Below are 99,258 nucleotides of genomic sequence, written 5' to 3'. Positions count from 1 at the left end.
TCCTGTGCGCTGCGCACGAAGGCGAAGCCGGTCGGCCCCCACGATGTCTGGCCGATTCCGGTGCGGTGCTGCGTGGCTGCTGCGGCGGCGTCGAGTGCGGCCGCGACCGAGGGACTCGAGAACACGCCGCCTTGAGCGGGCGCGAAGTATTCGCCGATGGTCTGCTGCAATTCGCCGATGCCTTTAGCGAAGGCATCGAAATCATGTTCCGTGATACCGGGCAGCACGAGCATCAGCACGAGATGGCACAGGTGTGCGGCAAGCGTCTGCGGGAATGGAGCGAGGGTGGCGAGCGCGCGGCGTTCTTCGTCGCCGTGCAGGCCTTCGCGGCGGGTGTCGTCGACCAGCAGGATGCGCCACGCCTCGGGAAACGGCTGGCGTGTCAGGATTGAAGGCATGCGGGGTTGCTTGCCGGCACCATCCGGGCCCGAGCCGCCGCGACCGCTGTCCACGATCAACCCGCCGTGATCGAAACCGAGCAAACCGATGCCCGAGCGCGCGCCGCGTCCCAGCAGTCGCGCGAGATCGGCGGTGGGCGGCGAGCGTCCGAGCAAGCTTACAAACGCCGTGCCGACAGCCAGCGCGAGCTGCGTGCCCGAACCGAGCCCCGCATGCGCGCGGGGCGCCTGCTGGACCTCGATCACAACGGGCGGCCCACCGTAAGCGCCATGCAACAAGCCGAGATACTGGGCGATGCGCGCACGTTGAGCCTCGGTGTGCGCGCCGAGTATTTGCGTTTCATCGGCGCGCTGCGCGGTGATCCGCGTGCCGAATGCGTCTATCGTCAATCCGACGCTGCCGAACGCGCGCCCCAGCGACGCGCTCGGGTCCAGGAAGCCCAGATGCAGACGCGCGGGGGCATCGACTGTCACGGCTGAAAGCGGCGACAGGCTGTCCGGTTGGTTATCCAGGCGAAGCTGCATCGCGAGTGTCCCTGGGTTCGATGTCGTGGTCAAAACCGTGGCGGTGAAGCGGGGCGCGTGGCCTTCGAGGCAAGAGCCGTACCAACGGATGCAACAGTTACAGCGCTGCTACGCTCAAGCCTTCGGCGCGTCGTACTTGATATAGCGGAAACGCTGGTCGTCGCCGGGGGTGCCCTCCAGCGGTCCGCCTTCGAGGCCGGGCTGCCACTGGATCACTTCCTCCATCTTGGTCGCGAGCGCGAAATCCTTGTCGGTGATGCCCTTGGCCGAATGCGTTTTAAGCTTCACGACCACGAACGCATACGACACCGTCAGGTCCGGGTGATGCCACGCCGCTTCCGCAAGGTGCCCGACGGCGTTCACCACCATCAGCGTGCCTTTCCATCCTTCCGTCTTGTACTTGCGGCGCAGCCAGCCGTCCTCAATGTACCAATGCTGGAGCGCGCCTGTGAGGCGCTGCTGGATCTCCTCGTCGGAGTAGACCCTCTCGGGTTGTTTGCTGGTCATGGCGATGCCTCCCTACGCTCGTGCGAGCGAACCTCAACCTATAACGCGTTGCAAACACCGCGCCAGCCAGCGCGCCGGCAAGCCCGGCGGACGAAGAATGCCCGCGAGCCGCATGCATGCTGCAGCGCACCGCCTGCGCGCGATACGCGCTGCGTTTCAGATAAGTGGCTGTATCGCGGATTTGACACAGTATGTGTCGTAATCCGAATGAAGCGTCTCACCCTCGCGCCACCGTGGCGCGCTCGACCCCCCTTCCATTGGCCCCGCATGCCGACCCCGCCGCAATCCGCGCCACGCCCCGCCACGCTGTAAGCCAGCGTCAGGCCTTCCGGCATGGAATATGCAATTCGTCTTCGCAAACAGAAGCCCGGCATCGACCGGGCGGAGCTTAGCTCGCTGCCCGCACCGGTGAAGGCGCGCCCGGGGCATGGGTGGTGGGGTCATCCCTGAGTCGGACGGCAACACATTCTGGAGGAGACATGAAATTACGCACCCTGGTTCTCGGACTGGCGGTGGTTGCGGTAACGGCCCTTAACTCTTTTGTGGCACAGGCCGATTCGCAGCTCGACGCCTTGATCAAGAACTCATCGAACTGGGCCGCTCAAGCTGGTGATTATTCCAATCACCGCTATAGCCCGCTCAAGCAGATCAACGAAAGCAATGTGGCAAAACTGCAGGTAGCCTGGACCATGTCGACCGGCGTGCTGCGCGGTCACGAGGGATCGCCGCTCGTTATCGGCGACACGATGTATATCCATTCGCCATTCCCCAACAAGGTGATTGCGATCAGCCTGAAGGATCAGACGTTCCTCTGGCAATACGAACCGAAGCAGGACTCGCAAGTGGTGTCGGTGATGTGTTGCGACACAGTCAACCGTGGGCTTGCCTACGGTGACGGCAAGATTTTCCTCCAGCAAGCCGACACGAAGCTCGTCGCGCTGGACGCAAAGACTGGCGACGTGAAATGGACCGCTCAAAACGGTAACCCGAAAGCTGGGGAAACCAACACCAACGCGCCGCACGTTTTCGGCGACAAGGTGCTGACGGGCATTTCCGGCGGCGAGTTCGGTGTGCGCGGGCGGCTCATTGCCTACGACATCAAGACCGGCAAGCCGGTCTGGACCGCATACAGCACAGGTCCCGACAACGAGATGCTGCTCGATCCCGACAAGACCATGACCTACGCCGACGGCAAGATGACGCCGGTGGGTGCCGACTCGTCGCTCAAGAGCTGGAAGGGCGACCAGTGGAAGTCCGGGGGCGGTACCACTTGGGGCTGGTATGCATGGGACCCAAAGCTGAACCTGGTCTACTACGGCACCGGCAATCCAGGCACCTGGAACCCGACGCAACGTCCCGGCGACAACAAATGGTCGATGTCCATCTTCGCCCGCGACCTCAACACGGGCGTGGCGAAATGGGTCTACCAGATGACGCCGCACGACGAATGGGACTATGACGGCGTGAACGAAATGATCCTTGCCGACCTGCCGATGAACGGCAAGAAGGTACCGGCTATCGTCCACTTCGACCGTAACGGCTTCAGCTATACGCTCAATCGCGAAACAGGACAGTTGCTGGTTGCCGACAAGTACGACCCGGCGGTGAACTGGGCTGACCATGTGGACCTGAAGAGCGGTTTGCCGGTTCGCAACGTGGCCTATTCGACGCAGGCGGCAGGTCCCGACCATAACGTGAAGGGCATCTGCCCGGCAGCGTTGGGCTCGAAAGACCAGCAACCGGCTGCCTACGATCCGAAGAGCAATCTGTTCCTCGTCCCGACCAACCACGTGTGCATGGACTACGAGCCGTTCGAGGTCGAGTACGTGTCCGGCCAGCCTTACGTGGGCGCAACGCTGTCGATGTACCCGGGCCCGAACGAAAAGGGCGCGATGGGTAACTTCATTGCCTGGGATGCCAGCAAGGGCAAGATCGCCTGGACGAAGCCGGAGAAGTTCTCGGTGTGGTCCGGCGCGCTGGCGACGGCGGGCGGCATCGCTTTCTACGGCACGCTCGAAGGCTACCTCAAGGCCGTGCGTATCTCGGATGGCAAGGAGCTGTGGAAGTTCAAGACGCCGTCCGGAATCATCGGCAATGTGTTCACGTATGAGTATCAAGGCAAGCAATTCGTGGGTGTCTATTCGGGCATCGGCGGATGGGCGGGTATCGGCATGGCGGCAGGCCTCGAAAAGTCCACGGAAGGACTGGGCGCGGTCGGCGGTTATCGCGAACTCGCGAAGTACACGGCTCTTGGCGGTACGCTGTTTGTGTTTGCCATTCCGAGCTGATAGAGGCGGAAGAGGCGGATCTGCCGGCCTCTTCCAGTCATCAGAGGAATCGAAGGCACGCACCGGCCGGCCTTGCCTGACAGACAGAGGCGGCCGGGCGTGTCCCGAGACCATCCACCCACTCGTTCGAACCCTGCACCGGCGCCACGAGACGCAGGGTGCAACACGCTCTAACTGAAGGAGATACGCGCAATGAAAGGCCGAACACTCTTGCCGCTGGCGATAGCCCTGGTCACGTTACCGGTTTCATACGCCCAGACCGATTCGGCGCAGATTAAGCCGGTCTCTTATCAGGTTGTCGACGGCAACAAGGTCGATAACAACACCCTGCAAGGCTGGCGAACCTGGCGTGCGCTGGCTTGTGAGCGCTGCCACGGCGCACAGCAGCAAGGCATGGTGGGCCCGTCGCTGATCGATGCGTTCAAGACCATCGATACCAACGAGTTTCATCGCACCGTGTTCGGCGGACGCATTGACAAGGGTATGCCCGACTTCAGTTCCAGCGCCATGATGCAGAAGAATTGGCAGAACCTGTTTGCGTATCTGAAGGGACGTTCCGACGGCAAGATCAAGCCCGGCGACCTGCAGGCGATCGATGCCAAATAAGACCACGCTGCTGGACCGTTCGCTGACGTTGGCGCCTGAATCACGCTTTACTGGAGGGTCTGATGTCTGAAGCTTATTCAAGGCTCGGCGCGTTTGCACGCAAAGCGGTCGCGGTGGCTTGCATGGCGCTCGGGTTTAATGCCGCCCATGCCGACGGTCCTGCGCTACCGCACAACGACGGAGCCGACGGCGTGCTGCGCGTATGTGCCGACCCTAACAACATGCCGCTTTCCAACGACAGGGGCGAGGGTTTCGAAAACAAGATCGCGGCCCAGATGGCGAGCGATTTCGGCTACAAGGTCGAATACACCTATTTTCCGCAGCGCATGGGTTTCATCCGGCACACGCTGCGCGAGAAGATACCCAACACGGAAGACTACAAGTGCGACCTGGTGATCGGCGTGCCCAAGGGTTACGACATGACGGCGACCACTCGGCCGTGGCTGCACTCCACCTACGCGATGGTGTTTCCCAACCGTCCCGAATTCGCATCGATCAGTACACCGTCCGATCTACTGAAGCTGCCGCCCGATCAGTTGCGCAAACTCCGTCTCGGGATCTTTTCGAATACGCCCGCAGTCGACTGGCTGCTCGGCAACAACCTGATCGAGCAGGCGGTGTCGTATAAGGTGCAAAGCGGAGACCCCGCGGAATTCCCGGGCGAGATGATCCAGCGCGACATGTCGGCGGGCAATGTGGACGTTGTGTTCCTGTGGGGGCCGATAGCAGGTTATTTCGCGAGGCAAGCCGGCGACAAGGTCAAGCTGGTCGCCTTCCCGCCAACGCCGGGGCTGCGCTTCGATTTTGAAATCTCAATGGGCGTGCGTTACGGTGAAGGTCCGTGGAAGACGAAGATCGACCAGTGGATCGGGGCGAACCAGGGCAAGATCGACAAGATACTCACGAGCTATGAGGTCCCGTTGCTCGCGATCAGCGAGACGTCTCCTGCACAGGCCAACGCGAAATGAGCGCGTGGACGACAGGGCTGCGGCGGACGGGCTGGATGGCGGCTGCGGCCGGCATCTTGCTTGCCGGGGGCCACGTGTATGCCGCGGACGCCTCGAGCGCGGCGAGTGCTGCGAGTTCTGAGATCGCGCCGGCGGAGCGGCTCCTTTTCATGTCGACGCATCTGAAGGGCGTCCAGCCGCACACCGAACTGGACTACGCGGTTGACCGGACCAGGCCGGCCGCGAGGGAGAAGGATACCGTCAAGGTGCTTGTGCTTAGCGCGGACAATGCCAACGGCGACGCGCTGGTGAGCGACCACGGCGGCAAGGTCGAGGTGCCCGGCGAAGGCCTCCCCTGCAATCCGGTGATCCTGTATTTCCTCGAGCATGACATCGCGGAGATGGAGCAATTGACAGGCGGACAGCGCCGCTATTTCCAGCGGCGCGTGCGTTTGGCGCTCGCGGCTAGCCCGGCGATCACGCCGGTGATCCGCGACGCGCAGGGTAAGAAGGTCACGGCGAAACAGATTGTGATCCAGCCGTATCTGGATGATCCGAACAGCGCGCGTTTTTCTCAGTACATCGGCAAACGCTATACCTTTGTCATGTCGGAAGCGGTGCCGGGTCAGGTGCTGCTTATCCGCACGGAGGTGCCGGGTGCGAACAACGATTTCGCGCATCCGGTGCAGAGTGAAACGCTGAGTTATCAGGGCGCGTTGCGCAGCCTGTCCCCGTTGCCCGGCAAGAAGGCGCCGGACAAGGACGTGAATGCGCCGCGTGCGAGCCGCTGACGCAGCATGGCGAGCGGGCGGCCGGCCAACCACACTGGAGCTAGTCCATGTTGATCGAGACCCAAAGCTATGCGCCCAGCTCATGGATGCAATAGGCGAACTTGGTGCAAGCGCGCCCGCGACGCTCGCAGGATTCGAAGCGCTCGACGGCGCGGCGGCAAAGGATGGCGTGCTCGATGCCAAGACTCGCGAGCTGATAGCGCTGGCGGTGGCTGTCACTACGCGCTGCGATGGTTGCATCGCGGTGCACAGCGCCGCTGCGGCGAGAGCGGGCGCGAGCAAGGAGGAGGTGGCCGCGGCGCTTTCGGTGGCCATCGCATTGAATGCGGGCGCGGCGATGGTTTATTCGGCGCGTGCCTTTGATGCATTCGGGCAGCAGCCGACAAGTGCCGGGTAGGCCTTGGGCTGCCTCGCTGCTAGGCGGGTTTGCTCGTCGGGTGTTTAAGCAAACTGTTTTGCAGGATGGCCGCTCACTGTGAACTTCATTCGCTCGCTGACCTTGCGACAGTTGCAGATCTTCGTGATTGCCTGCCGGTATCCGAGCTTTGCGCGTGCGGCCGAGGAACTACACCTGACCCAGCCGGCAATCTCCATGCAGATCCGTCAACTGGAGGAAGCCGTCGGCCTTCCCCTGTTTGAGCGCGTGGCGCGCAAACTCACCTTGACCGAGGCCGGCGAGAGACTGTCGCATCATGCGAGCCGGATTCTCGGGGAAATCAAGGACGCCGAGGACGCCATGACATCGCTTTCGCTTGCCGACAGCGGTTCTATCGCGGTGAGTATTGTCAGTTCTGCCACCTATTTTGCTCCAAAGCTGCTTGCCGCTTATTCGCGGCAGTATCCTCGTGTGGATGTACGTTTTTCGGTAGGAAACCGCGAGACCTTGCTACGCCAGCTACAGGACAACGCGACCGACCTTGCCATCATGGGCCGGCCGCCACCCGAGCTGGGGACGACGGCGGAGCCGCTGGCATATCACCCGCATGTGCTGATTGGACCGGTCGATCATCCGCTGCGGGATGCGCGCCGGTTCGACCTTCAGGAGCTGGCCGGCGATACGTTCCTGCTACGCGAACCAGGGTCGGGAACGCGCGCGGTGTCCGAGCAGATGTTCAAGCAACACCTGTTCATGCCGGCGCGCAGCGTGACGCTTGGCAGTAACGAATCGATCAAGCAGGCAGTGATGGCCGGCATGGGCGTGAGCCTGATCTCACTGCATACGCTCGCGCTCGAGTTGCGTTCGCAGGAGCTGGTATTACTCGATGTCAATGGCACCCCGGTCGAGCGTACGTGGCAGATCGTTCACCTGCGCTCGAAGCGATTGTCGCCGACGTGTATCGCGTTCCGGCGCTTCCTGCTCGAACAGGCGGCGCCGTTTCTCGAGCGAGAGTACGCGGGGTTCGCGTTGCAGGCACGTGAGCCGGCGGCAGAGACACGGCTGGCAAAATAATCGTTCGCCGCTGGCTGTCCAGATTTCCTGGCCTCATGAAAAGGACCAGGAAGAAGTCGGCTGCTTTAAAAATTAACGATAGTGCGTAACCCGACCACCGCTTCGTTATGCAACAGCTCAGACGGATTGCTGGGGTTCGGAATACCACCGGCCGGCCGGAAAAAATATTGGAAGTCGGCTTGCAATTGCCACCATGGCGCGACCTGGTACTGGTAGGTCGCTTCAACGACCGTTTCAGCACTGCGCTGTGGAAAACCGGGTGTCGAAAACGATGCAGTATCCTGATCGAGACCCTGCGCACTCGACCCGATCTTGGCGTAGCCCACAGCCACGCCGACAACGTCGTTGTCGCGGCCCTTGAACGGCGCTTTCAAGGTGACACCCGCGTTCACGCCGAGGTTGACCAGGTTGCGGTCACCCGGTGCGCCCATCACTCGCGCGAACACGCCGACCGACTGCGGACTGTCGGCGCTTGGGCGCCAGACCATCTGATCCGCAACGGCGTAAATGCTGTAGTCGCCGCGATGGCTTGCGGGTATTCCGTTGGAAGCGGGATTGGCTAGCGACAAGCCGTTCGTGTCGTGCCGCAGGTCGGCGAAGTTTTGGGTGTTGTACCAGAAGCCGAGTTTATAGGTGCCCGGAAGGCCGCTTGGCTGCGGTGCTTTCGGATCTGCCGACGGCTGATTGATCGCATATTGCACTTCCGCGATGAACAGCGCGCCGTTACGCAAATTGAAGTTCGTGCCGCTGCTGTTCTGCTTTTGCGCGTCGCCGCTATTGCTTCCTGCCGGATTGCCGTCGAACACGCCCGCCAGCACGGTCACCGCGTCCGATGCTTTTGCCCTGAAACGAACGCCAAGCGAGGACAGTGGGTAAGCGGGGCCACCTGAGGGCATGTCGGCGGAAGGCAGGACCGGCCAGCCGAACGTTGCATTCATGAACGGCGTGGCGTACTGGCTGATCATGAATTCCTGATCAAGACTTTGCTGGCCAAGCTTTACATCGAATCGTCCGTCGAGCACCGATTGCTGGTACCAAAGCTCCCACAGGCGAGTGCTTGCTTCCGCCTCGATCCCGCTTGCGGACTGCAGCGTGAGCAGGGAGCGCTGGGTCAGGTTGCTACCATGAATTTGCAAGCCGGAGACGTTGAACGTGCCGCCAGGCAGGCCGAAGGCTTTGGACGTGTCGACTTGAAGGGTGGCTTGGGTAAGGCCGTCGTAGGCGCCTTCACGCGAGACGCCGCCTGACAGGTTGCGCAGATATTCGCTGGTTTCCTGCACGCTCAGCGTCACACCGTAGTTACCCAGCCACGGACGCAGCCCGCCCAACTCCCCGAACAGGGTCGAGCGCTCCCAAAGCCCGGTCGGCGCGGGCGCCGCCTGGGCGTCGGGTTCGCTTGCGGCCGACGCGTCGGTAGTTGTCTGCGCGACGGCAGTGGATAGCGCGCTTAGCGACAGCAACAGCGAAAGCCCGTTGCGAATACCCGATCGAGCTTTGCTTGAGAGACGCTGAGCCTGCGCGGTGCAGGGCGTTGGCGTTCCTTCGAGCAAATCCGAAGGCAAATTGTTGAGATTTTTATTCATGGTCTGTGGAGAGTTGGGTGGTTTTACGACCTACATTTTTCTTCTCGATGAAACGACAAGGGTTGGGTGCATATTCCGGATGCACTTAAACAAACCACCAACTCAAACGCACGGCCCGTCCGAGCTCGTCGCCGACGGTTGAAGCGGACAAAGCCGCGGCGATAACAATGGCTGCAACGGTCATTGCGATGAGCAAGTAGCCCGTCGGTGTAAGAGAGCCGCCGGCGTAAGCGGCCACGCGTGGCACGGCCCGAACGACATTGGCCCAGAAGCGGCGAGACCATGTTTTGGCTGGCGCGGTCCGGCAAAGCGCGGCCCAGACCGACCGTGCATCTTGATTGAACGTGTGGCGCGGCGGCCGCAATACCGGGCCGATGCGCGAGATAAGCGATTCGACAAACATAAGCAGACTCCCGTCGAGCTCGACTAAATCGAGCGACGTGCAAAGACATGACGCGGCTTTGCAAGTGAGCTTGCAAAGAGCTGTCAGACAAAGGGGAGCGTGCTGCAGACAGGCTGGCCTGAAGCCAGTCCGGGATGGAGCGCGCTAACCCGACCAGGCGAGTTAGCGGCTAAGGAGTTTTCCTCTGTCGCTATCTCGCGGATGCTTCGCCGGCGCTGACCGGCATCGAACTTCCACTACTAGGGCATGTGTCCACGAGGGACTCCTTTTGATGAGACGGGCGGATTGTATTCTCGACGCAAACTTGTTTGCAAGTAAAAAGAGCGTAAAAAATAGAGGCGCGTGCTCAATGGAAAACAAGCCCGTTTTACAGTCAATTCTCATTCCTGCCGAACAAGGAATAAGCCAGGAATGCATTTCATTATGCTTACCGGCGCATTGCTATTAATGCAGAAAATGATGCCTTAGGGGCGTGACGGCAATGCGTCAAAACTATTTCTGCTCTGCTTAACAAATAGGGTTGACTTGACATTTAGCGCACGCCTAGAATCCGGGCATCGTAACAAACGGGGCTAATGCCTTGGACAGTTGTAGTAGTCGACCTTCGATGTTTTTCTCTGCCTGACAGGCAGGACGTCCGCGCTTGATTCTCTAGCCGCCGTCTTGCCAGCAGGCAGACGGTGCGCGCCGCAGTAAATACCCTCTGTGCACCTTGAATAGCGTATAGACGCCAGGATGATCTGCGTCTATACGAAAACGCGTCGCGAGCCAACACTCGTGACTGGTTCCGCTCGCGCTTTTCGAATAGGACAGCGCGCCGTGCGGATGATGGCGTACGTACCAACGCGATAAAGGAGCCGCCATGCCGGACAGTGACAGTTATCCCTTACGCCGCAGCACTTTCACTTTTGCGAAGGAAGGCAAGTAGATCCTTTTCGTCACACGCATCGCGTGTCCGAACTCCGTTCTGCTGGCTTTCCATCCACTGAAAAGCCCTATTTTCGGAGAAGCACCATGCACTTCCTTTTGCTCGTCTCGCACCTTCCGCACGTCCAGGAATCACGCCTTCACTACGACACCATGTTGTCGCTGGAATCCACCAGCCAGCATCGCTGCGCTAGCGCTTGGCGCGCATTCCGGAAATTCGTGTTTCAAGCCTGACCAACGCTCCCACCAGGTTCCCGGATACGCCGTCTTGTCACCTTAGTTGCATCAAGGCATGACGTCCGTCGTTCGTATGCGGGATAAGCACGGCACATCCCCTATCAGCCATCCCCCGCTTTCTGGAAAAACAAAAATGTCCATGCCATCCCAAGTCCTACCACCACGCAGTGCTGTGCTTGATGACGCCCATGTCGGCGACATCAAGGGCGCACTCGGCACGATCGCTCAACATGACACGGCAGCACGCACCCATTGGTGGGCCCGCTTTCGAACGCTCCTGGCCATTCTTGGCCCCGGCCTGATCGTGATGGTCGGCGACAACGACGCCGGCGCGTTCGGCACCTATACGCAAGCAGGTCAGAACTACGGAACAACGCTGCTCTGGACGCTTCTGCTGCTGGTCCCGGTTCTGTTCGTCAACCAGGAAATGGTGCTGCGTTTGGGCGCAGTCACCGGAGTCGGTCACGCGCGCCTGATCTTCGAACGGTTTGGAAAGTTCTGGGGTGCCTTTAGCGTTATCGATCTGTTTATTCTCAACGCGCTCACCATCGTGACCGAGTTTATCGGCATCACGTTCGTCCTCGATTTCTTTGGCATCTCCAAGGTTCTGGGCGTGTGCATTGCCGCGGCCCTGACCATGGCGGCGGTTAGTACAGGGAGCTTCAGACGCTTCGAGCGCTTCGCGATTGTCCTGTGTCTTTTGAGTCTGCTGCTCGTTCCCGTACTAGTGTCTATCCACCCGCCCGTGTCGCGGATGGCAAGCAACTTCTTCGTGCCGAGCTGGCCGGCGCATTCGAAACTGAGCGACGTGATGTTGCTCGTGATCGGCATTGTCGGCACCACCGTTGCGCCGTGGCAATTGTTTTTCCAGCAAAGCTATATAGTCGACAAGCGCATTACGCCGCGTTTCATGAAATACGAGAAAGCCGATTTATGGATCGGTATCATCTTCGTGATGATCGGCGGTGTAGCGATGATGTCCTTCTGCGCGGCGCTGTACGCAGGCAAGCCGGAGTTCGGCAACTTCACGGACGCCGGCGGGGTGATTGCAGGCTTGAGCAAATACGCGGGTCGTACGAGCGCCACGCTGTTCGCAGTTGCTTTGCTCGACGCATGCATTATTGGTGCGGCGGCAGTGTCGCTTTCTACGGCTTACGCCATTGGCGACGTATTCAAGATCCACCACTCGCTGCACCGTGGTGTATCGGACGCTAAAGGTTTCTATCTGGTCTATTTCGGCATTGTTGCGGCTGCCGCTGCGCTGGTGCTTATTCCCGGCAGCCCGCTTGGACTCTTGACAGAAGCCGTGCAAACACTCGCAGGCGTTTTGTTGCCGAGCGCAACCGTGTTCCTGCTGCTATTGTGCAACGACAAGGCGGTGCTGGGACCGTGGGCCAACTCGAAAAAGCTCAACGTTTTCACGGGGGCTGTGATCTGGGTCCTGGTGATGTTGTCGATTATCCTGACCGCATCTGTTGTGTACCCGGACATCAGCGGCGAGACCATTCTTGAAGTGTTGGGCGGTGGAACGACGCTGGCCGTAGTGGGCTATCTGGCAATGGTGGTGCTTCGCTCACTTCGCCACGAAGCGGCGGACGGTATGGAACAGCGGACCGGGCAGCGCTACTTGAAACAATCGCGGGACACGTGGCGCATGCCGCCGTTGCACGAGCTGCCGCCGCCGAACCTCACCCTGACAAAGCGGATCTGGATGGGTGTGCTGCGTGGTTACCTGGTCGTAGCGGTCGGGCTGGTTGTAGTGAAGGTCGTGCAGATGATCTGGTTTCACTAGCAGGAAAGTGTGGGGCGGCTTCGCAAGTCAACGCGATGCCGCGCCCGATCCGATGTATTCGGTACTGGCGGGCTTGCGTGTTTCATCGCGAGTCCGGCCAGCCCCTTGAAGCGTGCAATCAGTCGAATGCAATAGCCGACGAAGGATCGTCGATGAACCAAAATCAGCTTCGCCGCATGGTAAGCATGGCGCGCCGCTTGATAGGGCTGGTCGTTCTTCTGCTATTCGCCTTTCTCAATCCAGCTACGCGGCCATTTACTCCAAACCTGATTCACGTGTCGGCTCAGTCAGGCATTACTGTTGAAAAACAGCCTACCGTCCGCGGTCATTGCCGAGTGGTTGGAAGGTATTGCCTCGGCCAGTTCCTGGGTGGTACTTAGCGGGCAACGAAGATCTTCGTTACAACGCCGCATGTTTGTTTCATCGAAATAAATCAGACTGGGAGCGCTCATTCTTCACGCGGGCGCACCACTTATGTCGCGCCGAGCATCCGGTCGTTGATCGCCTGTTGTTCACGGCTGCGTGTGAGCAGCCAGCGATGAAATGCACGGCAGTGTGGCTGGTCAAAGGTGCTCGCTTGCCAAGTCAGGTAATAAGGCGAGGGCAGCGCAACACCGACAGGAAACGGCAGCACGAGGCGCCCTGCGGTCAGGTCGTCGATGATCATCGATGTCTGCGCCAGCACGAACCCATGGCCTTCAATAGCTGCTTGTATCGCAAGCCCCGACAGCGAAAATACAAGACGATTGCCACGTATGTCGTCAGGGCAATCAATGCCGTTGGCCGCGAACCACTCGCGCCAGGACGGCGGCGATGAAAACTTCGGTAACCAGTCTATCGACAGCAGCGGATAAGCAAGAATGTCGTCCAGTCTGACGAGTGGCCGCTGGGCGCTTGGCAAGCGAGGGCTACATACGGGTACGACGCTGTCGCGAAACAGTTCGACTGTGGTGCCGGTATGACTGATGCGCTCGCCGTAGGTAATGCGGAAGTCGATCTGAGGGCCATCGGGCGATGGCTCCGAATGCGTGCCGTCAAGATACACATCCAGTTCCGGATGCGCGATTTGCCACTCGTAGATGCGCGGTGCGAGCCACTTCGCCAGGAGCGACGGCAACGCGCTGATGCTCAGGCTGCGCCTGTTCCTCACCCGTTCGATCTCGGCGCCTGCGACGCGCAGGCTTTCAAAAGCGGCTGCACAGGTCTCGTGATACCGCGCGCCTGCCGCGGTCAGGCGAAGGCGCTTGCCTTCTTTCGCAAGCAGCCGCATGCCCAATGAATCTTCCAGGATCTTGATCTGCTGGCTGACGGCCCCCGGCGAGACACCGAGCCGCCGTGCTGTCTCGACCACGCCCCCGCAACGGCCCAGGGTGTCGAATACCTGTAACGCTCGCAGTGGCGGGAGTGTGTCCATGATTAGCGGTGGGGACCTTGAGTCGTTTTAGAAATTCTAAACGATGCCGAAGATTTAGCCCTCTGTTCTTTTCAATTTTGAGTTCTTAAGCTGGGTTCCAGGGGATTAGACGGATTCAGCAGCCGCAATGGCGGTCAGCTGAATGGAACGGAGAGGTCAATGTTCTTAAGAAACGCATGGTATGTGGCGGCATGGAGCAGCGAGATTGGCGATGGCCTGCATCCGCTGACCCTGCTCGGTGAGCCCGTGGTTTTATATCGCAAGCCGGGAGGCGCGGTGGTCGCGCTGGAGGACGCGTGCCCGCACCGGAAGCTGCCGTTGTCGATGGGACGCTTGCAAGACGGTCAGATCGAATGTGGCTACCACGGCCTGACTTTCGATTGCGCGGGGAGCTGCGTGCGTGCACCGGGCATGACAAAGATCCCGCCGGCTGCGCGTGTTCGCAGCTACCCCGTTGAAGAGCGTTATGGTCTGGTCTGGATCTGGATGGGCTCGCCGCAGCAGGCGAATGCGGACGATATTTTCGTGGTCCAGGAATGGGACGATCCGGCGTGGGGTATCAATCAGGGCGATGCGATGACGGTCGCGTGCAACTATCTGTACGTGACGGACAATCTGCTCGATCCGTCGCATGTTGCATGGGTTCATCCGTCTTCGTTCGGCAACGCGGCATGCGAATCCGAGCCGCTTAAAACGACCATCACCGACGACGGCGTGGTCGTGTCGCGCTGGATGCGTGACGTGGATGTCGCACCCTTCTACGCCCGGTTCGTGAAGTTCTCAGGAAGGTGCGACCGCAAGCAGCATTACGAGGTCCGCTTTCCGTCGCATGCGATCATCAAGGCGGTGTTCACACCGGCGGGTACCGGTACCGACGAAGGCCCGCTGCACGAGCACGCCTTCCTGATGAACTCGTACAACTTCATGACGCCCATCGATGAATCGAACACGCGCTACTTCTGGTTTCAGATGCGCAACTTCGATCAACGCGATGAAAGCGTGTCGCGTCAGTTCAACGAGGACGTTCGCCATGCATTCGAAGAGGACCGCGTGATTCTGACGGCGGTCCACGCGGGAATGGCGAACAGGCGAACGCCCAATCTCGATTTGCCGCTCGATGCGGGACCGTTGCGTTTTCGACGCAGCCTGCAACGGCTGATCGAGGCGGAGACGCCGGTGCCCGAGCTCGCAGCGCCTGCTCACGGCCGTTGATCATGCAAGACGGAACAGAGCCGCGAGCGTTCAAGCGGATGCGCGTCGCAGCGGTCCAGCGCGAAAGCAGCACGATCAAATCTTTCGTGCTTGAAGCGGTGGACGGGGCATTGCTGCCGGCTTTCCTGCCGGGACAGTTCGTTCAGGTGCGTGTCACCGGCGCGGATGGACAGGGCCGGCTGCGGCACTACAGCCTGTCCGGCGATCCTGCCGAGCGCGCACGCTGGCGCATTTCGGTGAAGCATCAACTGGCGCCCCCGGATCGGGGCGAGCTGCCTGACGGATGTGTATCGAGTCATCTGCACGCGGTGACTAACGTGGGCGATACGCTTGATATTGCCGGTCCAGCCGGCGCATTCACACTCGATGAACCTGGCGATCGACCGGTCGTGTTGTTAAGCGGTGGTGTTGGCGTCACGCCGACGCTCAGCATGTTGCATCGTCTTTGCACGACGTCGCAGTGTCGGGTCTATTTCATCCACGCATGCGAAAACGGCGGCGTGCATGCATTTCGGGACGAAGTGACGCGTTTACAGGCGAGTAGGGAGGGTGTGCTGACGCATATCTGCTATCGCACGCCCGAACCAATGGACGTCACCACGCAGTGCTTCGACAGCCGCGGCCTCATTACGCACGAGATAATGCAACGCTTGCTGCCACTCGATGACTACGACGTCTACCTGTGTGGTCCCACGCCCTTCATGCAGGCAAACTGGCGTTTGCTGCGCAGCCTCGGTGTGCGTAAAGACCGTATCCGGCATGAGTTTTTCGGACCTGCTTCGGTGCTTGATTCGGACGATGCCGATGTCGATGCGCTGCCTTTGCCCAAGCCATCGGCGCCGGTGAAAGAGTCCATTCCCACAGTTTGTTTTGCGCCATCAGGCAAAACGCTGGAATGGGACTCGTCATGTCACTCGTTGCTGGAGTTTGCGGAACGCGCCGGCTTCGAGCCTGCCTTCAGTTGCCGCGCGGGCTTGTGCGGATGTTGCGCCAGCCAGTTGATCGATGGCACGGTCGAGTACTTCGAGCCGCCGCTCGATGAACCGCGCGATGGCGAAGTGCTGCTGTGCTGCGCGAGACCTTCGAGTGCGATCACGATACGGATCGGGCCCGCAGCTTGATTGGCAAAGCAGGTTGATACCGTTGGCCGCGCGGCGTGCGGCAAGCGACCTTTATTTTCGGACAAGAGAACATGGAACGGTACTTCACTAAAGCCCCCGGCTTTACCGCTCAGCGCGAGCGTTTTATTGAAGCCGTGCGGGTTGCCGGCGCCGCACTGACGGAGTTCCAGCATCCGATGCGCGGTCCTCGCGGCGAATTACTCGCCACCGATGTGGCCTTGATCGGCGATCCGCTCGCGCCCAAGCGGTTCATTGTCCTGTCCGGCACGCATGGCATTGAAGGGTATTACGGCTCCGAGTCGCAGATCACGTTGCTTCATTCGTTGCAAAAACGCGTGTTGCCAGCCGATGTTTGCGTGGTGATGGTGCACCTGATCAATCCGTGGGGCACCGCCTGGTTGCGTCGTGTGAACGAGGACAACGTCGACCTCAACCGGAACTACCTGGCGTTCGACAAACCGCTGCTGGACAACGCGCATTACGAGGCGTTTCATGAGATCTATCTGTGCCGCGACCTTGACGGCCCTTCACGCCGACGTGCCGATGAACGGCTGGCAACAGAGATCGAGCGATTGGGGCTAGCCACGGTAATGAGCATTGTCGAAGCGGGGCAGTACGCTCATGCCGATGGCATTTTCTTCGGCGGTCAGCACGCCACCTGGAGCAACCGTACCTTGCGTGCTATTGCGAAGCGTTTTATGGAAGGCGCGCATACAGCGATGTGTTTCGACCTGCATACCGGGGCAGGCGCGTTCGGTCATGCCATGTTGATGGCGGTGGCGCAGGAAACCTATCCCGCACTCGGCACGTCACGGTCTATTTTCGGCCCATGGCTCTATACGGTCATGACCGGTCCTGCCGCCACCACCGATTCGGGAATTGCCGCGACCGCAACGGGTTATACGTCGCAGGCGCTGCTGGATTCGCTGCCCGGCGTCGACCTGATGCAACTGGTGATCGAATGCGGAACCTACGACAGCGCACGGGGGCATTCCGCGCTGAGAGACGATCACTGGCTGCATCTGTACGGCGATCCTGAAGATGCAACGGGACGCCGGATCAAAGCGGCGCTGGCGGAACATTTCTACCCCGCGGACCGGGACTGGCGCGAACTCACCCAGTTACGCACGCGGCAGATTTTTGAACGCGGGCTTGCAGCTCTCCAGGCATCTTAAGCAGCCAAGGCAACCCGCCTCAATAGCGGTCTTATTAACCTTAGCCGGCAACGCATTCAACGATGCGGCTATTCCGTCAAACTGGAGCACCCATGAAAAAGGCACTTGCTGGTATGGCGTTGTTACTCGCCGCGTTCTGCGTGCATGCGAAAGACGCGAGCGAGCTTCGCTTTGGCGTCGATCCGACCTATGCGCCATTCGAATCCAAAGCGCCGTCGGGGCAACTCGTGGGCTTCGAGATCGACCTGGGCAATGAAATCTGCAAACGTCTCGACGTCAAATGCGTCTGGGTCGAAACCGGTTTCGACGGCATCATTCCCGCGCTGCAAGGGCGTAAGTTCGACGCCATCTTGTCCGCAATGTCGATCACCCCGAAGCGCGAAGAACAGATCGCGTTTTCCGTGCCGCTGTTCAATACGCCTAGCCGCCTCATCGGCAAGGAGGGGGCGGATATCAAGCCGACGGTGGTGTCGTTGAAGGGCAAGAACGTCGGGGTCGCGCAGGGCTCGACTCAGGAGGCCTACGCGAAAGCGAACTGGGCACCCGCAGGCATCCAGGTGGTGTCGTATGCCAATCAGGAGCAGGTGTACACGGATCTTCGTTCGGGCCGTATCGATGTGACCCTGACCGACATGATCGCGGGCAGCCAGGGGTTTCTGAAGACACCACAAGGCAAGGGGTTTGCGTTCGTCGGCGATCCCGTGAGCGACGCGAAGACCTTGGGCAAGGGTGCGGGTATCGGCGTGCGGAAGGACGATACCCCGTTGCGGACGAAACTCGACCACGCGATCGACGCGATGGTGAAGGACGGAACGTATCAAAGGATCGAGCGTCGTTACTTCGACTTCGATATTTCCGGGAGTTGAAAATGGTTGATGAAGCGATAGACTCGTGGTCTGAACCCTTCGAGTGAAAGCCGCATGAAAATTCTTATTGCACGCATGAATCATGAGACCAACACGTTCTCGCCGGTGGCAACGCCGCTTGCCGCGTTCGGTCGCAACGGTCCCGCGTTCGGCGCGGATGCGTACAACGAGAACAAGGGCATGCAGACTGCGATGTCCGCTTTCATCGACGCAGCGGAACGCACAGGCGCGCAACTTGTCACGCCGGTCTCGGCATCGGCGAATCCGAGTGGTCCGGTCGCGGCTGCGGCGTACGACACAATCTGCAACGCGATCGTCGACGCCGCGCGCGGTTGCGACGCTGTCATGCTCGACCTGCACGGAGCGATGGTCGCCGAGAATTCGAACGACGGCGAAGGCGATCTGCTCGAACGCGTGCGAGCCGCGTTGCCGAATGCACCCATAGCCGTTGCTCTCGATCTGCACGGCAACGTCACGCAGAAGATGATCGACAACGCGGACATCATGGTCAGCTTCAAGACCTATCCGCATGTCGATATGCGCGAATGCGGCGCCCATGCAGCACGGCTTTTGTTCGACCTTATTGATGGCCGCGCGCGACCGGTGATCGCGTGGTCGCAACCGCCGCTGCTTACGCATACGCTGCGCAGCGCGAGCGCCGCCGGGGCGATGAAACGCGCGGTGGAAGCGGCGCAGGCCGCGGAACGCGAGGGTATGCTGGCCGTCTCCATACTGGCCGGATTTTCGCTCGCCGATATCCCGGCGCCACGCATCAGTGTCGTGGTTGTCGGCGATGGTAATCGCGAAGCTGCCGCGCAGGTGGCCGAGCGTATCGCGCGGCAGATCTGGGACGATCGCGAGGGATTTTTCTATCGTAGTCCGTCGCTCGCGGATTCAGTGGCCGAGGGCGCCGTGCTTGCGCGTGGCGCAGATAAACCCGTGCTGTTGCTCGATCATGGCGACAACTGCATGTCGGGCGGCGCGTGTGACACGATGGATGTATATGAGGAAGCAGTCAGGCAAGGGCTGACTGGAATCGTGACCGGGCCGCTATGCGATCCGGAGGCGGTCACTGTTTTGTTGGCAGCGGGCGTGGGCGCGACCGTCACGCTCGAGGTTGGAAACAAGCTCAGCCGGCGGGCCGCGAAACCGCGCCCGCCGGTCAGGCTGACAGGCGTGATACGCGCGTTGACCGATGGCGAATATGTGATCAGCGGGCCGACCTACACGAGACAGCGCGCCTACATGGGTCGCGCTGCGGTGCTCGATGTGGGCGTGGCGAAGATCGTATTGACTGAGCGCACGCACGAGCCCTGGGACCTTGGCGTATTCGAAAGTGTCGGCATCGATCCGCGTCGCGCGACGTTCCTCATCCTCAAGTCTAGGATGTACTGTCGTCCGGTATTCGTGCCGATCGCACACGGCCTCGTCGAATGCGATAGCCGTGGCGTGACCAGTTCCGACTTCGGTTTGTTCGAATTCAGGAACGTCCAGCGGCCGGTTTATCCGCTGGATGCCGACGCGACCTGGTAACACACTCGGTTTCAGAAAGTCCCAGGCAAGAGGATCTGATCGGTCACGCGACGGATATCGGTGTGCCCGCAAAAGGCCATCGTGGTATCGAGTTCCTTGTGGATGATCTGCAGGCACCGCTCGACACCCGCCTCGCCCATCGCTCCTAGCCCGTACAGGAAACTTCGGCCGATCAGCGTCCCCTTTGCACCGAGCGCGACAGCCTTCAGCACGTCCTGTCCGCTGCGGATACCGCCATCCACCCATACTTCGATCCTATCCCCGACCTCGCGTGCAATCTCGGGAAGCGCCGAGATGGACGATGGTGCACCGTCGAGTTGGCGGCCGCCATGGTTGGAGACGATCATCGCGTCGGCGCCGCTGTTGGCAGCAAGGTGCGCGTCTTCCAGATCCATGATTCCCTTCAGGATGAGCTTGCCGCCCCACAGCTTCTTGACCCACTCGACATCCGCCCAGCTTAAGGCCGGATCGAATTGCTCGGCGGTCCACGAGCTCAGGGACGACAGGTCGCCCACGCCCTTTGCATGACCGACGATGTTCCCGAACGTACGCCGCTGCGTGCCGAGCATGCCGCGGCACCAGCGTGGTTTGGTCGCGAGGTTCATGAGGTTCGGGAGCGTCAGTTTCGGCGGCGCCGATAGCCCGTTCTTGATGTCCTTGTGGCGTTGACCGAGGATCTGCAGGTCGAGCGTAAGCATCAGGGCGCTGCACTTCGCTGCCCGGGCACGCTCGATCAGCCGCACGATGAAATCGCGGTCGCGCATCATGTAGAGCTGGAACCAGAACGGTTTGCTGGTGTGCGCGGCCACGTCCTCGATCGAGCAGATGCTCATGGTGGACAAGGTGAACGGGACGCCGAACTTCTCCGCCGCGCGCGCCGCGAGGATCTCGCCGTCGGCATGTTGCATGCCGGTCAATCCCGTGGGTGCAAGCGCTACCGGCATGGCGATGTCATGGCCCACCATCTCCGTGCGCGTGCTGCGGCCAGCCATGTTGACTGCTACGCGCTGGCGCAGCTTGATCCGCTGGAAGTCGCTTTCGTTAGCCCGGTAGGTACTTTCGGTCCACGAGCCACTGTCGGCGTAGTCGTAGAACATGCGCGGCACACGCCGCTGCGCGAGCACGCGCAAATCCTCGATGCAGGTAATGACTGGCACGATCTCTCTCGGTACGGGAACGGGAGGACGAGTATACGTTTTAAAGCGGCCAAACCTAAGCCGAAGTTTCCCCATCCCACCGTGAACCTCGCAGCGCCGACAAGGTATCCAGGATCTCCCCGAACAGGGGCCTGCCGTCGGCCTGTTCGCTCAGGCAGCTATTTTTCAGGCTCACAAGCGTCGCCATGCTGCTTTGCTCGGACACTTGCACATCGCATCGTTCGATTAATTCTTCGAGCAGGCAACCGAAGGCTCTTACTTCCAGGCGCTGGAGTGCGGAGCCGAGTGTTTGGTCATCGGCTGCATAGAACGATGCGGCGCCGAAATCTCCCATCAGCGCCTGACCCTGGCCGCAATGCAGAATGTTGTGCGCGTACAGGTCGCCATGCATGATGCCTTGCTCGTGCAAATGCCGGGCGGCCGATGCGATCCCATGTGCAACGCTCAACGCGGAAGTCAGGTCGAAGCGGGTATCGACGTCATAGATATCACGCGTACAGGACTCCATGCTGGGCGGGCCGGCCAGATTCCTGAGCTGTGAATCGATCAGTTCCATCACAAGACCATTGACGCCGGTTGGATGATCTTTCACCTTGCCGAGCACCGGAATCAGATTCGGATGCTCGCCGGCCGCGATGCAAGCGGCCATCTCGCAGTGCGGCAAACCATCGCTGGTCACCGCGCCCTTGAACAATTTGACCGCGACGGGCCGGGAGTCGTCGCCTGTCGTTCGATGTGTCCGATGTTCTGCACGATGAATCACGCCAGAGGCGCCTTCGCCCAATCGATGCTGCAGATCCAGCGCGTGCCATTGAATTTCGGTGACGCGCGTGTCCGTCAGTGCCCTGGCTTCCAGCCTGTCACTGAACGGATTGCCGGCGTACGCCAGCCACGACAGTCTGGGTAAAGAGGCTAACCAAACCGGTAGTTCGGTAAGCTGATTAGCCGCGAGTCTTATCAATTCGAGGCGGGAGCAGTTCGCTAGTTCTGCCGGCAGTGCGCGTAACTGGTTGCCGGCGAGCATCAGCTTCTGTAGCCGAGTGCAATTGCCGATCTCTGGCGGCAGTGCTTCAACTTGATTGTCGGTCAGGATCAGCCAACGCAACTTGGGCGGCAACGACCTGCCGGATACCTTGCGTATCCGGTTTGCCTTGAAGCCCACCATGCTCAATTGCGGGCACTTTCCAAGGACTTCCGGCAGCTCGGTGAACTGGTTGCCGGAGCAGAAGATAGTGTGCAGCTTGTTGAGCCTCGGCAGATCGTCGGGCAGCGACGAAAGCGCATTGCCGGACAGATCGAGTATTTCCAGTGTGTCGGACAGATCGAAAATCTCGCGTGGAAATTCGGTCAGGCCGCAGGCCAGTTTCAGTCGATGGGTACCGGCTAGCTGTCCGGCACGCAGTTGGTCGAGTGTGGTTGTCACAGTAGCGAGGAGATATCCAGGATGGGCGGCAGGTTGGCTTTGCCCGTGCGGGATCGATTTTACTGAGTATTTTACTGAGTATTGGCGAGGCGCATGTCCCGTCGCTTGCAAATGCCCTGAAGTTTGCTTGCGCGCAACGGGCTGCACTTGGCGCGCAGCGTTGGAGCATATGCCAAGCGCGGTCCACGACTGCCGTAGACTCTTGTTCTTCCACGATCCAATGATGTCCTGCTTTATAAAACTCAACCATGGCAACCGACGTGAAAACCAACCCGACCTTGCCCGATCCAGGTCACGTGCCTCGCAGCCGCCTGAGCGGCGCAGAGCGGCGTGAACGCTTTCTCGACATGGCGGCGGAGATCATCGTCGAGAGCGGCGTGTCGGCGGTGACGATGGAATCCGTCGCGGCTCGCTCCAACGTCGACAAGCGGCTCGGCTATCGATATTTCACGAACCGCGACGATCTCCTGGGCGCGCTCGTCGAACGTGAATTCGCTGTCATGAGGCAACGCGTCCATGGAGAGCTGCCCGTGATCACCAGCTTCGAAGAACGCTTGCGGGTCAATACGCGGTTGTGGCTCGCGACAATCGCCGAGCGGGGGCCGCTGCTGCGCCGCCTGCTTTACGGCGAGGGGCCGCTGGAACACTACGCGATCAAGGTCCTGAACGTCGCGGTCGCCAATTGGTCGGCCATGATCTGCGCGGAGACCGACCTGGACGCCGCGGTCGCCGAGATCGTGACGCGGATGCTGCTCGCTGCCCTGTCCGGCGCGGTCGACGTCATGCAGATGGGCCTCAGACCCCTGGACGAAGTCGCCGAGCTCTATTCCACGATCGCCCTGGCCGGCATGCAAGCGGTCGCTCAACGGGATAGCGAAGCCCGCCGGCGCGGATAGATCATGCGGAAGCCGGTAAGCTGGCGTTATCCCGACACAGGAAACAGACCATGCAGGTGAGCCCGCTTTCTTTCCTGGAACAACGCTTCGAGGCACAACGCCAGGCATTCGCGGCGGAATCGAATCCGCCTGCGCAGGTTCGTATCGACCGGTTGAACCGGCTGCTTGCGTTGACGGAGAATCATGAAAGTGACTTCGTGCGTGCAATCGACACCGACTTCAGCGGTCGAGCCGCTCACGAAACGCGGCTAGCCGAATTGTTTATCGTGCGTGCTGGAATCCGGCACGCACGTGAGCATCTGAAGCACTGGATGAGTCCGCGGCGGATCGCGACCGGCCTGCACTTCCGTCCCGGCTATAACCGTCTGTTGCGGCAGCCGCTTGGCGTGGTCGGCATCGTATCGCCCTGGAACTACGCGATTCAACTATCGATGGGGCCAGCGCTTGCGGCCCTCGCCGCGGGCAACCGGGTTCTTCTCAAACCGTCGGAACTGACTCCCCACTTCTCCGAGCTCCTGGACCGCCTGGTTCGCGCTTCCTTCGCACCGGATGAACTGAGCGTAGTGAACGGTGGCGTGGATGTGGGCCAGGCTTTTGTCCGTCTGCCGTTCGATCACCTGTTTTTCACTGGATCGACCCAGGTCGGTCGACAGGTCGCGCAGGCCGCTGCCGCGAACCTTACGCCGGTGACGCTGGAACTCGGCGGGAAATCGCCGGCGATCCTCGATGCCTCCTGCGACATCCCTGCCGCAGTGGCGAGCGTTGCCTATGGCAAGTTCCTGAACGCCGGACAGACTTGCATTGCTCCGGATTACCTTCTCGTGCCAACGGGTCTGGCGGACATCGTCGCGGACCGACTCAAAGCGGCCGTCACGCGCCTGTATCCCGCGCTGATTTCCAACCCCGACTACACGGCCATCATCAGCACGAGGCATCGGGAGCGGCTGAATGCGATGGTGCAGGAAGCGCGGGACGGCGGTGCGCGCATTATTGAAATCAATCCGGCCGCCGAGCGCTTCGACGAGCGCACGCGCAAGTTTCCGCCTACGTTGGTGATCGGTGCGGCCGCGAACGCGCGTCTGATGCGTGAGGAAGTCTTTGGGCCGCTGCTGCCCATTGTCGAATACGACGGGCTCGACCAGGCGATCGCCATGGTGAACCAGGGCGACAGACCGCTTGCTTTGTACTGGTTCGGCCGCAGCGTCGCCAATCGCGACCGGGTGTTGCGCGAAACGATTTCCGGTGGCGTCACGGTCAACGACTGCCTCTGGCATCTGGTGCAGGAAGAGCAGCCCTTCGGTGGCGTCGGCCCGAGCGGCACTGGCGCTTACCACGGCGAATGGGGCTTCCGCACGTTCAGTAAAGAAAAGCCCGTTTTCTACCAGGCTCGCCTGAATGGCGCCCGCCTTTTTTATCCCCCTTACGGCAGGACCTTCGAGCTGATGTTGCGGCTGCTCAAACGCATGACGTGAACCAGACGCCGGCGGCGCGAGACGGCGCCCGTCTGACAGTCCGTCATGGACCCACGAGACGAACTGGCGAGGCGCGTTCAATGTCCTGCATGCCGCGCCCGAACACCACCCGCGAGAAGAAGTGAGCCAGCACGGATTCCGCCAGTTCCGCCGTCACGTCCTGTGGATTGATCGTATAGAAGAAGCGCACGCCGTCGCACAACGCCATCAGCCCGAGCGCAAGTGTCTCGGCGGGCAACGGCACACCGGTGCGCACCGAACACTCGCGAATGTACGCAGTCAACTGCTCTAGCTTGTCACGCAGGAAGGCGGCGAAGATAATGCGGAACTTGGCATCGCGGGCCGCGAGCAACTGCGCCTCGACCCATAGCAGGAAGTTCTTATTGTCGCGGTATAAATGGCTGTAGAAGAGCAGCGCGCGGTCTTCGATATCCTCGGGTGTCGCGCCTTCTTCCATGATGCCGTGCAGCCCCGCCTGCATGGCTTTGTGATCGCGCTTGAGAAGTTCAAGGAGCAGTTCCTGCTTGCTGCGGAAATTCGAATAGAACGCGCCGCGTGTATAACCCGCGGCCTCCGCGATTTCTTCCACACTCCCCGCGACAAAACCCTTCTGTATGAAAATGATCTGCGCAGCATCGAGCAGTCGCTGGTGCGTCTGCTCACGGGCTTGCTCGCGAGTGAGTCGTTGGGGTTTCATGTCTTCATCCGGAAGCTCAACGCAACGTAGTGTGATCCAGCTTTCGCTTGAGCGCCCCGCCATGATGCCGCCAATCCAGAATTCTGTCTTCGCGGCCGTTGAGCACGTCGACTGGCAGGCGAAGGGTCGCATACTGGTTTTCCATTGCCGGGAGTCGAGGCGGACCAGACCAACAAGCGTTTAATTGCCTCAATGCGCTAGCCATTGATTCGCCAGGCAAGCGAATCGAAAGTGCATGCTCCAGCACGGCCCTGTAGAATCTTTTCACCATCAACTAGCCAGGCTTGCGATGACATTGACTGACGACAAAACTCAAGCGCGCCCACGCGCTAGCGGCCAACAACCGTTTCGAATCCTCGCCGCATGAACGACTCCACACGTTTGCCCGGCCATCGCTTTCTGCATTCGCCGGGTCCTAGCCGTGTGCCGGATGAAGTCCTGCACGCAATGAGCCGTCAGCCAATGGACCTGGCCGACCCGCGTCTGGATCGCTGTATTGCTGCCTGTGAAACCGGCCTGAAGCGCGTGTTGCAGACCGCGCAGTCGGACGTCTTTCTCTACGCTGCCAATGGACACGGTGCGTGGGAGGCGGTGATCGCGAACCTGATCGCTCCGGGTCAGGCAGTGCTGGTGGCGGGCACTGGCCACTTCTCGGAGTCGTGGGCGGTGCAGACCGAGGCAATGGGCGGCCGCGTGATTCGCACGCCCTGGGTCGAAGGCCGCCCGATCGATCCCGCGGATGTCGAAGCCGCACTTCGAGCCGACGCGGAACGCGAGATCGTCGCGGTTTTCATCGTTCACACGGACACGGCCAGCGGCATCACCAACGACCTGCCGGCGCTGCGTGCGGCGATCGACCGGGCCGACCATCCTGCGCTGTTCGTGGTCGACGTGGTTGCATCGCTTGCAGCCGCGCCGTTCGCGATGGACGCAACGCGCATCAATGTTGTTGTCGGCGCCAGTCAGAAGGCGTTGATGGTGCCGCCGGGACTTGCGTTCGTCGCAGTCGATGCGGCGGCCATGGAAGTGTCGCGCCGGAACACGGTGCCGCGTTTCTACTGGGACTGGCAGCGGCGGCAAAGTCCGCTGTCGTACCGCAAGTTCTGCGGCACGCCGCCGCAAAGCCTGCTGGCTGGGTTGGAGGCGTCGCTCGGACTGATCTTCCGTGAGGGCGTGACCGAGGTGCTCGAGCGCCATCGGCGTATTGCCGAAGCGGTGCACGCTGCGGTGGAATGTTGGAGCGAAGCGGGCGCATTGCGCTTCTTCTGCGAGGTGCCGGCGGCACGCTCGGTGTCGGTGACGACCATCGAGGTGAGCGCGGGCATTGATCCGGAAGCAATACGCAGCGTCGCGCGCGAGCGCTTCGAAGTCGCGATCGCCGGCGGTCTCGGGACGCTCGCGGGCCGCGCATTCCGTATCGGACATCTCGGCGACATGAACCCGGCAATGATTCTCGGATGCCTGGCTGGTGTCGAGGCTGCGATGACCGTGCAGGGTGTTCCGTTCGGCCGCGGCGGCGTGGAGCGCGCGATCGCACGTCTGGCTGCGGATTGAAGACTTAGTTGGTCCAGTGAGCGCTTTCTTCGGGCCTTGAGTGCCCGAAGAAAGCCATGCGCAACTGCGCCCGAAAAAGACTTGATCGAAGTGTGTTCTTCCGAACCGCCAAAGGGACACCGCGTTGCTATAAAACGTGGGCGAACTCGGGGAGAACAACATGACAGAAGAACAAGCACGCGGCATTCTTGCCGCGAAAACGGCTGCTCGCGATTATGTCCTTCGACGGCTTATCGAAGACAAGACCTGTGAGCTTCAAGCTAGCCCGGCTATGGCTGCGAAGATTGTCCGCGATGGTTTCGACGGCCTTGCCAGATTAACCAATGCTCAATTGGCCAAGGCTGCGCACGACGCGGGGATTTCAGGGAATGACCAGCACGTGCTGAACATGACGACCGTGCTCGCACAGTTGGCGCCGGCAACATAATCCCGGCTGAGGCGCGATCAACCTGTGTTGATCCAGCAAGCGTGTTTGAAGGGCTCCTTAAGGAACGCCACACGAAAGAGGCAGCTCCTAAACCAACTGCGATTCCGTCATACGCCTCATCGCTTGCGGCGATTGTCCGAACGCACGCAGGAAGGCGCGCCGCATCCGTTCACGATCGCCGAAACCACTCTCTTTCGCGACTACATCGACTGAATGCCGTCCCGCTTCCATCATCAGGCGAGCGGCCTCCACACGCAGATTTTCAATGGCACGGGCGGGCGACTGCCCGGTTTCGTCGGTGAAAATCCGGCTGAACTGGCGCGGACTGAGATGGGCAACTTCCGCCAGCTCTTCAACCGACAGCTTCGCGGTCAGATTGGACTTTGCATAAGCAAGCGCGGTCTGCACCCGATCCGACTTCGCATCGAGTTCGAGCAGCGCGGAGTACTGCGACTGGCCCCCGGCGCGGCGATGATAGACCACCAGTTTTTTCGCCACGAGCCGCGCCGTGTCCGTGCCCAGGTCTTTCTCCACAAGCGCCAGCGCGAGGTCGATGCTGGCGCTCGCACCGGCGGACGTCCAGATCGGTCCATCGACAATGAAAATCCGGTCCTCTTCCATCTTCACCAGCGGATACGCGCGTTGAAGCGTGCGTGCGTAGTACCAGTGCGTGGTGGCGCGGCGGCCGTCGAGCAAACCCGCCTCGGCCAGGACAAACGCACCCGTGCAGGTGGCGGCGATGCGCTGCGAGGTTTTTAGCGCGTCGCGAAGAAACGCCGCCACGCCGGCCGAATGCGGCGTGCCCGTGTTGTCGCCGGCAACAATCAGGGTATGGAATTTACTGTCCTTGAAGCTGACGGTCTCGATGCCGAAACCCAGCGACGAGCGCACGGAACCGCCGTGCTCCGACACTAACCGCACCTCGTACGCGGGTTCCCCGACCGTTGCGTTGGCGAACTCGAACACCGTCGAGACCGCCAGCCCCAGCACCTGAAAGTCTGGATAAACAATGATTCCGACCGTTTTCATATCGCCTCCCGCGGCGCCGGAAACGTCAATCCGGCGCATGTCCTAAAAAGTGGTATCTACGTCATTGAGGACATGATCGCACACTTCTACTATTCCGTTCACACACCGGCGCTTCAGCCGGATCACTTGAAAAACTGGAGAACGGAAATGAGCAATGTAACGAACAAAGGTACGGCCCTGGTGACTGGCGCTTCGACGGGCATTGGCGCGGATTACGCCAAGCGGCTTGCGGAGCGCGGCTATGACGTCATCCTGGTAGCGCGCAATCGCGACCGTCTGAACGCCCTCGCAACGAAGCTGACAACCGCCACCGGCCGGAATTTCGAGGTTGTTGTCGCGGACTTGGGGACACCCGAAGGCGTGCGTCAGGTGGAAGACGTCCTGCGCAACGATTCCAGCATCACAATGCTTGTGAACAACGCCGGCGTGGGCGCGACGGCGCCGCTGGTGGATTCGGACATCGAAAAAATGGACGCGATGATCACGCTCAACGTGGTTGCGCTGACGCATTTGACGAAGGCCGTTGTACCGGGTTTCGTCGCACGTGGTGGCGGCACGATCGTGAACATTTCGTCGATCGTCGCGGTGTCGCCGGAGACGCTGAACGGCGTGTATGGCGGCAGCAAGGCGTTCGTGCTTGCGTTGACCCAGTCGTTGCACCATGAACTCGGCGCCAAGGGCGTGCGGGTCCAGGCAGTGTTGCCGGGCGCGACCAGCACGGAGTTCTGGGACGTTGCGGGCACGCCGGTGAGCTACCTGCCGGAAAGTATTGTCATGACATCGCAAGACATGGTTGACGCTGCCCTTGCCGGCCTCGACCAGGGTGAACTGGTGACGATTCCGTCGTTGCCGGAAGCTGCCGACTGGAATGCGTTTGAAGCGGCGCGGCAGGCATTGGCGCCTAACTTGTCGCATCGGTTGCCGGCGGCGCGTTATGGCGTAACGAACCACGCCAAGCGTTAAGCGCATTTGTAAGGTTTAACCCGTTCGCCGCGGCTAGTGCGTCATTGCACTAGCCGCGGCGATTTTGTTCGCTCGTCCAAACGCTCTAGAGCGTCCCCATCCTTCGAATAGCGCGGAGCTATCCGCTCATTTCCCGCCGTCACGCCGATAGCAATTATCGTAACCTTCGTGACGGGCGCTTCTCTCTTTAGCACCCGACCCGAAACCGCAGGCCTTAGCTTCGACAATCGACCCATGACCTCTGTACCGACGCCCGCGCCTTCCAGCATGGACTGCTACCAGTCGGCGGCTTCGTTATGCCTCGCCGGGCAGTATGCGCAAGCGTTGTCGATGGTGCAGCCGACGCTTGAAGCGCGTTGGGCCTTAAGCGGCGGCGTGCTGGCGGAGGCCTTGAATATCGCGGCGGTCTGTTCGCTCGGCTTGAACCAATTGGCGGACGCGGAAGCGTATTGGCGGCAGGCCATCGAGGCCAAGCCCGATTACGTCGATGCCTACAATAATCTCGGCATGCTGCTCAAGGGACTCTCCCGTCTTCCGGAAGCAGAGGCGACCTACCGGCAACTGCTTGGCATCCGCCCCGAGCTTGCCGAGGCCAATAACAACCTTGGCGCGGTGCTCTACGACCTCGGCCGCTTGCCCGACGCGGAGGCCGCGTACCGGCAAGCGCTTGCTATCCGCGCGGATTACTCGCAGGCCCACTACAACCTGGGCATCGTGCTTTATGACCTCGGCCGTCTGCATGAGGCGGAGAGTGCTTATCGGCAAGCGCTGGCAACGTCACCCGACGCTGGGGCTTACAACAACCTCGGCAACGTGCTCAACGCGCTCGGCCGACTGCCGGAAGCCGAGGCCGCGTACCGCCAGGCGCTGCTCATCCGCCCTCAGCACGCTGAAGCGCTCAACAACCTGGGAACCGTGCTCAAGGAACTAGGCCGTCTGCCCGAGGCCGAGCTGGCTTGCCGGATGGCACTGACTATTCGTCCCGACTACGCGGAAGCTCACCTCAACCTGGGTGCGTTGATGGGCGCTTTGCAACGGCTTCCCGAAGCCGAGATGTCTTATCGTCAGGCGCTTGCAATCCGTCCCGACTACGCGGAGGCCCACTACAACCTGGGTATCGTGCTGCACACGCTCGACCGGCTGTCCGAGGCCGAGGCGGCCTACCGGCAAGCGCTGCTGATGCGCCCCGACATCGTCGAAGCCCGCAATAACCTTGGCAATGTGCTCTGGGCGCAGCGTCGCTTGCCTGATGCCGTGGCGGCTTACCGGCAAGCGCTACTCATTCGCCCCGATCTCGCCGAAAGCCACCACAACCTTGGCAACGTGCTTAAGGAACTCAACCATCTACCCGAGTCCGAGGCGGCTTACCGGCGAGCACTCGCTATCCGCGCCGACTATCACGACGCGAAAGTCAGTCTTGCAACGCTGCTGCTCAGCACCGGCGAGTTCGAAGAGGGATGGCGGCTTTACGACTCGCGTTATGACCAGCCAGGATTTATTCATCACCAGACGCAGTCCACGCTACCTTGTCCACGGTGGCGGGGTGAAGCGCTTGCGGGCAAGTCGCTGCTGGTCTGGCAAGAAGATGGCCTCGGCGACATGGTCCACTTCGGCCGCTATTTTCCGTTGCTCAAGGCACAAGGAGCCGCGCATATCGCGTTTGCCTGCGCGCCTGCATTGCACAGGATGTTCGCCGCTGTCGATGGTGTCGATGCGGTACTCGACCACGAGACAGCGCTGGCCCGGGCACGCGAATACGACTGCTGGACAAGTCCGATGAGCGTGCCGCTGCATCTGCGCACAACCGCGAACACGATTCCCGATGCCGTCCAGTTAAGGCCCGACCCGTCGCTCGTCGATCATTGGCGCGCGCGACTTGCAACGCTCCCACCCGGGCGCAAAATCGGGCTGGTCTGGAAGGGCAATCCTAAACATCACAACGATGCCAACCGGTCGATGCCGTCGCTGGCTACGCTCGCGCCGCTCTGGAGCGTGCCGGGTGTCAGCTTCGTGAGTCTCCAGAAAGGACAGGGCGAAGACGAGGGGCAGTCGTCGCCAGCCGCTCAGCCGCTGCTGCATCTCGGGACGGAATTGACCGATTTCGCCGATACCGCCGCTATCATCGGCGAGCTCGATCTGATGATCTGCGTCGACACGTCCGCAGCGCACGTGGCTGCGTCGCTGGGCAAGCCGACTTGGGTGCTGTTGCCGCGAGATGACATCGATTGGCGCTGGATGCGCGAGCGGGAAGACTCACCCTGGTATCCGCAGACGCTGCGCCTGTTCCGGCAATCCGCGGACGAGGGCTGGTCCACGGCCGTCGAGCGGGTACGGCAAGCGTGTGTCGAGGAATTCTCAAACCCCTTGCACGCGTGACGACGCGCGCCGCTTAGGGCATTCGTTTTGCGTCCCCATCTGCACCTGCGGTCTGAAATGGTTTTGTAAAGAAGGCCGCTTGTGTGAGGCCGTTGAATAAATGTTTCCGGATCGATGTCGATTTCCGCCGGCCTTGTTCGTCGTCAGGTAAAGCAGCTTTTTAGCCGCCGTTGCTTAGCAACATGCCTTTCCACCCGAGGTGATCCGATGACATTAAAACTCTACGCGCATCCTTTTTCGTCGTACTGCCAGAAGGTTCTGGTCGCGCTGTACGAAAACCGCACGCCGTTCGAATTTCGCGCGTTGTCGCATGAGAACCCGCAGGTCATGGAGGAGCTCGTAGCGCTCTGGCCAATGAAGCGTTTCCCCGTGCTGGTTGACGCGGGGCGCACTGTGGTCGAAGCGAGCATCATCATCGAGCACCTTGGCTTGTATCATCCGGGGCCCACGCATCTGCTGCCTGAGGATGCCCGTACCGCGTTGGAAGTTCGCTGCATGGACCGCTTCTTCGACAACTACCTCTCGACGCCGCAGCAGAAGATCGTGGCCGACAGTTTGCGGCCGGAAACGGAGCGAGACCCACGAGGTGTCGCCGATGCCCGCGCGATGCTCGACACTGCTTACGGCTGGCTCAACGGGATCATGGCGGACCGCGAATGGGCCGCTGGCGATGACTTCAGCCTGGCCGATTGCGGCGCTGCACCGTTCCTGTTTTATGCGGACTGGACGCATCGCATAGGCTCGGCGTTTCCGCACGTGATCGCGTACCGGCAACGGCTGCTGGCCCGTCCGTCATTTGCACGTGCCGTTGACGAGGCGCGTCCGTATCGGCCGCTGTTTCCGTTGGGCGCGCCCGATCGCGATTGATTTGCTGGCCGCTGGCGGCTTCGGCTACTGACAATTACCGATGGCAAATCGTGCCGCTGCCGGATGCCTGTCTGTGTCGGTTCGAACCGACAACACAGCCCGCACGCCGGTCAAACGCGATATCTCGCATGGGTTCCTTCGCCACCCTTTAGTTTTTGCTGCAATCGGACGTTATACCGGAGGACGTCGCGCGGAATTCGCGGGCCCGGCATGTCGAGACAGAATCGGGGAATTCCACGCAAATTAAAATACCGGAGGCGAGGGATGACGGGTTTCGGATTCGGGCAACGCGGGCGCACGCTGGTGGCGGTCGCCAAGATTGCAGAGCACGCGGGCAAGCTGGGAATTGAGATCTGCGATGTGTCGGGACACGTGGAGGAAGTCGCTGCCCGCGCCACGCGTCAGACCGATCTATGCCACGGTCTGCAGCGTTCCGCGACATCGACCATGGAAGGCAACCAGCGGATTGCTGCTGCGGCGCGTCAGATGCGGATTGTGGCGGACCAGGCCGCGTCCGATGTCAGCCAGTCCCAGGAAACCGTCAGGGTTTCGCTGGCGGACATCCATAGCCTGGTCGACAGTGTCTCGGTGATGGCAGCCGAGATCGAAACCTTGCGAGAGTCATTAAACGGCGTCAGCAAGATTTCCGAAGAAATCTCGATCATCGCGCGCCAGACCAACTTGCTGGCCTTGAATGCCGCGATAGAAGCGGCCCGTGCAGGCGAATCCGGCAAGAGCTTCGCCGTGGTCGCAGCCGAGGTGAAGGCGCTGTCCGCCAAGACCGCCCAGGCGACCTCGGAAATCGGGGCGACACTCACCAGATTATCGGGCCAGGCCGACTTGCTGATAGCCGAAGGCTCCGCCAGCGCCATGCGCGCGCAACGCGTCAAAGAGGGCACGCACGCGATCGGCGAAGTCGTGTCGAATACGGGGAAAGCGATTACGGAACTCAGCGTCGAAGCCGAGCAAATCGCGCTGCAGACCGAAGCTATCGACCAGCAATGCAGCGGACTGGAGTCGCAAGTGTCTGAAATGGTCGCGGGCGTCGAACAGTCAAGCGCCAGCTTCACGAAGGCGCGCGATCAGTTGAGCAAGCTGCTGGGCGTGTCCGAAACCTTGATCGAACTGACGGCCGAAGCCGGGATAGAAACGCCCGATACGCCGTTTATCGAAGCGGTCATGGCCGCCTCGCAAAAGATCGGCCGCGCGTTCGAGCACGCTATCTCGCGCGGCGAGATCTCGGCAGCGGACCTTTTCGATCATGCTTATAACCCGATTGCCGGGACCAATCCCGAGCAATTCACTACCCGTTATATTCAGTTTACCGACCGCGTATTACCCGAGATCCAGGAGCCTTTGCTGGCGCTGGATAAACGCGTGGTGTTCTGCGCCGCGGTCGATACCAAGGGTTACTTGCCCACGCACAACAAGAAGTTCTCCCACTCTCAAGGCGCCGATCCTGTCTGGAATGCCGCCAACGCACGTAACCGGCGCATCTTCAACGACCGGACCGGTTTGGCTTCGGCGTCCCATACCAAGCCGTTCTTGCTGCAAACGTATCGACGCGACATGGGCGCCGGGCAATACGCGCTGATGAAAGACGTGTCCGCGCCAATCATGGTTGCAGGCCGTCATTGGGGCGGATTGCGCCTCGCTTATAGCGTCTGATCTGATCGAGCTTGGCGATATCCTCGAACGTATTGCAGATTATCCGGGACCGGATGCTACGGACCAATGATGGCGGCCACCGGAATTTTTCGGTTTGCTTACTCTGGTTTGGCTTCGACAGAGCTCAAGCGTAGATCACCGGGTCGTCGAGTTTCATCGTGGACAAGAGGCACGGTTGTCCTCGACGGTCCTTTTACGGCCGGCTGCGATCCGGACGTGGCGCAATCTCGTCCGCTACACACCAGATAAACGTGGTCCCCACCGAGCCAGTAGTCGCGCACCAGCGTTCTACCTGCAGCGTCGGCGTGACGTGTAATGATCCAGCCATCTCGTGATTCAGCGAGGGGAAACGTAATTGGAGCTGCCGGCCATCGCATTTGGTCGATGTTTGCCGCGATAGTCAGTCCGGCGCTAGAGGGGTCATCGATGTAGAGCGGAGCATCGTGTGTCGCGTAAAGAATATCCTTGGCGACCGCAGCTGCGTCCCCGCGGTATCTGACCTCGTAGGCCGGGAAAGCCCAGACCATTGCAATGTATTTAAGGACGATGGCAACCGAGATGCACCCCACCGCAACACGAAGCGTTCGCAGGTCGATCCGGCTCAGGTAACCACCAAGACAGAACGCGATCATTGGGTAGATCGGCAGGATGTATCGAATGCTGCTTGAGGGCGCGAGCCAGTACGGCAAGAAGTTAAGCAACGTTGCCCACGCGATCGTGCCCTCCCATTGATTCGCGGCCGGTTGCGGAGTGGACCGTTGACGGACGTATGTATAAATGACGATGAGCGAGACAGGCAAAAACCGGCAAAAGGTTTCAAGCGGGAACGTGACGACCTGCGACAGCCACTCGAACAGGCTGTCGGGACGCAGCTTGTTGGCTATGTCGGCCACCATCAATGCGCCTTGGGCACCTACTGCAGCGGTATGGTTGAAGCTATACCAGACGATCGGCACGGCAATCGCAAGCGCATAAGACAAAAGCGCTGCAGGCTTGATTAACGTCAGGCGGGCTTCCCGGTGGCGCACATAAACCACTAGCCAGACGATCGCAACAAAAACGTAGGCCGTAAGCGCCTTGGTCAGGAAAGCGGCAATCGTAAACAACGACGCAGCTATCAATAGCGCGACGTTTTGCCTGCGAGCGGCAAGCAGAACGCAACTCATGGCGGCGAATGTCAGCAAGCCAAAAAGCGGATCGGCATAAGCGAGCCACCCGTGATAGAGAAGCGCGTCAGAGCTCAAGAACGCGAGGACAGCCAGCCACGTATGACGGCGGTCGATACCCAGGTATTGTCCCAGGCCAAAAAGCGCTGCGCCGGTCAGAATGGTCGACACAGCCGTAACAATCCGGCTCGCAATCAGAACGTGTGGCACGCCAAGGAGTTCGGCAAGGGGGAGCATTATCCAGTTCAGGAACGGTGGACGCCCATACACCGCACCGTAGATCAGCGGATTGGATAAGTCATGCGCATGCCACATCTCGAGCGTCGAGATGGTGTATACCGCCTCTTCCCCGATGTAGGGCAAGAATAGTCCGGGTATGAAACTCAAGGCGGCCGCTACAACCAGCCAACGCCACAGGGCTGGTGTTTCCCAACGCTTCATTGTTTATCCTTCAAAAATTCGAGTCTGAATTCACATCGGGAAGCATGCGTACTACCGGCACGCAGGGATGCTGGCGGACAGTGAGTACCACAAAGAACCTATGCGGTCGCCCTGATCGCAAAGCCGGATAGAATATAAAAAGGATTGCTAATAACAAATTCTGGAGCCGAACATCACCCGGGTTTTCATATGAGACCAGCTAAAACCACACAATAAATTGAGTTCCCGAGGTCAACCTTCTAACGGTAAGCCGCCACTCATGAGCCAGCGCTATCTCGCGGCAGATGGCTAGTCCCAATCCGGCCCCGTCGTGGCGGGCGTCGGGAGCACGCCAGAATCGCTCGAACAAAAATGGCAGATACTCGGGATTGACGCCTGAGCCTTCGTCCTGGATCCGAATGGTTCTGTCATCGACCAGGACCATGACAGATCCGAGGGGCGGCGTGGCGTTGATCGCGTTCTCAACAATATTTTTTAACAGGATAAAGAGGGCGCTTCTGTCAGCGCGCATTGTTTCTGGAACGATGGGCGCGTCGACATGCAGTTTCACCTGCTTTTTATCCGCCTTGCGGGCAAGGTAGCCCACTACGTCTTCCGCGACAGCGACCCTGTCCACGTCGGAAAAATTGAAGTTTTGCGATTCGCTGACCTCGGCGAGATGCAGCAATTGCCGAACCTGCCGCGCCATCAAATCGATTTCGCGGAACAGCAGCTCCTTGTTCTCGATCTCCGGCTGCAGCTCGATCTGGCCTCTGATCAAAGTCAGCGGTGTCTGGAGTTCGTGTGCGGCAGAAGCGAGAAATTGCTGTTGCACGGCAAAACCGTTCTCCAGTCGCGCAAGCGCTTCATTAAATGCGGTGAGAAGAGGTTTGATCTCGCTTGGCAGGCCCACGACCGACAAGCGGGTCTGGAGGTTCTGAGGCGTGATCGATGCGGCAGCACTCGACGCCTCCCTGAGAGGCCGTAGCACCCGGCGTACGGTAAATGTCAGCGTCAGACCAAAGATGATGGTCGCGATCAAAAGCGTATATCCGACAATCTCCGGAATCGGCTCGATCTTTTCGCCAAGAGCCGCCCGGTTAAAGGCTTCGCTGGCCGCGCTTTGTACGAAGAACCACGCCTGCCCATGGCGGATCTCCAGTGTTACCACGTCGAACTTTCTGCCCGCTATTGTTGCGTGCCTCATCGTGCCGACAGCGGAGGCGAGGTCTCCGACATCCCACGGATCGTCGTTACGTGCGCCTCGCGACGCAAGCACGACTTGCCCCGATTCATCCAGCACCCGATATAAAAGCTCGGTCGGCGCTGCATCGAAAAGCCAGGTGGTCTGCTCGTTGACCTTGATCGACACAGGGCGGCCGGATTCGTCGAAGTTCAGGCCCGCAGCAACCCGTTGGGCCATTCTCAGGCTTTCGTCGCTCCGGAATCGCTCGGGCGGCAAGTGATTGAATCCATAAAGCACGATCGCGGCAATGACGGTAAGACTTGCCGCCAGGGCGGCAACGCTGGTGATCCACAAGCGCGCGGACAGGCTTCTAATCCAGTAGTGGAACATGATTGCTATCCGTATCTGTCAACGGCTGCTGCGAAAGGAAAGCCATGCGTTTGTAGCCTGCACACGCTGTTCATCCACACGGGAAAGCCAGTTACATTTTCTATGTTGCCGATTACCCTTGCGGCGGGTTTCGCACGTTGGGTCAGACGAATGACCGCGGCCAGATATCACCTGACGCCGCCTTGCATCGACGTCCGCGGAGGCAGCGCATTTGCACGGCCGTTTTCGAATGCGCTGCGATGCGATCGCGTCGGATCGAGATTAAACGCATAGCCTTTTCCGCGCACGGTTTCTATGATCTCGCAGGCGCCGGCCGCCCGTTTGATCCGCATGCGCAGGCGATGCACCCAGACACCCACGTTCCCTTGCGCGTCCGGCGTGTCAGCCGAAATGCGCTGGACAATGGCAGCCTTGGTAAAAACCCGTCCTGGCGCCGTGACGAGCAGAGCGAGGATTGCGTATTCGTTCTGCGTAAGCGGGACCGGTTCTCCATGATAAGTGAGACTGCGCCACGCAAAATCCAGTCTGAACCCGTCAAATTCATACGGCGCTCGCCAGACCGGATCCTGAAGACGGTGACGTTGAACCCGCCTGAGTACATTTCGAATCCTGACCAGTACCTCTTGCACGTTGAAGGGCTTCGAGATGAAATCGTCAGCGCCGCATTCAAGTGCAATGATGCGCTCTGTCTCGTCGCCCTGCTCGCCAAGCATGATGATCGGCAAGTCGTCCTGAGTCGTGCGAAGAGCCTGTAGTGCTTGTAGTGCCGGGAGACCATCTCCGCTGGACGCACCACCGGCCATGACCATCAGCGTGGGCCGCTCTGCTTCTATGCGCCGGACAACCTTGCTGGCGTCGTACAAGACCGCGACGTCGTAGCCGCTTGCCTGCAAGGTGGTGCGCAGCGCATCGCGGCAGCTTGCGTCACCTTCAACCACAAGGATAAGTTGCTTCATAGAGTCCTCACATCGTGGATCAGGGAGCTCACGCGTGCAAATCAGTCAGTCCAGCTTTTGCAGCGCAAAGCCCGCGCCCCGGACGTTAGCAAGACGCGCGGTGGCATTGATCGCCAGCAGCTTCTTGCGCAAACGGTGAATGGTCACCTCAAGCGCGTTCGGCGTGACAGCTTCCCCTAATCCCCAGGCGGCGTGTTCCAGTGTCGAATGCCGGACGGTCTGGCCAGCCGCCTTGAGCAGGGTCAACATGATCTGCAGTTCGGTTGGCGCAAGCATGACCGCCTGGTCGCCGCAGCGCATGGCGCGTTGCTGCGGGTCGACGGCGATGTCCGCGAAACTCTGAACCAGCGTCGTGAGTTCGACCGGCCGCCGCATCAGCGTGCGCACACGCGCGACCAGTTCACTCATGGCGAACGGTTTGGTGACGTAGTCGTCCGCACCGGTTTCCAGGCCGTCGATCCGGTCATGTAACGCATCCCGCGCGGTCAGCATCAGGCACGGCATCATCCGCCCGGCTTCACGCAGCTTGCGCAGGAACGCTAGCCCGTCGCCGTCGGGCAACCCACGGTCGAGGATCAGGACCGCGTAGTTCGCCTGGCTGATGCCGTAGTGGGCCTCCGATAGATTGCTGAAGATATCGGTTTCGATTCCTGCGCCTGACAACGCTTGCCGGATCATCCCCGCCAAACGTGCATGGTCTTCGACCAGTGCGACTCGCGACATGGAGCGGTGCTCACTTGAATTGATAGAGATAACCGAGCCTGACCTCGGGAACATACCGCTTGCCGACCAGCGGGCTGTCGGTGATCCCGCTGCTCAGGTGCTTGACGCCAACGTCGAAGGTCACGAGCTGATGGGGCGTGAAGCGATAGTCGAACTTGGCCCCAACCGACACATTGTAGGACGCTTTCCCCGTGTAAGCGGGCCGCCCCGCCTTCACTTCCGACGACCTCACGCCATAGTAGTAGTCGACGTATTTGCTGCTGAGCCATTCGGCGCCTACATGCGGCTCGATTGAAAAGCTGCCGTATTCAAGGGCCTTCCCAAACTCGACACTTGCTTTCTGTCCCTTGTTCCCACCCGTCAGGAAGTCGCCCGACAGGGTGCCATAGCCGGAATGCCAGGTAAGTGCCGGGCCGAACCAGAACGCGCCGTTACGGTTTTGCATGCCATTCAGGATCGGCGCATCCGAGCCCTTGTACCCGTCGCCCAGTGCGTATTCGCCGCGAAGTGCGAACAGCACGTTGCTCCACTTGCCGATCTTCAGGTCGAGCTTGTTGCCGAGCACGTGTACCCACTTGTCGTCGAAGTAGATCAGCGGAATGGGAGAAACTTTTGATCCGTAGCCCTTATAGGGCGACTGCTCAAGGCCGACACCGGCACCGAGGCCCCAATGCGTGACGTTGGTCGCATTGCTCAGAACCGTGAACCCTGCGTCGTCTGAATCGCCCGGATCTGCCGTGCCTTCTGCCCAAACCGCCCCCGAATGCAGCATGACCGATGCGACCGTTAGCAGCAGTTGGTTCCTACGGCGAAGAAGTTTTCTCACAGTTGTGCCTTTGAAGAGAGGGGGATGACGGACCCGACTTTAAGGCTCACCGACTTACTGCTCACTTACTCGCCAACCGGATTGCTGCATGCGAAAATACCGGGTCTGATGGCGCGAAACCGCGCTTATTGCGGGCTCTTGCGCAACGCGATCCATAGGCTCAGCGCCGCGGCTCTTCGTCTGAATGCATCCACGTAGGTGAACACCACAGGGACCACCAGCAAGCTCAACGCCGTCGATGTCAGCAGGCCGCCGATCACCGCAAACGCCATCGGCTGGCGAAAGCTGGCGTCGGCACCCAGGCCGAGGGCGATCGGCAGCATGCCTGCAGTCATCGCCACGGTGGTCATCACAATGGCCCTTGCCCGTTTCATGCATGCATCGACAAGTGCATCCACGATCGTCATTTGGCCCTGCTCAAGATTGCGGATGGCGTAGTCGACCAGCAGAATGGAGTTCTTGGTCACGATTCCCATCAGCATCACCAGGCCGACCATCGACGGAACGTCCAGCTCGCTGCCCGTCACAAGCAGCATGACGAAGGATCCGCCCAGACATAGCGGAAGTGCAGACAGGATCGTGATGGGCTGGAAGAAGTCTTTGAACAGCACCACGAGCAGCAGATAGACGCACAAGATGCCGGTGAACATGGCGATGGCAAAACCAGACGACAGTTCGGCCATGGTGTCCGCGTCTCCGCTGTCGAGCAGCCGGACATTGGACGGCAACGCGCGCACCGAGGGCAGCGCCTTGACCGCGTCCACCGCTGCGCCAAGCGCCGCCCCGCTCAGATCCGCGGTCAGGGAGACATAGCGCTTGCGATCGTACCGGGCAATCTCGGCCGGACCGCTGCCCATGGCGATATCGGCAATCGAGCCTAGCGGTACGAGGCCATCGCGGCCTTTGAGCCGCAGGTCGAATACCGAGCTAACGTGTTCAAGGGCTTTTTCCCCCAGCCGCACGCGGACGAAAATCTGCCGGTCATCCAGATTGAGCCGGGGCAATTGCGGATCGAAGTCGCCGCTCGTGGTGATGCGCACCGCTTCGCCGATGGTCGCGGTGCTGATGCCGCGTTCAGCCGCAAGCGTCATGTTGGGGCGAACCTCGATCTCTGGCTGCTCGATGCTGGCCGACGATGCGACGTTGAATAGTCCCGGGACACTGCGCATTTCCCGGGCCACCAGATTGGCGCTTTCAGTCAGCGCGGTGGTGTTGTCGCTGGTCAGGATCATCTCGAACTTCTGTCCGAGATCGCCGCCGCCCACCGAGAAGCGGGCGCCCGCTACGGTCGCAAGACGTGACCTGACCGACTGCTCGATACTTGCCTGAGACAGCCGCTGTCCGCGTGGTAATAGCATGAGCGTCATGGTCCCGAAGCGCGTGCCGGCGGTCTGGACAGAATCGAAACTCGTGGTCGCATTCCCTCCGGCGACGCTGAAGATCTGTTCGATCCCGGGTAATCCGGCCAGCGCCCGACGTGCGTCTTGTTCGACGGCGAGCGTCGTATCGAGCGCGCTGCCGGGCGACAACTCGACGTTGATCTCGATGAAACCACGATCGGAGGTTGGCACGAAACCCGTTGGTATCAGCGGGATCAGCGCAATCGAGCCCGCAAGCAACGCGGCAGTGAGAACTAGCGTGGTCTTCTTATGGGCAAGACACCAGTACACAAGCGTTCGATATCGCTGCATTAAGCGCGAGGGCTTGGGGTCATGCGGCGGCGAGTGACTGAGCAACGCGACCGCCATCATCGGCGTGAGCAATCGCGCGACCAGCAGCGACATCAGGACGGCGACAACGGCTGTCCAGCCAAACTGCTTGAAGAAAAGCCCTGGAACACCGCTCATTTGAGCGGTCGGTAGGAAGATCGCGACTAACGACAAGGTGGTCGCGGTCACCGGCAAGGCAATCTCGATCACGGCATCGGTCGCGGCCTGCAAGATGGGTTTGCCCATCTGCGCATGCCGTTCGATATTTTCAATCTCGACAATGGCGTCATCGACCAGTACGCCAATCACGACCGCAAGCGCCAGCAGTGTCAGGGTGTTCAGCGAGTAGCCCAGCCACTGCATGGCCGCGAAGGTCGGCAATATCGACAAGGGCAGTGCGGCTGCCGCCACCAGGGTTGCGCGGCTGTTGCGCAAGAACCACCAGACCACGAGCACGGCCAGCACTGCGCCCTCGTAGAGCATATCCATGGAGCCTTTGTATTGCTCCCTGGTGTAATCGACGGTACTCGATACCTGTCTTAACGAAAGCGCCGGGTCGGCCGCGCGAAGCGTTTGCAGGGCTTCTTCGACACGGGTCGCTATTTGCGTTTCGTCCGCGCCCTTAGCACGATAAATCCGGAAACCGACTACCCGGTGTTCACCCAATATGGCGGACTGTGTCTGCTCCGCGACGGTGTCGCTTACGCGAGCGACCTGGTCAAGCGAGATGGAGCGGCCATCGGCCAACGTGAGCGGAAACCTGTCGAGGTCCGCCGCCTGCGCAACGGTGCCGAGAACCCGCATGGACTGTTCTCCGCTACCCCAGCGGCCACGTCCGCCCGATGCGTCCACTTGCATGGAACGCAGCGCCCGCGAGAGATCCACGGCCGTCATTCCGGTGGATGCCAGCTTGACCGGGTCGACATCTATCCGCACCTCGCGCGTCACGCCGCCCACTCGCTCGAACTGAGCGACCCCCGGTACGGCGAGCACCGCCTTGCTGACGGTATCGTCGATAAACCATGACAGTTGCACTTCACTCAGCCGAGTTGAAGCAACCGCGAAGGTAATGATCGGGTTGGAATCGCTTCTTACGGCAGTGATGATCGGCGGGTCGAGATCGGCGGGCAGTTGGGAGCGGATCCGATCGATTGCATCCTTCGCTTCATTCAGTGCGTCGGAGATGTTGCGCCCAATGAAAAGCTTGACCTGGATATGCACCTGCCCGTCGACAATCTGCGTGCTCTGGTGCTTGATGCCTTGCAACGTGGCGAGCGCATCCTCGGCTTTGCGGGCGACATCGGCTTCGAGCTGGGCGGGTGCCGCGCCAGGCAGCGACAGGGTCACGTTGATCGTCGGTAGGTCGAGATCGGGCATGTTCGCCACGGGCAGCTGATGGAACCCCCAGAAGCCTGCGAAAGAAAGGAAGATGAATAGAACGATAACCGGGATGCGGTGATGGATGGACCAGGTAGCGAAGTTCATTGGCGCATCCCGCTTTTTTCTTTCTCCGCCAGCAGTGCAGGAGCCGATGCAAGCGTCACCAGATCGCCTTCGTTGAGCAGCCCTGCCCCGTTCCCGACAATGCGCTCCGTACCCGCAAGTCCATGCACGACTTCAACAGCGTTTCCTTCTCGCCGGCCGGTGGTGACTTCGCGCAACGAGACGCGTTCTATGCCGTCACGGTCGACCACGACGGCGACGTTATTGCGGCCGTCGTGCATCGCAAGCGCCGATGCGGGAATGACGAGCGCGTTGCTTTCGCCAAGCACGATGCGCCCGCCTGTGTACATACCGGCTCGCGCATGCGAACCCGGCTCCAGGTCGGCATAAATGAGTGCGACGCGCGATTGTGGATCCAGTGAAGGCGCGATTCTCCCGACTGTGCCACGAGCCAGCGTGTTATCCGGCAACAGCAGGACGATAGGCTGTCCGATACGAACCGATGCCACCTCGGCCGCCGTGACTTCTGCTTGCCACTGCAGCCGGTCTTGCCGGATCAGCCGGAACAACTCCTGTCCGACCGGCGCAACGGAGCCCAGCGTGGCAGTGCGCGCGCTGATGGTGCCGTCATCAGGAGCAAGGATGCTGGCGTTTTGCAGGTCGATCATGCGGGCCTGCAGTTGCGCGCGCGCTGCGTCTTCCTGCGCCTTGGTCACTTGTGCAGTCGTCCGGTATTGCAGCAGATCCTGCTTGCTGATGCCGCCGCTATCGTTCATTTGCAGCGCACGCGATTCGTTCGTCCGTGCCTGTTGCGCGCTTGCTTGCGCCTGTGCGAGTGCTGCGGCACTTTGCGCGGCGACGGCCTTGAGCATCGTCGTGTCATAGCGTGCCAGCAACTGCCCGCGCTTTACCACGCTGCCAACGTCTACCTCCACTCGCGTGAGACGCTCGCCCGTCAGCAACGATCGAATCGATGCTTCCTGCCAAGGCGCAATGGCGCCCGACACGTCGATCGATTCGGCCCAGCGTGCGTGACGGGGCTGCACCACGGCTACCGTGAGCGCGCTGGCGGCAGGCGGGGGTGGTGCAGCCGGAGCGTGTCCGCGCATTGCAATCCCGGCTACCATCGCCGCGATTAAAGCGGCTGCCAGCACCGCGATGGCGAGCTTGCGCTTCGAGACCGTGATCGGCGTAGTAAAAGGCTGGGACATGTCGTGTCAATCCGGTTCGGTAGGCGTGGTTGAAAACGTGGCGGCATTGCCCGATGCGCGGACGATATCCACCCAGGCTTGCACACTCGCTCGCGCGGCATCGACGGCCGTTTCGTCTGCGGCTTCTCGTTGCCGGCGTGTGTCTTCAAGCTGGAAAACGTCGATCGCACCGGCGCGCCATTGCGATTCGGTAGCGTCGAACGTCGCTTGATACGCGTCGCGTGAACGCTGTGCGGCAGCAAGACGCTCGGATGCATGCGCCTGCTCGGTGAGCGCGTCCTCGATGTCCTGCGTGGTATTGCGCAAGGTCGTGTTCAACGACGCGAGCGCGGCGAGATAACGAGCGGTAGCAGCGTCGACCTGGGCTGCACCTGCGCCGCCATCGAAGAGCGGAGCGCTGAGCGTGGGGATCAGCGACCAGCCGAGGAACGCAATGGTCGTTCCGGACGCCGAGATCCAGTTACCGCTGAGCGCTGCAGTGAGGTTGAAGATAGGCAGCCGGTTCGCGCGCGCAACGCCGATCTCCGCATAGGTCGCCGCGACTTCGCGCTCGGCTGCGATCACGCCCGGATGACGCGCGAGGACGAGGGCAGGAAGCGTGAGCGTAGCGGCCGGCGGCTTGGGAAACGTGCTGCCCTCGTAGTTCGTCAGCTTAGGCGGGCTTGCCGGCGACCGCAGTCGCGTCTCGATCTCCGATGCGGAAAGACCCGTCAGGCCGACGAGCGCGTCGAGGCCCTTGACGCACGATTCGTCCTGGCTCACCAGACCGACTTGTGCGTCGGATACGCCGCTAAGTGAACGGCTTGCATCGACAGGTGCTGCGAACCCCAGTTCCACTCGCCGGCGTGTCAGCACCAGATCTCTTTGCCTGGAAGCAATGTCCTCGCGCTTTAAATCCAGTATGAGCCGGCATGCGCGAAGCGACATCAGGGTGCCCGCCACTTGCGATGACAGCAACAAGCGCGCTGCCGCCGCGTCCGCGGTACGAGCATCGAGCCGCCGGCTTGCTGCTGCGCGCGTGTCGCGAAGACGGCCGAACACGTCGATTTCCCAGGCCAGAGAGGGACCGCCGATGACCGAGCTGCCGACTTGAGCCGTGTTGTTTGCAGAGCCGCTGCTGCCCTGGACGCGCGCCCGGCCTGCACTTCCGTTCAAGGTCACGTGAGGGCGGCCGAGAGATGTCTGCACACCGAGCGTGGCGCGCGCCTCGTCCAGATGCGCCGCCGCCAGAGCGAGGGAGGGGCTACTGGTAAAGGCGGTTTCGATCATGTCGTCAAGCACCGGATCGTTTAGAGCAACCCACCATTGTTCGGAGGCTGGTAACAGTTTCTGCGCGTATGGCGGTTGATTCGCCCACGCCGCCTGGGCGCCAAGAGGCGCAGGTGAATAGGGCGCCTGCAGCGCGCACGCGCCTAATACGGCAATCAACGGCAGAGCGCTTGCCAGTCGTTTGGACGAGGCCTTAGCGGAATCACTACGGGAATCAGTAAGCAATGTTGCCGCCCCGCTTGCTGAGCCTGCCGAGAAGATCAACCGCGAGTCTTGCCCGCAGCGAAGTGTTTTTGTTTTGACTGCGCATGTCGCTCATTTAAAAACCGTGCATGGGTGTAAGAGCGATTCGACCGGGCGGATGAAAAGGAGCCAAGCGTACTCATCCGGACAAAGGTTTCGATCAGCATCGCTCGTTCGCTGACGCCTGCCAGCGTGCAGCCGTAATACTTACCCCGTACTTACAGTTCACAACGGCTGCGCGGGCCGCGAGACGATCCTGTCTTTTCGGCGCGCGCCGGTAAGTAACCAGTAAGTCGCCGGGGCCGATGATGACTTCGACGGTCGAGTGCCACTCATCCGAGTCAACGCCTCCGGTCGTCATCAACCTGTCTTCCAGGAGTTCCGCATGAACTACCGCTGCGGCAGCGCGCTCGCGACGATCGCTGTGTCGATCTTGCTTTGTGGATGTGCGACTGGCTCCCAACGCACCGCCGGCGATCCGCTCGAGCCCATGAACCGTACGATCTACTCGTTCAACGGCAAGGTCGACAAGTACGTTGCCAAGCCCGCGGCGACCGCTTATCAGAAGGTCGTGCCGTCACCTGTCCGGACTGCCATTGGCAATTTCTTTTCCAACATAGGCGACATCGGCAACTTCGCCAACGACACGCTGCAGTTGAAAGCAACCGACGCCACCGAAGACCTGATGCGCTTCGCGTTCAACTCGACGTTTGGTATTGCCGGTTTCATCGACTTCGCAACCCCGGCAGGCCTGCCTAAGCACCATCAGGATTTCGGTCTCACGCTTGCGCACTACGGCGTGCCGATTGGCCCTTACCTCGTGCTGCCGCTGTTTGGGCCGAGCAGCGTTCGTGACGTAAGCAAAGTCGTCGTCTCGAGCGTGCTCAACCCGTTCTCCGCAGCGCCAATCGCCGTACAAGCGTCCGTAACCGGTGTGCAGTTCGTGAGTGACCGCGCCGATTTGTTGAGCGCGACCGACCTGCTCTCACAAGCCTCGCTCGACGAGTATTCATTCACACGTGACCTTTATCTGCGTCGACGCAAGATGCTTTCCTCCTCAAAGCCGGATGATGCTGAAAAGCCTCCCGTCTACATGGACGTCGCTCCATAGGAGCGCCTTTAAAAACGGCGAGCGGGTAAGTAGCGAGTAAGTCGAGTGCGTTGAACATGACCTTGTGTTCAACGGATTGCGGGAACGGATGCCATGAAACCAAGTACAGCGATAGCGTTACGCGCGAACGTGGTGCTTTTCTCGACGTCGACCGGTATAGCAAGCGCTCCGTTCCTTGTTAGCGCGATCCTGTTTGGACTCCCCGAAGGCGGCACACCCGCGTTGCCCTATCAGATCGGCATTTTTGCGGGTGCGCTATTCACGATGGGTTTTCTCCGATGGCGCGCCCGGCTCGCGTTTGACGCGGCGTATCGCGCCGGCTTGGTCGAAGTGAACGAGCATACGGAATTTCGCGCGTTGATTTCGCCCGACTGCCCCCAAGCGTGGCTGGTCCAGTTACACATCGAGTTGCGCGGAGGCGCGGTCAACACTTCAGCGTACGTCTCGGATCATTAGTGCTCGCTCGACTAACGAATGCTGCGTGGTCCTATCAGTTAAAGCCTCGTGTGGAGAAAGCCGAATGACCGAATACCGTAGCCGGCAGACGAGGTTGCGAAGTGCTCCGAGCGCAGCAGTTCGATGTGCAAGGGGTCTTCCGTCAATATTGCCGGATCTTACGGCCGCTGAATCCAGACCTCTGTTATCGATCGTTGCGCCGGTATGGAACGAAGAGCAGGTTCTGCCCGAGTTTCATCGGCGGCTTGCCGCAGTCCTCGACAGGCTGGATGCAACAGTCGAAGTCATTTACGTCAACGACGGCAGCACGGACGGCACATTGTCGATCGTGCGGCAATTGCTTGCATGCGATCGCCGCATCAATCTGATCAACCTCTCGCGAAACTTCGGCAAGGAAATTGCCATGACCGCAGGGCTGGACCACGCCTGCGGTGAGGCCGTGATCATCATCGATACCGACTTGCAGGATCCGCCGGAACTCATCCCCGAGTTGGTGCGCCTCTGGAAAGCGGGGCATGACGTCGTCTACGCGCAGCGGGAGGAACGCAAGGGAGATTCGTGGTTGAAGCGGGCGACAGCGTTTTGCTTTTATCGCATCGTCGAGAAGATCAGTGAGGTTTCGTTGCCGCGCGATGCAGGAGACTTTCGGCTACTGTCGCGGCGAGCCGTCGACGCCCTTTGTCAGTTGCGCGAGCAACATCGCTTCATGAAGGGTTTGTTCGCGTGGATTGGCTATTCGCAGATTGCGACGCCGTACCGGCGGGACCCTCGCTACGGGGGCGAAACCAAGTGGACTTACTGGAAGCTCTGGAATTTTGCGCTGGAAGGCATCACGTCCTTTACGACGGCTCCTTTGCGATGGGCAACTTACCTCGGTTTGTGCACGGCCTTGCTATCGTTTTCGTACGCAACGTTCGTGTTCTGGAAAGCGCTTGCCTACGGTGATCCGGTGCGTGGATATCCCTCGCTTCTGATCATCATGCTGTTCCTCGGCGGCGTGCAGCTGATGACGCTCGGTATTATTGGAGAGTACGTCGGGCGCATGTTCAACGAGACAAAACATCGGCCGCTTTATTTCGTCGATCAAGTCGTCACGCAACACCAGGCTACGGTTGAAACCATGAAGTGACGTGGCCGTCGCGACGCATGGACCTGAATCCAAAATGAAAAGACAGATCCAACGTTTCGCGATCGCCGGCGTAGTGGGTTTTGCTGTCGATGCCAGCGTGCTCTTTCTCGCGCTCTTAGGCGGACTGGGTTATCTGGCAGGCCGGCTCGTTTCGTTTCTGGCCGCAGCTTATGTCACGTGGCAAATCAACCGGCGTTTCGCTTTCCGTGGATCAAGAAAAGAAAAATCCCATGGTCAGTGGTGGCGATATCTTGCCGTGATGGCATTCGGCGGGGGGCTTAATTTCGCTGGCTACTGCGCTGTCGTTCACGTGCTTGGCCACGGCACCGTTTTCATATTGCTGGCCGCCGCCGCTGGATCGGGCGCAGCGATGGTCATGAATTTTTCCGCGGCAAAATGGTGGGTCTTCAAGTAACGGTTGGGATGCGGTCCGACACTGGGCCTCTTTTCATTGCGCGACGGTAGCGCCACGATCGGGAAGAGCCGCCCGAGATCGATCAAATCAGGCTAAGCGGTTTTCCACGAAGACCGACGCTGAAAAAATTCTATTTCCTTCGCTTGCCGCAGCAAATTCTTATCGCAGAGAGTCCATGGCTTGTTGATCGACGAGGTTGCTTAAGCGATCCTTAAGCAACGGATCGTTACAGTTCGAGCGTCGGAAAACGCAGTGTTCTATCAGCTGCGGCTGACCGCAATGGTTCGATTCAACTTGGACAGGTCTGGACAGCCCAACTAAATGCCAATTCAAATAAACGTCGATCTGTATAAACGAAACCGATCCATTCCTATGGTTTTTTGTCCAGCCAGCGGTGAGATGGAAATTTAACATGCCTATCGACGTTGCCGAGGAACTGCGTAGGGTTGGGTTGCGGGCGACCGTGCCGCGAATGAAGGTGCTGTCGTTTTTCCTCGATGAGCAGCAAAGGCATTTCACTGCCGAAGATGTTTGCCGGCAGGTCGCCGACGAGAAGCTCAACATCAGTTTCGGGAGCATCTATCGCGTGCTCCAGCAGTTTGTTGACGCAAAGATACTGCGGAGCGGGACGTTGCACTCGACCAAGATTGTGTACGAGTTGAACAACGGCCAGGATCATGACCACGCTATTTGCATGAGCTGCGGGAAGATCGAGGAATTCTACGATCCGGTATTCGACGCGAGGCAGAAGGAAATCGGCGAGAGCGTGGGCTTTTTAGTCGTGGGACGTCAGCTGGTGCTGCAGGGATACTGCGTAAAATGCCGCGCCACGGCGCCGAGGCCCACGGGCGATGCGGAGGGGTGATAGCGCGTTATGCCTTAGAAGCTGTTGCGAATTAGTTTTTCGCTCGCGCCGGTGGACGGGGTTTTCGTTCGCACTCGGGGTTCTGTTTGGGGATTTTGGGGCGGGTGGTCGGGGGTTGATGCCGGGTTGCTTCTTTCTGCGTCCGTGGCCGGTCTATGCTGGCTGTTCTCTTTATCACTATTAGCCACTGTGCGTGGCGCCCGTCGTTTCTTTGTCCAGGGAAAGCGACAAAGAAACGAAGCAAAGAAAGCGCTTTCCAACCATCGGCAAGTTAGTGTCTCTAGCGTGCAGGCTAGAAGTTTCTGGCACCTGATAGCACGGTGCTCGCCAGACTGAAGGATGTTTGAAGCCCGACCTCTCCGAACACAGATACCCACACGCTTCGCCACCAGTGACTGAATCTGCCACAGGTTCACCCCGCGCTATCCGCGTACAACCACCTTAAGAAAGAAGCACGCAGATCACGTAGCCAACCCACCACGAAATGAGGCAACCAGCACACGTGAGGCCGTGCTGGTCCGTGGGCCATCGTGCTTGCCCGAGAGCGTTGGGGGCGAAGCGTGTTCGTGTCAGGATTCGCGAGAAGGAGGGGTTCAAACATCGGAGAGTCTGGCGAGCACCGTGCTATCAGGTGCCAAAAGCTGAGGCCTGCACGCTAGGGACACTAACTTGCCGATGGTTGGAACGCGTTTCTTTGCTTCATTTCTTTGCGCGTTTGCAAAAATGACGTGCCGCCACGCACAGTGGCTAATAGTGACAAAGAGATCAGCTAACTCTCGCAGACCACTAACGCCGAAAGCACCAACCCGGCACCGACCCCCGACCACTCGCACAAATATCCTGACCAGCCCGGCGTACGTCATGCCCGCATAGGGAGTCAATCTGCTCTAAACGCTGATGGCTGCCGCTGCCTTTGCAACGGCTTTGCCCCATTCATCGAGACGTTCAGGTTCGTAGCGCGATTCGGGCATGGAGATGCAAATGCTGCCGACCGGGACGCCGTCTGAATCGATGATCGCGGCGCCGATCGCGCACACCGCGCGTCGATACTGCGAGAGGTTGATTGAATATCCACGCTGCCTGATGCGCTCGAGTTCGAGCCTTATCTCGACGGGGTCGCACGGCGTGGTGTCGCTGAACTTCGTCAGGTCGCGGCTCAGGATTTCCTCCACCTGCGTCTCGCTCATGTACGCGAGCACGGCAAGGCCCGTTGCCGTCGCGTGGAACGGGCTGAGATCGCCAATCGGACTGAACGTCCTGACTGTCTGTGTGCAATCCGCGCGATCGATGAGTACCATCGACTTGGTGCTGTCCGGGATCGACAGGTGAATGGTCTCGTTGGTCAGGTCGCGAAGTTCACGCATCGGCTCGCGTGCAGCGGCATACAGCGCGCCGCCACGAAGCGCGGCGGGGCGCACGCCGAGGATCCGGGCACCCACTTCCCAGCGCGTCAGATCGCCTCCGGTCTGGCGCAACCAGCCGGCTTCGAGAAAGGTCAACAGCACGCGTTGCACGCTTGACTTCGGCATGTCCAGCAAACGCGCCAGCACACCGACACTGACCGGCTGGTTCTGCGATACCGCCTCCAGGATCTCCAGGCTCTTCAACAAACTCTTCATTCACTCCTCCTGTGACTTGCGGCTGCAGGGACGCGCGCGCTCGTCGTTTGCTTGCACAGCAAAAAAGCGCGTGTTACTTTGCGCATAATAAATCTGGAACGCCGTGCCGTATTATGGCACGGCGTCAAGAAATCTCGAAGCACCCGAGCCTATTTTTCGATGACATTTCCTGTTCCCCTGCCTGCGTCCTTGCAGGTAGTCGCAGCTAACGGCGCCCGGATTCCCGTGATGGGTCTGGGCACGTGGCAATCCACCCACGATGAAGGCGTCCGCGCCGTGCGTGCAGCGCTCGATGCCGGATATCGGCATATCGACACGGCCGCTCGCTACGAGAACGAGCAGGCGGTCGGCCAAGCGCTCGCGGCGTGCGGCGTGCCTCGCGACGAAGTGTTTGTCACTACAAAAGTCTGGCATACCGAACTGCGCGCGCCCGACTTCCGCCGCGCGGCAGAAGCGAGCGTCGCTCGGCTGGGACTCGATCACGTCGACCTGCTGCTCGTGCACTGGCCCAATCCCGACGTGCCGCTGGACGAGACGATCGGCGCGCTCTGCGACGCGCAACGCCGCGGCCTGACGCGGTTTATCGGCGTATCGAATTTTCCCGTGGCGCTGCTCGATCGTGCCGTGGCGCTGTCGTCATTGCCGCTGGTCGCGAACCAGTGCGAATACCATCCGTATCTCGACCAGACCAAGCTGCTCGCTGCCTGTTCGCGGCACGGCATGGCGCTGATCTCGCACTCGCCGCTTGGCAGCGGCAAGCTGCTGGCCGACCCGGTTATCGCGGAGATTGCTCGTCAGCATGACAAGAAGCCCGCGCAGATCATCCTGCGCTGGCTGATCCAGCAAACCGGGGTCGCGGTGATCCCGAAGTCGTCGAATCCGGTACGCATCGGCGAAAACATCGCGATATTCGATTTCGAACTCGATGCGGCGTCGATGGCGCGCATCAGTGCACTCGCTCGCGCCGATGGCCGCGTGAGCAAGCCGGCCTGGCATCCGGAATGGGATGTCCCGGAAACCTCCTTACGCGCAGCGAAGCCATGAACCCCATCGACACAATCATGAACCCGGCAACTGCTTCGGCAACTGTTTCGTTAAGCGAAGCAATTCTCGCAACCGACCGACGCCACTTCATGCACCCAGGAACGCACGCGTCCGACCATGCATCGGGCGAGCTGGAAGGGCGTCTGATGAGACGCGCGTCGGGCATTCGCATTGAGGATCACGTGGGACGTTCCTACATCGATGGATTCGCCGGCCTGTATTGCGTGAACATCGGTTACGGACGCGAGGAGATGGCCGAGGCGATTGCAGCCCAGACCCGCAAGCTGTCGTTCTATCACACGTATGCAGGCTTTTCGAACGACCCCGCTGTCGAGTTGTCGCAACGGTTGATCGAGGACTGGTCGCCGCCGGGCATGAAGAAAGTGTTCTACGGCATGTCCGGGTCGGACGCCAACGAGACACAGGTGAAGCTGGTCTGGTACTACAACAATGTGCTCGGGCGGCTGGCCAAGAAAAAGATCATCGCGAGGCATCGCAGTTATCACGGGTCGGGCATTGCAACCGGCAGCCTCACGGGACAGGCAAAGTTTCACGCAGCGTTTGATCTGCCCATGCCGCAGGTGCTTCACACAGCCTGTCCCGACTTCTATCGCGACGCCCGGCCGGGTGACAGTGAGGCCGCGTTCGTAGCGGATTGCGTCGAGCAACTGGAGCAACTGATAGATAGCGAAGGGGCAGACACAATCGCCGCTTTCTTCGGCGAACCGGTCATGGGCTCGGGCGGCATTTTGCCGCCGCCGGCCGGTTACTGGCCGGCCATCCAGGCGGTGCTGAAACGGCACGACATCCTGTTCGTCGCCGATGAAGTCGTCTGTGGTTTCGGGCGGCTTGGTTCGCGCAATGGGTCGGAGCATTACGGCATCGAACCGGACTTGATCTCGGTCGCGAAGGGACTCACGAGCGGGTATCTGCCGCTGTCCGGCGTGATTGTCGGCGAGCGGGTATGGGACGTGATCGAGCGCGGTTCACGGGAGCAAGGTGCAATGAGCCACGGATGGACTTACTCGGGGCATCCAGTGTGCGCGGCCGCCGCGCTGGTGAATCTCGACATCCTCGAGCGCGAGCAATTGGTGCGCAATGCCGCCAATGTCGGCACTTATCTGCTCGAGAGCCTGCACGCCTCGTTCGACGATCACCCGCTGGTCGGCAATGTGCGAGGCGCGGGGATGCTGGCCGCGCTGGAACTGATGGCCGATAAAACCGGACGCACGCCGTTTGCGCCCGCTCTCAAGGTCAGCAACCGGGTCGCGCAGGCGGCGCTTGCGCGTGGTCTGATCGTGCGTCCACTAGGCATTAACGACATCATCGGATTCGCGCCGCCGCTGGTCGCCACGCGCGCGGATATCGACGAGATCGTGAGCATTACGCGGCAGGCGCTGGATGCAGCGAGCGAGGTATTGCCCGTGCCTGACTAATGCATCGCTACCTTTAGCTACACGCGGGAACCGCGCGCTATCGGCGTGCCGCACCCCCATGATTCACCACCCTCGAACCTGGCGAGCGTGGTGTTTCGCGCTGGCTGTTCAATCGCCCAGCGCAAACGAAACGACGTAAATCCCCCATTTTTGTGACTGCTTGCACGCGACAAATGTGCGTGATACTTTGCGCTTCAACGAGTTTATGGAACGACGTGCCGCAATGTGGCACACATTAGGCTCGAACCGCATCAGACCCAACCGAGGACCCCATCGTGCCGACGCGCAGCCAAGTGTTTTCCTCCGATTTCACCGAGACCCCGTACTGGTGGAAAGATTGGCATCCGCACAACGACCTGATGTCCGAGATACCGCGCGATGTCGACGTGACAATCGTCGGCGCGGGCTATGCCGGGCTGTCGTGTGCGCTCGAATTCGCGAAGCATGGCTTGAGCGTGGCCGTGCTCGAAGCCGATGTCCCCGGCATCGGCGCGAGCACGGTCAGCGGCGGACAGGTGTCGGGAGGGGTGAACGTGGGTAAGGCGCCATCGGGCAAGAAGCTCGACAACGCTGTATCGGAGCAACGCCAGCAGGCGCTGTTGCGCGAAGCAGCCGCTTCGTATGGCGTGTTCGAAAACATCCTCAGGGCTAACGCAATCGAGTGCTCCTATGTGAAGGCTGGCCGCATCAACGCGATGTGGACCGACGCGCACATGGCCGCGTGGAAGAAACGGATCGTCAACCTGAACGCCTATGCGTCGGCGGGCGCACGGATCCTTTCGCGCGAGGAACTGCGCAACGAACTGGCAAGTGACATCTACGCAGGCGGTGTGTTGCTCGAACGCGCGGGTCAGGTCCATCCATCGATGATGTTTGCCGGCCTGCTCGCCGCCGCGCGCCGAGCGGGCGCTACGGTATGCAGCAAGGCCCCGGTCACGAGCATTGCGCGTTCGGGGGCGGGGTATCGCATCGAGACCTCGCGGGGGACGGTCGCGAGCCGGCACGTGGTGATCTGCACCAACGGTTATACGGGCGAATCGATGCCCGATCTGAAGCGTCGCGTGGTGCCTGTCGTGTCGCATCAGATCGCGACCGAAGAGCTTCCCGCCGACTTGCAAGCGTCGTTGATACCGAAGCGTCGCGGCATTTCGGAGACGCGCCGTGTCGTCAATTACTACCGCTATTCGCCGGACGGAAAGCGTTTCCTCTTCGGCGGCCGCGCGCGCTTCTACAACCTCGACCGGCGCCGGTCGGGCGCGATCCTGCATGCGCAAATGGTGGAGCGGTTTCCGCAGATGGCCGACGTCAAGGTCGCGTACAGCTGGGGCGGCACGGTCGCGCTCACCCTCGACTTCCTGCCGCATCTGGGCCGCACCGCCGACGGCATTCACTACGCGCTCGGCTGCAATGGCAGCGGCGTGGTGATGATGACCTATCTCGGCTACAAGGTCGCGCGCCTGATCCTGGAGGGACAAGCGCCTGAGGTCAGCGCCTATGGCACGCCGATGGTCACGCACGCGCTTTATCGCGGCAAGCCGTGGTTCATGCCGGCGCTCGGGAGCTATTACCAGATCCGCGATGTCATCGACAAACGCAGGCAGCGCGCCTGAGCGGCACGCTCTTAACCGGGGACCTTCCATGATGGAAACAGCGTTCAGATCATCTTTGCAAAACAGTGCCGAACGCTCGGAGCGCTTGCTGCTCGATGGCGTGAGCAAGCGTTTCGGCGCAGTCACTGCGCTCGAGACGATGACGCTGGACGTGCATCCGGGCGAACTCCTTGCGTTGCTCGGGCCATCGGGTTGCGGCAAGACGACCACGCTGAGACTGATCGCCGGATTCGATCAACCCGATACGGGAACGGTGAATATTGGCGGTCGCGACGTCACGAACCTGCCTCCGGACAAACGTGGCCTGGGCATGGTGTTCCAGAACTACAGCCTGTTTCCACACCTGAGCGTCGGCGCGAATATCGGCTTTGGGTTGCGCATGGCAGGCACGCCGAAGAGCGAGATCGCGGCGCGCGTGAAGAAGATGCTCGAGACGATCCGCCTGCCCGGCATAGAGGCGCGCAACATTGCGCAACTGTCGGGCGGTCAGCAGCAGCGGATAGCTTTGGCGCGGGCATTGATCACAAACCCGTCCGTGCTGCTTCTCGACGAACCGCTCGGCGCGCTCGACAAGAACCTGCGCGAAGGCATGCAGTTCGAACTTCGCCAGATACAAAGCGAGCTGGGCATTACGAGCGTGATGGTCACGCATGACCAGGAAGAAGCGCTGACCATGAGCGACCGCGTGGTCGTGATGGACCGCGGGCGCATCCTGCAGACCGGCAGTCCGCGCGATGTCTACGAACAGCCGCGTACGCGTTTCGTGGCGGAGTTTTTGGGCACGGCGAATGTGATCGAGTGCGAGGTGACCGGGCGTCATGCGCGGGCCGTGAAGCTCCGGCCGCACTGGAGCAAGGCGGAAATCGTGGTTCCGGTGCGCGACGTCAGGCTCTCCGGCGAGCATGCGGAATTTGCGATTCGCCCCGAGAAAGTCGTGCTCGACGCGCCGCAATCACATCACGTCCGTTTCGACGGCCATATCGTGCAGCATGTGTTTCGCGGTGCGCACCACGCGTATCGGGTCGACGTCCCTGCGCTCGGGCGGCCGGTCTACGCGTACGAAATGGCGACATCCTCCGCGGGTGGCGGCGCGCGACCCGCGGGCGCGAACGTGGTTGTTTCCTTCGACGCCGAGAGCGCCGTGCTGCTCGAATCCGAAACCGGGCAGGCCTTGGCGAAGGCGGCGTAAATGCAGACTGTCAACGCATTCGCAGCGCAGCGGGTCGAGACGAAGGTCATGAAACGGCGTGTGCGTCCGAGCCTGCTCTACGTGCCCGCGCTCATCTTCCTGTGTGTATTTTTCCTCGCGCCGCTGATGGAAAACGTGCTTCGCAGTGTGGCGCCCGCACATGAAGGAGGCGCCGTCAGCCTGCGTTTCTACACGAAGCTGATCAGCGATCCTTATTACCTTCGCGTTATTGCCAATACGCTGAAGGTCAGCTTCGTCACCACGGCGATTTGCGCAGTCGTGGGCTACCCGGTGGCGTATTTCCTCGTGCGGCGTGCAGGCCGCTTCGGTCCGGTGCTGCTGTTCCTCCTCGTCGCACCGCTGCTTACGTCGATCATCATGCGCACCTTCGGCTGGCGCATCCTGTTGGCGCGGCACGGCATGGTCAACGAGGCCCTTCAGGCGCTGCATGTGATCGACCGGCCGCTGAACGTGCTGAACAGCGCGGGCTCGGTTTACATGGGACTGGTCCACGTAATGGTGCCGTTCATGGTGCTTTCGATTACGCCGGTGTTGCAGGGCGTGGACCGGCGGCTTGAAGAATCAGCACGCATCCTCGGCGCCGGAGCGCTACGCACCTTTCTCAACGTGACGCTGCCCTTGAGTATCGAAGGCATTGTGACCGGATGCATTCTCGTGTTCATGCTGACCAACGGCAGTTTCGTCACGATGCTGCTGCTCGGCGGTGGCCAGGTTGTGACGCTGCCTGTGTTGATCTTCCAGCAGTTCAGCCTGACGCAGGATATCGGCTTCGCGGCGGCAATGGGTAACCTGCTGCTTTTCATCGTGCTGGTTTGCCTCTTCGTGCAGCAGCGATTCGCGAGCGGCTGGGGAGCGCGGTCATGATCGCCTTGCTGCGCAGGACGGGCGTCGCGCGCGTGCCGTTGTCGCTCTATAACCTCCTGTTCTTCACGTTCCTCGTCGCGCCGATCGTCGTGGTCGTAGCTGCGTCGTTCACGGCCGGCAACGCGATCACGGTGCCTTATCACGGGGTGTCGTTGCGCTGGTATCGGCGGCTGATCGAATATCGCCCGTTCATCGATTCGCTGATGACGAGCGTCTATCTCGCGCTCAGTTCGGCGTTCGTCGCGATCCTGCTGGCCGTGCCCGCCGCCATTGCACTTGGCCGTAGCCGCAGTGCCTTCGCCGCGGCGCTGACGACCTTCCTGCTTGCACCGGTCGCGATTCCCGCCTTGGTCATCGGTTTTTCGCTGCTTTATTTCCTCTCGAGCCTGGGCATCGGCGTGTCGTTTGCCGCGCTCCTGATCGCGCACACTGTTATCTCGGTGCCGTATGTGATGCGCACGGTGCTCGCGGTGTATCGCAACGTCGGCATCAACTTCGAGGAAGCCGCCGCTGTGCTCGGTGCGAACCGCTGGCAGCGTTTCTATTTCGTGACGCTGCCGCTCATCAGTCCAGGCGTATTCGCCGGCGCACTGTTCGCCGTGCTGATCTCGCTCGACAACCTGCCGGTCTCGTACTTCTTCGGCACGGCGAACGTAACGACGCTGCCGGTCGTGATGCTGTCGTACCTGCAAAACCAGCTCGACCCGGCAATAGCCGCAATCAGCACTGTGCAGATGCTGATTGCTATCGGTTTGCTGCTGGTGGTCGAACGCACCTACGGACTGCGTGCGCTCAATGCATGAACTTATCTTAACTTCTTGCCACGAGGCACCCATGAGATCGAGCCGGATTTTCACCTCAGGCGCTGTTTTCGCTTTGACAGCAGCGCTATCGCTATCCGCACACGCCGCCGACCTGACCGTTACCGCATTCGGCGGATCGTGGGAAAAGGCGTACCGCACCTGCTTCGTGCAGCCGTTCGAGAAGGCGACCGGGAAGTCCGTTGATGTCGTGTTGGGTAACCCGCTGCAGTGGGTCAACCAGGTGGCGGCGAATCCTTCGAAGCCGCCCATCGATGTAATCGTCAGTACGCCTGAAGCTGCGTACAAGGCGATCTCTCTGAATTTGCTCGACCCGGTGACAGCGGCGGATGTGCCGAACGTCGCACAACTCGATCCGCGTCTCGTGGCCTACGGCAAGGGCTATGGCTTTCCCATTACATTCGGCGATTTCGGCCTGATGTACAACACGAAGACCGTTAAAAATCCGCCGAAGACGTGGAAGGAATTCGTCGATGGAACCGTGGCAGGAAAATGGCAGGCAGCGTTGCCCGGCATTGCGTATGTCGCGACGCCGCCCGGCCTGATCACGCTCTTCACGAAGGTCTATGGCGGATCCAGCACCAACATCCAGCCGGCGCTCGACCAGATCAAGCGCATGTCGGTGAGCGGCAACGCGACGTTCTACAGCGACCCGAACACGCCGCTCATGTCCATGCGTTCCGGCGACGTCGACATTGCGATGTACTACGACGGCCGTGCCTGGGCCGAGCATGACGCGAACAATTCCGACATCGGTTTCATCAGTCCGTCGCCGGGCTCGGTGGCATTCCCGAACATGGCGCAGAAGGTGAAGAACGGCTCGCCGCTCGGCCGGCAATTCCTGAACGAACTTGCTTCCGCCGAGGGCCAGAGCTGTTTCGTCAACGCGATGCAATACGCGGCATCGAACCGCAATGTGAAGTACGACCCGCGCGTGGCGCCTCGCATTGCCACGAAAGACAAATCGATCTGGGTGGAGTTCGAGCAGGTCTCCGAGCATTCGCCGCAATGGATCGAACAGTGGAACAAACAGATCGGCCACTGACAGGCCTCGCGGCGGCGTGCCTCAAGACGGCCGGAGTGTCCAGATTCATCATCATTTTCGACAGGCAAGGACAAGGCAATGGGTTTGAGAATCGGAGTGGATATTGGCGGTTCGTTCACCGACTTCGCGGTGCTTGACGAAGCGACGCGAACAATACGGACCTTGAAGGTGTTTTCGCGTCCGGACAGTCCGGGCAGCGAAGTGCTCGCAGGAATGGAAGGTCTGCGGGAACGCTACGGCATCGAGCCGCGCGAGGTGGTTTATTTCACGCATGGCACGACGGTCGGCGTGAATGCGGTGGTGCAACGCAAGGGGCTGAAGCTTGGCCTCATCACCACGCGCAACTTCGAGGACGTGCTCGACATCGCGCGCCTGAAGATCCCCGACATGTACCACCTTATGTCCAGCCGGCCAGCGCCGCTGATCCCGCGCGACCGGGTGTTCGGTGTAGTGGGGCGGCTGACGGCGGAGGGTGACGAGGAAACGCCCGTCGACGAAGCCAGCGTGCTCGATGCGGTGCGCGGCATGCAGGCGGCAGGCTGCGAGGGTGTGGTGGTATCGCTGCTGCATTCGTATCGAAACCCGGCGCACGAGCAGCAAGTGAAGGCGATCATCCAGCACGCAATGCCGGGTATGTTCGTTTCGTGCTCGCATGAAGTCTGGCCGATCATCCGCGAATACGAACGCACGGTGACGGCGACCATTGGCGGTTATGTGCAGCCGCGCGTGTCGAACTACCTCACGCAATTGCAGGCGGCGTTGGGCGAGAGCGGTATCGGCGCGGACCTCAAGGTCACCAAGTCAAACGGCGGCGTGATGAGCGCCGAGAACGGCAAGCAGAACTGCGTGCAGATGATCCTGTCCGGCACGGCGTCGGGCGTGATCGGCGCAGCGTATCTCGCGAAGCTCTGCAAGGTGAAGGACTGCATGAGCCTCGATATCGGCGGGACAACGGCGGATATCGCATTGATCGTGGACGGCAAGCCGCAGTATGCGACGGGCGAATATATCGGCGAATTCCAGATCCATATTCCGTCGGTCTCCGTTTCGTCGATTGGTGACGGCGGCGGCTCGATCGCCTGGGTCGACGAGTTCGGCGTGCTCAAGGTCGGACCGGAAAGCGCCGGGTCAAATCCAGGCCCGGTTTGCTACGGTCGAGGGGGAACCCGCCCGACCATTACCGACGCATTCGCCGCGATCGGCGTGCTCGGCAGCGCGGCGCTCGGATACAACGCGGTGAAGGTGGATGTCGACGCGTCGCTGCGTGCGATCGAACCGCTTGCGCAGCGCCTGGGACTCGACGTCTACAAGACCGCGGCAGCCATTATCGAGGTATCGATTTCCGGCATGTACGCAGGCGTGAGCCGTTTGAGCTCGCGCTTCGGCATCGATCCGCGCACCTTCTCGCTGATGCCCTTCGGCGGCGCGGGACCCATGCTCGGCTGCTTCCTCGCACGTGCGCTGAACGTGCGCAACCTGCTGGTCCCGACTACGCCTGGGGTGCTGAGCGCGCTGGGTGGTTTGATTGCAGACACGAAGAACGACTTCGTGCGGACGACTTATTATCCGCTCGACCGTGCGTCGCTTGAACGGCTTGGGCAAGACCTCGCGCGGCTCGAAGCCGATGCACGTGCTTGGGTGATCCGCGAGACCGGCACGGACGCAACGGCCGAACTCGTGGTTTCGGCCGACATGCGGTATCGCGGGCAGTCGTTCGAAATCGATACTCCGATTACCACCGAAGCTATCGCCAATGGCGACATTGAAGGGATTGCGCAAGCGTTTCATCGCGAGCACGAACGCCTCTTTGGTCATAGCGACGACAAGTCCGCGATCCAGGTCGTCGCGCTCAGGCTCGTCATCACCGCGCCCACGCCGAAGCCCGAGTTGCCGAAGATAACGGCGGGCGAGGGCGCGCCGGAAGCCGAGTCGGAGATCGATGCTTACCTCGACGGCACCTGGCGTCGCGTACCGCTTTACCGGCGGACGGCGCTGCTGGCGGGGCATCAGTTCCCCGGCCCCGCGATCGTCGCCCAGGACGACACCACGACCTGCGTGCTGCCGGGTTTCAATGCCCGCGTGGACGAATACGGCAATCTTTTTCTCGAAGCCGTTTGAATAGCCGACCTTGGAAACGCATCATGACATTCGATAAATCCGTCCTTCAGATCTTCGCGAACTACTGCGTTGCGGCCGCTGAAAGCATGGCCTATACGCTTGTGCGCACCGCACATTCCGCCTTCGTGAAGGAAACGGAAGACTTCTCCTGCACGCTGATGAACACCCGCGGTCTCACGTTTGCCTCGCCGAAGACGCTTGGCGCCACGTGGTATCCGGGACTCGACTTCGGTGCGGTGATCGACATGATCGGCCACTACGAACCGGGCGACATCTGCATGACCAACGACGCGTACAGCGGCTACGTTGCGACCCACACGCCCGACGTGATGATGTGGAAGCCGGTGTTCTACCACGGCGAGATTGTCTGCTATGTCGGCGGCCATATTCACAACACCGACATGGGCGGCGCGGTGCCGGCGTCACTGTCGCGCACGTTGACCGAGATCTACCAGGAAGGGATTCGTTTCGCACCGACCAAGATCGTGCGCGCGGGCGTGTTGGACGAGGTGCTGCTCGAACACATGGCGATCAATGTGCGTGCGCCCGAGCAGAATCGCGGTGACCTGAAGGCCCAGATCGCGATGCTGATGACCGGCGAGCGCCGCGTGCTGGAAATTATCGAGCGCTTCGGGATCGAGCAGTTTCGCGCTGGAATGGACGCGCTGCTTGAATATTCGGAAGAGCAGGCGCGCACCATCGTGCGAAGCATGCCGGATGGCGAGTATTTCTTCGCCGAATATGCCGACGAGGATTCGGTCAACGGCAAGCCGCTGCGTGTCGCGCTGACCCTGACGGTGAAGGACGGTTCGCTCGTATTCGATTTCACCGGCAGCGATCCACAACTGAATTCATCGCTGAACATGCCCACGGGCGGCAAGGAACGTCACGTCCTCGCGCTCGTCGGGCTCAACTACATCCTGTATTCGCTTAATCCCGACCTGCTGCTCAACGCCGGGATGCTGAAAGTGGCGCGCTGCATCATGCCTGAAGGCACGATCATGAATTGCGTTCCGCCGGCCGCTGTCGGGATGCGCAGCCTGACAGCGAAGGTCGCGCAGTACGTCACGTTCGGCGCGTTCTCGATGGTATGCCCGGAACGTTTGCCGGCATGCCCGGCTGGCGGCATGTCGATTCTCAACGTCAAGACCGTGGACCGTCGCGGCCGCACCGTGATCGCATCGATCGGTCCGGTGGGCGGCGGCGCGGGTGGCATGATCTCGGGCGACGGGTCGGACGCATCGGGCGCGAACGTGGCGTTCCTGCGTAACACCCCGGTCGAGATCAACGAAGCCGAAGTGCCGATCCGCATCACGAAGTATGGCGTCGTGCCCGGCAGCGCGGGCGCTGGCAAATATCGCGGCGGGCTGGGAACCGTGATGGAGTTCAGGGTGTTTTCGCCCGGCACACTGGTGACCGCGCGCAATCGTGATCGCTCGCGCTTCGCGTCGTGGGGCGTGCTGGGTGGCAAGGCGGGCGCCGTCTCGCGCTTCACCCGCAATCCGGGCCGCGAGGGCGAGGAGGACCTGGGCGTGACCGACCTGGTCATGTGCGGTCCCGGCGATGTGATCCGCCTCGAAGGGTGCGGCGGCGGCGGCTACGGTCATCCGCACGAACGCGACGCGCAGAAAGTGGTCGAGGATGTACGGCGTGGTTACCTGTCCGTCGATCAGGCGCGTGAACTGTATGGCGTCGTGCTGGCCGATGGATCGATCGACGCAGCGAGGACGGCTGAATTGCGCGTCGAGGCGAAAAGAATCTCGGACCAGACGGTGGCTACGCACTTCGACTATGGCGCAGAACGCAACGCCTATGAAGCGAAGTGGACGCGCGAGCGCTATGACGTGTTGACGGGCATCCTCGCTCGCGCGCCGGTGGTGTGGCGTCATTTCCTCAAGCACAAGATCTTCGATGCGCTCGACGCGCGGGAAGCCGCCGGGACGATGACTGCGGGCGCGGGAATTGTCGACGAACTGTATGCCGACGTTCTGCGGCGTTATCCGCAACTGCTCGACGTGGAGCATGCAACTGTTGCCTGAAGCTTGGGGAAAACGCGGATGTTTTCAGTCGCCCGATTGACGGCCATGCAAAGCACCGCGTTAGCGATCCCAGAACAAGCGATTTATGCTGTTTCGCGGTTTTTGTCGGCGTTTCACGCGGATTCTGCAAGCATACGATGCTGCTGAAGAGACGCGACAAACCTGACCCCGTCGCCCCCTGAACGTACTTTCAGATCCCTTAACCGTCCGGAGCAATTCACGTGAAAGATGATACGAAAAACGGCGGCGTCAGCCGCCGCGACATGATGCGAGTGTTGGCCGGAACCGGCATGATGGCGGTCACAGGCGCGGGGCTGCTGTCGGTCGCGACCCCGGCGCTGGCCGCCGATACGCCGAAGAAAGGCGGCAGCATCCGCGTGGCCTACGACGCGGGTTCTGTCTCCGACACGCTCGATCCCGCCATCGGCTCGACGGGCAGCGACTACATCCGTTTCTTCATGTTTTATAGTGGCCTGACCCAGTTCGACGAGAGCCTGACGCCGCGCATGAATATCGCGGAGTCCATAACAAGTTCCGACGCGAAAACGTGGATCGTCAAGCTGCGCCAGGGCGTGACTTTCCACGACGGCAAGCCGCTCACGCCCGCGGATGTGGTCTATTCGCTGATGCGTCACAAGAACCCGCAGACGGCGTCGAAGGTGAAGACACTCGCCGATCAGTTCGCCGATATCAAGGCGACCGGTCCGAACGAAGTGACCATGACGCTGGATGTGCCCAATGCCGATTTACCGGCGATCCTTGCTACGCCGCAACTCGTGATCGTCAAGGACGGCACCACGGACTTCAGTTCGGCGACCGGAACCGGACCCTACAAGCTCAAGAGTTTCAAGCCGGGTGTCAGCACGGTCGGCGTGCGCAACGACAACTACTGGAAGTCGGGACAACCGTACCTCGACCAGATCGAACTGGTGAGCATCAGCGACAGCGCGGCCCGCGTGAACGCGCTGCTCGCAGGCGACGTGCATCTGATCAATTCGGTCGACCCGCGTTCTACGCAGCGTATTGCCGCGACTCCCGGCTACGCGGTCAAGGAAACCAAATCCGGCCTTTACACGGACCTGATCATCCGTCGCGACAATACGCTCACGGGCAATCCCGATTTCGTGATGGGCATGAAGAACCTGTTTGACCGCGAGCAGATCCGCACAGCCGTGTTCCGGGGTTACGCCGTGGTCGGCAATGACCAGCCGATCCCGCCGGGCCACCGGTACTTCAATGCTGCCTTGCCGCAACGCAGATTCGATCTCGACAAGGCCAAGTTCTATATGCAGAAGGCGGGCGCTGTCGGCACGACCTTGCCGCCGGTCTACGCCACCACCGACGCGAACGGTTCCGTTGAAATGGCGCAGCTGATGCAGCAGACGGCGGCCAAGATCGGCGTGAACCTGACCGTGAATCGCGTTCCCGCAGACGGCTACTGGTCGAATCACTGGATGAAACATCCGCTCGGTTTCGGCAGCATCAATCCCCGTCCTAGCGCAGATGTATTGTTCACGCAGTTCTTCAAGTCCGACGCGCCCTGGAACGAGTCGGGCTGGAAGAACCCCCGCTTCGATCAGCTGCTGCTGAGCGCGCGTGCGGAGACGGACGATGCCAAGCGCAAGCAGATGTATGGGGAGATGCAGGTGCTGGTGGCCAATGAAGGCGGCATCGGCATTCCGTCTTTCATCAGCCTGCTCGATGCAAATGACAAGCGGCTGAAGGGCTTGGGTTCGATTCCGACCGGTGCGATGATGGGCTTTTCGTTCGCCGAGCATGTGTGGTGGACGGCCTGACGAACCGGGTTACGGAGATCGGCTATCGTGGCGTGCGTGAGACAGAGGCAAACTCGCCGCGCCACATTCAATCGAAAATTAAATGAAGCTTGATTCGTATTGGCTGGACACGGCACCCGTGTTCAGTGAAGGTGCCGAGGGTCCCGTGGACGGCCGCGCCGATGTTGTTGTCATCGGTGGCGGGTTCACGGGGTTGTCGGCGGCGCTTGAACTCGCTACGCGCGGTGCCTCGGTCACCGTGCTCGAAGCAGGGCGCATAGCGAGCGAGGCTTCTGGGCGCAATGGCGGCCAGTGCAACACCGGCGTCGCGCAGGATTTCGCTTCGCTTGCCGCGAGGGTCGGGCTGGAGCAGGCCCGGGGCTTTTATCGCGCGTATGAAAGTGCGGTGGCGAGCGTGGAGTCGATCGTCACCAGTCATCAGATCGATTGCGATTTTGTCCGCACGGGAAAACTCAAGCTTGCGGCCAAGCCGAAGCATTTCGAAAAACTGGCGCGTACGTATGAGGTGTTGCGTCGCGAAGTCGACCGCCAAGTCGAGTTGATTCCGCCTGAACGCATGCGCAGTGAAATCGGCTCGGATGGTTTTCACGGCGGACTGCTGCAGCGCAACGGCGTGCAGATGCATATGGGCAAGTTCGGGGTCGGGCTGGCGAAGGCTGCCACGCGTCATGGCGCGCGCATCTTCGAAGGCGCGGCGGTGACGCAGTTGAAACGCATTGATGGCGAGCGCTACGAGCTCACGTCGGCGCGTGGCGTCATCAAGGCGGATCAGGTGCTGGTGGCAACCGGTCCGTCGCGCCTGGGGCCGTTGCAGTGGTTCCAGCAGCGTATGGCGCCCGTCGGCAGTTTTATCGTGGTGACAGAACCGCTGTCCAAGCAGCAACTCGACGCGTTTTTTCCTCATCGACGCAGTTATGTGACGTCGCTCAATATCGGCAACTATTTTCGGGTGACGCCCGATAACCGGCTGCTGTGGGGCGGCCGCGCGCGCTTCGCGATGTCCAATCCTCGTTCCGATGAAAAGAGCGGCAACGTGCTGCGCAAGGGGCTCGCGAAATATTTTCCCGAGCTTGCCACAACGAGGATCGACTACTGCTGGGGTGGTCTTATCGACATCACCGTTGACCGGCTCCCGCGGGCAGGACAGCACGAGGGACTCTACTATTCGATGGGTTACAGCGGGCACGGCGTGCAGATGTCGACGCATATGGGGCGCGTGATGGCCGACGTGATGTCGGGCTCGGATCATGCAAACCCCTGGCGCATGCTGTCTTGGCCAGCGGTGCCCGGGCATGCCGGCCGTGCGTGGACGCTGCCGTTGGTCGGCGCGTATTACCGGATGCAGGATCTTCTGTTCTGATTGAATCGTGCCTTCCCGACGCTACGCCCAGAAAGGGTGAGTGACACGGACGTGATAATCTTTTCGACCTTCACGTCCGGTGGCCGGCGTAGTTGTCAGCGTGGTCGTGCCAGCGTGAGCAGCACTTAAACCACGAGCCTTCGGGATATCCGGGGCGATTCAAAAGGAACAGTTCGTATGATCTCGATCAGGCCGTCGCAACCGGGCGACGCGGATAACCTCTGGCTCATTCTCGAACCGGTGATTCGTGCAGGCGACACTTACGCCCTGCCGCGCGACATGAGCCGCGAAGAGGCGCTCAGCTATTGGACGGCGCCGGATCATCACTGCTTCGTGGCGGAAGAAGACGGACGCGTGCTGGGTACGTACTCCTTGTGCGCCAACCGGGCGGGCGGGGGCGCCCATGTCGCGAACTGCGGCTACATGACGGCAGCAGACGCCACGGGTCGCGGTGTTGCTCGCGCGATGTGCGAACACTCCTTAAGCACGGCACGCGAACTCGGCTTCCGTGCAATGCAGTTCAACTTCGTCGTCGCCAGCAACTCGCGGGCGATCAAGCTCTGGCACGGCTTGGGCTTCGAGACGGTCGGACGATTGCCGGAGGCGTTCCTTCATCCCGAGGACGGTTATACCGACGCGCTTGTGATGTTCCGCCGGCTGTAAGCGTTGCGTCTACAGCCGCTTCGCGGTGATCGACTTCATCGGCGCAAGTTTCTGACGGCCCGTTTTTCTATCGGCAATGCGTGTTGGAAACTGCGTCGCAACCTCTCTCTGCAGGCTCTGCTGAAGGCGCAGGGCCGTGCGAATAAAAATGGCGTAAAGACGACCAGGGATTGCGTATATTCCGCATAAACACAAAATCTTTACGGCATTTTTTCTTGTTGCCGACAGACAAGGAATCCTACACTTCTGGAAACGGACGAGACCGGGGATGCCATGTCGACGCAACGCACAACAACGAGAAGCCACACGCGGATCAGCTACGTTCATCGTGGCATTGGTAGCGTCGTATTGAGGCGCTTCGATCCGGCGTGCGATTCGTTCGAAGAGTTGACTCAGATGCTGCATCGGTCGTTCGCGCGGCTTGGCGGGATGGGGCTCAATTGCACATGTGTCGACCAGTCTGCGCTGATTACCCGGGCGCGTGCGATGCGCGGCGACTGTTATGTCGCGGTGTGCAACGGGCGCCTGGTTGGAACCATGACGCTTTACGCGCAGGATTGCGATTCGACTTGCGCGCTTTATCAGCGAGACGATATTGCGAGCATTCGCCAATTCGGCGTCGATCCCGCCTACCAGAGCAGAGGCATCGGCAAGTCGCTGCTGGCCTATGCCGATCACTGGGCCGCGATTCGCGGCTATGCGGAACTTGCGCTGGACACACCGCAGCCCGCGGCTCATCTGATCGCTTTCTACCGCGGTCAGGGCTTCCGGATCAACGACTTTCACAGGTTCGCCGGCAAGCAGTACGACAGCGCGATTCTGAGCAAACCCCCAATTGCCTTCCGTCACCTCGCCACCTGGTCGCGTCGTCTTGAACTGCCGCAAGCGAACGTCGCCCGCGCGGCATGACAAACCGTGAAACAGTACGATCAAAAACCATCGGGCAAGTACGAGCTAGCGGCGGTGCCACCGAGATGGCTCATGCGCGCGAGGGGAGCGGTCAAAGTCATTCTGATCGCTGTTGCCGTCAATGAGACCTTGTACTTCGTGTTCACGTATGTCGCGCAACAAATCGATCCCGACGTGCCGCTTGAGACGGTCTCGGTGTTCAGCTTCGCGATGTGCGCACTGATGGGTTTCTGGTTTCAGTCAGATGCTCGGCGAGCGTATTTCTTCGCTCGCGGAAAGGGCTATATCGTACCCAGCGACGGTACGAGGAGGACGCTGCATATCGCGGCTGATTGTCCCAAGCGATGGCTCGTGGTTCTGTACATAGAGCTGAATCCCGCTTTGGTTGGCCTGTAGGGATTAGGCGTGGTGGTGTCGCCAACCCGGTTGACAAAGCTCAGCCTTTCAAGTCGACCGCGCTTATCTCTCAAGCGCGGCCTTCCGTGAAACCCGAACTTCAAACCTTTACGACAGAGGCCTGATAGATCTCGTCGATAGACGCTGCCAACGTCGCGTCGAACTCGCTGTCGCTCATCGACACCTTGAGCTCGTTGATCAACGCCCGCGAGAAGCTGGCGATCATCCCGTGGTTCAAAGCGAGGCGCTTGCACGCGTCGGTGCGCGAGTAGCCGCCGGAGAGGGCGACCACGCGTGCGACACGCGGGTGATCGATCAGCGGACGATAGAAATCCGCTACGTCAGGAATGGTCAGCTTGATCATGACAAGACTGCTTTCGGGCAAGGCGTCGAGACCTTTGATCAGCTCCGCGAGCAGAATGGATTCGGCCGCGGCCTTGTCCGGACTATTGATCGAAACCTCGGGTTCGAGAATCGGCACGAGGCCGTGGGCTTCGATTTGCGCAGCCACTTCGAATTGTTGTTTTGCAACGGCAGCAATCCCCGCAGGCGTTGCGTGGTCGATAACCGAGCGCATCTTGGTGCCGAAGACACCGAGCTTGGCCGCCCGGTCGAGCAGCGCGTCCAGCCCGGGAATCGGTTTCATCAGGCGCACGCCGTCGGCTTCAGCTTCGAGCCCCTTGTCGACCTTCAGGAACGGAACCACGCCGCGGTCTTCCCACAGGAAGGACGGAACGGGTTTCCCTTGTGCCTGTCCATCCATGGTCGCTTCGAAAAGAATGGCGCCGATGACCTTGTCCCCGGTGAAGGCGGGCGCGGTCATGATGCGCACCCGCATCTCGTGCATCAGCTTGAACATGTCGGTGTCGCCGCTGTAGGCGCTGTCGGGAATTCCATACGCCCGAAGGGCGCCGGGAGTAGATCCGCCACTCTGGTCAAGGGCCGCGATAAACCCCGGTTTCTTGCGCATTTGCGCCAGCATTTCGTCTTTAGCCACGTACGTTTCTCCGTCTCGACAATCACACACCGGACCAAAGTGCATCTGGTCTGGACCATTGCTTTCGATTAATAAGTGTACTGGATTGGCGGATGAGCTTCTTAAACAAAACAATCGTGGGCAATCATTCGACAAAACCGTATAAAGCCTAGCCATTGCCATGCCTGGAAGGTCGGCGATGAGGCGCCGCTTTCCCAGTCTATGAGCCGCGTATAAGCGATTGAATTTTCAGAAGATAATTCACCGATGACCGTCGCCTTCAAGGCCGTGGGTTTATTTTCATTTGCGGGTTCTAGAGCGATTTGTAAAAAGGGAGCAACGATCTGACGCGCGTCACAATTCATCGAGAGCTTTACTCCACCGCCTTTGGCCGAACGCCATCGGGCGGTGAACTGATCCGCACAGGGGAGTTTGCCGGCGTGCGCTGCAGGTGGTTCGCGAGACGGTCCTTGAGACGCAGGAACGGCGCTTCGATGAAAAAACAACTGATCATTGCCGCCCCCAGGGCTTCCAGTATGCCAAGCGGGAACGCATGAGCTATTGGCAGGTTCACATCCGAAAAGAGTTGTTGCCATAGATACAGGCTGAACGAGAGCGTGCCGACGAAAACAAAAGGTTTTGTCCGCAATAGCCGGGCGCACCAAAAATCGCGCTGAAAGTAGAGGCCGACTATCACGATACCGACGAGCGCTGCTTCGAACGTGGTTCCGTAAGTGGCGCGCCAGAATCCCCCAAGTCTTGACTCCATGACCGGCATGAGAAAAAGCAGCACGAGAATGATGCCGGTGAGGATAAGCGTCCCACCGGGCCATGACCGGACCCAGGTGTTCAGTCTGTCCTGGTTGAGCGCAACAAAACATCCGATGAGGATCGGGTCGATGCCCGTTTGAAACATCATGCTAAGTTGCCCGCGCAAATGCGGCGCGGCGAAATAGGTGCCGACTCTGATCAGGGGCACGAGAAAAATCAAAAACACCAGTACGCGCTGGCTATTGCGACGCCGGATGTAAAAAAGCAGGGGAGGCCAGAGCCAGTAAAACTGCTCTTCCAGCGCAAGTGTCCAAAAATGGCCGAGATACCACGCGCCGTCGGGATGCAGCGCATTGTCGGCGGACATACCCAGGAGCTCGGAATAATTCCAGATGTGAAGCGCTGCGTACGCCACCTGATGACGATCGACGTCGATCCATCCCGCACTCGACAGAACGACGACCACCACGATGTAAGTATAAAACGCGGGCCATATCCGCAATGCCCGCTTCAGATAAAAGGGCACCAGCCGGATAGCGCCCGTACTTTTCAATTCAGCCTGCAGGATCGTGGTAATCAGGAACCCGCTCAGGACGAAAAAGATCAGAACCCCGAGCCGGCCATCGGAGAACAGGCGCAGCGGCGCGAGGATGCCCGTGTAGCCGCCGGCAAGCGTACGCTGGGCATGACCGGCCACGACCATCGCCACGGCGACGGCGCGCAGCCCGGTGAGCTCCTGCACACGATGTTTCATCTATCTGGTCCTGCCTCGATTGAACGTTGTTGTGCGTCTCAGTCAAGCATCGGCGAAAAAATATTTAAATAAAATCAAAAAAATGCGGGCTGGGCGCCGCCAACGAAGAGACCTTGTCCAATTCTTACCGGATGTTTACGCGGAATTGCTTAACACTACCGATGGATATTCCCGGTCATCCCCAGGTCGGGATATGACTTTGATCGTCGGCAACCCGGAACCGTTTGACTAGACGCCGGGAAATCTTTTTAAAGATTTGGAAAGGACGTGCGGGAGGCGCGTGTTGCTCGCCGCTTCACCGATTGCGGAAGTGCGCAACCATCACTCCGCGACTAAACGCTGCACAGCCTGAACAAGGCCCCAGTTCTTTTCTCACCCAGGCTCAAAAGCAAAACTGACGTACGGAGCATTTCAATGTCGACGATTCCCAGCGCCTCCACTGCCTCCACCCCGGCGGCCGCTGCCAAAACCGCAGCCGATACCATGTCTGCTGCCAACGCGGCCAGGGCGTCCGCCGCGCAATCTGTTATCAGCGGCTCCACGGGCAACGCGTCACTGGATGTCACTGCGTTGGTTACGAGCCTCGTCAACGCAAAGGTGGCCGGCCAGACAGGCTCGCTGAGCGCGCAACAGACAAAGGACAACACCAGACTCTCGGCAATCGGGGCGTTGCAGGCCGCGCTGTCGGCGTTGCAGGCCGGCGTTGCCCCGCTGTCCAACGGCACCGCCCTGGGCCAGTTCACCGCAATCGCGGACGGCACCGGACTGACGGCAAGCGGCAGCAGCGGCGCGGCAACGGGCAGTTATTCGGTCGCGGTCACACAAATTGCCAGCGCTCAGACGCTGTCGTCCGCGGCGTTCGGCGCGACGACCGCGCTCGGCACCGGCGCGATAAACGTCTCGGTCGGCGGCAAGTCGATGAGCGTCGACATCGCGCCGGCGAACAACACGGTGAGCGGCATTGCCGGCGCGATCAACTCGTCGGCAAGCAACCCCGGCGTCACGGCCACGGTCGTTACCGGCACGGACGGCGCGCACCTGGTGCTGCGCTCGTCGGCCACGGGCGCATCGAACACAATCGACGTCTCGGTGGGCGACGTGACCGACGACGCCGGGCTGTCCAGCCTCGGCGTAACGTCCACGGCAGGCGCCACCGGCTCGGACAAATCGACTATCGCGTCGTCGTCGGTCACGAGTCCGTGGACGCAGACCGAGTCTGCACAAGACGCCATGTTCACCGTCGACGGCACGGCTGGAACGAGCTCCAGCAACACAGTGACCAACGCGATCCAGGGCGTGACGCTGAATCTCACTGCTGCTGCCATCGGCATACCTGCCGGCACGGTGCAGACACTGACCGTGGCGCAGGATACTTCGTCGGCAACCACCGCGATCAACAACTTCGTCAATCTCTATAACACCCTGGTCACCACATACGGCCAGGTCGCCAGTTTCGACAATTCGAAAGCCAAGGGCTCGCAAGGTGGCCCGTTGCTCGGCGACTCGATGTTCAATACGATCAAGAGCACGCTCTCGGGCATTGTCAGCGGCGGCGTGAAGAATGGCAGCTCGACCGTCTCGCTTGGAACGGTTGGTATTACGCTCAAAGCGGACGGCACCCTGACAACCGACAGCACGAAGCTCGCGAACGCGTTGACGAGTAACCCGGCGGGGGTCGCGGCCCTCTTCAATTCGACGACCGGCGTAGCCGCGAAGATGACGACCAGTCTGAATTCGTTCCTGGGCACGGGCGGCCTGATTGCGAACAACCAGGACCCGCTCAACGCGGACCTCAAGAGCATCACTTCACAGCAAGACACCTTGGCAAGCTACACGACACAGCTCACCCACCAGTACCAGGCGCAGTTCACGGCGCTCAATACCGTGATGTCGACGATGAACAAGAATTCGCAGTACCTGACGCAATTATTCGGTGGCGCGAACAGCGCCGGTGCGCTGGAAAAAGGCAAGAGCTAACCGGCAGGGCAGAGGATTTAGCGGTGAAAGATCGGTGACATATGGGAACCAGGTTATGTATAGCGCGGAGATGATGGCAATGCACAAGCTTCGCGACCTGACGGCGGAAGGAGCGGCGGAAGGCCGTGGCAATGTGAAAAATACGCGACTGCATCTCCGGCTGGTTTTTAGCTTGTTTCGATATCTGTCGGTTCTGGCTGCCGCCGGCTTCAGCGGCGCGCCGTTAGCCCATGCCGGTTGTGTTGCCAGCGATGGCAAGCCGCGCCCGGTCATGTTGCTGCCTTCCGCAAGTATCTCGGCGTCGCCTAACGTGACGGTAGGCGAGATATTGGGCTCGGTGCGTGTCGCCGCGGTGCAGGATATTCCGTTCACCTGCACGGGCACGGCGAACACCCTCGAGATTCGGTTAACCCGCTCCGAAGCAGCCGTGCCGGATTTGAAAGATGTGTATCCCACGAGTGTTGCAGGCGTTGGCATGCGAGTGAGCGCAGGCGGCGGCAGCTTTGCCGGGATCGATGACGCTCCTCGTCCAGTACCGTACAAGGTCGTGCTGATGCCTCAGGCCAGGCATCTGACAGGCTTTGCGCTCCGGATCGACTTCATCAAGACAGGCCCCGTGCAGGACGGTTTCCTCGCAGCGGGTCCGCTAGCGAGCGTGATGGTTGGCGGCACGGAACTGCTTGAAGTCGATATCCCGGCGGGCGCCGTGGCCTTTACCTCATCCGTGTGCGATGCGGTACATGTGGGCGGCAGCGTCGCCGCCGGGGTCGGTACGGCAGGCGCGTTCACGCAAGAGAGCATCGTCGTGCGTGCGGGATGCAACCCGAGTGTCGTTGCGGTTGTGCAGTTAGGGCAACCCTATTTGTACGGCGATACGCCATTAGTTCGTTATCCTGCCATCACGCGCGCGAGCGCGGCGAACCCCGACAGCGACCGGCAGGAGCACGCGTGGTCAAGTGCCGTGGGCAACGGTCCCAGTGCGTTCGCCGGCAGCACCAGCGCTTTCGGCGCTGGCAATCTTGGCGAAAGCGCCTTGGGTCGGAGCGCTCGCAGTTCCAGTTTTCATCCTTAAGCAGGTGTGTCGAGCATCGGGCGAAAGCGACCGGCGAGCGATTCCTATCTCCATGGCCGATTCAAGGTAACTGCTTAAAAGTAAAATAACGCTGCCGGAGAACTCCACGATAAAAGCTGCCAACCGGCAATCGGTCGCCTGGCGCTGGTTTATTAACCACTGGCGACAGGATTCGCAGGTTTCGTCGCACGCCGCTCGAAAAAGATCCGGCTACAGCACAGACTCCAGACATCGCGTTCGCTCGTCTTGTCGAGGAGTCCGGCATGCTCACCGTCATTGCAGTTCATATCGCCGCCGCCGTGCTTGCTGTCATGGCCGGCGCAGTTGTATTCCTGTTCGAAAAAGGGTCCGCGCGTCACAGGTTGCTGGGGCGGATATGGGTGTCGGCCATGTTCATCACTGTGCTGAGTTCGGTCTATATCCGGGAGTTGAATCCCGGCCATTTTTCCTGGGTTCACGGTCTGTCGTTGCTGACGGCACTCAGTCTGGTGCGTGCAATCTGGGCTATTCGGCAAGGTAACGTTCGCGGTCACGCATTCGCGATGCAAGGATCGCTTGCCGGGCTCGTGGTGGCGGGTATTGCCGCCGTGGCTACGCCGCATCGTCTGCTGAACATCGTGGTCGGTGGATGGATTGCGCGTGGTTTCTGGTAGTAATGACAAGCCGCATAACTGCCCGTGTCTCTCACCAGGCCGATCGTTGGGTGCTTCTCATAGCCGGTGACCGTCATTCGCGAATACCGGCTATCGGGAACGGCTTTCGGAAAACAGATCCAACCGCTCAGGCGCGAACGCCGCCGGTCGCGACCCTCACGAGCCACCTAGATAAGGACGACAAACTTTCCTTCGGCCTCATTGCGCTCCATCAACTCGTGAGCCCTGGGCACGTCGGTCAGGCCGAATACACGCGTTGGGCGACCTCAATACAGACCGTCCGCCGCGAAATCCACGATCTGCTGCATGGGCACGTCCGACAGCGGGAATTCCGGGGTTCCGAAGGTAAAGCTGCCAAAAAAACTCATCTGAACGCCGCTTGCCATCTGGCCGAGCGGATTGAACTCGTGGAGGGGTGCAAGCCCCCCAAGAAACCCGGCGAGGCACACGCGACCGCCCCGACGCGTGGCGCGCAATGAGTCGAGAACCGTGCTGTTTCCGATGAGATCGAGCACCACGTCAGCCTTGCCGCCTGGCCAACCCGGCGCCGCAAGTAAATCTCCCTCTGTCGTCACCACGTGTGCAGCGCCAAGCGAACGCGGCAAGGCTTCACTGCTTGATCGACGGGTGGTCGCAATCACATCGGCACCGAGTTGGCAGCCGATGTCGATGGCCGCCTGCCCCAGGCTCGACGTGCCCCCGCGTACGACAAGTCGCTGTCCGGCCTTCAATTCCAGGTTCCGATGAAGGCACGTCCAGGCAACCGCATAGGCTTCCGGCAGCGCGGCGAGAATTTCCCAATCAAGTGTGGTTTCAACGGCGACGACATTGGAGGCGGGTACCGCGACGTATTCAGCATAGCTGCCGTTGATCGTTCGCCCCATCCCGCCCATCAATGCCATGACCGTCTGGCCCTCGCGCAGAACACCCGTCGCATCCACAACAACGGTCCCAACGCACTCGATGCCGCTAATTTCCGCCACGTCTCCCCACAATCCGCGACGCATATAGAGCTCGGCCCGGTTCAGACCGAATGCGCGAACGCGAATCAGGATGCAACCTGGTCTCATAGCAGGCTCTGGCACGTCAATGACTTCCAGCACTTCCGGACCACCAAACCCTTTCCTCACGATTGCCTTCATGTCGATCTCCTCAATGGGAGAACGAATGGTAGGATCGACCTTCATCGAAATAAATTACGATGTTTCGACAAAGATTGAAGTCGGGCTCTACAATGAATGAACCCACGTTATTACAGTTGCAATGCTTTGAGGCTTTAGTGGCCGAGGGCAGCTTCGCCGCGGCCGCAGCGCGTTTGAACCGGACACATCCGACGGTCCACGCGGCTGTGACGGCCTTGGAAGCGCAGGTAGGCATGGTCCTGCTGGACAGGGCGGGGTACCGGGTTTCGCTCACAGCGGAGGGCGCGGCGCTTCGCTCGCGCGTGGCCGTGTTTCTCCATCAATATGAAAATCTGCGGCGGGAAGCGGCACAACTCGCTGCTGGGCAAGAGGCCGAGTTGCGTGTGGTCGTGGGTGACCTGTGTCCATTGCCGGAGACATTGGGTCCGCTGAGACAGTTTTTTGAGACCCATACCGGCACGCGCTTGACGTTGCTGTTCGAGGCCATAAGCGGTCCATGGGAACGGCTACGGAATGGCGATTGCGACCTGATCTTTCATCACCTCGACAAACCGTCGCCTGCGATCGAAACCATCGAACTTTTCGAAGTGAAGCTGGTGCCGGTCGCCGCGCCCGGGTTTCTCAAACAGCCTCTTGATGAATCGCTCACCCCCGATGACTTGAGGCCTTATGTTCAGTGCGTCATTCGTGACACAAGCAAGCAACCCTCGGATGCCAATGACTATCTGATCGAGGGCGCGCCGACCTGCACTGTGCCTGACCAGTTGATGAAGCGCGAACTGATTGTGCAAGGGCTCGCGTGGGGCCATATGCCGTCTCATCTGGTCGCCGGTGACCTCAGGGAACATCGGCTGGTGTCGTTGGAAGGGTCGCATCTGCGCGGCGCCACGCTCAAGCACTACGCGGCGCGCCGTCGGGACGCCGCTCACGGGCCCGTTGCACAGAGGCTCTGGATTCAGTTGCAGCAACAGGCGGCAGGTTAAACGCGACACCACCGACCGGAATCAGGGCACACAGTCGCCCGTGCGCCGTTCAGCCAGACTTGCTCTTCATCCAGTTGCAGCGAGGTCGAAGGGGCGATGTCGAAGTCAACCCCAAGTGTGTGTGCAACATGAGCATCTTCTATGGGAAGCTCCCAGGTCAGGAATATTTGGGTGCAATCCTGGTCGGGCGCGAAGTCGGCCACATTAAAACCGCTGCTGTGGCGTTGAATCACGCCATGAGGCTGGCCGGTATCGAATATCACAGCCGTACCCCGAGTCAGAGGGATTCGATGACCCAAAGAAGGGAAATGCAAGTCCAGAGCCTTGTCCTCGCTCATGAAGAGATTGCAAAAGGCCGCGCCGCCATATTGCGCACCGTCATGGTGGTACTTCGCGCCGCGGCAGGCCATGAGCGCTACGTCGCTGGAGGCAAGCATCTCAGGAAGTCCAAGCGCGTACGTCCAGTCGGACAGCGCCTGCACGCAGCGCTTATAGTCCGGCCAGCGGGCTCGCGCCCGCGCCAACGGCATTGCCTCGACGTCCCCGGGCTCGAGGTCCATGCGCGTCGATATCTCCCTTTCCCAATCTGCAAGCAGACGTAGAGGGGGCACGGGCACGTCGACCGTGCCTGTTAGCACGATGTCACTCACGCTTCGACTGCGGATGGCGTCGCCACTCCAGAAATAGGAAGTGAGGATGTCTCGTACTCGATGCTGTTGAGGAGGGTGGTTCATCTGGACCATTGTAATAGGGCTGCGTGCGGAAGCAGCCGGCGGTTTTCCCGCCACGAGCAGACCTTCGATATGAGTAGCCAGTGGCCAGTTACCAGCAAGATCAACTCTGATAGATTATCTGTTCAACACCTCGACGAGGAGTGTTCCTCAACATGTCATTCCAGAACTATTGGCTGTTTCTTCCCGCGTGCTTTGCCATCAACATGGCGTTAGGTCCGAACAATGTGCTGTCCATCTCCAACGGAGCCCGTAATGGAGTGCGTTGTGCCGTCTTGGCAGCCTTCGGACGCTTACTTGCATTTGCGGGAATGATCGCGATTGCGGGCTTAGGACTCGGTGCGTTGCTGCTCGCTTCCGAGACGCTCTTCACGTTATTGAAATTCGGCGGAGCGGCCTATCTGGTCTGGATCGGTATCAAGCTATTTCGATCTGGCCCGGATCTTTTATCAAACGCGTCGGAAGAGGTCGCCAGCAGTCGCACTACTAACAAATTGCGCCGGCTCGCGAAGCAGGAATTTCTTGTTGCAGCCGGAAATCCGAAGGCGATTTTGGTATTTACCGCGTTTTTCCCGCAATTCGTCGATCGATCCGCATACGCGATGAGTTTCGCCGTGCTTGGCTCGACGTTTCTAATGCTTGAACTGGTCGCAATTGCCATCTATGCCGTTATCGGAGCCCGCCTTGGAACATTGGCGAATGGCTCACGAGGATTTGGATGGTTTAATCGCGTGAGCGGGTCGGTCATGATTGGTTTCGGCCTGCTACTGGCCTTCTTGCGTCGTCCTGCGACCTGAGCGTGCATGTGCGGTTTCGTGGCATTATCGTGTGCACCTTCACACCACTGCAGGAGTGCAAGTCATGGCGACTTATATTGTTTTCACACGAGAAAGCACGCAGGATCAGGGCGAACTCGACACCTACATGCGTAAGGTCGGCGAGACCTTCAAAGGTCACCCCCTCAAGATTCTCGCCGCCTATGGACCTCAGCAGGTGCTCGAGGGCGACGCGCCGGAGGGTGTCGTAATCGTTGAGTTTCCGTCCACGGCAGCCGCGCGTGCGTGGTACGACGGCCCGGCGTATCAGGAGGTCGCGCAGCACCGTTTCAAGGGGTCGCGCTATCGCGCTGTCCTCGTCGAAGGCGTGTGACGAAAGTCGGCGACAATCGGCCTCATCGCAGCGCCCGCGCGTTGCGCGCCCGACTCACAGTTTTTCCGCAGAATGCACCGGACGGGCGTGCAGGCGAAATCGACCTGCACGTCAGGCGCACCATGCGAGCCCGACTGCTCGCGCGATCAGGAACAACCCTGCTAGGACGATGACGGCTCCGACTGCTCGCGCGACGTGCTCACCGGCCGGTGCGAGACGTTCGACGGTGATGGCTGCCGTCACGACAGCCATCACGCGCAGGTCCATGACTCCGACGACAAGGAGGATCGCCGTCAGGCCTGCACAGCAGGTGCTGCAGTGCAGGCCGAGGCGCAGGCCGTGTCGCCAGGCCGTGCCGGCGTCCGCAGGCAGCGGTCGGCCGTGCCCCGGTGCCACCCTGCAGCAGGCAAGGTGACGTGCCTTCCACGCGGTGAACTGGAGCGCGCCGGCAAGCAGGACGACCACGCCGACTGCGATCGGAACAGCGCGCGCCAGCGCCGGCACCTGCATCTCGACTTCCGCCAGCGCGACGCCCAGCGGAAAGGCCAGCATTCCGAACGCGGTCCACACGAAGAAGTACCCCGCGCCCACCAGCGCCGTCAGCCGGCCCAGGCGCGTCTCGCCTGTCCTGCCGACGGCCTCGCGGTAGCGCCACAGCATGGGCACGAGGGATGGCAGCATCATCGCTACCATCATCACGACCCACATGCCGAGGAACGACGCCGCAGCGCCGGGCCACCTCTGTCCGGGCATCAGCATCCACGCCATCGACATCGTCCAGCCGCCGGGCATCGGCATCTCGCCCATCGCCGACATGGACGCGCACCAGATCCTTGTCACCGCCGCGCTGGCGGCGAAGAGCAGTGCCGAGACACCGAAGAAGGCGCACTGGGAAGCTCGCTCGGAAACCATGCTTCGTGACATCTTCCGTCTCCCGGTTGCATCAGTGCCGCTCATGACCTGGCTCAGCGCTGGCTGTACTCGTCGTGGCGCTTCCACCAGACGCCCGTCTCCTCGTTGCGCCCCTTGGGGGCACGGTCGAGCCATTGGTACATACCCCAGATGCCATCCAGTCCGCGCGCGTAGGTGGAATACGTGTGATAGACGACGCCGTCCTCGAGTACGAACGTGCTCAAGCCCGGCCTGTCGCGCGTGAACGTCGCCGCGTCGGTTCCGCATGTGGCCGCGAACTGGGCGACGGGCTCCGGGACCTGCTGTGTCGCGTCCATTGCGTGGCCGCCGCGCTCGTAGTTGTATTCGATGCTTCCTTCGCGCTGTTGCTCCTCAGTGAACGAGATGTTGAAGTCGAAGTTGAAGTCACTGCCGTGCGAGGACGCCCAGGGAAACGTCCATCCCATCCGACGCTTGTACGTCTGCAGCTTTTCAAGCGGCGCCCGCGACACCGCCGAGAGCGTGACGTCATGGTTTGCCAGATGGACCGCGAACCCATTGAAACCGTCTGCGATCGACGAGCACGACGGGCACCCCGCCTTGTAGTCGGGCCCGAACATGAAGTGGTAGACGAGGAGCTGCGAGCGTCCTCTGAAAAGGTCCGCCAGCGACGCGCTTCCTTCTTCGGTTTCGAACCGGTACGCCTTGTCGATTCGAACCCAGGGAAGCGCCTGCCGCTGCTGCGTCAGCTCGTCGCTCTGCCGCGTCAGCGCCTTCTCCGCCTTGAGCAGTTCGAGCCGCGCAGCGAGCCACTCTTCACGTGTGCTGCTTATGTGTGTTGTCATGATTCTTTCCTCCGTTGGCTGTCCTTTGGGTGTCCGCCGCCGCTCGTTCAGTTGTCGATACGACGTGCGGGTTGGTGATAGATTAGTGCCGGGCCTCGAACGGTGGGAGTGACAAGTGTGGCGGGATTCGAATAGACGATGGACTCGCTGATCACGGCCGCGGCGCGTGCGCTCGCGGCGGGCGACCCCCTCGGCGCATTGAACCGGGTTGCCTTGCGCGACGATGCGCCTGCGCTCGCGCTTCGAGGCATCGCGATGGCGCAGCTCGGCGATTTCGTTCGAGCGAAGGCTCTCGTGCGAAGTGCGGCGCGTGCTTTCGGTCCGAAAGAGGCCGTGGCCCGCGCGAGGTGTGTCGTCGCCGAGGCTGAGATCGCGCTCGTCTCGCGTGACCTGGGCTGGCCTGCGAAGGCGCTCGACGCAGCCCGGGCGACGCTCGAAGCGCACGGCGACCGGGTGAACGCCGCGCATGCGCGGTATCTCCAGGTCCGCCGCCTTCTCCTCATCGGGCACCTCGACGAGGCCGAGCGGTTGCTCGCCGAGCTCGACCCCACGCCTTTCCCGCCCGCGTTAAGGGCCGCCCACGAACTGGTTGTTGCAGGGGTCGCGCTGCGACGCATCCGGACCGGGACGGCGCGCGTTGCGCTCGCGCGGGCCGAGCTAGCCGCGCGCCATGCGGGTATTCCTGCGTTGACGGCGGAAGTCGAAAGCACGTTCCTCGCCCTGAGCACGCCCGCCGCGCGTCTGTTTGCGCGTGGTGAGGAGCGGCCTCTCATGCTCGAGGAGGTTGAAGCGTTATTCGCGTCGAGGGCGCTCGTCGTGGACGCGTGCCGTCATATCGTGCGTGACGCAGGCACGGCGGTCTCGCTCGCAACGCGTCCGGTGTTGTTCGCGCTCGCACGCGCGCTCGGCGAAGCATGGCCCGCAGACGTGTCGAGGGACACGCTTGTCGCGCAGGCATTCCGGGGGAAGCTCGCCGATGAATCGCATCGCGCCCGGTTGCGAGTCGAAGTCGGCCGGCTTCGCAAGGTGCTTCGGACGCTGGCCGGCGTGAGCGCGACGAAGCGAGGATTTGCGCTGGTGCCGCACCGCGCACACGAGGTCGTCGTGCTCATGCGGCCCGTGGAAGAGAAGCATGCGGCGGTGCTCGCCTTGCTTGCCGACGGTGAGTCGTGGTCGAGCTCGGCCTTGGCACTTGCGCTTGGAGCCAGCCAGCGCACCGTGCAGCGGGCACTCGACTCGCTTGCCACAGCAGGCAAGGTGCGGTCGTTTGGCCGCGCGCGGGCGCTTCGCTGGATGACCCCGCCCGTGCCGGGATTCGCGACGATATTGTTACTCTCGGCGTCACTGCCGAGTGACTAAGATGGAGTCCACTACCGGGTAAACAGGAGGGAAGCATGAAGCGAGCAGCGGCCGAAATCATCCGTGAGTACGGGCCCTTTCCAGGGGTCGATAGCGTGGGTGGCGTCACGTATGACGGTCAGCAAGTCTGGTTTGCTGCCGGAGACAAGCTGAACGCCCTCGATCCGGCGAGCGGGAAGACGCTGCGCTCGATTGATGTCGCTGCGCATGCAGGAACGGCTTTCGACGGCCAGCACCTGTTTCAGATCGCCGAGGACCGGATCCAGAAGATCGATCCGGACACCGGTCATGTGCTCGCCACAATTCCGGCGCCCGGCGGGGGCGGCGACTCGGGGCTTGCGTGGGCCGAAGGGACGCTCTGGGTGGGGCAGTATCGGGACCGGAAGATTCATCAGATCGATCCCCAGACAGGGGCCATTCTTCGCACTATTGAGTCCAACCGCTTCGTCACCGGGGTTACCTGGGTCGACTCGGAACTCTGGCACGGCACCTGGGAGGCGGAAGAGAGCGAGTTGAGACGAATCGATCCTCAAACAGGAGAGGTCCTGGAGAGGCTCGAGATGCCGCCTGACGTGGGCGTGTCGGGGCTCGAGTCCGATGGCGCCGATCAGTTCTTCTGCGGAGGCGGAAACAGCGGGAAGGTGAGAGTTGTCCGCCGGCCCAGGCGAGGCGCCGAGATCCCCGTCGACTCCACGAGTGAGTAGGGGGTTAGCGTAGCCTCACAACGCAGCATCGGCTTGCCACTGCGCGGTCATTCCCGCCGTGTCGGCGAGCCAGAGCCTGAACAGCTTCACCTTGTCGAGGTTGCGCTCGTTCGTCCGATATGACAAAAAGTGCGTCTCGCGCATGAACGGTTTGAAGTGGCCTTCACCGAACTCGATCAGTTCGCCGCGCGCAAATTCACGTTCGGCGAGACGCGTGGTTTCGAGTGCGATACCCATGCCGTCGACTGCGGCCGATATCGCCAGCGCGCCGCGATCGAACGAAGGGCGAGGCTTGTTTGGAAACTCCAACCCATTCAGCGTGAACCAGTCCCGCCAGGTAACCCTGCTGAGTTGCGAATCGATCAGCGTGAAGTCGACAATCTGCTGTTCGAGCGGCACACCTGTGCGCAACATGCCGGGCGAACACATCGGCACGATCCGTTCCGCGCCGAGCGGATACACATGCAAGCCGGGACGCTCGATCGCCATGCCGTAAGAGATGGCGATATCGACTTCATGCACGCGCGTGAGGTCGATCGGTTCCGCGCCCGATGAAAGCCGGATCGTGATGCCGGGATGCGCCTGCATGAATTTCGGCAGACGCGGGCCGAGCCATTTCACCGCAAGACTCGGCGCGCAATGCACGGCCAGCACCTGGGCCTGAGGCGACAGCGCGACCTCGCTGCATGCCGCTTCGATCACGTCGAATACTCGTCCGAGGCTGTCAAAAAGCCTTCTGCCTTCGGCTGTCGTTTCGACGCGCCGGTTGCGCCGATGAAATAAAGGCAGGCCGAAATAGGTCTCCAGTTCCTTGACCTGATGACTGATCGCCGACTGCGACAGATGCAATTCCTCCGCCGCCAGCGTGAAGCTCTCCAGTCGTGCAGCCGCTTCGAAAGCGCGCAGCAGCACGAAATTCGGTATGCGTCGCATGCGCGTGCCATCTCCGTTTGGAATGTTTTTGCCTGATGCATGAATCCTGTTCATCTTTCTATGAACAGTCATCGTTTGTCAATCAGGGTCCCGCAGACGACCATGAAGCCCTGAAAACAATCCCATGTGTTCTACAGGAGAAAGCCAAATGGCGGCTGTCATGGAAGCACGTCCCGGTGCAACGGAAAAGCTGGTGAAGGACGGCAAGGTATCGATTTATCAACCGGAACAGGAAGGGCTGATCTTCCCGGAGTTGCCGACATTCACGAGTCACGCAGCGCATCGGCAGCATTTGAAAGAGCGCCTGGTCGGAGCATGCAGGGCGTTCGCGCAACAGGGCTTCGATTATGGCTTCGCCGGTCACCTGACAGTGCGCGATCCGGAAAACCCAGGCCTGTACTGGACCAATCCGATGGCCATTCACTTCTCGCAAGTGAAGGTGTCCAACCTGATTTGCGCGGATCACGAAGGCCGCGTGGTGGAGGGCAATCACGCGATCAATCGAGCGGGTTTCGTGTTGCATGCGGCGGTCCATGAGATGCATCAGGACATCGTGGCGATGTGCCACGCGCATACGGTGTATGGCACGGCGTTCGCGGCGCTTGGCAAAAAGCTCGAGCCGGTTACGCAAGATGCCGCAGCATTTTTCGAGGACCACGTGGTGATCGGCGATGAAGCTGGACAGGTCGCGGTCGAGGTGAAGGCGGGCCATAAAGTCGCGAATGCGTTCACGGGTGTGAAGGCGGCTATTCACCAGAATCACGGCTTGCTGACCGCGAGCCGCCACAGCATCGAGTCGGCCGCGTTCTGGTTTATCGCGCTTGAACGCTGCTGCCAGCAGCAATTACTTATCGATGCAACCGGCATCACGCCGAGGCTCGTCACGCCGGAACGGGCGCGATATAGCCGCGAGCATGTGGGTAGCGAATACATTGGCTGGCTGCATTTCCAGACGATCTGGAACGACCTCGTTGCCAGCCAGCCCGACATGTTCGATTGATCCTTACTCTTCCATGAGCTGAACGTTATTTGCTCAGCACGTATCGCGCTTTAAGCAGGGACGACACAGCCACCGTCAAGAGAGGGCCGGCGTCCCGCTTTTCATCCGTCCCCAGGAGACAAGACATGAATCCCGCTAGTCCGGCCGCATTCAGCAAACGCGACGAAGCGTCCACGTTCTCCAAGATCACGTGGCGACTATTGCCGTTCCTGTTCCTTTGTTATTTGTGTGCCTATCTGGATCGCATCAACGTGGCGTTTGCAAAGCTGCAAATGCTCAAGGACCTCAATTTCAGCGATGCCGTCTATGGCGCCGGCGCCGGCGTGTTCTTCGTCGGTTATCTGCTGTTCGAAGTGCCCAGCAACCTGCTTTTGTTAAAGGTAGGCGCGAGGCGCTGGATCGCACGGATCATGATTACGTGGGGCATCATCTCGGCGGGCATGATGTTCGTCACTACGCCGACCAGTTTCTACATCATGCGTTTCCTGCTGGGCGTGGCGGAAGCGGGTTTCATCCCGGCCATTCTGTTCTATCTCACGTATTGGTTTCCGTCGTCGCGACGCAGCAAGGTGACGGCACTGTTCATGACCGGCATTCCCATGTCCGGCGTTGTCGGCGGTCCGCTGTCGGGCTGGATCATGAACCATATGGGCGGCGCGCATGGGCTTGCAGGGTGGCAATGGCTCTTCGTCCTTGAGGGCATTCCGACAGCCATCCTCGGGCTCATCGCACTGATCTATCTCGATGACAAAGTCAGCGACGCCAAGTGGCTTTCCGCATCGCAACGAAGCTTCCTCGAAGGCGCGCTGGTCGAGGAGCGCTCGGCGCACGTGCTGCATTCGGTGAAGGACGGTTTGCTGCATCCCAAGGTCTTGTTGCTCAGCCTGATCTATTTTTTCTTCACGATGGGCCTGTATGGCGTGAGCTTCTGGTTGCCCACGCTGATCAAGGCAAGCGGCGTGGCCGATCCGCTGGACATCGGTTTGCTGAGCGCGATTCCCTACGCTGCTGCCGCCGTGACGATGGTGCTCGTAAGCCACAGTTCGGACGCTCGCGGCGAGCGCCGCTGGCACTTGGCGTTGCCGGGCATTATCGGCGCGGTGGGTCTGTACTTCAGCGTCTCCTATGCGCATTCCACACCCGTTGCACTGGTTGCGCTGACCGTTGGCACGATGGGCGTAATGACGACGATCTCGCAGTTCTGGGTGCTTCCGCCGGCCATTCTCGGCGGCGCGGCAGCGGCGGCTGGACTGGCCGTGGCCAACTCGGTGGGCAGCATCTCGGGCGTTGTCAGCCCCTATGTGATCGGGCTGATCCAGACCGCGACGGGATCGACAGGAAATGGCGTGCTCGGGCTTGCGGTAAGCCTGATCATTGGCAGTGCGCTCGTGTTCACTGTGCCGGCAAAGCTCGTGAACAGCCGCAAGCGCGAAGCGTCGAGGGATAGGGAACAAGTGCTCGAAGGCGGCGCGCAGACGCGGGCTTAAGGCACTTGCGCAGCGTTCTCGAGTTCGTCGCCGAGTACTTCACCCAGCCGTCGCACCAGGTTCTCTCGGGCGCGGCTGGTATGGAGAGCGGTCAGTTCCGCCGCGCGGGGCGCGTCGCCCGCGGCGATGGCGTCGGCAATCGCCGCGTGTTCGTCCCAGACGGATTTGCGTTGAACCGACGATTGCAGCACGGCGCCCATCACGCGACGCAGATGAACCCAGTGAAGATGCGCTGTTTCCGCAATCAACGGATTGCCCGATGCAAGGTAGATGGCGGAATGGAAAGCCCAGTCGGCGTCGATCATCGCTTTTACGTCGTCGCCCTTCGACGCGCGGCGGCCTTTCGTAATCAGCGATTTATCGAGCTTCGCGCCGCGTTGCGCGGCAAGGCTCGCGGCAAGGGAATCGAGCGCGCCGCGGATCTCGTAGAGATGCGCGATCCAGGTGGCGTCGAGCGGGGTGACGAGAAGACCGCGGCCCGGCGCGTCTTGCACGAGCCCGTCTTTCTTGAGCAGGCGCAGCGCCTGCAACACGGGCGATCGGGACACCGCCAGCTGGTCGGCAATTTCCTCCTGCGTGATGCGGGTTCCAGGCGCGAGCGATCCTTCGCTGATGGCGTCGAGCAGCACTTTATAGACTTCATCGACGTAGTCGGTACGTGCCTGAAGTTTCAGAAGTTTGGCGACCATGATGACTCTCGATAAGTTTGGATACTGAGTTCAACAGGTTACAGGTTGGTCCGGGACAGCGTCAAACTGAATGACGGATGGTTTGAAACGGAGGGTATCAAGCGTTTACCTGTAGAGACAGTGCGGTATTTTGACTTGTATCTTTGTATACAGAGTTCTGAGTTCAAAATGTAAAGAGAACTCGGCGATAGCGATAAACCCAGCAGAGGATCCCCATGATTATCAAGTCAGAGAAGGCAGAAGGTCAGAAAAGTGCCGGTGGCGGCGTGGTTGCGAAGAAACTGGTGCCGTTTGGCGGCTATTACACGAACAAGGTTCCGGGCCACGATCCGGAACTGACCGAAACGGGGCCCGGCACGCCGATGGGCGAATACATGCGGGCGTTCTGGCATCCCGTGTGCATGTCGATCGAACTCACCGACACCCCGCGCTACCTGAAGATCCTCGGCGAAGAGCTGGTCGCGTTTCGCGACGGCAGCGGCCGAGTGGGCGTGCTGCATGCGCATTGCGTGCATCGCGGGGCATCGCTTGAATATGGTGCGATCCAGGAGCACGGCATCAAGTGCTGCTATCACGGCATGGTCTTCGACGTGGACGGCACCTGTCTTCACGTGCCCTTTCCAAACGGCGAAGAAAAGGAAGCCGAGAAATACGCGTGCTCGATCCAGCAGGGCGCGTACAAAGCCGTCGAACGCAACGGTCTGGTGTTTGCCTACATGGGACCGCCCGACAAGGAGCCGCCGTTCCCGGAGTGGGAGGGTGACTTCACGGTCGCCCCAGGCGATGAACTCGTGGCCTACAGCAACTTCCAGCATTGCAACTGGCTGCAAGTCCAGGACAACGCCGCGGATAACTACCATCCGACAGCGCTGCACGCCGGCAAGAACGTGGTGAACGGCAAGTATCAGGGCACGACGTTCGACGAGGTTGGCGCCAAGTCCATGGAGGTCGCGCCCGACATGCATTTCGTGCCGGTGCAGCAGGGCCGCAGTCTTGCTTGCGCGGGCGCTCGCCGGGTGGATAACGACAGGCTCTTTGTGCGTGTCCAGCATCAGGTCCTGCCCAATCTGAGCCTGCACGCCTATACGTCCGAAGATGGTTCGAAGAAGAAGTTGTTCAGCCGCTTCCACATCATTCGCTGGACCGTTCCTGTCGACGATGAAAACAGCAAGATGATCGGCTGGCGCGTGATGGGACCGGGCATCGATACGCGTGGCATCTGCGACAAATCGCTGGTCGGCTACGAGTCGATCGACTTCCTGGAAGGGCAGGTTGCGATGCGCCGTCCCGAGCGCTTCGGCAAATACAAGCTGGAGGATTTGCCGCCCATTCCATCTAGCCACCGCGAGCGCGAGAACTACAAGGACGCTCAATACGCGCCAGGCGATTACGAAGCGATCATCAGCCAGCGGCCGATAGCGGTCCATGCGCTTGAAAATCCGACGAAGTTCGACGCCGGTTTGTTCATGTTCCGCAAGATGCTGCGGGATGCGGTGCGCGGCACGAACCCGGCGGCGTCAGCGGATAACTTTGCTGAATGGTTCCGGGCCAACGCGGGTGCGCCGAATAGTTATTGCTCGGGCAATGTGTTCGATATCCCGGAAGGCGAGACCGTCGAACAGGAAGTGGCGAACCGCCGCAATGTGACCAAGCGCATTGTCGCGATCCTGACGGAAAGCGAGACGCTGAAGGGCGAAGAGCGGGCCGCGTTCGTGCGTGAAAAGTTCGATGCGCTCGAGGCATCGATCAAGAGCTGAGCGGATTTTTGCAAGCGTTCGAGGGTGGCGCGTAAATCCCGCGCCTCCCTTGAACGAGTACAAGGAAAAGTAATGGCAAGTTCAGACAACCCGGCGGACTTTCGCACATTGGAACTGATGGTGCGCCAGATCCGTTTCGAAGGCAGAGGTATCAACTCGTATGAGTTCGTCGATCCGTCGGGCGAGTTGTTGCCCGCTTTCACTGCGGGCGCGCATATAGACGTGCATTTGAACGACGGCTTCGTCCGTCAATACTCGTTGAGCAATTCGCCGAACGAACGTCATCGTTATGTGATTGCGGTATTGCGTGATGAAGCGGGACGAGGCGGCTCGAAAGCATTGCACGACAGATTGCACGTGCAGGACAAGGTGCGCATCAGTCATCCGCGCAACAACTTCGAACTCGCCGCCGATGCCAGGAAGGTCATTCTGTTGGCGGGCGGTATCGGCGTGACGCCGTTGAAAGCGATGGCGCACCGGCTTGAAGAAGTGGGTATCGGCTATGAAATGCACTACTGCGCGAAGGACGAAAGCTGCACGGCGTTCGCGGCAGAGCTCGCGCCGATGCACGCAAGCGGCAAGCTGCAATTTCATTTCGATAACGGCGATCCATCGAAGGGACTGGATTTAAAGCGCTTGTTGAGCGAGACCGCGCCCGGTGTGCATGTCTACTACTGCGGTCCGGGCGGCTTCATGAAAGCGTGCGCCGCAGCGACCGGACACTGGACGCCCGGAACCGTTCACTTCGAACATTTCAAGGCGCCGGAACGGGCCGCGAGCGACAATGTTGCGGCTGCTGTGGGTGAGTTCATTGTGAAGATTGCGAGTACCGGGCAGCAGATACCGGTGTCGAGCGACCGGAGCATTGCCGATGCGCTCGAAGACGCTGGCGTGGCGATAGAAACCTCGTGCCGCGCAGGATTGTGCGGCACGTGCAAGGTGCGGTATGTATCGGGTGAAGTCGAACACAATGACTGCATTCTCGGTGACGACGAGAAGCAGGAATACCTGACGACGTGTGTATCGCGAGCATTGAGCCAGGAGCTGGTACTGGACCTTTGATTGGGGAACCAGGCGGTCTGATCCGTCAAAACCAAAGCGCACTTTTGTCCAAGAGCGACGACAGCCGGCTCGTTACACTGAGATTCCACCGAACGGAATTCAAGAGAGTCGCGCGATGTCCCACTACCTGTGCCACGAGCATCCGGATCTGCTCGAATTCGAGACTTTCGTGATTGACGCCAGGCCTGGCGCGGTCGTGTTGGCCCGCTCGGCATTGCATCCCGGCGGTGGCGGCCAGGTGTCCGACGTGGGGACGCTTAGTCACGCAGGTGGCATTGCGCGGATCACAGGCATTTCCGTCGAAGCGGGCCGGCATTGGCACTTGCTCGACGCGGCGCTCGAACTCGATGGCGAAGTTCAGGTCGCGATCGATCGCGATTGGCGCTCGACCGTCTCGCAGTTACATACAGGTACCCACATTCTGAATGCGCTCGTTTATCAGCGCTTTGCCGGGGCACTGGTGACGGGTGTACAGATCAACGGCGATGGTTTGGCCCGCATGGATTTCGATCTGCCCGATGCCGACAATGACGCACTCCGAGCGCTTGAAGCACCGCTTAACGATGTGATCCATCAGGCCCTGGACGTTCGCGCTTATTACGTTAGCTCGGCGCAGGCGAAAGCGGAGCCCGGTTTGATCCGCAGCCTGTCGGTGGCACCACCGCCAACGTCGGATGGTACGGTGCGCATTGTTGACATCGACGGACTTGATCGGCAGGCGTGCGGGGGTAGTCATCTGAGCAACACAGCGCAATCGCGGCCGCTTCGCATCACCAAGGTCGAGAATAAAGGGCGCCGCAACCGTCGCGTTAGAATCGAACTGGTTTGAAGCAAGTCCGGGTCTCGTGTCGACGGAGTCGCAATGACGCAGCACAAACAGGAACTTGTCTACTGGCGCGATGGCGCGCTCGATGGCGCTTGTCTTGTGAGTGCCCGCTATGTCGCCCACGAATTCGATCGCCATGTGCATGACGAACTCGTTATCGTCATGACTGAAGATGGCGCTGGCCAGTGCTGTACCCGTGCCGGCAGCGATGTCTCGGGACCCGGCACCGTCCGGATCTTCGGCGCAGGCGAGTATCACTGCGGCAAGGTCTGGGAAGGCCGGGCGTGGAACTACCGCGCAATCTATCTCGACATGCAGGGTCTGGCCGCGCTTAGCGCTGTCTTTCATGAAGACTCGCGCGACGACAAACCGCTTTTCGTTCCTCCCGGCCTTTATCCTGATCCGCAGCTTTCACGCCTGCTGATCAAGGCGCATGCCAGCCTCGAAAAGAATGGAACGCCGATGATGGAACGGCAAGCGAACTGGTGGGCGGCAATGGGAATGCTCTTCGGGCGGTATGGGCAACCCAGACCTGTTGTCGAAGTGGCCGGCCGGGAAGCAGGGAAGATGGCGCAGGTACGCGATTACATCGCGGCACACTATGATCGCGATATTCCAGTCGATGAGCTGGCGTCACATGTCAACCTGAGCCGCTTCCATTTGATGCGCTCCTTTTGCAAGGAATTCGGTTTGCCTCCGCATGCCTACGCGAGTCAGGTCCGCCTGATAGCCGCGAAACAACTTCTTGCAACGGGTCAAAAACCCGCAGAGGCTGCCGTGGCGGTCGGCCTTTACGATCAAAGCCATCTGAACCGCCTGTTCAAGCGCGCATATGGCATTACGCCAGGCGTTTATGCGGCTTTAAGGCCGGAGCAATGAACGAGGTTGCGTGCTTCGCCGGGTAACCTCGTCCTAGCAATCGCGGCCGCCCTGTCCTGCCTTAATCGCGGTAGACCCTGTATTCCGATTTCACGGCCTTCTATGGTCCACCATCGCCGGCGTCGCTAAGTCCGTTGCCGATCCCACCGGCCACGATGCCCGGCCGCACGCAACCCGCCTCCTGTTCAGCTCAAGCAGCTCGAGAGCAGTCGAACATCTCTCTTCAACAGAATATTTGCCCGCATCGCCAACTGCGAGGGGCGTTATACAGACAACGAAAAACGCGGGTTTATCGGCGCCGGTGAACGCTGACTCAGTTTGCCGATTTCTTTTGTCTGACTTTTAACTGGGCGCGTGAATTAAGTAACTTTGGCCGACCGGTCGCTATATTTTTTAATAATTTCTATTGAATGACGCAATATTGACTTTGATACGATTCATCATCCCGTCAACTTGGTAAGACTTTGAAATGACTCCGCAGGGGAGGCGGCCAACTTGTGCTGCAAGTTGACATGGCTCACGTCCGATGCGTATTACGTCGCCGACCAGACTTGAAGATAGAGATCTGAGTTTTCACACACATTCGTCAGATGATTAATACGTAAACATGCTGAAGTTGTGAATTGAACCTAAGCAATGCGCAGCATGGAGACGAAAACAATGCCTAAGCTTGGCGGCGTGAAGAAGAATAAGAGTGACCTGTCCGTCATGGGTCCGGCGGAACGACGAATCACGCTGAACCGAGCCCGTGATCTAACGGAGTGCTTAGGGCGCGGCTCGGCTCGAGCGAGGCGTTTCTCAGGCAATCGTCATGTGCTGCTCGAGAACAACTTAACCGGCCTCGGCACCTGCACCTCTGCGGAAATCTCTCTATTTGGAAACGCTGGATCCCGCCGCTTTGGGCTGGGTTTTTTGTCTTTTCCGTACCCAAATCAACAATGATAAAACTCAATAAAGTTTCGGTGATTCTCGTAATCACCAGCGTAATGCTGAGCGCATGTGGCGGCGGAGGGGGCGGTGCCGCTAGTACAACGGATCAAGGCAATGGTGTTTCGGGCTCGGCAAGCAGCGCCGCTTCTGCGAGTGCGGCGGCTGGCGCCGCGTCATCGACTTCCGCGCAATCTTCGTCAACGAATGCCGGAACATCGGCGTCCGGTGCAGTCATCATGCCTCTGGAGGTGATGACTGCCGGCAGTGGCAAGGTCATAAGCGTGACGCTCACTGTGCCAGGCGGCGCGGCCGCGAAAGTCCTGACCATGAAGGTCAACAATCTATCGTACGACGGCAAAGGCTCCGTTCAGATAAACGGCGGGAATTGGATTAATTTGACTAACGCAAACGTTACCGTATTGGGTAATGCGAAACTGTATGGCGGCATAGGGGGAGGTTACGACACAATCAGCTTGAACGTACCCATCTCCGGTGCAATAAACGGTAGCAACGTCGTTAATTTCCGTTTCAACACAACAGATGGCGTCAGTTCCGGATACAGGGTTTTATCGTTTAATTTGCTGAATGCATCCGGGCAGAATTTAGTTTCAGGCAATAACTTTACTCAAGACGATCCAACTAAATGGACCGCGCCGCTTCCCAAAACCAGCGATATCAATGCGGGTCAGGTTTTGTGGCAAAGCGCCGCGCTGGTGGATTCACCCATCAACGCGGGCCAGAAGCTCAAGGCCCACTGCATGGATTGCCACACTGCCAACGGTAGCGATCTGTACAAATTCAATTATTCGAACAATTCCATTGTTGTTCGAAGTGAATACCACGGTTTGACCGAAAATCAAGGCCTGCAGATCGCCAGTTATATCAGAAGTCTGTCGAACCAGTACCCGATGCCAGGCGCCAAGTGCCGGCCGTGGAACCCGCCTTATCAGCCAGGGCCCGGTCTGGACAGTGCTCCGGTAAGCGACTGGACGTGCGGGGCGGGAATCGATGCGGTGTCCGAGAACGACCTGGATACGCTCGCGGCGGTTTTCCCGAGCGGGATTAATAAAGCCGCTATATCGACCAAAGGAAAAATCAATATCAGGGAAATACCCATCGGTTTTCAATTGCCCGATTGGAATCACTGGGTTCCACACATCCATCCTAAAGACGCGTGGGGTGACTATTTCACCAACGGCAACCTGAACAAGCTCTACGCGGGAGAGGGTACGGGAAACGGCACTTACAATATGAAAACCCAGCTTGCCACGGGTGGGACAAGTTATGCTCAAGGCAAGACAGGCGATATTTTCAACGATCTATATTACTGGGGAGTCGAGCTCGGTGAACGGTTTGCGCCGCCTAATGAGGGCGTAGTCGGAAGTTATACTATTCCACAACAGAAAAATCTGTATGGGACGGCGCAATGGCAGTTGATGAAATCCTGGGAACTTGCCCAGGACAACGCGCTGGAGGTCAATTGCCCTATTGCGTGGGTTAATAAAGCGCAGGCTCCGAAAGCCGAGCAAAGAGGCTGGTGTGGATATTGGCGGTTCATATTCAATGTATCGCCCCATGTACAAGGATTTCCGCCCAATAACAGCATGTTCGGTAGTCCGGTTGCCCATTACGTGAAGGCAAATCAATGGTATTACCTTCAGATTTTGCTCAACCCGGGGTCAGGCGCCCACAACGTGCACTTGCCAACCGATTGGCAGTACGCATACGGTCTTCTTGACAATTTATATCAGAGCAGCGGCAGACCCGAGCCGATCCGGAATTTCCTGTATGTCTTGAAAGGTGCCCAGGAAATGGATAACGGCGTGGGGGTGACCAACGTCTCTCGTGGCTGGACGATTCGGGATTCCAGTCCCCTGGATGTATGGAATGGCGGACAAAACGGTGTCTGGAAAGGGACCAGCCTTGCGACGGAGCAGGCGGTCGTTAGCGCGTTCTTGTCAAACTGGATGGATACGACAACAAGCTTCAATATCAACTCCTGGCAGCGCGAGGGGCAAGCCAATGCCGTGAGCGGTGAAACGACCTGTTTTTGGAGCATGAGAAGCTTGTGCGCTATTAATTACGTTCACGCGACGCTGTCGGGTGGTACCGTCGAAAACTTCCCGACCTGGACATGGAACCAGATCCCGCAGATGCAAGCGGAGGGAATCGATAAGGTTCAGGTGAATCGCCTGGCTACGTGGTTGAACACCGCGTACCCGAGCGGCAATTACCTGAGCCTGCTTCAGAACTGATCAGCGTCTGGAACACAGGCAGTGCATTCGCACTGCCTGATGACGGACGAACACCCTATCGGCTCAACCCTTCCCATCTCATAAGCCCGTAGCGGAACCTCGCTACGGGCGTTCTGATAAGACAACTCTGTCGCTGGCTGTGGAAGTATCCAGCCACGGATTCGTGCGTCCTAAATTCGACCCCAAGACGGTTCGATCGGCACTGCTGTATCCATGAATTTCTAATTTCATCGATAAACAGAGGGTAAACGCCGATGAAATCCGCTTATGACGCCGTAAATTGAATGTTACGGTATACAGTGTGGATACATCGAAGTACAGCGAACCATGAAACAGCAACTTGAGAAGGGAGTGGCGAACATGCAGGCCGACCAGCAGCATGACGATGTCCACGAGCGCAAGGGCGCCGGCACGGTGACCCAGACCATGCGCACGCTCCTCGCCTTGCGCGAACTGATTCTCGATGGCGAATTGCCGCCTGGCGTGCGTATTTCCGAGTTGTGGGTAAGCGAGCGGCTGGGCGTTTCGCGTACGCCGGTACGCGCTGCGTTGATCCGGCTGGAGGAAGAAGGCCTGCTGGAGTCAATTCCGGCGGGCGGGTTCGCGGCGCGTTCGTTCACTGCGAGTGAGATTGGCGATTCCATCGCTTTGCGCGGCGCGCTTGAAGGTTTTGCGGCGCGGCTTGCGGCGGAACGCGGAGTCGACCGTTCGACGATGCGGGATCTGCGCGACTGTGTCGAACAGATCGACGAGATTCTCGAGGGCGAGCTCAGCCATGAAAAATTCTCGGCCTACGTCGATGCCAACGGCCGTTTTCACCGGGTGCTCGCCGGTGCGTGCAACAGCAGCGTCGTCACGCGCCAGATCGACCGGGTGATGACCTTGCCGTTCGCATCCGCCAGCGCTTTCGTGATGGTGCAGTCGATCGATGCCGGCGCGCGCGACATGTTGCTGATTGCACAGTCGCAGCACCGCGCGGTGCTCGATGCGATCGAGAACCGTGAAGGGTCGCGCGCCGAGGCGCTGATGCGCGAACACGCGAAGATTGCGCATCACAACCTGAAGGCCGCGCTCGACAACCACAAAGCCCTGACGCAACTGGCCGGCGGCAAGCTGATTCGCATGCCCGGGCGCCGGGCGTGAATTTTTGAGCGTAAGGCTGCCGCCGTTTCTTGCTGAATTCCAGTAGTCAACGAGAGGGAATCTTCCATGTTTTTGCGGAACACCTGGTACGTCGCCTGTACCCCCGATGAGATCGAAAGCAAGCCGCTCGGTCGCATGATCTGCGGCGAGAGGATGGTCATTTACCGCGGTGCTGACGGCAAGGTCGCCGCGCTCGAAGATTTCTGCCCGCATCGCGGCGCTCAACTGTCACTTGGCTTCTTGCGCGACGGCCAACTGGTCTGCGGTTACCACGGCCTCACGATGGGTCCGGACGGCAAATGCGCGGCAATGCCGGGTCAGCGTGTCGGCGGCATTCCCGCGATCAGGACTTACCGGACCATCGAGCGTTATGGCTTTATCTGGGTCTGGCCCGGGGATCAGGATCAAGCCGATCCTGCCAGGCTGCATCACCTCGAGTGGGCGGAGAGCCCGGAGTGGGCCTATGGCGGTGGGTTGTATCACGTCAATTGCGACTACCGGCTGATGATCGACAACCTGATGGACTTGACGCATGAGACGTATGTGCATGCGACGTCGATTGGCCAGCCGGAAATCGAGGAAGCTGCACCGGTGACGAAGGTCAACGGCGATGAAGTCGTGACCAGCCGATATATGCAGAACATCATGCCGCCGCCGTTCTGGGCGACTGCATTGCGCGGCAATGGTCTTGCGGACAACGTGAAATGCGATCGCTGGCAGGTTTGCCGCTTCACGGCCCCGAGTCACGTGTTGATCGATGTCGGCGTGGCGCATGCGGGGCATGGCGGTTATGACGCACCGGCCGGGTACAAGGCGGGAAGTATTGTCGTCGATTTTATTACTCCGGAGAGCGAAACATCGATCTGGTATTTTTGGGGTATGGCACGCAATTTCGCACCGCACGACGAGGCGCTGACGGCGAAGATCCGTGAAGGGCAGGGAAAGATTTTCGCCGAAGACTTGTCTGTTCTCGAGGCGCAGCAACGTAATTTATCGGCTAATCCGGGGCGCAGGATCATGAGCCTGAACATTGATGCCGGCGGAGTTCAGTCGCGCAAGGTGCTAGACCGCCTGATCGAGAAAGAGCGGCAGGGTAGTGTTGATCAAACCAACAGCGCCACCGCGCATATTAAATGAAAGTCAGGATTACGAAGGTATGGGACGCTGCCCTGGATATTCGCGTATTCGAACTGGCCCGTCCCGACGGCGAAGCATTGCCCCGCTTCTCGGCCGGCTCGCATGTCGACGTCAAGCTGGGCGATAGCGTTGTGCGCCAGTACTCGTTATGCAATAACCCCGACGACGTGCATCGATACATGATCGGCGTATTGCGCGATCCGCAATCGCGTGGCGGCTCGGTAGCAATGCACGCATTGAAAGAGGGTGATCTGCTGGACGTCAGCGAGCCGAAAAATCATTTCCCGTTAGCGCATGACGCGACCCATTCGATACTGCTGGCGGGCGGCATCGGCATCACACCGATTCTCTGCATGGCGGAGCGCCTTGCGCGCGCGGGTGAATCGTTCGAGCTGCATTACTGCACGCGCGAGCCGGCACGAACCGCGTTCCTTGAGCGCTTGAACGAAGGCGAGCTGGCGGGTCGCGTCCACCTCTACTTCGATACGGCTCCCCTAAGCGAGCGAGTAAGCCTGGACACCGTGCTGGCAAGTCCGAAACCGGGCACGCACGTCTATGTATGCGGCCCGGGTGGTTTCATAGACGCGGTTTTGACAACGACGGAGCGGGCAGGGTGGACTGCCGCGAACGTGCATCGCGAATATTTCGGCGCAGCACCGGCGAGTGGCGCAGTGAACGCTGACGGCCCATTTCAGGTGAAGGTGGCGAGTACCGGCCAGGTCCTGGACGTGGAAGCTGGCGAGACAGTGATTGCTGCGTTGTCGAAACATGGAATAGGCGTACCGACGTCTTGCGAGCAAGGCGTGTGCGGCACATGCCTCACGCGGGTGTTATCAGGCGAACCGGATCATCGCGACGCTTATCTGACCGATGAGGAGCGGGCATTGAACGACCAGTTCCTGCCGTGCTGTTCGCGCTCGAAGAGTCCGCAGATCCTCCTGGATCTTTGACGAGTAAAAGCCAGCTCGCGCAAGCGTCCGGGGAGACTAGTCTGAACAGATGGCCGAGGTCCTGACGACCTCGGCCGTCAGAGGAGGGCACGGCGTATGGAACCCGGAGACCTTAAGCAGGTTTGTCGTTACTCGGTTTGACCGCGGTGCCTGGAGAGTGCTCACCATCTTTTTCAAACTCGGTATAGGACCATTCGAATTTTGCCGATGCTGTCGCCATCGAACGAACTACGCCGACGCCATATTCGGTAAGGTACGTGTGGCGGCTTTTGTTTTGAATGATGCCGTCTTTCGATTCGTCGCAATCCAGATCGATTGCTTGCCCAGACAGCCCCGGTGTAACTTTGGACGCCGGGTAATAGTGCCCGGCGTGACATGTCCGCACCATATCCCGGAAATTCATGATCTGCACCGTAGTGCCCGACGTGAACGTTGTCGTGTATGTTGCACCTTCACGAGGCTTGTCGAAGACGAACTGGTTGTTGTCAACGCCATGCACGAGAATCGGAAGCGGCGCCACTCTTTGCGAATACACCGCAGTCTCTTGCTTCAGCGTGTACAGGTTGAGGTACGAAAGGCTGTATGTAGCTGCGCTGGGAATGCCATTCGATGAAAGCTCGGACACTTGCTGCACAACGCCAGTGTCCTTCGCATTGATCATGGTGGTTTGGAAATTACCCTGCAGCGTGGTCGCACCAACGTGGCCGACCATCGAGCCCACGATGGTCAAAACCTTGAACGGTAGCGGGTGGGTGCCGGATGAAGGCAGTTTCCCTTGCACCGAGGCCGGAAGACTTTCAATGTTGAAGTGCGCGGCCAGATAGGCTGGCTTGTCCAGTGCCATATCTTTCACAGGCGTAAATTGAACGCATCCTGAAAGCACCGCGACGGAAGCAAACGAGATGCAAGTAAGCGCGCTTGTCGCTCTAAAATTCATTTTTCTTTCACCCCTTTTAATTTTGGCGACGCTTCAGCGTTATCGTCGATCCGCGATGCGTCGCGGCAGCACTCGATTTGGCTTTGGCATCTTTGTTTTATCGGCGGTCTCCAGAATTTCTTTAATCAGCGATTCGCGTTGCAGACGGCAATCCCATCAGCGCGCACGCGAGATTCACGACCTGCTCGACTTCCGCTGAACAGAGCGGGTCGAGGCCCGCCATCCTGTTGTACTCCTTCTCGAAGACGATACTGGTCGTAACGATCCCTACGACTGCGTAGTGCAGCCGCCCCGGATCGCCAGGACGCGCGACGCCCGCCTGCTGCGCGGCCCGAATGGCGGCGGTCGAGATCTCGTAGTACGGACGCACGTAGGTCTCCAGCAGCCAGTTGAGTCGCTCACTTTCCACCTGTCCCTGGAAGGGCAACAGCCTGTGAAACTCGGGGTGCCGGGCGGTGAAGGTCGCGAAGGCGTTGAACATCTCTCGCAGCGCCGGCGCCGGCCCCGCCGCGGC

The 99,258-nt window shown here is 60.2% G+C and carries 86 protein-coding genes; 57 read left to right on the top strand and 29 right to left on the bottom strand.

Going from position 1 to position 99,258, the window contains the following annotated elements; genetic code table 11:
• Positions 1–923, bottom strand: a 923-nt coding sequence (locus EOS_RS13955; RefSeq protein WP_047847235.1) for a beta-ribofuranosylaminobenzene 5'-phosphate synthase family protein, incomplete at its 3' end; no start/stop codon positions are given.
• 114 nt (positions 924–1,037) lie between these two features.
• Positions 1,038–1,430: a 4a-hydroxytetrahydrobiopterin dehydratase gene (locus EOS_RS13950; RefSeq protein ID WP_047847234.1), complete on the bottom strand. Its 393-nt coding sequence runs from the start codon at positions 1,428–1,430 to the stop codon at positions 1,038–1,040.
• Positions 1,431–1,909: 479 nt separating this feature from the next.
• Between EOS_RS13950 and EOS_RS13945 the strand changes: the two genes are divergently transcribed.
• The 6 genes from EOS_RS13945 (at position 1,910) to EOS_RS13920 (ending at position 7,512) form a co-directional block, all read left to right on the top strand.
• Complete coding sequence (locus tag EOS_RS13945) at positions 1,910–3,718, top strand: methanol/ethanol family PQQ-dependent dehydrogenase (protein ID WP_047847233.1); 1,809 nt, start codon at positions 1,910–1,912, stop codon at positions 3,716–3,718.
• Positions 3,719–3,910: 192 nt separating this feature from the next.
• Positions 3,911–4,324, top strand: a complete 414-nt coding sequence (locus EOS_RS13940) for a c-type cytochrome (protein WP_047847232.1) — start codon at positions 3,911–3,913, stop codon at positions 4,322–4,324.
• Between the two features lie 122 nt (positions 4,325–4,446).
• Positions 4,447–5,292 (top strand): substrate-binding domain-containing protein, encoded by an 846-nt coding sequence (locus EOS_RS13935; protein ID WP_047847248.1) that lies wholly within the window; start codon positions 4,447–4,449, stop codon positions 5,290–5,292.
• Positions 5,289–6,062, top strand: coding sequence for a hypothetical protein (locus EOS_RS13930; RefSeq protein WP_047847231.1), 774 nt, complete (start codon positions 5,289–5,291; stop codon positions 6,060–6,062). The genes EOS_RS13935 and EOS_RS13930 overlap by 4 nt, the downstream gene beginning before the upstream one ends.
• A gap of 82 nt (positions 6,063–6,144) precedes the next feature.
• Complete coding sequence (locus tag EOS_RS13925; RefSeq protein WP_047847230.1) at positions 6,145–6,459, top strand: carboxymuconolactone decarboxylase family protein; 315 nt, start codon at positions 6,145–6,147, stop codon at positions 6,457–6,459.
• A 78-nt stretch (positions 6,460–6,537) separates the two neighbouring features.
• On the top strand, positions 6,538–7,512 hold the full coding sequence (locus EOS_RS13920) for a LysR family transcriptional regulator (RefSeq protein WP_047847229.1): 975 nt from the start codon (positions 6,538–6,540) through the stop codon (positions 7,510–7,512).
• Between the two features lie 65 nt (positions 7,513–7,577).
• Here the strand turns inward: EOS_RS13920 and EOS_RS13915 are convergent, their stop codons facing one another.
• Both EOS_RS13915 and EOS_RS13910 read right to left on the bottom strand, forming a co-directional pair.
• Entirely contained in the window at positions 7,578–9,095 is a 1,518-nt protein-coding gene (locus tag EOS_RS13915; RefSeq protein ID WP_082163346.1) for a carbohydrate porin, read from the bottom strand.
• An 85-nt stretch (positions 9,096–9,180) separates the two neighbouring features.
• Complete coding sequence (locus tag EOS_RS13910; protein WP_047847228.1) at positions 9,181–9,498, bottom strand: hypothetical protein; 318 nt, start codon at positions 9,496–9,498, stop codon at positions 9,181–9,183.
• A gap of 1,297 nt (positions 9,499–10,795) precedes the next feature.
• Between EOS_RS13910 and EOS_RS13905 the strand changes: the two genes are divergently transcribed.
• Positions 10,796–12,454, top strand: coding sequence for an NRAMP family divalent metal transporter (locus EOS_RS13905; RefSeq protein WP_047847227.1), 1,659 nt, complete (start codon positions 10,796–10,798; stop codon positions 12,452–12,454).
• 472 nt (positions 12,455–12,926) lie between these two features.
• Here EOS_RS13905 and EOS_RS13900 read toward each other — a convergent pair whose 3' ends face one another.
• Positions 12,927–13,868, bottom strand: a complete 942-nt coding sequence (locus EOS_RS13900) for a LysR substrate-binding domain-containing protein (protein WP_047847226.1) — start codon at positions 13,866–13,868, stop codon at positions 12,927–12,929.
• 159 nt (positions 13,869–14,027) lie between these two features.
• Here EOS_RS13900 and EOS_RS13895 point away from each other — a divergent pair, with 159 nt between their 5' ends.
• The 5 genes from EOS_RS13895 to EOS_RS13875 all read left to right on the top strand — a co-directional run bounded on the left by EOS_RS13895 (position 14,028) and on the right by EOS_RS13875 (position 19,775).
• Complete coding sequence (locus EOS_RS13895; protein WP_047847225.1) at positions 14,028–15,080, top strand: aromatic ring-hydroxylating dioxygenase subunit alpha; 1,053 nt, start codon at positions 14,028–14,030, stop codon at positions 15,078–15,080.
• A gap of 2 nt (positions 15,081–15,082) precedes the next feature.
• Positions 15,083–16,201: an FAD-binding oxidoreductase gene (locus EOS_RS13890; RefSeq protein WP_047847224.1), complete on the top strand. Its 1,119-nt coding sequence runs from the start codon at positions 15,083–15,085 to the stop codon at positions 16,199–16,201.
• Positions 16,202–16,272: 71 nt separating this feature from the next.
• Entirely contained in the window at positions 16,273–17,376 is a 1,104-nt protein-coding gene (locus EOS_RS13885) for a DUF2817 domain-containing protein (protein WP_047847223.1), read from the top strand.
• Positions 17,377–17,468: 92 nt separating this feature from the next.
• On the top strand, positions 17,469–18,242 hold the full coding sequence (locus EOS_RS13880; protein ID WP_047847222.1) for an ABC transporter substrate-binding protein: 774 nt from the start codon (positions 17,469–17,471) through the stop codon (positions 18,240–18,242).
• Between the two features lie 54 nt (positions 18,243–18,296).
• Complete coding sequence (locus EOS_RS13875; protein ID WP_047847221.1) at positions 18,297–19,775, top strand: M81 family metallopeptidase; 1,479 nt, start codon at positions 18,297–18,299, stop codon at positions 19,773–19,775.
• Positions 19,776–19,786: 11 nt separating this feature from the next.
• Here EOS_RS13875 and EOS_RS13870 read toward each other — a convergent pair whose 3' ends face one another.
• Both EOS_RS13870 and EOS_RS13865 read right to left on the bottom strand, forming a co-directional pair.
• Positions 19,787–20,932, bottom strand: a complete 1,146-nt coding sequence (locus EOS_RS13870; RefSeq protein ID WP_047847220.1) for an alpha-hydroxy acid oxidase — start codon at positions 20,930–20,932, stop codon at positions 19,787–19,789.
• 55 nt (positions 20,933–20,987) lie between these two features.
• Complete coding sequence (locus EOS_RS13865) at positions 20,988–22,355, bottom strand: leucine-rich repeat-containing protein kinase family protein (RefSeq protein WP_047847219.1); 1,368 nt, start codon at positions 22,353–22,355, stop codon at positions 20,988–20,990.
• Between the two features lie 248 nt (positions 22,356–22,603).
• Here EOS_RS13865 and EOS_RS13860 point away from each other — a divergent pair, with 248 nt between their 5' ends.
• Positions 22,604–23,251: a TetR/AcrR family transcriptional regulator gene (locus EOS_RS13860; RefSeq protein ID WP_047847218.1), complete on the top strand. Its 648-nt coding sequence runs from the start codon at positions 22,604–22,606 to the stop codon at positions 23,249–23,251.
• Between the two features lie 50 nt (positions 23,252–23,301).
• Positions 23,302–24,723, top strand: a complete 1,422-nt coding sequence (locus EOS_RS13855; RefSeq protein WP_047847217.1) for a coniferyl aldehyde dehydrogenase — start codon at positions 23,302–23,304, stop codon at positions 24,721–24,723.
• 43 nt (positions 24,724–24,766) lie between these two features.
• Here the strand turns inward: EOS_RS13855 and EOS_RS13850 are convergent, their stop codons facing one another.
• Positions 24,767–25,420 (bottom strand): TetR/AcrR family transcriptional regulator, encoded by a 654-nt coding sequence (locus EOS_RS13850; protein WP_047847246.1) that lies wholly within the window; start codon positions 25,418–25,420, stop codon positions 24,767–24,769.
• A gap of 363 nt (positions 25,421–25,783) precedes the next feature.
• Between EOS_RS13850 and EOS_RS13845 the strand changes: the two genes are divergently transcribed.
• Positions 25,784–26,974, top strand: a complete 1,191-nt coding sequence (locus EOS_RS13845; protein WP_047847216.1) for a pyridoxal-phosphate-dependent aminotransferase family protein — start codon at positions 25,784–25,786, stop codon at positions 26,972–26,974.
• A gap of 160 nt (positions 26,975–27,134) precedes the next feature.
• Positions 27,135–27,401, top strand: coding sequence for a hypothetical protein (locus EOS_RS13840; RefSeq protein WP_047847215.1), 267 nt, complete (start codon positions 27,135–27,137; stop codon positions 27,399–27,401).
• An 87-nt stretch (positions 27,402–27,488) separates the two neighbouring features.
• Here EOS_RS13840 and EOS_RS13835 read toward each other — a convergent pair whose 3' ends face one another.
• Entirely contained in the window at positions 27,489–28,430 is a 942-nt protein-coding gene (locus EOS_RS13835; RefSeq protein ID WP_047847214.1) for a GlxA family transcriptional regulator, read from the bottom strand.
• 147 nt (positions 28,431–28,577) lie between these two features.
• Here EOS_RS13835 and EOS_RS13830 point away from each other — a divergent pair, with 147 nt between their 5' ends.
• The 4 genes from EOS_RS13830 (at position 28,578) to EOS_RS13815 (ending at position 34,304) form a co-directional block, all read left to right on the top strand.
• Complete coding sequence (locus EOS_RS13830; protein WP_047847213.1) at positions 28,578–29,393, top strand: SDR family NAD(P)-dependent oxidoreductase; 816 nt, start codon at positions 28,578–28,580, stop codon at positions 29,391–29,393.
• A gap of 234 nt (positions 29,394–29,627) precedes the next feature.
• On the top strand, positions 29,628–31,769 hold the full coding sequence (locus EOS_RS13825; RefSeq protein WP_047847212.1) for a tetratricopeptide repeat protein: 2,142 nt from the start codon (positions 29,628–29,630) through the stop codon (positions 31,767–31,769).
• Positions 31,770–31,976: 207 nt separating this feature from the next.
• On the top strand, positions 31,977–32,636 hold the full coding sequence (locus EOS_RS13820) for a glutathione S-transferase family protein (protein WP_047847211.1): 660 nt from the start codon (positions 31,977–31,979) through the stop codon (positions 32,634–32,636).
• Positions 32,637–32,900: 264 nt separating this feature from the next.
• Positions 32,901–34,304 (top strand): methyl-accepting chemotaxis protein, encoded by a 1,404-nt coding sequence (locus EOS_RS13815; RefSeq protein WP_047847210.1) that lies wholly within the window; start codon positions 32,901–32,903, stop codon positions 34,302–34,304.
• Between the two features lie 98 nt (positions 34,305–34,402).
• Here the strand turns inward: EOS_RS13815 and EOS_RS13810 are convergent, their stop codons facing one another.
• The 8 genes from EOS_RS13810 to EOS_RS13775 all read right to left on the bottom strand — a co-directional run bounded on the left by EOS_RS13810 (position 34,403) and on the right by EOS_RS13775 (position 45,762).
• Positions 34,403–35,911, bottom strand: coding sequence for an ArnT family glycosyltransferase (locus tag EOS_RS13810; protein WP_047847209.1), 1,509 nt, complete (start codon positions 35,909–35,911; stop codon positions 34,403–34,405).
• 199 nt (positions 35,912–36,110) lie between these two features.
• A complete protein-coding gene (locus tag EOS_RS13805) occupies positions 36,111–37,262 on the bottom strand; it encodes a sensor histidine kinase (protein WP_326972924.1) in 1,152 nt (383 codons plus the stop codon).
• A 371-nt stretch (positions 37,263–37,633) separates the two neighbouring features.
• Positions 37,634–38,422, bottom strand: a complete 789-nt coding sequence (locus EOS_RS13800) for a response regulator transcription factor (RefSeq protein ID WP_053063872.1) — start codon at positions 38,420–38,422, stop codon at positions 37,634–37,636.
• A 45-nt stretch (positions 38,423–38,467) separates the two neighbouring features.
• Positions 38,468–39,145: a response regulator transcription factor gene (locus EOS_RS13795; RefSeq protein ID WP_047847207.1), complete on the bottom strand. Its 678-nt coding sequence runs from the start codon at positions 39,143–39,145 to the stop codon at positions 38,468–38,470.
• A 10-nt stretch (positions 39,146–39,155) separates the two neighbouring features.
• Positions 39,156–39,971 carry a MipA/OmpV family protein gene (locus EOS_RS13790; protein WP_047847206.1) on the bottom strand — a complete coding sequence of 272 codons (816 nt, stop codon included), beginning with the start codon at positions 39,969–39,971 and terminating at the stop codon, positions 39,156–39,158.
• Between the two features lie 125 nt (positions 39,972–40,096).
• Positions 40,097–43,165 (bottom strand): efflux RND transporter permease subunit, encoded by a 3,069-nt coding sequence (locus tag EOS_RS13785; protein WP_047847205.1) that lies wholly within the window; start codon positions 43,163–43,165, stop codon positions 40,097–40,099.
• Entirely contained in the window at positions 43,162–44,334 is a 1,173-nt protein-coding gene (locus tag EOS_RS13780) for an efflux RND transporter periplasmic adaptor subunit (protein WP_047847204.1), read from the bottom strand. Before EOS_RS13780 ends, EOS_RS13785 begins: the two co-directional genes overlap by 4 nt.
• A 6-nt stretch (positions 44,335–44,340) precedes the next feature.
• Positions 44,341–45,762 (bottom strand): efflux transporter outer membrane subunit, encoded by a 1,422-nt coding sequence (locus tag EOS_RS13775; protein ID WP_053063871.1) that lies wholly within the window; start codon positions 45,760–45,762, stop codon positions 44,341–44,343.
• Between the two features lie 469 nt (positions 45,763–46,231).
• Between EOS_RS13775 and EOS_RS13770 the strand changes: the two genes are divergently transcribed.
• From EOS_RS13770 to EOS_RS13750, 5 genes are all read left to right on the top strand, one after another.
• Complete coding sequence (locus tag EOS_RS13770) at positions 46,232–46,957, top strand: MlaA family lipoprotein (RefSeq protein ID WP_047847203.1); 726 nt, start codon at positions 46,232–46,234, stop codon at positions 46,955–46,957.
• A gap of 93 nt (positions 46,958–47,050) precedes the next feature.
• Positions 47,051–47,413, top strand: a complete 363-nt coding sequence (locus EOS_RS13765; RefSeq protein ID WP_047847202.1) for a hypothetical protein — start codon at positions 47,051–47,053, stop codon at positions 47,411–47,413.
• A gap of 148 nt (positions 47,414–47,561) precedes the next feature.
• A complete protein-coding gene (locus EOS_RS13760; RefSeq protein WP_047847201.1) occupies positions 47,562–48,542 on the top strand; it encodes a glycosyltransferase family 2 protein in 981 nt (326 codons plus the stop codon).
• Between the two features lies 1 nt (position 48,543).
• The gene (locus EOS_RS13755; RefSeq protein ID WP_235442807.1) at positions 48,544–48,957 is read left to right on the top strand and encodes a GtrA family protein; all 414 of its coding nucleotides are present in this window, start codon (positions 48,544–48,546) and stop codon (positions 48,955–48,957) included.
• 412 nt (positions 48,958–49,369) lie between these two features.
• On the top strand, positions 49,370–49,822 hold the full coding sequence (locus EOS_RS13750) for a Fur family transcriptional regulator (protein WP_047847200.1): 453 nt from the start codon (positions 49,370–49,372) through the stop codon (positions 49,820–49,822).
• 887 nt (positions 49,823–50,709) lie between these two features.
• On the opposite strand, the gene EOS_RS13745 is transcribed toward EOS_RS13750, so the two are convergent.
• The gene (locus EOS_RS13745; RefSeq protein ID WP_047847199.1) at positions 50,710–51,441 is read right to left on the bottom strand and encodes an IclR family transcriptional regulator; all 732 of its coding nucleotides are present in this window, start codon (positions 51,439–51,441) and stop codon (positions 50,710–50,712) included.
• Between the two features lie 159 nt (positions 51,442–51,600).
• Between EOS_RS13745 and EOS_RS13740 the strand changes: the two genes are divergently transcribed.
• The 14 genes from EOS_RS13740 (at position 51,601) to EOS_RS13675 (ending at position 68,752) form a co-directional block, all read left to right on the top strand.
• On the top strand, positions 51,601–52,485 hold the full coding sequence (locus EOS_RS13740; RefSeq protein ID WP_047847198.1) for an aldo/keto reductase: 885 nt from the start codon (positions 51,601–51,603) through the stop codon (positions 52,483–52,485).
• Between the two features lie 17 nt (positions 52,486–52,502).
• A complete protein-coding gene (locus EOS_RS13735; protein WP_407639135.1) occupies positions 52,503–53,921 on the top strand; it encodes an aminotransferase in 1,419 nt (472 codons plus the stop codon).
• A 275-nt stretch (positions 53,922–54,196) separates the two neighbouring features.
• On the top strand, positions 54,197–55,531 hold the full coding sequence (locus EOS_RS13730) for an NAD(P)/FAD-dependent oxidoreductase (protein ID WP_047847196.1): 1,335 nt from the start codon (positions 54,197–54,199) through the stop codon (positions 55,529–55,531).
• Positions 55,532–55,559: 28 nt separating this feature from the next.
• On the top strand, positions 55,560–56,720 hold the full coding sequence (locus EOS_RS13725) for an ABC transporter ATP-binding protein (protein ID WP_047847195.1): 1,161 nt from the start codon (positions 55,560–55,562) through the stop codon (positions 56,718–56,720).
• Positions 56,721–57,605, top strand: coding sequence for an ABC transporter permease (locus tag EOS_RS13720; protein WP_082163342.1), 885 nt, complete (start codon positions 56,721–56,723; stop codon positions 57,603–57,605).
• Positions 57,602–58,408, top strand: a complete 807-nt coding sequence (locus EOS_RS13715) for an ABC transporter permease (RefSeq protein WP_053063870.1) — start codon at positions 57,602–57,604, stop codon at positions 58,406–58,408. The genes EOS_RS13720 and EOS_RS13715 overlap by 4 nt, the downstream gene beginning before the upstream one ends.
• A 31-nt stretch (positions 58,409–58,439) precedes the next feature.
• Positions 58,440–59,471, top strand: a complete 1,032-nt coding sequence (locus EOS_RS13710) for an extracellular solute-binding protein (RefSeq protein WP_047847194.1) — start codon at positions 58,440–58,442, stop codon at positions 59,469–59,471.
• Between the two features lie 78 nt (positions 59,472–59,549).
• Entirely contained in the window at positions 59,550–61,589 is a 2,040-nt protein-coding gene (locus EOS_RS13705) for a hydantoinase/oxoprolinase family protein (RefSeq protein ID WP_047847193.1), read from the top strand.
• 23 nt (positions 61,590–61,612) lie between these two features.
• Positions 61,613–63,628, top strand: coding sequence for a hydantoinase B/oxoprolinase family protein (locus EOS_RS13700; RefSeq protein ID WP_047847192.1), 2,016 nt, complete (start codon positions 61,613–61,615; stop codon positions 63,626–63,628).
• 263 nt (positions 63,629–63,891) lie between these two features.
• The gene (locus EOS_RS13695) at positions 63,892–65,424 is read left to right on the top strand and encodes an ABC transporter substrate-binding protein (RefSeq protein ID WP_047847240.1); all 1,533 of its coding nucleotides are present in this window, start codon (positions 63,892–63,894) and stop codon (positions 65,422–65,424) included.
• Between the two features lie 82 nt (positions 65,425–65,506).
• Positions 65,507–66,784 carry an NAD(P)/FAD-dependent oxidoreductase gene (locus EOS_RS13690; RefSeq protein WP_047847191.1) on the top strand — a complete coding sequence of 426 codons (1,278 nt, stop codon included), beginning with the start codon at positions 65,507–65,509 and terminating at the stop codon, positions 66,782–66,784.
• 177 nt (positions 66,785–66,961) lie between these two features.
• Positions 66,962–67,447, top strand: coding sequence for a GNAT family N-acetyltransferase (locus EOS_RS13685; protein ID WP_087881932.1), 486 nt, complete (start codon positions 66,962–66,964; stop codon positions 67,445–67,447).
• Between the two features lie 273 nt (positions 67,448–67,720).
• Positions 67,721–68,356 (top strand): GNAT family N-acetyltransferase, encoded by a 636-nt coding sequence (locus EOS_RS13680; protein ID WP_047847190.1) that lies wholly within the window; start codon positions 67,721–67,723, stop codon positions 68,354–68,356.
• A 6-nt stretch (positions 68,357–68,362) separates the two neighbouring features.
• Positions 68,363–68,752, top strand: coding sequence for a hypothetical protein (locus tag EOS_RS13675; RefSeq protein ID WP_152693121.1), 390 nt, complete (start codon positions 68,363–68,365; stop codon positions 68,750–68,752).
• Between the two features lie 100 nt (positions 68,753–68,852).
• On the opposite strand, the gene EOS_RS13670 is transcribed toward EOS_RS13675, so the two are convergent.
• From EOS_RS13670 to EOS_RS13665, 3 genes are all read right to left on the bottom strand, one after another.
• Positions 68,853–69,749 carry a fructose bisphosphate aldolase gene (locus EOS_RS13670; RefSeq protein ID WP_047847188.1) on the bottom strand — a complete coding sequence of 299 codons (897 nt, stop codon included), beginning with the start codon at positions 69,747–69,749 and terminating at the stop codon, positions 68,853–68,855.
• Between the two features lie 101 nt (positions 69,750–69,850).
• Positions 69,851–70,093 (bottom strand): hypothetical protein, encoded by a 243-nt coding sequence (locus tag EOS_RS46230; protein WP_152693120.1) that lies wholly within the window; start codon positions 70,091–70,093, stop codon positions 69,851–69,853.
• A gap of 8 nt (positions 70,094–70,101) precedes the next feature.
• Positions 70,102–71,253, bottom strand: coding sequence for an acyltransferase family protein (locus tag EOS_RS13665; RefSeq protein WP_047847187.1), 1,152 nt, complete (start codon positions 71,251–71,253; stop codon positions 70,102–70,104).
• A gap of 414 nt (positions 71,254–71,667) precedes the next feature.
• Here EOS_RS13665 and fliD point away from each other — a divergent pair, with 414 nt between their 5' ends.
• From fliD to EOS_RS13650, 3 genes are all read left to right on the top strand, one after another.
• Positions 71,668–73,230, top strand: coding sequence for a flagellar filament capping protein FliD (gene fliD / locus EOS_RS13660; protein WP_047847186.1), 1,563 nt, complete (start codon positions 71,668–71,670; stop codon positions 73,228–73,230).
• A gap of 79 nt (positions 73,231–73,309) precedes the next feature.
• Positions 73,310–74,302 (top strand): hypothetical protein, encoded by a 993-nt coding sequence (locus EOS_RS13655; protein ID WP_152693119.1) that lies wholly within the window; start codon positions 73,310–73,312, stop codon positions 74,300–74,302.
• A gap of 263 nt (positions 74,303–74,565) precedes the next feature.
• Positions 74,566–74,955 (top strand): DUF2306 domain-containing protein, encoded by a 390-nt coding sequence (locus EOS_RS13650; RefSeq protein WP_047847184.1) that lies wholly within the window; start codon positions 74,566–74,568, stop codon positions 74,953–74,955.
• Positions 74,956–75,221: 266 nt separating this feature from the next.
• Here the strand turns inward: EOS_RS13650 and EOS_RS13645 are convergent, their stop codons facing one another.
• Positions 75,222–76,097, bottom strand: a complete 876-nt coding sequence (locus EOS_RS13645) for a zinc-binding dehydrogenase (RefSeq protein WP_235442805.1) — start codon at positions 76,095–76,097, stop codon at positions 75,222–75,224.
• Positions 76,098–76,156: 59 nt separating this feature from the next.
• On the opposite strand from EOS_RS13645, the gene EOS_RS13640 reads away from it, so the two are divergent.
• Positions 76,157–77,080, top strand: a complete 924-nt coding sequence (locus EOS_RS13640) for a LysR family transcriptional regulator (RefSeq protein WP_326972923.1) — start codon at positions 76,157–76,159, stop codon at positions 77,078–77,080.
• Here the strand turns inward: EOS_RS13640 and EOS_RS13635 are convergent.
• Positions 77,077–77,814, bottom strand: coding sequence for a hypothetical protein (locus EOS_RS13635; RefSeq protein ID WP_047847238.1), 738 nt, complete (start codon positions 77,812–77,814; stop codon positions 77,077–77,079). The two genes, EOS_RS13640 and EOS_RS13635, sit on opposite strands and share 4 nt — an antisense overlap.
• A gap of 152 nt (positions 77,815–77,966) precedes the next feature.
• Here EOS_RS13635 and EOS_RS13630 point away from each other — a divergent pair, with 152 nt between their 5' ends.
• Positions 77,967–78,608, top strand: a complete 642-nt coding sequence (locus EOS_RS13630) for a LysE family translocator (protein ID WP_047847182.1) — start codon at positions 77,967–77,969, stop codon at positions 78,606–78,608.
• Between the two features lie 64 nt (positions 78,609–78,672).
• Positions 78,673–78,960, top strand: coding sequence for a DUF1330 domain-containing protein (locus EOS_RS13625; protein WP_047847181.1), 288 nt, complete (start codon positions 78,673–78,675; stop codon positions 78,958–78,960).
• 111 nt (positions 78,961–79,071) lie between these two features.
• Here EOS_RS13625 and EOS_RS13620 read toward each other — a convergent pair whose 3' ends face one another.
• Together EOS_RS13620 and EOS_RS13615 are read right to left on the bottom strand one after the other, a co-directional pair.
• Positions 79,072–79,884: a DUF2182 domain-containing protein gene (locus EOS_RS13620; RefSeq protein WP_047847180.1), complete on the bottom strand. Its 813-nt coding sequence runs from the start codon at positions 79,882–79,884 to the stop codon at positions 79,072–79,074.
• Between the two features lie 41 nt (positions 79,885–79,925).
• Entirely contained in the window at positions 79,926–80,696 is a 771-nt protein-coding gene (locus tag EOS_RS13615) for a DUF899 domain-containing protein (protein ID WP_200908642.1), read from the bottom strand.
• Positions 80,697–80,834: 138 nt separating this feature from the next.
• Between EOS_RS13615 and EOS_RS13610 the strand changes: the two genes are divergently transcribed.
• Both EOS_RS13610 and EOS_RS13605 read left to right on the top strand, forming a co-directional pair.
• Positions 80,835–82,055: a hypothetical protein gene (locus EOS_RS13610; RefSeq protein WP_047847179.1), complete on the top strand. Its 1,221-nt coding sequence runs from the start codon at positions 80,835–80,837 to the stop codon at positions 82,053–82,055.
• Positions 82,056–82,090: 35 nt separating this feature from the next.
• The gene (locus EOS_RS13605; RefSeq protein WP_047847178.1) at positions 82,091–82,759 is read left to right on the top strand and encodes a Vgb family protein; all 669 of its coding nucleotides are present in this window, start codon (positions 82,091–82,093) and stop codon (positions 82,757–82,759) included.
• Between the two features lie 15 nt (positions 82,760–82,774).
• On the opposite strand, the gene EOS_RS13600 is transcribed toward EOS_RS13605, so the two are convergent.
• Positions 82,775–83,692 carry a LysR substrate-binding domain-containing protein gene (locus EOS_RS13600; RefSeq protein ID WP_047847177.1) on the bottom strand — a complete coding sequence of 306 codons (918 nt, stop codon included), beginning with the start codon at positions 83,690–83,692 and terminating at the stop codon, positions 82,775–82,777.
• A gap of 148 nt (positions 83,693–83,840) precedes the next feature.
• Between EOS_RS13600 and EOS_RS13595 the strand changes: the two genes are divergently transcribed.
• Both EOS_RS13595 and EOS_RS13590 read left to right on the top strand, forming a co-directional pair.
• A complete protein-coding gene (locus tag EOS_RS13595; RefSeq protein ID WP_047847176.1) occupies positions 83,841–84,692 on the top strand; it encodes a class II aldolase/adducin family protein in 852 nt (283 codons plus the stop codon).
• Between the two features lie 125 nt (positions 84,693–84,817).
• Positions 84,818–86,179, top strand: coding sequence for an MFS transporter (locus EOS_RS13590; protein WP_047847175.1), 1,362 nt, complete (start codon positions 84,818–84,820; stop codon positions 86,177–86,179).
• On the opposite strand, the gene EOS_RS13585 is transcribed toward EOS_RS13590, so the two are convergent.
• Positions 86,176–86,868 carry a GntR family transcriptional regulator gene (locus tag EOS_RS13585; protein ID WP_047847174.1) on the bottom strand — a complete coding sequence of 231 codons (693 nt, stop codon included), beginning with the start codon at positions 86,866–86,868 and terminating at the stop codon, positions 86,176–86,178. The genes EOS_RS13590 and EOS_RS13585 overlap by 4 nt on opposite strands.
• 215 nt (positions 86,869–87,083) lie before the next feature.
• On the opposite strand from EOS_RS13585, the gene EOS_RS13580 reads away from it, so the two are divergent.
• The 8 genes from EOS_RS13580 (at position 87,084) to EOS_RS13545 (ending at position 97,807) form a co-directional block, all read left to right on the top strand.
• Positions 87,084–88,625, top strand: coding sequence for a Rieske 2Fe-2S domain-containing protein (locus EOS_RS13580; protein WP_047847173.1), 1,542 nt, complete (start codon positions 87,084–87,086; stop codon positions 88,623–88,625).
• Positions 88,626–88,697: 72 nt separating this feature from the next.
• Positions 88,698–89,687 carry a PDR/VanB family oxidoreductase gene (locus EOS_RS13575; RefSeq protein WP_047847172.1) on the top strand — a complete coding sequence of 330 codons (990 nt, stop codon included), beginning with the start codon at positions 88,698–88,700 and terminating at the stop codon, positions 89,685–89,687.
• A gap of 115 nt (positions 89,688–89,802) precedes the next feature.
• Entirely contained in the window at positions 89,803–90,516 is a 714-nt protein-coding gene (locus tag EOS_RS13570) for an alanyl-tRNA editing protein (RefSeq protein ID WP_047847171.1), read from the top strand.
• A 33-nt stretch (positions 90,517–90,549) separates the two neighbouring features.
• Positions 90,550–91,392 (top strand): helix-turn-helix domain-containing protein, encoded by an 843-nt coding sequence (locus EOS_RS13565; protein ID WP_047847170.1) that lies wholly within the window; start codon positions 90,550–90,552, stop codon positions 91,390–91,392.
• A gap of 938 nt (positions 91,393–92,330) precedes the next feature.
• A complete protein-coding gene (locus tag EOS_RS13560) occupies positions 92,331–94,577 on the top strand; it encodes a hypothetical protein (protein ID WP_152693118.1) in 2,247 nt (748 codons plus the stop codon).
• Between the two features lie 360 nt (positions 94,578–94,937).
• Positions 94,938–95,720, top strand: a complete 783-nt coding sequence (locus EOS_RS13555) for a GntR family transcriptional regulator (protein WP_047847236.1) — start codon at positions 94,938–94,940, stop codon at positions 95,718–95,720.
• Positions 95,721–95,786: 66 nt separating this feature from the next.
• The gene (locus EOS_RS13550) at positions 95,787–96,857 is read left to right on the top strand and encodes an aromatic ring-hydroxylating dioxygenase subunit alpha (RefSeq protein ID WP_047847168.1); all 1,071 of its coding nucleotides are present in this window, start codon (positions 95,787–95,789) and stop codon (positions 96,855–96,857) included.
• On the top strand, positions 96,854–97,807 hold the full coding sequence (locus EOS_RS13545; RefSeq protein WP_047847167.1) for a PDR/VanB family oxidoreductase: 954 nt from the start codon (positions 96,854–96,856) through the stop codon (positions 97,805–97,807). The genes EOS_RS13550 and EOS_RS13545 overlap by 4 nt, the downstream gene beginning before the upstream one ends.
• Before the next feature lie 112 nt (positions 97,808–97,919).
• Here EOS_RS13545 and EOS_RS13540 read toward each other — a convergent pair whose 3' ends face one another.
• Together EOS_RS13540 and EOS_RS47055 are read right to left on the bottom strand one after the other, a co-directional pair.
• The gene (locus tag EOS_RS13540; protein WP_047847166.1) at positions 97,920–98,651 is read right to left on the bottom strand and encodes a hypothetical protein; all 732 of its coding nucleotides are present in this window, start codon (positions 98,649–98,651) and stop codon (positions 97,920–97,922) included.
• A gap of 214 nt (positions 98,652–98,865) precedes the next feature.
• On the bottom strand, positions 98,866–99,258 hold a 393-nt coding region (locus EOS_RS47055; RefSeq protein ID WP_047847165.1), incomplete at its 5' end, for a hypothetical protein.

The sequence above is a fragment of the Caballeronia mineralivorans PML1(12) genome (assembly GCF_001028175.1).
Taxonomy (GTDB): Bacteria; Pseudomonadota; Gammaproteobacteria; order Burkholderiales; family Burkholderiaceae; genus Caballeronia; species Caballeronia mineralivorans.
This window is presented reverse-complemented; position numbering and strand designations above follow the sequence as displayed.

Coding starts and splice junctions, on each gene's coding strand:
- EOS_RS13950 (WP_047847234.1), bottom strand. CDS start 1,430: ATGACCAGCAAACAACCCGAGAGGGTCTACTCCGACGAGGAGATCCAG.
- EOS_RS13945 (WP_047847233.1), top strand. CDS start 1,910: ATGAAATTACGCACCCTGGTTCTCGGACTGGCGGTGGTTGCGGTAACG.
- EOS_RS13940 (WP_047847232.1), top strand. CDS start 3,911: ATGAAAGGCCGAACACTCTTGCCGCTGGCGATAGCCCTGGTCACGTTA.
- EOS_RS13935 (WP_047847248.1), top strand. CDS start 4,447: ATGGCGCTCGGGTTTAATGCCGCCCATGCCGACGGTCCTGCGCTACCG.
- EOS_RS13930 (WP_047847231.1), top strand. CDS start 5,289: ATGAGCGCGTGGACGACAGGGCTGCGGCGGACGGGCTGGATGGCGGCT.
- EOS_RS13925 (WP_047847230.1), top strand. CDS start 6,145: ATGGATGCAATAGGCGAACTTGGTGCAAGCGCGCCCGCGACGCTCGCA.
- EOS_RS13915 (WP_082163346.1), bottom strand. CDS start 9,095: ATGAATAAAAATCTCAACAATTTGCCTTCGGATTTGCTCGAAGGAACG.
- EOS_RS13910 (WP_047847228.1), bottom strand. CDS start 9,498: ATGTTTGTCGAATCGCTTATCTCGCGCATCGGCCCGGTATTGCGGCCG.
- EOS_RS13905 (WP_047847227.1), top strand. CDS start 10,796: ATGTCCATGCCATCCCAAGTCCTACCACCACGCAGTGCTGTGCTTGAT.
- EOS_RS13900 (WP_047847226.1), bottom strand. CDS start 13,868: ATGGACACACTCCCGCCACTGCGAGCGTTACAGGTATTCGACACCCTG.
- EOS_RS13895 (WP_047847225.1), top strand. CDS start 14,028: ATGTTCTTAAGAAACGCATGGTATGTGGCGGCATGGAGCAGCGAGATT.
- EOS_RS13890 (WP_047847224.1), top strand. CDS start 15,083: ATGCAAGACGGAACAGAGCCGCGAGCGTTCAAGCGGATGCGCGTCGCA.
- EOS_RS13885 (WP_047847223.1), top strand. CDS start 16,273: ATGGAACGGTACTTCACTAAAGCCCCCGGCTTTACCGCTCAGCGCGAG.
- EOS_RS13880 (WP_047847222.1), top strand. CDS start 17,469: ATGAAAAAGGCACTTGCTGGTATGGCGTTGTTACTCGCCGCGTTCTGC.
- EOS_RS13875 (WP_047847221.1), top strand. CDS start 18,297: ATGAAAATTCTTATTGCACGCATGAATCATGAGACCAACACGTTCTCG.
- EOS_RS13860 (WP_047847218.1), top strand. CDS start 22,604: ATGGCAACCGACGTGAAAACCAACCCGACCTTGCCCGATCCAGGTCAC.
- EOS_RS13855 (WP_047847217.1), top strand. CDS start 23,302: ATGCAGGTGAGCCCGCTTTCTTTCCTGGAACAACGCTTCGAGGCACAA.
- EOS_RS13850 (WP_047847246.1), bottom strand. CDS start 25,420: ATGAAACCCCAACGACTCACTCGCGAGCAAGCCCGTGAGCAGACGCAC.
- EOS_RS13845 (WP_047847216.1), top strand. CDS start 25,784: ATGAACGACTCCACACGTTTGCCCGGCCATCGCTTTCTGCATTCGCCG.
- EOS_RS13840 (WP_047847215.1), top strand. CDS start 27,135: ATGACAGAAGAACAAGCACGCGGCATTCTTGCCGCGAAAACGGCTGCT.
- EOS_RS13835 (WP_047847214.1), bottom strand. CDS start 28,430: ATGAAAACGGTCGGAATCATTGTTTATCCAGACTTTCAGGTGCTGGGG.
- EOS_RS13830 (WP_047847213.1), top strand. CDS start 28,578: ATGAGCAATGTAACGAACAAAGGTACGGCCCTGGTGACTGGCGCTTCG.
- EOS_RS13825 (WP_047847212.1), top strand. CDS start 29,628: ATGACCTCTGTACCGACGCCCGCGCCTTCCAGCATGGACTGCTACCAG.
- EOS_RS13820 (WP_047847211.1), top strand. CDS start 31,977: ATGACATTAAAACTCTACGCGCATCCTTTTTCGTCGTACTGCCAGAAG.
- EOS_RS13815 (WP_047847210.1), top strand. CDS start 32,901: ATGACGGGTTTCGGATTCGGGCAACGCGGGCGCACGCTGGTGGCGGTC.
- EOS_RS13810 (WP_047847209.1), bottom strand. CDS start 35,911: ATGAAGCGTTGGGAAACACCAGCCCTGTGGCGTTGGCTGGTTGTAGCG.
- EOS_RS13800 (WP_053063872.1), bottom strand. CDS start 38,422: ATGAAGCAACTTATCCTTGTGGTTGAAGGTGACGCAAGCTGCCGCGAT.
- EOS_RS13795 (WP_047847207.1), bottom strand. CDS start 39,145: ATGTCGCGAGTCGCACTGGTCGAAGACCATGCACGTTTGGCGGGGATG.
- EOS_RS13785 (WP_047847205.1), bottom strand. CDS start 43,165: ATGAACTTCGCTACCTGGTCCATCCATCACCGCATCCCGGTTATCGTT.
- EOS_RS13780 (WP_047847204.1), bottom strand. CDS start 44,334: ATGTCCCAGCCTTTTACTACGCCGATCACGGTCTCGAAGCGCAAGCTC.
- EOS_RS13770 (WP_047847203.1), top strand. CDS start 46,232: ATGAACTACCGCTGCGGCAGCGCGCTCGCGACGATCGCTGTGTCGATC.
- EOS_RS13765 (WP_047847202.1), top strand. CDS start 47,051: ATGAAACCAAGTACAGCGATAGCGTTACGCGCGAACGTGGTGCTTTTC.
- EOS_RS13750 (WP_047847200.1), top strand. CDS start 49,370: ATGCCTATCGACGTTGCCGAGGAACTGCGTAGGGTTGGGTTGCGGGCG.
- EOS_RS13745 (WP_047847199.1), bottom strand. CDS start 51,441: ATGAAGAGTTTGTTGAAGAGCCTGGAGATCCTGGAGGCGGTATCGCAG.
- EOS_RS13740 (WP_047847198.1), top strand. CDS start 51,601: ATGACATTTCCTGTTCCCCTGCCTGCGTCCTTGCAGGTAGTCGCAGCT.
- EOS_RS13735 (WP_407639135.1), top strand. CDS start 52,503: ATGAACCCGGCAACTGCTTCGGCAACTGTTTCGTTAAGCGAAGCAATT.
- EOS_RS13725 (WP_047847195.1), top strand. CDS start 55,560: ATGATGGAAACAGCGTTCAGATCATCTTTGCAAAACAGTGCCGAACGC.
- EOS_RS13720 (WP_082163342.1), top strand. CDS start 56,721: ATGCAGACTGTCAACGCATTCGCAGCGCAGCGGGTCGAGACGAAGGTC.
- EOS_RS13715 (WP_053063870.1), top strand. CDS start 57,602: ATGATCGCCTTGCTGCGCAGGACGGGCGTCGCGCGCGTGCCGTTGTCG.
- EOS_RS13710 (WP_047847194.1), top strand. CDS start 58,440: ATGAGATCGAGCCGGATTTTCACCTCAGGCGCTGTTTTCGCTTTGACA.
- EOS_RS13705 (WP_047847193.1), top strand. CDS start 59,550: ATGGGTTTGAGAATCGGAGTGGATATTGGCGGTTCGTTCACCGACTTC.
- EOS_RS13700 (WP_047847192.1), top strand. CDS start 61,613: ATGACATTCGATAAATCCGTCCTTCAGATCTTCGCGAACTACTGCGTT.
- EOS_RS13695 (WP_047847240.1), top strand. CDS start 63,892: ATGATGCGAGTGTTGGCCGGAACCGGCATGATGGCGGTCACAGGCGCG.
- EOS_RS13690 (WP_047847191.1), top strand. CDS start 65,507: ATGAAGCTTGATTCGTATTGGCTGGACACGGCACCCGTGTTCAGTGAA.
- EOS_RS13685 (WP_087881932.1), top strand. CDS start 66,962: ATGATCTCGATCAGGCCGTCGCAACCGGGCGACGCGGATAACCTCTGG.
- EOS_RS13680 (WP_047847190.1), top strand. CDS start 67,721: ATGTCGACGCAACGCACAACAACGAGAAGCCACACGCGGATCAGCTAC.
- EOS_RS46230 (WP_152693120.1), bottom strand. CDS start 70,093: ATGAATTGTGACGCGCGTCAGATCGTTGCTCCCTTTTTACAAATCGCT.
- EOS_RS13665 (WP_047847187.1), bottom strand. CDS start 71,253: ATGAAACATCGTGTGCAGGAGCTCACCGGGCTGCGCGCCGTCGCCGTG.
- fliD (WP_047847186.1), top strand. CDS start 71,668: ATGTCGACGATTCCCAGCGCCTCCACTGCCTCCACCCCGGCGGCCGCT.
- EOS_RS13655 (WP_152693119.1), top strand. CDS start 73,310: ATGCACAAGCTTCGCGACCTGACGGCGGAAGGAGCGGCGGAAGGCCGT.
- EOS_RS13650 (WP_047847184.1), top strand. CDS start 74,566: ATGCTCACCGTCATTGCAGTTCATATCGCCGCCGCCGTGCTTGCTGTC.
- EOS_RS13645 (WP_235442805.1), bottom strand. CDS start 76,097: ATGAAGGCAATCGTGAGGAAAGGGTTTGGTGGTCCGGAAGTGCTGGAA.
- EOS_RS13640 (WP_326972923.1), top strand. CDS start 76,157: ATGTTTCGACAAAGATTGAAGTCGGGCTCTACAATGAATGAACCCACG.
- EOS_RS13635 (WP_047847238.1), bottom strand. CDS start 77,814: ATGAACCACCCTCCTCAACAGCATCGAGTACGAGACATCCTCACTTCC.
- EOS_RS13630 (WP_047847182.1), top strand. CDS start 77,967: ATGTCATTCCAGAACTATTGGCTGTTTCTTCCCGCGTGCTTTGCCATC.
- EOS_RS13625 (WP_047847181.1), top strand. CDS start 78,673: ATGGCGACTTATATTGTTTTCACACGAGAAAGCACGCAGGATCAGGGC.
- EOS_RS13620 (WP_047847180.1), bottom strand. CDS start 79,884: ATGTCACGAAGCATGGTTTCCGAGCGAGCTTCCCAGTGCGCCTTCTTC.
- EOS_RS13615 (WP_200908642.1), bottom strand. CDS start 80,696: ATGACAACACACATAAGCAGCACACGTGAAGAGTGGCTCGCTGCGCGG.
- EOS_RS13610 (WP_047847179.1), top strand. CDS start 80,835: ATGGACTCGCTGATCACGGCCGCGGCGCGTGCGCTCGCGGCGGGCGAC.
- EOS_RS13605 (WP_047847178.1), top strand. CDS start 82,091: ATGAAGCGAGCAGCGGCCGAAATCATCCGTGAGTACGGGCCCTTTCCA.
- EOS_RS13600 (WP_047847177.1), bottom strand. CDS start 83,692: ATGCGACGCATACCGAATTTCGTGCTGCTGCGCGCTTTCGAAGCGGCT.
- EOS_RS13595 (WP_047847176.1), top strand. CDS start 83,841: ATGGCGGCTGTCATGGAAGCACGTCCCGGTGCAACGGAAAAGCTGGTG.
- EOS_RS13590 (WP_047847175.1), top strand. CDS start 84,818: ATGAATCCCGCTAGTCCGGCCGCATTCAGCAAACGCGACGAAGCGTCC.
- EOS_RS13585 (WP_047847174.1), bottom strand. CDS start 86,868: ATGGTCGCCAAACTTCTGAAACTTCAGGCACGTACCGACTACGTCGAT.
- EOS_RS13580 (WP_047847173.1), top strand. CDS start 87,084: ATGATTATCAAGTCAGAGAAGGCAGAAGGTCAGAAAAGTGCCGGTGGC.
- EOS_RS13575 (WP_047847172.1), top strand. CDS start 88,698: ATGGCAAGTTCAGACAACCCGGCGGACTTTCGCACATTGGAACTGATG.
- EOS_RS13570 (WP_047847171.1), top strand. CDS start 89,803: ATGTCCCACTACCTGTGCCACGAGCATCCGGATCTGCTCGAATTCGAG.
- EOS_RS13565 (WP_047847170.1), top strand. CDS start 90,550: ATGACGCAGCACAAACAGGAACTTGTCTACTGGCGCGATGGCGCGCTC.
- EOS_RS13560 (WP_152693118.1), top strand. CDS start 92,331: ATGATAAAACTCAATAAAGTTTCGGTGATTCTCGTAATCACCAGCGTA.
- EOS_RS13555 (WP_047847236.1), top strand. CDS start 94,938: ATGCAGGCCGACCAGCAGCATGACGATGTCCACGAGCGCAAGGGCGCC.
- EOS_RS13550 (WP_047847168.1), top strand. CDS start 95,787: ATGTTTTTGCGGAACACCTGGTACGTCGCCTGTACCCCCGATGAGATC.
- EOS_RS13545 (WP_047847167.1), top strand. CDS start 96,854: ATGAAAGTCAGGATTACGAAGGTATGGGACGCTGCCCTGGATATTCGC.
- EOS_RS13540 (WP_047847166.1), bottom strand. CDS start 98,651: ATGGCACTGGACAAGCCAGCCTATCTGGCCGCGCACTTCAACATTGAA.